Source organism: Oerskovia douganii, assembly GCF_015142735.1.
Lineage (GTDB): Bacteria > Actinomycetota > Actinomycetes > Actinomycetales > Cellulomonadaceae > Oerskovia > Oerskovia douganii.
Genome location: NZ_JACSPN010000002.1, coordinates 1 through 114,403, shown reverse-complemented (window position 1 = coordinate 114,403; position 114,403 = coordinate 1). Strand labels below are relative to the sequence as shown.

Sequence of the window (114,403 nt, the reverse complement as noted above, 5' to 3'; positions counted from 1 at the left end):
CTGATCGCCCACTCGGTGAACGCCCCCTGCCCGAACCCCAGGCAGTGCCACTCGAGCGTGTCGGGGGCGAAGTAGTGCACGTCGCCCAACGGGCCCGGCAGCCCACCACCGTTGACCGCGAACGTCCCGCCCAGCACGTCGAACGCGACCACGAGCCGCTCGGGTGCGAGGCTCCCGTCCGCCGGGTCGCCGAGGCCGTTGATCGTCGCGAGGTCCGGCAGCCCGTACGCCCCGCCGCCCAGGAGCCGCAGCCATCCGTGGTCCACCAGCACGCCGCCCGTGTGCAGCGCGAGCGCGCCCAGCGTCGAGCGCGTCGTGATCTGCAGGCGGTACAGGACCTCGGGAGCCCAGTCGGGCGGCGCCAGGACCTCGACGCCCGGGCGCTGGAACATCCGGGCGAGCGTGGGCCAAGCAGGTTCCTCGACCTGCGTGAGATCCGAGACCGTCCTGATGCCCATGGTCGGGGATCATGCCACGTCGGGCAGTGAATTCCGACACAGCCCGGAGAATCCCTTACCTGATCCGTCCGTTGTGCGCATCTTTTCCGGACTTTCCTGGCGAGCGAACCCCGGGATTCCGCCGTAAACCACCCGGCGGGAGGTCCGTCTGCCGAGACCTACCGGGCGAGGTCCCGGGCCGCTGCACCCTCCGTCCGCGCCTCGGCCGGACCTGTCGTACCGGCCGCCGCGGCGCCGTCGGCCACGGCACTGCCGGGGACGGCCACCGCCCCGGGGGCCGGGGGTCGCGGACGCCCCGAGACCACCGCGTACCCGAGCCCCACCACGACCGCTCCGCCGACGAGGTTGCCCAGCCCGACGAACAGCAGGTTGCGCCCGAACTCGCCCCAGGTGGTGAGGGCCTCGGGGCTGAACAGGCCGATGCTGAACGTCGTCATGTTCGCGACCACGTGCTCGAACCCCGAGGAGATGAACGCGAAGATCGCCCAGAAGATGACGATCGCCTTGCCCGCCTCGGAGCGCAGGCGCCCGCACGCCCAGATCGCGGCGCACACCAGGATGTTGCACAGGACGCCGCGGAAGAAGAGCTGCCCACCGGTCTCGTGGGCCTTGCCCGCGAGCATCGAGGCGATCATCTCGCCCGCGGCGGCGTTGGTGTGCAGGACGCCGGACTGCACGACCATCCACCCGAAGAGCATCGAGCCGAGCAGGTTCCCGCCGAAGCAGAACAGCAACGTCCCGACGGCGGAGCGCACCGGGATCGTCCGGGTCACCGCCCCCTGGGTCAGGATCATCATGGCCGACGTGCTGAGCTCTGCCCCGGCGAAGACCACGAGGGTCAGCGCGACCGAGAAGACTCCGCCGGCCACGAGGCGCTCGGCGGGAGCCCCCGCTGCGAGGAAGGGGCCCGCGGTGGCGACCATGAGGACCACACCGACCCCGATGTAGGCCCCTGCGAGCATCGCCGCCACGAGGTAGCGCCACGGGTGGCGCGTGCCGTCGACCTTGGTACGAGCCGCACGGGACTGCTCGGTCAGGTTCTCTGTGAGGCTCAGCACCCCTCGATCGTCCACCTCTTCCATCTAAGCGCGCGGAAGCGGTCGGCAGGTGGAACGGGCGGTCTCAGCGGACCGGGCGACCGGCCCCCGATCGCCCGCGCCTAGCCGAACGTGAACGTGAAGACCTGCACCCCGGCGGGCACGTCGAGCTCGACCGTGCCCTCGCTCGGGGCCGTCCCCTCCAGCACGGGGTGGAGCGTCGGGTTCCCCGAGACGTCGATCTCTCGACGTTCGACCACCTTCCCCGCCCCGTCCCGGACCGTCGCGGTCACCGTCCCCTCGCCGCCCAGGACGCTGAACACGTCGGTGCCGCGGTACGCGAGGCGCACGCGGGCGTCGTCGGACACCGCGGTCGCCCCCTGGAAGTCGACGTCCCACGTCCCGCCCAGCGAGAAGGTGTCGACGGCCTGGTCGCCGGTGAGCGTGAACGCCTGCTCGCCCGCCGCGTACCTCGGCTCCCCGGCGTAGTTGCCGACCTTGCCGACCGAGAGGTACGTCTCGGGGGTCGTCGACCCGTCGGGCGTCCCGTCCTCGACCGAGGTCGCCCCCGGCAGGCTCACCCCCGGGTTCGCGTCCGCGAGGAGCTCGCGGATCAGCCCCTCGGTGTCCTCGTAGCCGCCCTCGCCGAACCGGATGTGCCGCACGGTCCCGTCGGCGTCGATCAGGTACTGCGCAGGCCAGTAGCGGTTCCGGTACGCGGTCCACGTCGCGTAGGAGTTGTCCTGCGCGACCGGGTACGTGACCCCCAGGTCCTCGGCCCCCGCGACGACGTTGCGCGTCTCGCGCTCGAACGCGAACTCGGGCGTGTGCACCCCGATCACCTCGAAGCCCTCGCCCACGTCCTTGTACTGCTCGTACCAGGCGTCGACGTGCGGGATCGCGCGCTGGCAGTTGATGCAGGAGTACGCCCAGAAGTCGACCAGGACGACCTTGCCGCGCAGGTCGTCGAGCGCGAGCGGCTGGTCGCCGGGGGTGTTGAACCAGGTGTCGATCCCGCGCAGCGCGGGGGCTGGCCCGCAGTCCTCGAGCTCGGGCGCGCCGTTCGAGCAGTTCGACAGCTCACGGTTCTCGTCCGTGACGATCCCACCGAGGTCGAGCGCCTCGCGCACCGTCCCCGACGCGTCGACGCGCTCCTGGAGGCTGCCCGTGTAGTCGGGCAGCGCGCGCTGCAGGTACGCGGGCAGGTTGAACGCGAGCCCCACGGCGAGCGCGATCATGACCACGCCGCCCGCCACGCGGATCCCGCGCGCGTGCCGCTGGAAGGCCGTGACGCGCTCGGCGACACGACGCCCCGCGAGCGCGAAGACCAGGAGCGGGATCGCCGCGCCGACCGCGAACGACACCGTGAGCGCGACGGTCCCCGGCCCGATGTTCCCCGTCGCGCCCGCGACCGTGATCGCCGCGAGGACCGGCCCGGCGCACGGCACGTACAGGACGCCGAGGCCCAGGCCGAGCACGAAGGCCCCTCGGTCCTGGCTGCGTGCCCCCCGCCGCGAACCGAGCGCCGCGATCCTCCGGAACGGCCGTTCGAGCACCTCCTCGAACCGCGGCACGATCATCCCCACGCCGATCACCGCGAGCAGCGTCAGGCCTACCCAGCGCAGCAGGTCCTGCGGCAGCCCGAGCGCACCGAGGAGCACCGAGCCGAGCAGCGTGAAGACGCTGAAGCTCACGACGAGCCCGGCGATCACGAGGTAGGGGCGCCACGAGCGGCGGGTGCCTCGGGCGTGGACGCTGCGCTCCTCGTCCTCCGCGCCCGCCCGACGGCGTCGCTCGCCGTCGGGGGGTCGGGCACCGCCGTCGACGGGTCGGGCCGCCGTGACGACCCGGCCGCGCGCCCCGACCCGGACCGCGCCGGGAGCACCGGCGAACAACGAGGCCGACGGCGCGCCCGGCCCGTCCCCCGCCGAGGGCGACGCGTCCCCGGCGGGGGCTGCGTCGTCGGGCCCCGGGGACGGCACGACGCCGGCGGGCGGGGCCCCCACCCCGCGGGCGCCCTGCACGCCGCCCGCGAAGAAGATCACGGGGAGCATCGGCAGGATGCACGGCGAGATGCCGGTGACGAGGCCACCGAGCAGGCCGATGAGCACAAGGGTTTCCATGGCCCGGGTTCGGCGCGGCCGCCCGTGCGGATGGGTCGTGCGGGTCCCCGGACGTCCCACCCATCCGGTCGGCCCGCGGCTCCGAACCTCCTGCGAGACGCCCCGCACCTGACGGGGCGACGACAACGAGGAGAGACCGATGAACGTTCGAACCCGTTCGTACGCCGCGGCCGGCATCGCCGCCCTGGCGATCCTGGGCCTGACGGCCTGCAGCTCCGACTCCGACTCCGGCTCCGGGGACGACTCGTCGAGCGCGTCGGAGATGACGACGCCGTCCGACGACATGTCGCAGGACACCATGACGCCCGAGGTCGACCCCGCGGCGAACCTCGTCGGCCCGGGCTGTGCCGCCTACGCCGAGCAGGTACCCGACGGCGCGGGCTCCGTGACCGGGATGTCGACCGACCCCGTCGCGGTCGCGGCGTCCAACAACCCGCTCCTGACGACCCTCACGGCCGCCGTGAGCGGTGAGCTCAACCCCGACGTGAACCTGGTCGACACCCTCAACGGCGGTGAGTTCACGGTCTTCGCGCCCGTCGACGACGCGTTCGCCAAGATCGACCCGGCGACCATCGAGACCCTCAAGACCGACGCCGACCTGCTGACCCAGATCCTCACCTACCACGTGGTGCCCGGCCAGCTCACCCCTGACCAGGTCGTCGGCGAGCACGAGACCGTCGAGGGCGGGACCGTGACCGTCACGGGCTCGGGCGACGACCTCATGGTCAACGACGCCGCGGTGGTCTGCGGTGGCGTCATGACGCAGAACGCCACGGTCTACCTCGTCGACACGGTCCTCATGCCGACCATGTGACCCCTCGGACGCCGGCCGTCGCGGTTGTCCCCGTGCCGCGGCGGTCGGCCGGCACCGGCCCGGTCCTCACGGGGCGCACGCGAGAGCCGCTCGCTCCGGACCCTCTGTCCGGAGCGAGCGGCTCCTCTCGTGCACCCGGTCCTCAGGACCGGGTCGTCGTCCTCGCGGACGTCAGGCGTTCGCCCGGCGACGCGCCCAGACGATGCCCGCACCGCCACCGACCAGCAGCAGCGCCAGGAAGCCGACGGCCCCGGCGGTCGCGCCGGTCGCCGCAAGCGACGGGCCGCTCGGCGTCTCCGCGCTCACAGGCGTCGCCGGCCCGTCCAGGGGCCCGGTCGCCGCCAGGATCTTCGGGTCGGCGCACGACGACGTCGCCTCCGGGTAGCGGACGGTCGTCGAGTAGCCCGGGTTGACCTCGAACAGGACCTCGACACCGGCTCGCGTCCACGCGAAGTTGCCGTCGGTCTCGGTGTACGTGCCGTCGGCCTGCAGCTCCCAGCCCGGCCACGCGCGGGGCTCGTCCGCGGACGCACCGGGCCACAGGAGCTCACCCTCGAGCGGCAGGCCGTCGACCGTGTAGTCCTCGCCCTCGCCGGGGTGGAGGAAGGTGATGCTCAACGGGCGGTCGCCGTCCGCCTGGTAGCCCTCGGGCAGGAAGACCTCGTAGCCCAGGTACGGCGTGTCCGCCTCGCAGACCGCGCCGATGTCACCGGGCGTCAGCGCGCAGTCGGCCGGGTCCAGGTCGACCGCGAACGTCGCGGACGCACGGTCCTCCGAGAGGACGTACCCCTCGACGGCGGCGAGCACGGTCCCGGTCGCAGCACGCGCGACGACCGAGTCGCCCGAGCGTTCGTAGCTGATCTCGTCGGTGCTCTCCGGCACGTCGACCGTCCGGCCCTGCACGGTGCAGACCTCGGTGGCCACCGGCACGACCGGCGTCACGCTCCTGGGCTCCCCCGTCTCCTCGTCGTCCCCGTCGCACGCGGGCACCTCGGCCAGGTCCGTCAGGTCCTGGTGCTTGGAGTCGACCAGCACGCCGCCCAGGGCCGACGTCGGCGGGGTGATGGTCCCGGGCCACACGAACGACCCGTCCTGCCTGACCCGGTCCTGCTGGACGGCCCAGCCCTCGCCGCAGACCTCCTGCGGCAGGACCGAGGGAAGCTCGGTGTACCACTCGGTCCCGGGCCGGTGGGTGACCAGCTCCTGCGGGCCGGAGTTCTCCCACGCGGCCGGCTTGGTGGGGTCGGTCTTCTCGTACAGGTAGAGCCCGACCTCCCTGTCGGGCTTCGGCTCGGGCTTCGGCGTGGGCTTCGGCGCGGTGGCGCAGGCATCGGTCGAGCCGTCGTCGCTGAAGTTGTACCGGTTGCCGTCGGAGGCCTTGACGACGAGCTCCCACGTGTGGCCGACGGTCGTGTCGGGGAACGCATAGCGGGTCGTGTACGAGCGGCCGAACGTCTCGTCCTTGACGACCTCGCCGTCGACCGTGACGACGACCTTGTTGCCCTGGGGCGCGTAGGCCGACAGGTTGACCTCGAGGCCCGTGCACGTGGCCTTGACGGAGGGGGTGTGGGCGGAGGCGGGGGCCGCGGTGGCGACCAGTCCGCCGGCAACGAGCAGCGCGGCAGCGCCGCTCGCCAGGAGCTTCTTCACGGGTGGTGGATTCCTTCCGGGGTGATGTCGGAGCGCCTTCGCACGACGACACAGTGGGGAACGCGTCGTATTGCATCACCAATACCCGGATTTTGACAAACCCCGGCATATACCCGGAATCGGACCACGAAACCACCCGAGGCAGGGTATTTCAGAGCCCTTTCACGGGCATTTTCTATCCGATATCGAGTATCAGGTCTCGAGCACGACCAGCGGGTCGCTCGTGGGCTGCGGCGACCCGCCCGCCGGCTCGAGCGTCACCGCGACCCCGGCGCTCCCCGCCGCCTCGACGAGCAGCGCGGCGGACCCGTCGCTCGCGTCGAAGACCCCGGCGGAGACCATCTCCTCACCCTCGACGAGCCAGAGCTGGTAGTCCTCGGCCGACCCCGCCTGCGGGAGCCCCGTGACGGAGAACAGCACCCGGTCCCCGACGACCAGCGCGCTCGCGTCGCCACCCCCGACCATCTCGCCCCGGACGATCTCCGCGGACGGGTCCGCGAGCATCGACGCGACCGCGTCGACCTGCGCCTGGAGCCGGGACTCCTCCTGGCGCGACCGGATCGCGAGCGTCGTCGGGACGGCGATCGCCACGACCGCCGCCGCGGCCACCGCAGCGACCACCCAGCGCCGGCGGGGGCGACGCGCGCCGTCCGGTCGTGCCGTGCCGGTCGCGCCCGCGGCTCCCTCCCTGCGCCCGTGCTGGTCCGGCTGCACCTGCTGTGCCTGCTGCACCTGCTGGACCTGCTGGACCTGCTGCACCTGCTGCACCTGCTGCACCTGCTGTACCGACGCGATGCTCCCCAGCACCTGGTCACGCAGGGCGGCAGGGGGCGGAGCGTCCACGGTGAACGCGGCGACCACCTCACGGTGCTCGTCGAGCTCGCGGCGGGCTTCAGGGTCCGCCGCCAGCAGGCGCTCCACGACGCGCCGGTCCAGGTCGTCGACCGCGTCGAGCGCGTACGCCGCGAGCAGGTCGCGCCCCTCGGCCGTCGGCCCGCCCGTGCGGTCACCGTCAGGGGCCTCGTCGGGCACGCCCGGTCGCCCGGTGTCGTCAGCCACGGCTCACCCCCAGGCAGTCGCGCAGACGCAGGAGCCCGTCACGGATCCTCGACTTCACGGTCGGGACGGCCGCCCCGAGCTCCGCGGCCACCTCCCGGTACGTCAGCCCACCGAAGTACGCCCGCACGACGGCGTCGCGCTGGGTCTGCGTGAGGCTCCCCAGGCACCGGCGCACCGCGGCCGACTCGAGGAGCCGCTCGACCTCCTCGACCACGACGTCGTGCCCGCTCCCGGCGAGCCGACCGTCGACGTCCTTCTGGTCCCTCACCCGGCGGGACTGCTCGGAACGCACCCGGTCCACCGCCCGCCGTCGGGCCATGGTGACCACCCACGTGCGCGCCGACCCCCGGGAGGCGTCGAAGCGCACCGCCGTCTGCCACACCTCGACCATCACCTCCTGGGTCACCTCCGCCGCGTGGTCGTCGTCGCGCAGCACGCTCAGCGCCGTGCCGAAAGCGGCAGGCGCCAGCGCGTCGTACACGGGCGCGAACGCCTCCGGATCGCCCCCGGCGCACGCGGCGAGCGCGGCATCGAGAGCGTCGGGCTCGCTCGTCCTCACGGGTGGCACCCGACCAGTCTGCCCCAGGCTCGACGTCGCGGCGCACCGGCGGACCACCCGCGGCACGTGGGCTCCCGCGACGACCGGGGCACCTGTGGTTCGTCACGGTCGGGCCCCCGGATGGGTCGTTCCCCCGACGTGCCGACCCGCTACCCTCGCGAGGTGACCGAGACGCCGCCGACTCCCCGCACCCAGCACGTGTACCTGCTCGTCGGGGCACTGTTCGTGCTCCTCGTCGGACTCGCGATCTGGGCGACGACGCGCGACGAGGCGGGCGCCACCGGTACTCCCCCCGCAGCGGAGGGGACGTCCCCCGAGGACACCGGGGTGACTCCTCGCCCCGACCCCGGGACGCCCACGCCCTCCACGGCCTGGGGCCCCCTCGAGGTCGACCTCGAAGCGCTCGACGGCGTCGAGTCCGCGACGGTCCTGGTGTACGACGAGTACGTCGAGGGCATCCCGCTGCCCGCCCCCGAGGTGACCGTCGACCTCGAGAGCCACCGCACCCCCGACGAGGCGCAGGCGACGGTCGACGCCGCGTACGTCCTCCTGCTGTCCGCCGGGCTGCCCGCGGTGCCCCGGCTCACCGTCGTCGACACCGTGCCCGGCACGGGCGGCACCCTCACCGTCGCCCACGCCGGCCCGGCCGACCGCGCCGTGCGGGACGCGGTGACCTTCCTCGACGCGGGCGCCGCCTCCGTCCGGTTCACCGGCGACAACGCCGCGGTCACCGGCGCGGGGCCCGCGTCCCTGCCCGGCCTCGCGGAGGTCGCGCGCGTCCTGGACCGCGGCCTCAACTCGCTCGGCGACTCCACCTTCGGCACCCTGTACTCGTCACCCGCCGAGCCCGTCCGTCCGTCCGCCCCGGCCGTCGCCCTCCTCGTGGCAGCCGCCGAGCGCCCCGAGACGAACCAGGTCGTCCACGAGATCAGGTCGCCCCAGGGGACCCCGTCCCCCCTGCTCACCATCCTGGTCGAGGGCCCCTCGACCCCCACCGCGGACTGGTTGCGCACCTACGGGCAGGGAGACCTGCTCGACTCCCCCGTCGCCTTCACGGTCCACGGGGACGAGACGTCCGAGTCGGGATTCGTCGCGAACCGCGACCTCGTCGTCACGGACCCCGCCGGGGACCAGGCCGACGCCGCCGCGGCCGCAGCAGACGGCGTCGCGCCCTGCACCGGGCCCGACCTGCGCGCCGGGATCACCGGGTTCGACGCCGCGACCGGCGCGCGCTTCCTGACCGTGACCGCCGAGAACGTGACCGACCGGCCCTGCGCGCTCGACGGGCGCCCGGGCCTGTCGTTCGACCGGGCCTCGGGCACGGCCCCGAACGTCCTGCTCCAGCCCGACCGCACCGACCAGAACCCGACCCGCATCGTCCTCGCTCCTGGCGGGACCGCCACGTCGCAGCTCACCTGGCGCGCCATGTCCACGACGAACGACCCCGACGTGACGACCCACGTGGTCGTCACGCCGGTCCCCCTCGCCCCGCCCGTCCGGCTGCCCGTCAGCAGCGTCGACGGGATCTCGTCGGGGGCGGACATCCTCGAGGGTGCGACCGTCACCGTGGCGCCCTGGGTCGTCCCCGCGGCCTGGCCCGTCACTCCCTGAGGCCGGCCCGCCGACTGCGGCCCGGACCGTCGACGACCGTGCCGACGAGCCGCCGCACGACCAGCGAGGCCGCCTTCCCCAGGGGGAGAGCGGCCTCGGCAGGACGTGCAGCAGAGCTGGGACGCGAAAGTCAGAGCGCCCGGCGCGCCCGCACCGACTCGGCCAGCTCGCCGAGCAGCTCGGCCGTGGTGTCCCAGTCGATGCACTTGTCCGTCACGGACTGACCGTAGACGAGCCCGCTCGGAGCCGGAGCCTGCGCACCCGCCACGATGAAGCTCTCCATCATGAGTCCCGTGATCCCGGCCTCGCCCTCCGCGATGCGCGTCGCGACCTCGCGCACGACCTCTGCCTGACGCACGTGGTCCTTGCCCGAGTTGCCGTGGCTCGCGTCGATGACCAGACCGTGCTCGACGGCCCCGCCCAGGCCCGAGGCCGCGGCCACGCGCAGGGCGGACGCGACGTCGTCGGGCCCGTAGTTGGGGCCGCTGCGCCCACCGCGAAGGATGATGTGGCAGTCCGGGTTGCCCGCGGTCTCGACCGCGGCCGCGCGCCCCGCGCCGTCCGTGCCGAAGAACGTGTGCTCGCTCGCCGCGGTGATGCAGCCGTCGACCGCGATCTGGATGTCGCCGTCGGTCGCGTTCTTGAACCCGACCGGCATCGACAGTCCCGACGCGAGCTGGCGGTGCACCTGGCTCTCGACGTTGCGCGCGCCGATCGCGCCCCACGACACCGCGTCCGCGATGTACTGGGGGCTCGTGGGCTCGAGGAACTCGGTCGCCGCGGGGACACCCGCGTCGAGGACCCCGAGCAGGACCTCGCGCGCCAGGTGCAGGCCGCGGTTGACGTCGTGCGAGCCGTCGAGGTCGGGGTCGTTGATGAGGCCCTTCCAGCCGACCGTCGTGCGCGGCTTCTCGAAGTACACGCGCATGACGATCGCGAGGTCCTCCGACAGGTCCTTGGCCACGGCCGCGAGACGGTGCGCGTAGTCGAGCGCGGCCGCCGGGTCGTGGACCGAGCACGGGCCGACGATGACGAGCAGACGGTCGTCCTCACCCGCGAGGACGTCGCGGATCTCGCGACGCGACTGCGTCACGAGGTCACCGCGCGCCGTGCCGAGCGGGAGCTCCGCGAGCATGTCGACAGGGGCAGGCAGGGGGTCGAGGGCGCGGATGCGCAGGTCGCTCGTGGGCGCCTGCAGCTCGTACTCGGGGTGGGAGGTCACGCGTTCCATGGTGTCACCTGCGCCGTCGGGCGAGGTGACCGTCTCGTGGTGACGTTCGTCGGTCCGTGCGTCGACCAGGCTGTGCGAGACGTCGGTCGAGGTCGTGGCGGTCATGCGAGGGCTCCTGATCTGAAGGTGACTCAGACGGAGCCGCGCGACCTGCTCTGTGTCCGGAGTCGGCCCGTCTGAATGACGAAGGGCCCGGACGCGGTCTGCGTCCAAGGCCCTGTGCTGGCTCCGGGGAAGGTTGGTCAGGCGAACGCCCGCTCGGCCCCTCCAGGAGCCAGCGTAAAGCGCCAATACCAACGAACCGTGTTCACCCGACGACCGTAGCACAGGGGTTCCGGGGCGCCGGGGCGGCGTCTCGGACTGTGAACGGGTGCAGGGTCGACGTCGCCGTCTAGGCTCGGTCCATGCCGATCCCCGAGTTCGTCGCCGCCCTCCGGTCCCACGTCGGGACCGGCCTCCTGTGGATGCCGGGCGTGTCGGGCGTCGTGATCGACGACGCCGGACGCCTCCTCCTGGGGCGGCGTGCCGACACCGGGCAGTGGGCGATCATCAGCGGGATCCTCGAACCGGGCGAGGACCCGGCCGTGGGCCTCGCCCGCGAGGTGCTGGAGGAGACCGGCGTCGCGGTCCGCGTCGACGCCCTGACCGGGGTCACGGTGACGCCGACCGTCGAGTACCCCAACGGGGACCGTTCGCAGTACCTCGACCTGTGCTTCCTGTGCCGCCCCGTCTCCGCCGACGCGGCCGCCGCGGCACACGTGGCCGACGACGAGTCGCTCGCCGTCGACTGGTTCGCCCCCGACGACCTGCCCGCGGACCTCGCGGCCTCGACCAGCGAGCGCCTGGGGCACGCGCTGGGCTACCTCGCGGACCCGACCGCAGGACCGTTCTTCGTCCGCTAGGGCGGCACGAGGTGGACCCGCGCCCTCACGGGCACGGGTCCACCTCGCCGGGCTCCCCCCGTCACGACCAGCGGAACAGCCTCGCCGCGAGCGGCAGCAGGACCACGGTCCACACCGCCATGACCACGAGCTGCGAGGCCGGCACGCCGTCCCCGAACCAGCCCGTCGTCATGGCCTGCGCCGCAGCCCCGAGCGGCGTGTACCCGCCGATGGTCCGCAGCACCTCGGGCATGAGCGGGCCCGGCGTCCACAGCCCCGCGAGGAAGAGCATCGGGAAGTAGAGCGTCATCCCGATCGCCGACGCGGTGCTCGCCCGGTCGGCGCGCGACGCGATGAGCATCCCGAGCGAGAACATCGCCAGGACGCCCAGCAGGAAGGCGGCCACGACGACCACCAGGTTCACCGGCGTCGCGAGGTCGAACACGAGGCTCCCCACGAGGACCGCGAGCAGCGCTGCGGCGACCACCGCGACGAGGTTGATGAACAGGTGGGCACCGATCAGCCCCTGCGGCTTCATGGGCGTGGTCGAGAGGCGCCGCAGCACACCCTTCTCGCGGAACGTCGCGAAGTACACGGGCATGGTCGTGAGCGCGACGGTCGCCACGGCGGTCGCGAGCACGACGGGCACGTAGAACGCGACCGCCGTGAGTCCCTCCCAGGGCGGCGGCGCGTCGGACACGACGTCGCGCATGCCGGGCATCGCGAAGCCGACGCCCACGAGCAGGACCGTCGGGAACAGGAGCGCGAAGAACACGGTCCCCGGGTCTCGGAGCAGCAGGCGGGCCTCGGTCAGGGTCAGGGTCCGCAGGCCGTGCCAGCCGGTGCCCGCGATCCTGCGGCCCCGGGCCGGGGCCCGTGTCGTGGTCGGAGTGGTCATCGCACTGCTCCTTCGGTGTCGTTCGAGTCGTCGGCGGCCGCGGCGTCCGCCGCCCCCGTGTGGTCGTACGTCCTGCCCGTGACGTGCACGAACACGTCCTCGAGCGAGCGTGAGACCGTCCGGACGTCGGGCACGACGTCCTGCTCCGCGAGGGCCAGCACGACGGCGGGCAGCACCCGCCGCGTCCCCGTCACCTCGATCTCGTGGCCGTCGCGCGTCACGGCCTGCACGTCCGCGAGACCCGCGAGGACCTCCAGCACACCGACCTCCTCGTGAGGTTCGACCCGCAGCCGCAGCACGCGCGAGGTGTCGACCTGCTCGATGAGCTCGGCCGGCGAGCCGGTCGCGACGACGACACCCTGGTCGATGATGACGAGGCGGTCGCACAGGCGCTCGGCCTCGTCCATGAAGTGGGTCACGAGCAGGATCGTCACGCCGCGGTCGCGCACGCGTTCGACGAGCTCCCACGTGGTCCGCCGGGCCTGCGGGTCCAGGCCCGTGGTCAGCTCGTCGAGGATCGCGACCTGCGGGTTGCCGACGAGCGCGAGCGCGATCGACAGCCGCTGCTTCTGCCCGCCGGACAGCTTGGCGAACTGCCGGTCCCGGTGCGGCGTGAGCTCGAGCAGGTCGAGCAGCTCGCCGACGTCGGCCGGGTCCTCGTAGAACGACGCGTAGAGGCGCATCGCCTCCGCCACGGTCATGCGCTCGTTGAGCTCGGCCTCCTGGAGCTGGACGCCCAGGAGCTCGCGCACCGAGGCCGGGTCCTTCTGCGGGTCGCGACCGAGGATCCGGACCGACCCGGCGTCGGCCTGACGCAGCCCGGCGAGGCACTCGACGGTCGTGGTCTTGCCGGCCCCGTTGGGGCCGAGGATCCCGAAGATCTCCCCCTGCCCGACGGCGAAGCTCACGTCGCGCACGGCGACGGTGCTCCCGTACGCCTTGCGCAGGGCGACGACCTCGATCGCGGGCGCGGCGCCGTCGGGCAGCGTGCCGGTCGACGGTGCGGGTGGGACGGACGGGACAGGATGTGCGGTGGTCATGGTGCCCTCCCTGAGGGTGTGCTCGTCCGCCGGGCGGCGCACCGGAGGACCGGGCGCCGTCCGCTGGACGGGATGAACGCTGTGGTGGGTGCGCCGGTCCCGGTCGGGACGCGCCGCGCTAAGACGTCGGGGACGCCAGGGCCGTCAGCTCGTGACGGGAGCGATGGCCACCGACCTCGTGACCAGGTGGAACGCGAACGCGGCTGCGACCAGGGCCACGAGGCCACCGATCACCGCGGTGAGCACCTGGGCGTCGGAGAGGCCGACCGCCTGGGCGAAGGGCCTGCCGAAGTAGCCGCTCTGGAAGGCGAGCTCGACGAGGACCACGGGGAGCAGGAACGGCACGATCGCGAAGGTCCCGCCCCACACGCCCAGGCGGTAGTAGCCCATCCCGATCGACGCGCCCGCGAGCCAGTACACGCTGCAGAAGAAGAGCTGCACCAGGAACGCCGTGCCGACCTGGCCGCCGTCGGCGTAGAGCTGGGCCCGGTCGAGCTCGGGCGACCAGCCCTGCGCCCGGAAGACGAGCCACTCGACGTAGCCCAGCGCCGCCGCCACGAGGGCGAAGGTGAGTCCCAGGACCACGGCCGTGCACCAGGTCGACCGGATGAGCGACCGGCGGGTACCCCCCGCCGCGACGTGGACCGCGATGCTCGCGAGGGGCGTGATGATGCCCATGACGAACAGGAAGAACTTCGCCGAGCCGCTCACGACGCCGTCGATCACGCTGCCGTCGAGGATGTCGGTGCGGACCTCGACGTAGCCGATGATGCCCGCGATGATCAGCACGATGGCCCAGAACCAGACACCGATCTGCCACGTGCCCACGGACATCGACCAGGCCGCGGTCCGCAGCGAACGCTGCTCGGCCGCACGGCGCGCCGCGGCACGCTGCGCCTCTCGGGGGACGGGCACGGCCTGTCCCGCCAGGTTCTCCGTCATGGCTGCTCCCCTCGGGTCAGGTGCACGAACAGGTCCTGCAGCGGCACGGCGCCCAGCTCGAGCCCGGCCGCGGTCGCCTCGGCGCGCTGGGCGTCGTCGAGCGCGCCGAACAGCGTGACCTGCGCCGTGCCGCCCAGGCGCTGGCGCGCCAGGACCCGGTGCCCGTCGACGAACTGCTCGACCACGGCCGCGGACCCCGTGATGCTCACACCCCGGCCGCGGACCGACTCGACGCTCTCCGCGAGGAGCACACGGCCCCGGTCGACGATCACGACGTCCTCGAAGATCCGCTCGACCTCGTCGATCAGGTGGCTCGACAGGACGACGGTGCGCGGGTGCTCGGTGTAGTCCTCGACCAGGGCGTCGTAGAACGCGTACCGGCTCGGCGCGTCCATCCCGAGGTACACCTCGTCGAAGATCGTCAGCGGCGCGCGCGACGCCAGCCCGATGACCGCGCCCAGCGCCGAGCGCTTGCCGCGCGAGAGGCTCTCGGGCGTCTTGCGCAGGTCGATCTCGAACAGGTCGACCAGACGCGCCGCGAGGTCTGCGTCCCAGTGCTCACGCAGCTCCGCGTAGTAGCCCAGGCTGTCCTTGACCTTCGTCGAGGTGATCGTGTCGCCGCTCTCGCGGACGAGCTGCGTGCCCGCCATGGTCCAGGCGTTCTCGAACGGGTCCTCGCCGTCGACCAGCACGGTGCCGGCGTCCGGGCGCCGCATGGCCGCGATCAGCGAGAGCGCGGTCGTCTTGCCGGCACCGTTGCGGCCGAGCAGGCCCGTGATCGTGCCCGGGCGGACCGTGAGGCTCAGCCCGTCGAGCGCGGGGTGCTTCTCGTCCTTGCCGAAGCTCAGCGTCACGTCCCGGAGCTCGACACCGAACGGGTCGGGGCGGGTGGGGGCGGTCATGAGGTCTCTCCCGTCGGGGGGTGGGTGGCGGCGGGGCCGGCGGACCGCACGGAGCCCGCGACGTCGCGGGCGAGGACGTGGTCCACGATCTCGGCGGGCGTGATGCCCAGGAGGTCGGCCTGGTCGAGCGCGGGGCGCAGGACCTCCGCGAAGTAGCGGTCGCGGTGCTCGGCGAACAGCTTCTCGCGCGCGCCGGTCGCGACGAACATGCCGACCCCGCGCCGCTTGTAGAGGACGCCCTCGTCGACCAGCGTCGCGAACGCCTTGGCGGCCGTCGCGGGGTTGATGCGGAACGTCGTCGCGTACTGGGTGGTGGACATGACCTGCTCCTCCTCGCTGAGGTCGCCGCTCAGGATCTCGGCGCGGATCTGCCGGGCGATCTGCAGGTAGATGGGTTCAGGTCCGTCGAACATGGTGCCCATCCTCTCGCCGATCACACGTTCCTTGGTTCATTACTCGACTAATGAACCATAGAACCACCGGTTGCGCAAGCAGCAGCCCATGGTGTCGAACCCGAGGTTGGTCAGGAAACTCTTCCTGGTTACCCGACCAACCTCGGGTTCGGCACCGACCAGGTGCGGACAGCACGACGGCGCCCGCCCACCGGAAGGTGAGGGGTGCCGTCGGGCAGTGGACCGGTCAGGCGGAAGCCGCCGCCTTGCTCGTGAGGTCGGCCGCGACCAGCTCCGCGACCTGCACCGCATTGAGCGCGGCACCCTTGCGGAGGTTGTCGTTCGAGACGAACAGCACCAGGCCGCGACCGCCCGGCACGCTCTGGTCCGTGCGGATGCGGCCCACGAACGACGGGTCGGCACCTGCGGCCTCGAGCGGGTTGGGGACGTCCGAGAGCTCGACCCCCGGAGCCGCCGCGAGCAGCTCGCGCGCGCGGTCCGGAGTGATGGCCCGGCCGAACTCGGCGTGGATCGCGAGCGAGTGCCCCGTGAAGACCGGGACACGCACGCACGTACCCGCGACCAGCAGGTCCGGGAGCCCCAGGATCTTGCGCGACTCGTTGCGGAGCTTCTTCTCCTCGTCGGTCTCCTCCTCGCCGTCGTCGACGATCGACCCGGCGAGCGGCACCACGTTGAACGCGATGTTCCGCGGGAACTTGTCCGGCGCGGGCAGGGAGACCGCGGCGCCCGAGTGCACCAGGCCCGTGAGGTCCTGCTCGGCGCCCGCGACGACCTGGTCGCGCAGCTCGGCCGCACCGGCCAGCCCCGCTCCCGACACCGCCTGGTACGTCGCGACGATCAGGCGCTCCAGGCCGGCCTCGTCCGCGAGCGGCTTGAGGACCGGCATCGCGGCCATCGTGGTGCAGTTCGGGTTCGCGATGATGCCCTTGCGCGCCTCGCGGACGGCACCCGGGTTGACCTCGGCGACGACCAGCGGGACGTCGGGGTCCATGCGCCACGCCGAGGAGTTGTCGATCACGACGACGCCGGCCGCCGCGTACCGCTCGGCCTGCGCCTTGGCGGTCGCGCCCCCCGCGGAGAACAGCGCGATGTCGAGACCCGACACGTCGGCCGTGGCCGCGTCCTCGACGACGACGTCCTCACCCTTCCAGGGCAGCGTGCTGCCCGCGGAGCGCGCCGAGGCGAAGTAGCGGATCTGCGCGACCGGGAAGTCGCGCTCCTCGAGCAGGCGACGCATGACGGCGCCGACCTGACCGGTCGCCCCGACGACGCCGACGACGAGGCCGGCAGAGTTCTGGTTGCTCATGGTGCTCTCCTCGCTCAACGGCCGGTGCCGGCGTAGACGACTGCTTCGCTCTCGCCGTCCAGCTCGAACGCCGTGTGGATGGCCCGCACCGCGTCGTCGAGGCTGTCGGCACGGGTCACGACGGAGATGCGGATCTCCGACGTCGAGATCATCTCGATGTTGATGCCCGCGTCCCGCAGCGCACCGAAGAGCTGCGCCGAGACGCCCGGGCTCGACTTCATGCCCGCCCCGATGAGCGAGACCTTGCCGATCTGGTCGTCGTACTGCAACGACGCGAACCCGATCTCCTCGCGCACCGCGTCCAGGGCCGTGGTCGCGAGCGCGCCGTCGTCCATGGGCAGCGTGAACGAGATGTCGGTCAGGCCCGTGGCCGCGACCGAGACGTTCTGGACGATCATGTCGATGTTCGCGCCCGCACCGGCCACGACCTCGAAGATACGTGCCGCCGTGCCCGGGACGTCGGGGACGCCGACGACGGTGACCTTGGCCTCGCTGCGGTCGTGCGCGACGCCGGAGATGATCGGAGCTTCCATGATGACCTCTGCCTCGTTGCCGGCCAGGGAGCCGGGAGCCTGCTGGGGGACGTTGGGCACGGAGCGCGCGTCGTTCGACACGATCGTCCCGGCCTTCGTCGAGAACGACGAACGGACGTGGATGGGGACGCCGTAGCGGCGCGCGTACTCGACGCAGCGCAGCACCAGGACCTTGGCCCCGGACGCCGCCATGTCGAGCATCTCCTCGTAGGAGATGTGGTCGATCTTGCGGGCCGACGGAACGATCCGCGGGTCCGCGGTGAACACGCCGTCGACGTCCGTGTAGATCTCGCACACGTCCGCGCCCAGGCCCGCCGCGAGCGCCACGGCCGTGGTGTCCGAGCCGCCGCGGCCGAGGGTCGTCACGTCGTTGGTGCTCTGCGTGACGCCCTGGAACCCGGCCACGATCGCGACCGAGCCCTTCTCGACCGTCTCACGGATGCGGTGCGGCACGACGTCCACGATGTGCGCCTTGCCGTGCACGGCGTCCGTGATCACGCCGGCCTGCTGGCCCGTGAACGACTTGGCCTTCACGCCGAGGTTGTTGATCGCCATCGCCAGCAGCGACATCGAGATGCGCTCGCCGGCCGTGAGCAGGATGTCCATCTCACGCTGGGGAGGGAGGGGGGTGACCTGCTGGGCGAGATCGATGAGCTCGTCCGTCGTGTCACCCATGGCCGAGACCACGACGACCACGTCGTGACCAGCCCGCTTGGTCTCTGCGATGCGCTTCGCCACCCGCTTGATGCTCTCCGCATCAGCGACCGACGAGCCACCATATTTCTGCACGACTAGTGCCACTTGCTGCTCCGTTACGTCGCCGGCCTCCGTCTCTCTCAACGGCCCGCCGGGTGTTCTACGAGTCGGTCGATGATAGCCCGCAGCCCCGTGACGCCGGGAGGGGGGTCAGGATGCGGGCAGTCCGGGTCGGTGCCGGTCGCTGACCTGCGGGGATGCTGGCTACCGGGTGCCGAGCACGAGGTTGCGGTCGTTCTCAGGGGCAGAACGACCGCAACCTCGTGCTCGGCGGGCGTGACGGACGTGGCGGCTGGGCCTCACCACCCGAGGTACCCCGGCAGCTCGGCGAGCGACACGATGCGCTCGGGCTCGTCGAACGGCCCGCGGCCGTCCCGGTCCAGGTGGACGGCCTGCAGCCCGGCCGCACGGGCGGCCACGACATCGAGGTCGTACCTGTCCCCGACGTGCAAGGCCTCCTCCGGCACGACCCCCAGTGCGGCACAGACCCGCAGATAGCTCGCGGGTGCGGGCTTGGCCACCCCCAGCCCCTCGGCCGTGAACACGGACCCCAGCCGCCCCTCGAGCCCCATGACGCGGAGCTTGGCGTGCTGCTGGTCCTCGGTCCCGTTGGTCAGGACGGCCAGCGGGACGTTCCGGGCCCACAACGCTACGAGCATCGGTTCGACGTCGGGGAACGCGGTCCACGACGCCTCGTAGTGCGCGACATAGCCGGCGAAGACCTGATCGAGGTCGTCATCGGATCCTCCCTCGAGGCCCGCGAGCGGCAGCACGTCACGGAGCCGACGGCGCCGTTGCTCGGCGAAGTCGATCTCCCCCGCGCGCCAGGCGGAGAAGTGCTCCTCCTCTGCGGCGAACCACGCGTCGACCAGCCCGTCGGTGACCTCGACCCCGAGGCCAGGCAGCCAGGCCGCGAGCGCAGCCCGTGCGGCCCCTTCGTGGTCGAGGAGCGTCCCGTCGAGATCGAGGACGACGGCCTGCGCGCGAAGGTGCATGGTGGCGACCCTAGGTGACCCGGGTGCCGGGCACGAGGTTGTGGTCGTCCTGAGCCCGAGAACGACCGCAACCTCGTGCTCGGCGATCGACCCGTTGGGCAGGCGGGCGGGCGGACAGACAAGCAGGCGGACGGCGGGCAGCCGGGCCGATCAGGTGCGTGGGTGGGCAATCACCAAGTAGGCGTACAGCCCCAGCGCCGCGCACGCCAGCAGCAGCAGGAACAGTCCCCGCCTCCGCGGCCAGGCGACGAGGATCCCGAGCGCGGCAGGCACGGTGACCATCGCCACGAGCGCCGCGAACGCCTCGGTGGCAGGCGTCGGATCGCCGAAACAGGCCAGATCCGCTTCGACGAACATCCCCGTCTCGCAGTAGTAGCCGTATCCGTCCATCCCCACGTCGTAGGTGATCATGGCGGGGATCGCCACCAGGACGTACCCCATGAACGCGACCAGCACCCCGGCGATCAGCCGCCCCACCGCCAGACCCCGGCGCTGAGGCCGGGGTCGGGGTCGCCCGAACGAGCCGGTCACGCCGGAGGGGTCGACACGGACCTGGTCGGGTTCCCCCTCCCCCGCTCGCGCACGAGGTGGGTCGTCGTGCGTGCCGGGCAGATCGAGATCAGGCGAGTAGCCCCCCGTCTCCGACCGGACCATGCGCCGCGGCCCTGGCCGCTGAACTCCGTCCGCGCCAACCCCCTCTGGACCGGCCCCCGCCCCTCGCACCGTCACTCCCCGAGGCTCGTGACGACGTCGTACCCGAGCTTGCAGATGAGCGCGCCCACGACGACCACGAACACGACCCGCACGAACCCGCTGCCCTTGGCGACGGCCATGCGCGCCCCGACGTACGCGCCCAGCAGGTTCGCGGCCCCGATCGCGAGGCCCAGCCCCCACAGCACCGCGCCGTACGGGACGAAGAAGATCAGCGCGCCCGCGTTGGTCGCGAAGTTCGCGATCTTCGCGAGCGCCGACGCGGGCAGGAACGCGTACCCCAGGATGCTCACGAGCGAGATGACGAAGAACGTCCCGGTCCCGGGGCCGAGCAGCCCGTCGTAGACCCCGATCACGAGCCCGATCCCGGCCGCGGCCCACCGGTGCCCGTTGCCCTCCCAGCGCAGGTCCATCGTGTGCCCGAGCCGGGGCTTGGCGATCGTGTAGACCGCGACGGCGATCAGCACCACGAGGATGATGGGCTTGAAGAGCTCGGCGGGGATCTTCGACGCGAGCGCCGCCCCACCCACGGCCCCGACGAGGGCCGCGAGCGCCATGGGCCCGGCGGTCCGCAGGTCCGGGCCCACGCGCCGGTAGTACGTCGTGGCGCTCACCGACGTCCCCATGATGCTCGCGAGCTTGTTCGTCGCGAGCGCCTGGACGGGGCTGATCCCGGGGACGAGCAGCAGCGCGGGGAGCTGGACGAGCCCTCCCCCACCGACCACGGCGTCGATCCACCCGGCGGTCAGGCCCGCGAGGACCAGGAGGCAGATCGTCAGGAGGTCGAGCTCGAGCCCGCCCGACCCGGGCAGCACGATCCCGTCGCCCGCGGCGAGAGGCGCGTGCGCCACGAGAGGAAGCGTCGCGGCGAGGTCCCAGGTCACACGGCAGTCTCGCACGACGGCGGAGCGCCCACCCACGAGCCGCGCGGGCCTCCCGCAGGACGCGGACGTCACCCGGGCGGGCGCCCCCACGTCAGGTCACGCACCGCTACGCTCGGCGCCATGACGAGCACAGCGGCTCCCCAGGGGGATCCAGCAGACCACCGACCTCCCGGACAGGCAGACCCACCTTCGACGCCACCCGCACCACAGCCCGCCCCGGACGACGGCGCACCGTCGGGGAGCGGCGCCGTCGGGCAGGAGACGCCCGCGGCACCCTCCACGCAGCACGCGCCCGACGGCGACGCCGCACCCGGCGGGATCGTCGCCGAGGGCGTGCACCGCGCGTTCGGCTCGGTGCGCGCGGTCGCCGGCGTGGACCTCGTGGCCCGGCCCGGCCGGGTCACGGCGCTGGTGGGCCCCAACGGCTCGGGCAAGACGACGCTCCTGCTCATCCTCGCGGGCCTCCTCACGCCCGACGCGGGCACGGTGCGCGTCGCGGGCTCCGACCCGGTCACGCAGAGCTTCGCCACGCGTGCACGCACCGGGTGGATGCCCGACGCGTTCGGCACCTGGGACTCCCTGACGGCGCGCGAGGTCCTCACGACCTTCGCCGCCGCCTACCGGCTCCCGGCAGCGGTGGGGGCAGCGCGCGCGACCGAGCTGCTCGCCCTGGTGCACCTCGAGGAATACGCCGACCGCCCCGCGAGCGTCCTGTCCCGCGGTCAGAAGCAGCGCCTCGGCCTGGCCCGCGCGCTGGTCCACGACCCCGACGTCCTGCTGCTCGACGAGCCCGCGAGCGGCCTCGATCCGCGCTCGCGCGTCGACCTGCGCGTGCTCGTGCGCGAGCTCGCCGCACGCGGCAAGACCGTCCTCATCTCGAGCCACGTCCTGACGGAGCTCGACGAGATGGCCGACGACGCCGTGTTCCTCTCGCGCGGCCGCACGGTCGCCTCCGAGACCGTGGGCGAGGCCGCGACGACGCGCCGCACGTGGCGCGTGCGCGCGCTCGACCCGTTCGCGCTGCACGCCTGGCTCACCGGGGCGGGGGTCCCGTTCGCCGTCGAGCCCGACGGCGCGGCTCTCGTCGACCTCGACAGCGACACCTCGGCAGCGGCCCTCCTGCGCGACGCGGTCGTCGCCGGGGTCCCCGTCGTCGCGAGCGCCCCCGCCGGGGGCATCCTCGAACAGGCCTACCTCGCCCTCGAGGAGGAGCGTCGATGAGCACCCAGCAGTCCCTGTCCCCCGCCCGGCCCGAGTCGCCGGACACCGCCGCGCCCCCGCAGGACCGCGGCGACTGGGCGCTGTCGTGGCACGGCGTCAAGACCGTCGCGACCCTGGAGCTGCGGCAGCGCGTGCGCTCGACCCGCTGGAAGATCGCGCTCGTCGTGTGGTTCGTGGTCGTCGGCGGCATCACGCTCCTGACGTCCGGGGCGCTCTCCTTCATGACCGGGTACGACGACTCCGACGTGCAGCAAGGCCCGATCATCTTCGGGGCCGTGGTCTTCTTCGTCCTGTTCCTCGGTCTGCTCGTGGCCCCGACGCTCAGCGCCTCCGCGATCAACGGCGACCGGAACGCCGGGACCCTCGCGACGCTCCAGGTGACGCTCCTGACCGCGGCGGAGATCGTCGTCGGCAAGCTCGTCGCGGCGTGGAGCGCGGCGCTCGCGTTCCTCGTCGTGAGCGTCCCGTTCATCGCGTGGGCGCTCGTCGCGGGCGGGGTCTCGTTCCTGTCGCTGGTCACGACGGTCCTGCTGCTCGCGGTGCTCCTCGCGGTGGTGTGCGCGATCGGGCTCGGGTTCTCGGCGCTCACGACCAAGACGTCGGGCTCCGCGGTCCTGACCTACCTGACCGTCGCGGGGCTCACCGTCGTGAGCCTGATCCTGTTCGGGCTCACGACCCCGCTCGTGACGTACCAGACCGAGATCAGGGCCTGGGCCGTGGCCGACGACCACGACTGGGAGAGCGACGAGATACCCGAGTGCGAGTGGCAGACGTTCGAGTCGCCGCAGACCCACACCGAGCTCACGTGGTGGTTGCTCGCGGTGAACCCGTTCGTGATCGTCGCCGACGCGGCGCCCGAGACGACGGTCAGCGACGACGAGGAGTACTTCTCGGCGTCCGACCCGCTGTCGCTGATCCGCACGGGCGTGCGCGTCGCACGGATGGGGCCCCAGGCCGAGCAGGACTGGTGCGGCGCGTACGAACCGGGCTACGTGTCACCGGTCGAGAACCCGGAGATCGACGACTCCCCCGTGTGGCCGTGGGGGCTGGGTGCGAACCTGCTCCTGGGCGCGGGCGGTGTGGTGCTGGCCGTGCGGCGCCTGCGGATCCCGTCCGGGAAGCTGCCTCGCGGGACGCGCGTGGCGTGAGGCGTGACGTCCGGACGGGCGCGACCGCGTGGTCGCGCCCGTCCGGCGTCTGCGGGCACCCACCCGTGGGCACGGGCGGCCGTGGTCAGGCGTGCAGGGCGTCGTACTCCGCCTCGGCGGCGACGTCGTCCTCGACGTCGAGGCGCAGGTGCGCGAGCACGAGCTGCAGGACGCGCAGCGCGCTCGCGGCGCGCTCGCCCCACAGCGACAGGTAGGAGAACTGCCACCACCACAGGGCCTCGAGCTCCTGGCCCGAGTCGTAGTGCTGGAGCCCCTTGGCGAGGGCCTCGGCGATGCACGCGATGTCCCCCGACACGGACGCCTGCCCGACGACGGCCCCCAGGACGGGGTCCTCGATCTCCGGGTAGTCGTCGAGCCCGTCGAGGAGCCGGGCGAGCCCCTCGCGCAGCGGGTCGAGGTCCGTCTCCGGGCCCGCGTCGGGCTCGAAGCGCTGGTCGGGCACGACGTCCATCATGGCGCCGAGCCGTGCACCGGCGGCCAGCAGGTCCGACGTGGCGAGGAGCAGGAGCGGGATCGCGGCCTGCGGGGCTGCGCCCGAGGCGACCTCCGCGGTCGTCGTGAGGAAGGTGCGCGCCTGCGCGGACACCGAGGCGGCGACGGACCGCAGGTCCGACCCCACGGCCTCTCCGGTCTCAACCACTGACGACCCTCCGTCCTTCGAACGCCCGCCCGAGGGTCACCTCGTCGGCGTACTCCAAGTCTCCACCCACCGGCAGCCCGGACGCCAGGCGGGACACGCGCAGCCCCATGGGCGAGAGCATGCGCGTGAGGTACGTGGCCGTGGCCTCGCCCTCGACGTTGGGGTCCATCGCGAGGATGACCTCCTGGACCGCGCCGTCGGCGAGCCGGGTCAGGAGCTCGCGGATGCGCAGGTCGTCGGGGCCGACGTTGTCGATGGGGTTGATGGCCCCTCCGAGCACGTGGTACTTGCCGCGGAACTCGCGCGTGCGCTCGATCGCGACGACGTCCTTGGGCTCCTCGACGACGCAGATCACCTCGGCCGAGCGCCGGGGGTCGCGGCAGATGCGGCACTGCTCGGACTCCGCGACGTTGCCGCAGATCTCGCAGAACCGCACGCGCAGCTTGACCTCGGTGAGCGCGTCGGCGAGCCGCCGCACGTCCGCGGCGTCGGCCGCGAGGAGGTGGAACGCGATGCGTTGGGCACTCTTGGGGCCGACCCCGGGGAGTCGGCCGAGCTCGTCGATCAGGTCCTGGACCGCGCCTTCATACACGCCCCCCAGCCTACGTGGCGGCGGCGACGGTCCGGGCCGCGCGACGCTCCGTGCCCGGTGGTCTGCGCCGTCGAGAACGTCCCCTCACCGTCCCCCCCGCGGACCGGCTCCTGGTCGACGGCATGCTCGACGACGTGGCGGCGTGGTCAGTCCTCGTCCGCGACGATCTCCACCTCGAAGCCGTCCTCGTTCTCGAGGTACGCCGCGTAGTGGTCGGGGCCGCCCGCGTACGGGTGGGCGTCGGCGAACATGAGGCTCCAGCCGTGCTCGGACGCGCGGGCCACGAGGTCGTCGACCTCGTCGCGCCGACCGCCCGTGAACGCCAGGTGGTTGACCCCGGGGCGCATGCGGTCGTGCCCCTTGCCGTGGACGGCGGGGCTCGCCTCGAGCACGATGTACGTCGCCCCGCGCAGCCAGCTCTGGCCCGTGGCCCACGTCTGGAAGCGGGTGTAGCCGAGCTCGTCGAGGAGCCACGCCCACGAGCTCTCGGCGGCGTCGAGGTCCTCGATCCACAGCTCGACGTGGTGGAGCTCGCCGCGCGGGCTCAAGTCAGAGCCCGGTGTCGATGGTCTCGTCGATCACGACGCCGCCCAGGAGCTGCGCCACGAGCGGGGCCCCGACCAGGCCCGACGACGCGAGGTCCGGGTCGTCGTCGGACGGCGAGTCGTCGTCCATCGAGACCGAGACGCGCGCCGAGGACTGCCGGGCCTTCTGCTCGGCGGCCTGCCGTTCGAGCGTCTGGCGGCGCGTCTCGCGCACCCCGGGCGCGGGCCCGGTGGGGACGGCGGGCGTGGGGGCGGACGGTGCTGAGGGTGCGGCCGGGCGGGCCACGGCCCGGACGCCCGACGGCGCCGCTCGCCGCACGTCCGCGGGCGGCGGTTCGTGGCCGTCGTCGAGGTCCGCGGGGGGCTCGGTCACGGGCAGGCCCGCGAGCCAGGCCTCGTCGGCCGCGTTGACGACCGGCTCGACCTCGGGGACGGGGGCCGCGGGCCGGGCGACGGGACGCTCCTGGAGGGCGACGTTGCTGTGCTGCGGGGACGCGGCGGCGTCGGCCCCGGCAGGGCCGGTGGCACCCGGGCCGGCCGACCCGTGGGGGGCGCCGGAAGGGTTGGCGGGCGTCGGCGCCGAGACGACGCCGACTCGTTCCGCCGACGCGTGCTGAGCGTTCGCGCCCGATGCCGGTCCGCCCTGGGCGGGAGCAGCCGGTCCAGCGCCGGTCGGCGCAGCAGCCGGTCCAGCGCCGGTCGGCGCGCCGCCACCCGCGGGTCCGCTCGTCGGCTCGTCGCGGCGCGGCGCGGGGGGCGCGGCCGGCGTGGTCGTGCTCGGGCCCGCGCCACCGCCCTCGTCGAGACGCGCCTCGACCCGGACCTGGAAGCCGAGGGTCTGGTAGACGGCTTCCTGGACGGCCCCCGTGTGACGCGACGTGGAGAAGGTCCGTGCGAGGGCGGGCGTCTGGAACGCCAGGTAGAGGGTGTCCGGCGTGAGCTCCCCGACCTGGGCGTTGCCGCTCACGAGCGACCACGTGACCCGGCTCGAGCTGAGGGTCTGGAGGACCTCGGGCCAGCGGCGGCGCAGCACGTCGGTGCTGAGGGCGTCCGTGTCGCTCGACGCGGGGGCGGGCGGCTGAGCGGCTGCCGGGGCGGCGGGCACGGCCTGTGCCGCCGGAGCCTGCGCAGCAGCGGGCTCCGCCCGAGCACCGTCGGGAGCGGCGACCGGTCCGCGGCGTGCAGCCGGGTCGGCCTCGTCGACGGGGGCGACGGCCGGGGTGCGCTCCTCCACGGAGCCTGCGGTGCTGCCGGCGTGTGCGGCATCGTCGACGGCGACCGCCGAGTCGTCCCCGGCGGCGACCGGAGCCGGGGCGGGCTCGTCCGTCCCCTGCTCGCTCGGCGCGGGCTCGGCCGTGCCGACGGGCACCACGACGGGCCAGTCGCCGCTCTCGCCCGGTGCGCCCGAGGGCGCCACGGCGACGGCGTCGCTCGCGGGCGCAGTAGCAGTCGGCACAGCGGGCGCAGCAGCGGTGTCCGCCCCGGCGTCGGGGACCGGCGCCGCATCAGCCGGGACGGCTGCGGGCGTTGCGACCGGGGCCCCCGCCGGGCGTGCGGGCGCAGGGGCGGCCCCCTCCCCCGCCTTGCGGGCCTGGAGCGCTGCCCGTGCGGCTGCGGCGCCGCTGAGTCCGTTCGCGGGCGCGACGGGCGCGTCGTCCTCGGCCTGCGCGACGCGGGGCGCTGCGACGAGCCCCTCGGGGCCTCCCGGTCGCGGCGCGGCGGCGACGGGCGCGAGGCCGCCGGTACCCAGGCCGCCCCGTTCCAACCGGTCGATGCGGGCCGCGAGCCCCGCGGCGCCGTCGTCCACGCCGGGGAGCAGGAGGCGGGCGCACAGGAGCTCGAGGTGCAGGCGCGGCGACGTGGCTCCGCTCATCTCGGTGAGCGCCGCGTTGACCAGGTCTGCCGCACGCGACAGCTCGGCCGCGCCGAGGTTCTGGGCCTGGGCCTTCATGCGCTCGAGCTGGTCGGACGGGACGTCGCGCAGCACGGCGTCCGCGGCACCGCCCGAGACCGAGATGACGATGAGGTCCCGGAGGCGTTCGAGCAGGTCCTCGACGAAGCGGCGCGGCTCGTGCCCCGTGGTGATGATCTGCTCGACGACCCGGAAGATGCTCGCGCCGTCGCGGGCCGCGAGGGCCTCCACGACGTCGTCGAGCAGCGAGGCGTGCGTGAAGCCCAGGAGGTCCACGGCGCGCTCGTAGTCGACGTTCCCGGCCTCTGCGCCAGCGATGAGCTGGTCCATGACGGACAGCGAGTCACGCACCGAGCCGCCGCCCGAGCGGACGACGAGGGGCACCACCCCGGTGCCGATCGTCACGCCCTCCGCGGCGCAGAGCTGCTCGAGGTACGGGCCCAGGACGTCCGGCGGGACCAGGCGGAACGGGTAGTGGTGCGTGCGCGAGCGGATGGTCCCGATGACCTTGTCCGGCTCGGTCGTCGCGAAGATGAACTTCACGTGGGGCGGCGGCTCCTCGACCAGCTTGAGGAGCGCGTTGAAGCCCTGCGGCGTGACCATGTGGGCCTCGTCGAGGATGAAGATCTTGTACCGGTCCCGGGCGGGCGCGAAGGTCGCGCGCTCGCGCAGCTCACGGGCGTCGTCGACACCGTTGTGCGAGGCCGCGTCGATCTCGATGACGTCGAGGCTGCCCGAGCCGCCACGTGCGAGCTCGATGCACGACGAGCACTCCCCGCAGGGGGTGTCGATGGGCGTCTCCTCGGTGTTGCGCGCGCAGTTCAGGGTGCGCGCGAGGATGCGCGCCGAGGTCGTCTTGCCGCAGCCGCGAGGGCCCGAGAAGAGGTAGGCGTGGTTCACGCGTCCGCTGCGCAGCGCCTGCCGCAGGGGTCCGGTGACGTGGTCCTGCCCGATGACCTCGGCGAAGGTCTCTGGCCGGTAGCGGCGGTACAGGGCGGTGCTCACCCCGGCAACTCTAGACGGCGTGGCTGACAGCCCGCACAGCGGGTCCCCAGGCGTGCTGCCCGGGGCCCCGCCGCACGTGCGTCGGCCCACCCGGAGCCGTGCGTCAGCGCCGCAGGACCTTGCGCGCGAGCCAGTTGCCGAAGAACTGGACGACCTGCACGATCACGATGATGACGACGACCGTCACGGCCGTCACGGCCCAGTTGTAGCGCTGGTAGCCGTAGCGGATCGCGAAGTCTCCCAGGCCGCCACCGCCGATGTAGCCGGCCATGGCCGACATGTCGATCACGGCCACGAAGATGAACGTGTAGCCCAGGATGAGCGGCGCGAGCGCCTCGGGGATGAGCACGGTCCGGATGATGCGCCACGGCGAGGCGCCCATGGCGCGCGCGGCCTCGACCACGCCCGGGTCGATGCTCACGAGGTTCTGCTCGACGATGCGCGAGGTCCCGAACGCGGTCATGACGGACAGCGGCAGGACGAACGCCTCGGTGCCGATCGTCGTCCCGACGACCGCGAGCGTCACGGGGTAGATCATCGTCAGGAAGATGATGAACGGGATGGGCCGGACGATGTTGACGAGCACGTTGAGGACGTTGAACACGACGGCGTTCGCCAGCAGGTTGCCCTTGCGCGTGCAGTAGAGCGCGAGCCCCAGCACCAGGCCGCCGAGCCCGCCCGCGAGGAGCGCGATCGAGACCATGTAGAGCGTCTCGCCGAGCGCGTCCCACAGGATCGGCAGCAAGGTGGACCAGTCGCGGTTCATCGCGTGCCTCCGAACGTGCCGGGCTCGGTGCCGAAGTCACCGGGCTGGGTGCCCTGCGTGCCGGGGCGACCGAGCCCCGAGATCCCGGTGCTGCCCGTCCCGGGCCATCTCTCGCTCTGCCAGGCGTCGCGCGGGTCCGGTTCGTCGACCCGGCCCGACGGCGGAGCCCCGGTCGCGTCGTCGGCGTCGCCCGACTCGTCGCTCGCCCCGGCGACGACGCGCGGGTCGTCGCGCGGGTCTGCGGCGGTACCGAGGTCCACGACGTCGGTGGTCTCGGACAGCTCGGTGAGGAACGCCGCGATCGTGGCGTCGTCGCCCGCGAGCTCGAGCGTGAGCGAGCCGAAGGGCCGCTCCCCGATCTCGGAGATCCCGCCGAACACCACGGCGCCGTCGAGCCCGTGCTCGCGCAGGAGCCGGGTCAGGCTCGCGCCCGAGGTCCCGTCCTCGTGGACGCCGACCGTCACGAGGCGCCCGGGGTGCCGGCGGCGCAGGCGCTCGAGCGCCTCGGGGCCGGGCCGGTCGCGCAGCGCGGTCCCGACGAACTTCTTGGTCGCGGGGGCCTGCGGCGACGAGAACACGTCGTAGACCTCGCCGACCTCGACGACCTTGCCGTGCTCCATGACCGCGACACGGTGGCACGTCGAGCGCACGACGTCCATCTCGTGCGTGATGACGACGATCGTCACGCCGAGCTCGGCGTTGACGCGGCGCAGGAGCGCCAGGACGTCGCGCGTGGTCTCGGGGTCGAGGGCGCTCGTGGCCTCGTCGGCGAGCAGGAGCTTGGGCGAGGTGGCGAGCGCGCGGGCGATCCCGACGCGCTGCTTCTGCCCGCCCGAGAGCTGCGACGGGTAGGCCTTGGCCTTGTCGGACAGCCCGACGAACTCGAGCAGCTCGGCGACCCGGGTCTCCCGGCGCGCCTTGTCCCAGCCCGCGACCTTGAGCGCGTAGGCCACGTTCCCGGCGACGGTCCGCGAGGACAGCAGGTTGAACTGCTGGAAGATCATGCCGATGCTCGCGCGCACGGGACGCAGGTCGCGCTCGGAGAGCGCGCTCACCTCGTCGCCGTCGACGACCACGCTGCCCGAGGTCACGGGTTCGAGCGCGTTGATGAGCCGGACGAGCGTGCTCTTGCCCGCGCCCGAGTAGCCGATGACGCCGAAGATCTCACCCACCCGGATGTCCAGGGTGACGCCGTCGACGGCTGCCACGGCGGACGACCCGGTCCCGAAGACCTTCGTCACGTCGCGGAAGCGGACCATCGTGTCCGAGGTGGTGCTCACGGAGGAACCTCTCGTGGGGGGCGGCGGCCGGGCTCCTGGCGGGAGCCGCTCGGCTGCGGCGTGTGCGGGGGCAGGCGTGCGTGGACAGGTCCTATCCAACACGCAGGTCGTGCGTCGGGCGAGGGCGCACGGGTGCCCGACGGTGTCGGGTGAGCGCCGCCGTCGGGCACCTGGGCTGCGCCGGGCTCAGCCCTGGGCGCGGTAGTTCTTCTCGATCCCCGCGAGGATCTCCTGGAGCTCGGCGGCCGAGTTGCTCTTGATGACCGCGGAGTTGCCGGACGACTCGTTCTCGGCGGCGATGACCTCCTCGTTCTGCGAGAGCGCGGCGATCTTCAGGAGGGTCTCGTCGTCCTTGTCCTCGGCGCGGGCGACCCACACGTTGATGTAGGGCTCGGCGGCGGCGGAGTCGGGGTCGTCCTGGAACAGGGCGTCGTCGGGGTTGAGACCGGCGTCCTTGATGAAGTCGTTGTTGACGACCGCGCCGTCGACCGACTGCAGGGCGATCGGGGTCTGCTCGGCCGAGACCGGGGTGACCTTGACCTTGGAGGACGGGAGGACGTCGGCCTCGGTCGACAGCGAGCTGCCGCCGTCCTTGAGCTCGATGAGCCCGGCCTCCTGGAGGACGAGGAGCGCGCGGGCGAGGTTCGTGGCGTCGTTGGGGATCGCGATCTCACCGCCCGCGGGGATGTCCTCGAGCGCGGTGTGCTTGGACGAGTAGAGCGCGAGCGGGTAGACCGCGGTGGCGCCGATGGGCTGGAGGTCGTCGCCGGCCTCGACGTTGTAGCCCGCGAGGAACTGCAGGTGCTGGAACTGGTTGAGGTCGATCTGGCCCTGCGAGAGCGCCGGGTTGGCCTGCTGGTAGTCGCCGAAGTCGACGATCTCGATGTTCAGGCCCTCCTCCTCGGCGACCTTCTCGAACACGGCCCACTTGTCCTCCTGGGCACCGACGACGCCGATCTTGACGACGTCGTCCGCGCCGCCTGCCGAGGAACCGCTGTCGGCGGGGGTCGTGGCGCACGCGCCGAGCGTCAGGGCGGCGGCGCCCACGATGGCGGCGAGGGCGAAGTTCTTGCGGAGCATGGTCTGTCCTTCCGGTGACGAGCGCCGGCGGTTGTCGCGGGGCGTTCGTGAGGGGCATCACGGTGGTGACGGGGTGGGAGGTGGAACGTCCTCCTGCCCGACGACGGAGCGCGCGTCACGAGGACACGTCACCGGTGGTCGGTGGTTCAGGAAGGGATGAGGCGGGCGCTGCGGCGCGGGCTCCGGTCGTCTCCGGGCTGCGCTCGCGAGGCGGGCGGTGCGGTGCTGGGGTCAGGTCAGAGCTGACAGCACATTCGACCGGCGCCACGCAGGACGGAGCGACACGACATTCGGCAGCAGGTGGCTGCGCGGTGCGTCGTGAGCTCGGTGCTCGTGGGGCGGGTCATGGCTCCATGATGCGCACGCTCGGCGCCTCAAAACCACCACGTCGGTCGATAATCCAGATGTTGGACGGAATTTCGACCGCATCGTGGGCACTCCTGGGCGGTCTGGGCCATTTTGCCCGCATTCTGCGGATGACAACTATGACGCAAGCCACATTCTGGCTGCGGAGCGCGTCAGGCCGCCGGGGCCGGGAGCACAGGTGAGCGTCGCCGTCGGGCCGTTCTGCGCGGACGACTCGACCGCGGGCCCGTCGGCCGCGACGGAGCGGCCCCAGGAATCCCCCCGGGCATGCAAGGACCCCCCGTGCACCCACCAGAGCCCACCTGCCCTTGCTGCCTTCCGGCCCTGGGGGAGTTCAGTGAGTTAGCGCCGCACGAGGGGTCTGGACCCAGCCTAGCCCAGGACGGGCCGTCGTCGAAAACCGGCCGACCACCGGCCCCCGCCGCAGGCCGGTCGGCCTCGGACGGTGAGCGCCGCGACCCGCGCCGCAGCGCTCCACGGGGCAAGCCGCGCGGCGGCACAGCGGGCCGATTCGGTCGCAGGCCCCGCGTCCGGTATTCTCGACACGCTGCCTGACGCCCCACGTGGGTCGACGCTGCAGCACGGAGGATTCGCCTAGTGGCCTATGGCGCACGCTTGGAAAGCGTGTTGGGTTAAAAGCCCTCGGGGGTTCGAATCCCCCATCCTCCGCAGACCGAAGGGTCCGCAGCCTGCGCTGCGGACCCTTCGTCGTTCCCGGTGCGGTCCGGCTCAGCCGACCGAGGCGAGCAGACGTCCCGCCATCGCGATCAGCTCGTCACGCGGGACGCCGTCGCCGATGAGCCGCACCACACCGGCCGGGGACGCGTCGATCGAGACGACCGAACGCTCCTGGCCCTCAGGGTCCGAGACCACGGTCACCGGCATCGTGCCCGAGAGCTCGGGGACCGCCTCGGGCGTCCAGTCGTCACCGAGGTGGGCCACCTCGACGCCCGCGTGCACCGCATGGACGTACAGCCCGGGCCCCTGCTCCCCCGGCTCGCCCTGGACGTAGATCGAGCTCGTGGACTCCGAACGGTCGATGACGACGGTCTCGACGAAGTGGAACCCCGCCGGGAGGACCGTCGGGGCGAGCTCGTCCGCCGCGGCCAGCATCAGGGCACCGGTGGGCGTCGACGCGTCGAACGCGGGGAGCGGGGTCACGGGGGCCGCAGCCCCCGGGGTCAGCTCCGCGGTCGCCAGGGGCCGGGCCGGTTCCGCGCATCCCGCGAGCGTCGTGACCGCGAGGCCGAGGCAGAGAGGGAGCACGGTGAGTCGAGTGAGGGGGGCGCGCACCTCCGGATGGTGTCATGCCGGACTGTGAGGGACAAAAGCCTCGGGCGACCACGCAGGTACGTGTCCCAGGCATACTGGCCGGCGTGGCCCACGCAGACCGCTCCCTCCCAACAGACCTCGCGGCGACCTGGCGCGTCGCGGAGCATCCGGTCCATGCCCCGGAGTCGGAGGCGATCCTGTTCCGGTACTACACCGAGGTCAGCGACCGGTTCTTCGGTCACGCGACGCCGCCGGACGATCTCGCAGCGGGCTTCGCCTCCCAGCACTCCACGGGGCTGGCTGCACCCAACGGCTCGTTCCACCTCGCCTGGGCGGACGGCCACGACGGCCCGGTGGCCGTGGGGTGCGCGGGGGTCGAGCTCGCGCACGACGCTCCCGAGCCGACCGCGGAGCTCAGACGCGTGTTCGTCGACCCGGCGTTCCGTGGACGCGGCATCGCCACCGCGCTCCTCGACGCCGCAGAATCGGCGGCACGGGACCGGGGTGCCCTGGTCGTACGGCTCGACACCCGGCACGACCTGGTCGAGGCCCTGGCCCTCTATGCGCGACGCGGGTACGTGGACGTCCCGGCGTTCAACGACGACCGGTACGCGCAGCGCTGGCTCGCCCTGCGGATCTGACCCCGACGAGTCACACGGCAAGGGCTCACTCCGGGTCGCGGGGCAGCATGATCCACAGCACGACGTAGGCCAGGATCTGCGGTCCGGGCAGGATGCAGGACGCGACCGCGATGACGCGGACGAGGGTCGGGCTGACGTCGAAGCGTCGGGCGAGGCCGGCGCAGACGCCGGCGATCACGGCGCCGCGGCGCGGTCTGGCGAGGATGTGGCTCATGTTTCGACGGTACGCCGGGGCCCGGTCCGCGCACATCGGGGACATCCCTGGTCCGCCCCCTGAACCGCCCCGCCTACCCCAGGGCGGTTGTCGTCCTCGCGTCAGCCCCGGGTCATCGGTCCGTGACGCCTCCTTGGCGCCAGCCCTCTTGTGGTGGGCTGAACAAGTGTTTAGCGTGTTGAACATGCGTTCAGCATCGCCGGTCGACGAGCAGGTCCCGGACGCCCCGGACCTCACCGGGCGGGCGCGCATCCGCGACGCCGCCCTGCTCCGCTTCGCGTCCGAGGGCTTCCGGGTCCCGGTCCGCACCATCGCGGCCGACGCCGGGGTCAGCCCGGGGCTCGTCATCCACCACTTCGGGTCCAAGGAAGGGCTCCACCGCGCGTGCGACGAGCACGTCCTCGTCCTCGTCCGCGAGAACAAGCGCAACGTCCTGGGCGACGAGCACGGCAACCGGGGCAGCCCCCTGGACGTCCTCGCGCAGCTCTCGTCGGTCGAGGAGTACGGCCCCGTGCTCGGCTACGTGCTGCGCAGCCTCCAGGAGGGAGGCGACCTCGCCCGGTCCTTCGTGGCCCACATGGTCGACGACGCCGAGGCCTACATCGCGGACGGGGTCGCCACCGGGACCATCAAGCCCTCGCTCGACGAGGCGGCGCGCGCCCGGTACCTCGTGACGCAGTCCCTCGGCACCGTCCTCCTCGACCTCACGCTCCACCCGCCCACCGAACCGGGCGACACCGGCGGGATCGTCCGCGGGTACGTCGACCGCATGGGCCTGCCCGCGATCGAGCTGTTCACCGAAGGCTTCCTCACCGACCGCACGCTCCTCGACGCCTACCTGCGGTACGCGGAGCCGCCGCCCGGCGAGCAGTCCGGCGACCACACCGCCGCGACCGCCTCGTAGCCCGGGACGACGAGCCCGCCGCCCGCACACCGGGGCCGAGCGGCGCCGTCGGGCACGGCACTCCCCCGCCCGACGACGCCGCTCCCCTCCCGCAGGCCCCACCCCTCCCTCACCCGACGAGGAACCATGAGCACCTCAGGACACCCCGCACCGGCGGTCGAGATCCGCGACCTGCACAAGTCCTTCGGCACGACCCGAGCGCTCGACGGCCTGGACCTGACGGTCCGCGCCGGGGAGGTCGCAGGCTTCCTGGGGCCCAACGGCGCCGGCAAGTCGACCGCCATCCGCGTCCTGCTCGGGCTGCTGCGCCCCGACTCGGGCACCGCGACCCTGCTGGGCGGCGACCCGTTCCGCGACGCCGTCCCCCTGCACCGACGCCTCGCCTACGTCCCGGGCGACGTCACGCTGTGGCCCCAGCTCTCGGGCGGCGAGACGATCGACCTGCTGCTGCGCCTGCGCGGCGCGGCCGTCGACGAGCGCCGCAAGGCCCGCACGCTCGAGCGGTTCGAGCTCGACCCGACCAAGAAGACCGGGACCTACTCCAAGGGCAACCGCCAGAAGGTCGCGCTGGTCGCAGCGCTCAGCGCCGACGCCGAGCTCCTCGTGCTCGACGAGCCGACGTCGGGCCTCGACCCGATCATGGAGGCCGTCTTCCAGGACTGCGTGCGCGAGGCGACCGCGCGCGGCACGTCGGTCCTGCTGTCGAGCCACATCCTGGCCGAGGTCGAGGCGCTGTGCGACACCGTCACGATCATCCGCAGCGGCCGGGCCGTGCAGTCCGGGACGCTGCGGGAGCTGCGGCACCTCACGCGCTCCAAGGTCGTCGTGACCGTGGGGGACGTCGCTGCGGGCACGTCCGGCGCGACGGACGCGCTGGCAGACCTGGCCGGGGTCCACGACCTCGTCGTCGACGGCTCGCACGTGAGGTTCCACGTCGACGACGACGCCCTGCCCCGGGTCACGCGCGCGCTCGCCGACCTGGAACCTCACGGCCTGACGATCGAGCCGCCCTCGCTCGAGGAGCTGTTCCTGCGGCAGTACGGCGACGAGCTCGCCCTGCTCGACGGCGAGGCGCTGCGATGACCGCGATCGACTCCGTCGGCCCGGCCGCAGAGACGCCCCGCGCGGGCGCCCCGCCCCTGTCGCTGCGGACGGCATGCACCGGGACGGGGGCGCTCGTGCGCCTCGCCCTGCGGCGCGACCGCGTCCTCCTGCCCGTGTACGTGGCCGTGGTGCTGCTCATGGTCGCGGTCACGTACTCGTCGGTCGCAACCGTCTACGGGACGCAGGCCGAGCGCGACGAGCTCGCCGCGAGCATGGGGACCAACAGCGCCTTCCTGGCGCTGCTCGGCCCGCTCGAGCACACCGGGTCGGTCGCCTCGACCGCCGCGTGGCGCGTGGGCCCCTTCATGATCCTCGTGCTGGGCGTGCTCGCGGTGCTCACCGTGGTGCGTCACACGCGCAAGGAGGAGGAGACCGGGCGGCTCGAGCTCGTGCGCGCCGCCCGCGTCGGGTCGCTCGCCCCGCTCGCGACGGGGATCCTCGTCGCGAGCGGGATGTCCGTGCTCACGGGCGCTCTCATGGCGGCCATGTACGTGGCCCAGGGAGCCGACGGCGCCTCGTCGCTCGCGTTCGGCCTCCAGTTCGCGGCGCTGGGCCTGGCCGCGACCGGCATCGGGGCCGTGTGCGCGCAGGTCGCGACGTCCTCGCGGACCGCCAACACGATCGGCGTCCTGCTGCTCGTCGCGGGGTACGCGCTGCGCGGCGTGGCCGACATCGAGCCCTCCGCCGACTGGCTGCACCGGGTCTCCCCCGTGGGCTGGGTCCAGGAGATCGACCCGTTCGGCGCGAACGCGTGGGGGCCCGCGCTGCTGTGCGTCGCGCTGCTCGGCGTGTGCGTCGTGGTCGCCGCCCGGCTCTCGCTGGGGCGGGACCTCGGCGCGGGCCTCGTCCAGCCCCGGCCGGGGCCCGCGGAGTCGACCTCGCTCGCGAGCCCGCTCGCGCTCGCGACGCGCCTGCAGGTGCCCGGTGTCGTGTCGTGGACGCTGGGAGTCGGCGCGTACTGCCTGCTCGTCGGCTTCCTGCTGGACTCGGTCGACGACATCGCGGGTTCCTCGCCCCAGATGCAGCAGGTCATCGCGCAGCTCGGCGGGGCCGGGGCGCTGGCCCAGGTGTTCCAGGTCGCGATCATGGGCTTCGTCGGGATCGCCGCGGCAGCCTTCGCCGTGACGCTCGTCTCCAGGCTGCACGCCGAGGAGACCTCGGGCCGGGCCGAGATCGTGCTCGCGACCGGCGTCTCCCGGACGGCCTATCTGGCGGCCTCGGTCGTGCTGCTCGTCGTCGGCGTCGTCGCCGTCCCGCTGTGGGCCGGGCTCATGATGGGCCTCGGGCACGCCCTGGTGTCGGGCGGGTGGGGCGTAGCGTTCTCGGACGCGGTCGGTGCCGGGCTCGTGCAGATCCCGGCCGCCCTGGTCGTCGCAGGCCTCGTGCTCGTGCTGTACGGGTGGTGGCCCCGGCTCGTGGCCCTCGGCTGGGGGATCGTGACGCTCGTGCTCGTCGTCGGACAGCTCGGTGAGCTGTTCGGTCTGCCGCAGCCGGTCCGCGACCTGTCGCCGTTCACCCACGTGCCGCAGGTGCCCCTCGTCCCCTTCTCGGCCGGCCCCGTCCTCGCCCTGACCGCGATCGCCGTCGTGCTCGTCGGCGTCGCCGCCGTCGGGTTCCGACGGCGGGACGTGGGCGGGGCGTGACGATCCGGCACGGTCCGCGCTGACGCCTGGCCCGGCGGTGGGCCCGTCAGCGCGGCGGCGGACCGGGCTGGATGTGCGGGAGGCGTGGAGGAGTGGGGCGGTCGGCAGGATCGGCAGCGCCGCACCAGGACCTCGCCCTAGACTGGCCCGCATGATCTTCAAGGCCGTCGGTGCCGGGCGCCCGTACCCCGACCACGGGTTGGTCACGCCCAAGGACTGGTCGAGCGTGCCACCCCGTCAGGTCAGGCTCGACGAGCTCGTCACGACCAAGCGGACCTTGAACCTCGACAACCTGCTCTCGGAGGACTCGACGTTCTATGGTGACCTCTTCGCGCACGTCGTGGAGTACCAGGGGGTGCTCTACCTCGAGGACGGTCTGCACCGCGCAGTCCGCGCAGCCCTGCAGCAGCGTGCCATCCTGCATGCCCGCGTGCTCATGCTCAATGCCCCGGCGGTCGGGTAGGTTGCTCGCGTGACCACGCAGCCCGGCCCCGATCCCTCCCGCACCGCCAGACGGCGCCGCGTGCACGAACGTCAGGCCGTGGTCTTCGGCCTCCTCGTCGCGTTCCTGGCCGTCACGGGGATCGGTGCGCTCGCCGTCTACACGGGCGCCGTCGAGCCGCCGTTCGACCGGACGTTCAGCACGCCCAAGGTGGAGGACGCGCTCGCCGGCGTGAAGGCTCCGTGCCTGCAGGAGGGCGCACTGCCGATCCCCTACGGGGAGGTGCAGGTCCGTGTCCTGAACGCTTCCGGCAAGGGAGGGCTCGCCGCCGCGAACAAGCAGATCCTGGAGAAGCGGGGCTTCACGATCGCCTCGGTCGGCGACCTCAAGGACGCTGCCGGGAAGAACCAGGAGCAGGCCAGCACGCAGATCTCGTTCGGCGCGACCGGTATCGCCCAGGCCTACACGCTCGCGGCCCACTACGACGACGCGGTCCTGGTGCTCGACGACCGGGCCGACGCCACCGTCGACCTGGTGCTCGGGGAGAACTTCGTGAACCTCGTCGACGAGGAGCTCGTGCAGATCGACCCGGCGGTGCCGCTCACGAGTCCCGCGGGGTGCGTGGCCATCGAGACCATCACGCCCAAGGCTGCCTACGTCGCTCCGGTGCCGGTCGAGGAGGCGCCCGCGGAGGGCTAGGGAACCGTCCGGCGCTTCTCGCCCTAGCCTTCTCTCGACCACGACTCGTCGCTCCCTCTCCGAAAGGGCCCGGTATGGCCTTGCTCCCTCTCCGCCCTGCGCGCACGACCGACCCCACCGAGGTCGACCGTCTCTACGACATCTGCCTGCGGACGGGCGCCGACGGCGGTGACGCGTCGGCGAGGTTCAGCGACCCACGGCTGCTGGGCGAGATCTACCTCGGCGCGTACCTGGCGTTCGAGCCGGGTCTCGCCTTCGTGGCCGACGACGGCACGGGAGCGGTCGGGTACGTCGTCGGGACCGCGGACACCCGTGAGTTCGAGGAGCGGTGCGAGCGCGACTGGTGGCCGGCCCTGCGTGCCCGCTACCCGCTGGACGTGTTCCCCCCGGAGGCTGCCGACGCCGGCCTGGTGCGGCTCCTGCACGCTCCGCCGACCGCGGACCCGGAGGTGCTGGACCTCTTCCCCGCCCATCTCCACGTGGACCTGCTGCCCGCGGCACAGGGCGGCGGCAACGGGCGGCGCCTGCTCGGGCTCCTGTTCGACGCGCTCCGTGAGCGCGGCGTCCAGGGGGTCCACCTGGGTGTCTCCGAGACCAACACGTCGGCGATCGGGTTCTACGAGCACCTCGGGTTCGTGCGGGTCCCCACGGAGATCGGCTACGTGCTGGGGCTCAAGCTCTAGCTCCAGCACCGATGGTGTGAGCCCGGGTGCCCGGGTGCCGTGAGCCCGGGTGCCCGGGTGCCGAACCCGAGGTTGGTCAGACAACCTCCCCGGGCGCCCTGACCGACCTCGGGTTCGGCACCTGCGTCCGCAGAGCCCGCAGCGCGGCTCGGACCTCTCGCGCGATCGTCCCCGGTGCTGCCACGTCACGGGCCGTGAACCGCAGCACCACGACCCGACCGCTCGCCACCAGCAGGTTCTGCCGCGACCTGTCGGCGAAGACCGCCTCCGGGGTGTCGTGGAACTCCGCACCGTCCATCTCGGCGATCAGCCACCGGCCGGCGCCCAACGACCACCCGAGGTCCCCACGCGCGACGATCCTGCCGGCATCGTCCCGCAGGACGACCTGGAGCCGGTCCGGAGGTACCCCGCCGTCGGCGCAGTCGAGCCTGGCGAAGGTCTCGAGCGGTGACTCCGCGCGTCCGTCCGCCATGTCCCACCACGCGTGGGTCCGTGCCACCCCGCGGCGCCCTCTCGCCTTGTCGTGGGCACGGCCGAGCTCCTGCGGCGTCACGAGTCCCTGGTGCAGGGCCGAGTCCATGACAGCGGCCGCGTGCCGTCGCTCGAGCTCGGGAACTGCCTGCGCCAGCGCCCACTCGGGGGTCGCCACGAAGCGTCCTTCCACCACCTGCACCGACATGCCGTCGTCGAACATGCGCAGCTCGATCCCGTCCCGGGACAGCGCGGCCCGCCCACCGGGCAACGCAGCCTGCGGCTGGAGGCGGGAGGGCAGGCCTGCGACTCCGAGGAGGGCGAGCGCACAGGTTCCGACCGAGATCGACCGGGGCCCGAACGCCAGCATCGCGGCCCAGGCGGACCGGCGGCGACGATGGTCGAGGGGCCGGGAGCGGACCGGGGTGGGGTCGGTGTCGTACACACCGCGCGTGATGCGCGCCCACCCGGCGGTGGCCGTCGCGCGCGCGACGCGGTCGCGGCTCATTCCTGCCGCGCGGCACTGCGCGGTCGTGACGAGGCCGTGCTGGCGACCGGCGAGGGCGAGGAGGGTCGGCGGGAGCTGGCGGGGTCGGGGCATGAGGCATCCGACCGCATCCGAGGCTCGGCTCAGGAACGAGAGCGGCGCCCTGTGGACAAGGCGAGTTGTCCACAGGGCGCCGTCTGCTGCCGAACCCGAGGTTGGTCAGTCAACTGCGCCGCGTTGCCGGACCTACCTCAGGTTCGGCAGCGCGGGGGGGACCGACAGGGTCAGGCGGGGATCTCCTCGCCACCGGGCACCGAGGCCGGGCTCGCGGGCTCCTGCGACGTCCCGCGCCACCGGGCGATGGTCCGCATGACGTGGTAGATCACGAGGGCCGACGCCGTACCGAGCGCGATGCCCTCGAACGTCACGTCGCCGACGACCCACGTGAAGTTCGCGATGCCGATGATGAGCGGCACGGCGGCCGTCGTCAGGTTGACCGGGTCGGAGAAGTCGACCTTGTTCTGCACCCAGATGCGCGCACCGAGGATGCCGATCATGCCGTAGAGGAGCGTCGTCGCACCGCCGAGGACCCCCGCGGGGATGGTCGCGATGAGCGCCCCGAACTTGGGCGACATGCTGAGCAGCAGGGCCGTGGCGCCCGCGACCCAGTAGGCCGCGGTCGAGTAGACGCGCGTGGCCGCCATGACGCCGATGTTCTCGGCGTACGTCGTCGTGCCGGACCCGCCGCCGACGCCCGCGAACGTGGTCGCGAGGCCGTCGGCGAACAGCGCGCGGCCCGTGAGGTCGTCGAGGTTCTTGCCCGTCATCGCGGACACGGACTTCACGTGCCCGACGTTCTCCGCGACCAGGACGAGCACGACCGGTACGAACAGGCCGAGCACGGCGATGTCGAACGTGGGCGTGACGAACTCGGGGAAGCCGAACCAGGACGCCTCGCGCACCGGGGTGAAGTCGACCTCGCCCTGGACCCAGGCGGCGACGTAGCCGACGATCACGCCGAGCAGGATCGCGAGACGCCCGACGATGCCCTTGAAGAGGACCGTGATGAGGATGATCGCGACGAGGGTGATGGTCGCCGTGACGGGCGCCGCACGGAACCCGGCGTCGCACGTGGCCACGATCTCGCCGTCGACGACGGACTGCTGGCAGGTGCCCCAGGCCGCGGGCGCCAGGTTGAGGCCGATGAGCGCGACGATGGTGCCGGTCACGATGGGCGGCATGGTCAGGTCGATCCAGCGCGGTCCCGCGAAGTGCACGACGACACCGATGAGCGCGAGCACCAGGCCCGTGACGAGGATCCCGCCGACGGCGACCGACTGCCCCCCGGAGGCCGTCGCGGCGGTGATGGGGGCGATGAACGCGAAGCTCGACCCGAGGTAGCTGGGGAGCCGGTTGCGCGTGATGAGCAGGAACCCGATGGTCCCGATCGCGGAGAAGAACAGCGTCGTCGCGGGCGAGAAGCCCGTCAGGAGCGGGACGAGGAACGTCGCGCCGAACATCGCGACGACGTGCTGCATGCCGATCCCGATCGTGCGCGGCCAGCTCAGGCGTTCGTCGGTGCTGACCACGGCGCCGGGTTCGACACGCTTCCCGTCTCCGTGGATCTTCCAGCCGAGTGCTGCCATGGGGGGCTCCGTTCGTGAAGTTCTGGTGAAGTGCCGAAGGGAAGGGTACTGCCGCCCTCGGGTCACCCGTTACCGACCGGTAGGGCGTGGACAGCGCCGTCCCAGAGTCCCCGCCCGCCCCGGACGCCCGACGGCGGAGCGCGCCGTCGCCAGGAAGGTGCGCTCCGCCGTCGGGCAGGGGGGTGGGCTCAGCTCAGCTGCGGCCGCACCTCGCGCGCGACCAGCTCGAGGTGGTCGAGGTCCGCGAGGTCCAGGACCTGCAGGTAGAAGCGCGTCGCGCCCTGCTCGCTCGCGGCCGCGAGCTTGTCCGCGGCCTCGGCGGGCGTGCCCGCGATGCCGTTGGTGCGCAGCTCCTCGGGGTCGCGGCCGATCGCCTCGGCGCGACGACGGAACTCGGCCTCGTCCTTGCCCACGCACACCACGAAGGCCGCCGAGTAGACGAGGTCGTCGGGGTCGCGGCCCGCGTCCTGGCAGACGACGCGGACGTTCTCGATGCGGTCGGGCAGGACGCCCGGGTCGGGGAACGCGACGTTGAACTCGGTCGCGTAGCGTGCCGCGAGCGCCGGGGTGCGGCGCGGTCCGTGCCCGCCCACGATGACCGGGACGCGAGACTGCACGGGCTTGGGCAGCGCCGGGGAGTCCGTGAGCGTGTAGTGCTCTCCCGCGAAGTCGAACGTCGCTCCCACGGGCGTCTCCCACAGGCCCGTGATGACCGCGAGCTGCTCCTCGAGCATCCCGAACCGCTTGGCGGGGAACGGGATGCCGTACGCCGAGTGCTCCTGCGGGAACCAGCCCGCCCCCAGACCGAGCTCGACGCGACCGCCCGACATCTGGTCGACCTGCGCGACCTGGATCGCGAGGACGCCCGGGTGGCGGAACGTGGCCGACGACACGAGCGTGCCCAGCCGGATGCGGCTCGTCTCGCGGGCCAGCCCGGCGAGGGTGGTCCAGGCGTCGGTCGGGCCGGGCAGGCCGTCACCGTCCCCCATGACGAGGTAGTGGTCGGAGCGGAAGAAAGCGTCGAAGCCGAGCTCCTCGGTCGCACGCGCGACCGCGAGGATGTCGTCGTAGGTGGCGCCCTGCTGGGGCTCGGTGAAGATGCGGAGGTCGATCGTCATGGCCTCCACCCTGCCACGTCGGCGAGGGTGCTGTGGTCGCGCTCCCGCCCGCCCTGGCTCACCCCTCGTGCGCTGCGAGCACGGTCACGGAGCGACCCGCCGGAGGCGTCACCACGAGGTTCCCGTCGGCGCCCAGGGCGAGGCGGAACCCGCCGAGCTCGACCGCGTCCGCCGGGCCTCCGGCGGTCTCACCCGCAGGCTCACCGCTGCGTTCTGCGGTCACCCCGCCCGCGAGGTCGAGGTACTCCCGGACGTCGCCCGTGGCGTCGGCGAGCTTGACGGGCCAGCTCTCGCCCGGCTCCCACGCGGCCCCGGGGCGCAGGCGCTGCCCGATCAGCCCGACGAGGACGGGTTCGTCGACGGTCTCGAAGCGCACGTGCCCGCCCTCGTCGACCTGGAGCCCCGTGATGCGCTGGACGTCGACGACCTCGTTGCCCGCCGCCGCGATCAGGACGTCCGCGGCGTCGAGGAGCTCCTGCGCGTCGTCGGAGTCCGCGAAGGCCTCCGGGGTGTCGACCTCGGGCACGGGCCAGTCGCCGCGGACGACAGCGAGCTGCTCGGCGCGCGACCCCGTGCGCGGGTAGCGGTGGGACACGTTGACGACGACTGCCATGGGGAGGACCTCCGGTGGTGCACGAGTGGGACTGCCACCAGCACATCACACGTCGGCGGCACGGTTCGAGCCGGGCCGGGCCGAGCCGAGCCGCCCACGGCACCGTAGGGTCGGACCATGCGACTGAGCACCGTGATCCTGCCGATCTACCGCTGGTCCGAGGGGCGCGACGTCTGGCGGCGCGCCGAGGACCTGGGGTTCCACGCGGCCTACACGTACGACCACCTGTCGTGGCGCAACTTCCGCGACGGCCCCTGGTTCGGGGCGCTGCCCACGCTCACGGCCGCGGCGACCGTGACCGGGCGGATGCGGCTGGGCACGCTCGTCACGTCCCCGAACTTCCGCGAGCCTGTGACCCTCGCCAAGGACCTCATGACGCTCGACGACGTGTCGGGCGGACGCATCACGCTCGGGCTGGGCGCCGGGACGACCGGCTTCGACGCGACCGTCCTGGGCGGCGAGGGCTGGTCGGCGCGCGAGCGCGCGGACAGGTTGCGCGACTTCACAGCACTGCTCGACCGTCTCCTGACCGAGCCCGTCGTCACGCACGACGAGGGGCACTACCGTGCGCACGAGGCCCGGACGATCCCCGGCCCGGTCCAGGAGCCGCGCATCCCGTTCGCGATCGCCGCGACCGGGCCGCGCGGGCTGCGGCTCACGGCCCGTTACGGGCAGGCGTGGGTCACGACGGGTGACGCCGCCGTCGGCGAGGAGGGCACGCCGGCCGCGTCCCGCGCGGGGGTCGGGGCGCAGATCGCCCGGCTCGAGGCGACGTGCGCCGACGCGGGCCGCGACCCGGCCACGGTCGAGCGCATCCTCCTGACGGGTTTCACGCCCGACCGACCGCTCGCCTCGGTCGACGCGTTCGTCGAGACCGCGGCGGCCTACCGCGACCAGGGCATCACGGAGATCGTCCTGCACTGGCCCATCGCGGACTCGCAGTTCGCGGCCGACCAGGCGACGTTCGAGAGGATCGCGACCGAGGGGCTCGCGCAGCTCGGCTGAGCAGCCCGCACCGACCGCAGGTCGGCCGCCTCCTGGGACCGGCGCGCCGCGTGATGGACACTGTTCAGGACCCGGTCGGCCTCGACCGGGGACGACGCGCTCGGCCGAGGGCCGGCCGACCGCACGAGCGAACCGAGGACGACCGCATGAAGAGCATCCGCTGGGCGAGCCTCCTGACCGTGCTCGGGTGCGGCGTCGTCGGGCTCGTGAGCCTCTTCTCGCTGCTCCGCGGACGCACGTGGGCGTGGTTCCCGCTGCTCGTCGCGGTGGCGGTAGGCTTCCGCGAGATCCGCTACCTGCAGCGCATCGACCACCAGCGCAACGCCCCGCGCTAGCCCGTCCCTCCCCTCTCAGGGGCGTCCCGGAAGGGATGTCCCCCATCCGACGGGCGGCCGTCATCCTCCGGGAGGACGGAGCGGTCGCGCAGGATGGTTCGGAGGGCCGATGTGCCCGCACGCCCGCCCCGAAGAGACTGGTGCCACGCCCCGCGACAGCGAGGGCGGCCAACTTTTCCTGGGGAGGAAGCCATGACCGCACAGGTCACGACCTCGACGCCGATCCGCGTCGCACTCCGCGGCCACGACTCGACGGCACGCCGCGCACGCACGTCCCGTCCCGCGGGCTCCTCCCCCACGTCCACGCCCGACGACGTCGCTCCCGCCCCGGAGTCCCGTCGCCCCAGCGCGTCGAGCGACCCGACCGAGCGGGCCAACGGCTGGCTCGTCGCCGGCTCGGTCCTCGTGGCGATCGCCCTGTTCTCCGCCCTCGCGCTGAGCTCGTTCGCGACCCTCGGCTGAGAGCCCGCCAGGAACCCGGCCGCACCGGCCGTACCCACCAGGACGAGGGCGCCCACCGGGCCCCCTCGTCCTGCTGCTGTCAGAGCCGCGGGTCGACCGGCTCCGACTCGAGGGCCAGGACCGCGAACACGGCCTCGTGGACGCGCCACGGCGGCTCGCCCGCCACGACCCGCTCCACGGCTTCGAGACCCAGCGCGTACTCGCGCAGGGCGAGCGACTGCTTGCGCCCGAGCGAGCGGACCCGCAGCCTGTCCAGGTGGTGCTCCTGGGTGTACTCGGGACCGTAGATGATCCGCAGGTACTCGCGCCCACGGACCTTGAGGCCCGGCTGGACCAGCCCCTTGAGGCCCCGCACGAGGTTCGCGAGCGGCTTGACGACCATGCCCTCGCCCCCGGCCTCGGTCATCTCCTCCCACCAGCGGACGCCCTGCGTGCGCGAGGCGTCGTCGGCGAGGTCGACCACGAGGCGGCGCGTGGGCCGGAACAGCACCGGGTCGGCCTCGACCAGGCGGTCGGCGATCCCCAGGTGCCACAGGTGGTCCCGGGTCGCGTAGGTCTGCCCGCCGGGTTCGCCCGGCCCGCTCGCGAGCACCTGGAACGGGGCGAGCTGCACGCCGTCGAGCCCGTCGACGGGCCAGTGGTAGCGCCGGTACGCCTGCGTGTACCTCGCGGTGTCCTCGGCGCGTGAGGCCGTGCGCGCCCGCAGGTCCCCGACGTCGACGCCACGCGCCACGGCCGCGTCGAGCGCCGCGAGCGCGGGCGGCATGACGGCCCGGGCCGCCGCCCCGACGCTCGCGTACTGGTCACGGATGAGCTGGTCGGCCTTGGCCGACCAGGGCAGGATCTCGGCGTCGAGCAGGACCCAGTCGGCTCCCAGCTCGTCCCACACCCCGGCCCCGTCGAGGGCCTTCGCGACGCGCTCGAGCAGAGCTGCCGCCGTCGGGCCGGAGAAGAGCGGGCGACCCGTGCGCGTGTGCGCGACCCCGCGCCCGCCCGGCTGGACGTCGACGCCGAAGCGCCGGGCCGGGGCCCCGTACGCCTCGCGGCACACCAGCACCACGGCCCGCGACCCCATGTGCTTCTCCTCGCACACGACCTGCCCGACGGCGTCGCTCGCGTACGCCGCGAACGCGTCCTCGGGGCGTTCGAGGTAGCCGGGACGCCCCGACGTCGCGACCGGGCTCATGGTCGGCGGCAGGTACAGCAGCGCGCGCGGGTCGACCGCGAAGCGGCTCATGACCTCCAGCGCTCCCGCCGCGTTCTCCTCGGGGATCGTGATGCGTCCGCGCGTGCCCGTGACGACCGAGCGCCGTCCGAGCACGTCGGTCACGTCGAGCACGTCGGGATCGCGCTGCGGGAGCGCCCCTCCGGCGCCCTCTGCGTCGGCACCGGGGTCCGGCAGGAACGGCCGCGCGGGCTCGTAGTAGACCTCGGCCGCGGGCACCGCGACGAGCTCCTTCTCCGGGTAGCGCAGCGCCGACAGCTTCCCGCCGAACACGACGCCCGTGTCGAGGCACATCGTGTTGTTGACCCACTCGGCCGCGGGTGTCGGGGTGTGCCCGTAGAGCACCACGGCCTGGCCGCGGTACTCGTTCGCCCACGGGTAGCGCACGGGCAGCCCGAACTCGTCGGTCTCGCCCGTGGTGTCGCCGTAGAGCGCGAAGCTGCGCACCCGGCCCGACGCACGCCCGTGGTACGACTCCTTGAGCCCCGCGTGCGCGACCACGAGCCGCCCGCCGTCGAGCACGAGGTGCGAGACCAGCTCGCGGCAGAACGTCTCGACGTCCTGGCGGAACTCCTCGGGCTCCTCGGCGAGCTGCGCGAGCGTCGTCTCCAGGCCGTGGCTGACCGTGACGTTGCGCCCCGAGAGAGCGCGCACGAGCTTGTGCTCGTGGTTGCCGGGGACCGCGAGCGCGTGCCCCGCCCGGACCATGCCCATGACGAGACGCAGGACGCCCGGGGAGTCGGGGCCGCGGTCGACGAGGTCGCCCAGGAAGATCGCGCGGCGGCCCTCGGGGTGCGCGGCGTCGACCGGGCGGCCGGCCTCGTCCCGCTCGATCACGTAGCCGAGCTCGGTCAGCAGGGCCTCGAGCTCGGCGCGGCAGCCGTGCACGTCGCCGATCGCGTCGAACGGCCCGGTCTGGTCGCGCAGGTCGTTCAGCAGGGGCTCGCGGGAGATCGTGGCGTGCGCGATCTCGTCGACGCCGCGCAGCACGTGGACCTTGCGGAACCCCTCACGGTTCAGGGACTTGAGGGAGGCGCGCAGGGCCTGGCGCTGACGCCCCACGACATGGTCGCCGACGTCGCGGTCCGGGCGGGAGCGGTTGCGCTCGATCGCGACGGACTCGGGCACGTCGAGCACGATCGCGACGGGCAGGACGTCGTGCGCCCGTGCGAGCGCGACGAGGTTCCTGCGCGCCGCGGGCTGGACGTTGGTCGCGTCGACGACCGTCAGGCGCCCTGCCTCCAAGCGCTTGCTCACGATCGTCTCGAGGACCTCGAACGCAGCGGCAGTGGCCGACTGGTCGTTGACGTCCCCGGAGACGAGGCCGCGGCAGAAGTCCGAGGACACGGCCTCGAAGGGCCGGAACCGCTCGCGCGCGAACGTCGACTTCCCGGATCCGGACACCCCGACGAGCACCACGAGCGAGAGCTCCGGGACGCTCAGGACGCGCGGTTCCGCGCCGGTCACGTGCTGCTCGGTCATGCCCTTGCCTCCGTCGGTCGGGTGAACAGCGCCATCTGCGTCGGTGCGCCCAGCGCGCGCGGCCCCACGTCCTGCGGCCCGACGTCCCGGAACGACACGGCGTACCCGTGGCGGTGCGCGACGCCGTCGGCCCACGCCTGGAGCTCCGCACGCGTCCACTCGAAGCGGTGGTCGGCGTGCCGGTGCCCGCGCTCCTCCAGGCCCGGGTACAGCGCGTTGTACTCGACGTTGGGCGTCGTCACGACGACGGTCCCCGGTCGCGCCTCGGCGAACACGACGCGTTCGAGCGCGCCCAGGCGCGGCGGGTCGACGTGCTCGATCACCTCCATGAGCACCGCGGCGTCGAAGCCCGCGATCCGCTCGTCGCGGTACGTGAGCGACGACTGCACGAGCCGCACGCGCTCACGCTCGGCGTCGCTCGCGTCCTCGAGGCGCAGGCGCGTCGCGGCCTTCTCGAGCTCTCGCACGGCGACGTCGGTGCCGAGCAGCCGCGTGAAGCGGCGGTCGGCGGCGAGCAGGCGCAGCAGGGCGCCCTCGCCGCACCCGAGGTCGACGACGCTGCGCGCCCCGACCTCGTGCAGGGCCGCGATCACGGCCTCGGCGCGCTGCCGGGCGAGCGTGGGCGCCGTGGTCCCGACGGCGTCGCTGCCCGGGGCGGGGACGTCGCCCGCGGCGGGGGCCTCGTCGGGGCGGACGCCGTCCTCGGCGGTGCCGTCCTCAGGCGCTGCCCCGCCGTCGAGCGTCACGAGACGATCCGTGGCGTCCTCGACGTAGCGGCGCTGGTGCGCGAGGTAGCGGCGCATGATCTGGTCCCGCTCGGGGTGCGCGGCGAGCCACCCCTCGCCCGCGCGCAGCAGCTTGTCGACCTCGTCGCCCGTGACCCAGTAGTGCTTGGCGTCGTCGAGCACGGGCAGCAGGACGTACAGGTGGCGCAGGGCATCGGCGAGCCGCACGGTCCCCGTCAGGCGCAGGTCGACGTAGCGCGAGTCGCCCCACTCGGGCACGGTCGGGTCGAGCGGCTCGGGCGTCGCGTCGACGGTCCAGCCCAAGGGCTCGAACAGGTGCTCGGCGAGTCGTGCGCCTCCGCGGCAGGGCAGCGCGGGGACGTGGATCTCGAGCGGGACCGGGCCGTCCGCGAGCGCCTGGCGCGCGTCGCAACGACCGGTCATCGCGGTGCGGAACACGGCCCCGAGCGCGACCGCGAGCATCGAGGACGCGGCGTAGGGGCGGTCGTTGACGTACTGGGCCAGGGAGAACGCGTCGCGCCCGCCGAACCGCTTGTTGCGCACGATCCCCACGGGATCGACCTCGAGGAGCAGCGCGACCGTGCACCGGGCGGCGTCGGCCTCGGGGTAGAAGACGTGCGCGGTGCCGACGGGCAGGTCGAACGACTGGGCCCGGGCGGGGTGCTTGTGCAGCAGGTACCCGAGGTCGGTCGCGTCCGTCAGAGGGGCTCCGTGCTCGACGGACCCGGCCGGCGCGCCGGCGGTCGTCGTGAGGGTGACCAGCATGCTGTGCATGGTCCCACGGGGTGCAACCGATTTACGCTGGTCGGGTCGGTGCGCGCGTCGGCCACGACCGGGCGGACGACCGGCACGGACCACGAGGGACGGAGCGGCCATGTCCACCTCAGCACAGCCGCCGGGCGGTGTCCCGGGGCCCGGTGGTGTCCCGGGGCCCGGCGCCGACGAGTTCGCCGAGCGCCTGCTCGCGTCTGCGCTGGGACTGATCGAGGTCTTCGGGGTGTACGTCGGCGACCGGTTGGGCTGGTACCGGTCGCTCGCCGACGAGGGGCCCACGACCTCGGCCGAGCTCGCCGCGAGGACGGGCACCCACGAGCGGTACGTGCGCGAGTGGCTCGAGGGGCAGGCCGTCGCGGGCATCCTGGACGTCGTTCCCGGGACCCCGCCGCCCGCCGGGGCACCGCCCGCCCCGGGCGTCTCCGCGCAGGGTGAGGCGGCGTCGTCGGGCGGGCGTGGCGCCGGCGGGACGACCCGCCGCTACGCCCTGCCCCCCGGGCCGGCCGAGGTCCTGACCGACGAGCACAGCCTCGCGTACCTGGGGCCGCTGCCCCGGCTCTTCGCGGCCGTGGGGCGGTCGTTCGACGAGCTGCTCGACGCGTACCGCGACGGCGGCGGGGTGTCGTGGGGCCGGCTCGGGCCGGACGCGCGCGAGGCGCAGGCGGACCTCAACCGGCCGTGGTTCGAGCACGGGCTCGCGGGCGCGCTCGGGCAGGTCCCGGACCTGCACGCGATCCTGTCGAGGCCCACCGCGCGCGTCGCGGACGTGGGCTGCGGGGCGGGGTGGTCGACGGTCGCCCTCGCGCGCGCCTACCCGGGGGCCCGTTTCGAGGGGTACGACCTCGACGGGCCCTCGGTCGAGATGGCGCGTGCGAACGCGCTGGCCGCGGGTGTCGCGGACCGCACGACGTTCCACGTCGCCGACGCCGCGACCCTGCCGACGGGAGTCCCGCTCGACGCAGCCTTCGCGTTCGAGTGCACGCACGACCTGCCGCGCCCGGTCGAGGTCCTGTCGGCGATCCGCCGGGCCGTCCTGCCCGACGGCGCCGTGGTCGTCATGGACGAGGCCGTCGCCGAGGAGTTCGCCGCGCCGGGCGACGACGTCGAGCGGCTCATGTACGGCTACAGCCAGTTCATCTGCCTGCCCGACGGGCTGTCGTCGCCGCCGTCGGCGGGCACTGGCACGGTCATGCGGCCCGCGACGCTCGAACGGTACGCGCTCGACGCCGGGTTCAGCCGCGTCGAGGTCCTGCCGATCGACGGGTTCAGCGTCTTCCGGTTCTACCGGCTGCACCACTGAGCGTCCCTGCCGGTCAGGGGCTCGGCGCGAAGCGCGCGCACCCTGTGCTGTGCGCGCGGCCTCACCCCGGGGCCCGGGGGGGGAGACGACGATGGCCAGGAAGCCCCGTCCGGCGCCGGACGAGCCGACGACACCCGGGCTGTGGCGAGGCCGCACCCCCCGGAGGCACTACCCGGGGCTCGCCTGGAGAGAGGCTTCGGCAACGTGGCGGCGGCTGCCTGCTCGGGCTCCGGTAGGTTCGGCTCCGTGATCCCGTCGACCCCAGCGCCTGACCTCTTCGAGCTGCGCCCCGGACTCCAGGGCGACGCCGAACAGTGCGTGGGGGTGTGGGTCGAGGCGAGCGCCGCGCGCGACGGACGCCATGTCGAGGGCGTCGCTGCGCGCGCCCGAGGGAAGTTCGACCGGCGCGTCGCGTGGACGGTCGCGACGGACAGCGCGGGTGGCGTCGTCGGCTTCGCCCTGGCGACGCGGCCGGGCAGCGGCATCGAGAGCGACCCACCCGAGTCCCCGGTGCTCGGCCTGCTCGCGGTCGATCCGCGCGCCCAGGGTTCGGGTCTCGGCCGTCGGCTGCTCGAGCACGTCACCGAGCTGCTCGCCGGGCAGGGCTACTCCCGCGCCGTGCTTCACGTCCTGACGGACAACGCCGGGGCGGTCGGCCTCTACGAGCGGGACGGCTGGGTCCCGTGGGGGGATCCGGTCGAGCACTCCCTGCTGCGACGCGACTCGCAGACCTACGTGCGCGACCTGACGCTAGCGGTCCACCACGACGTGGCGGGCACCTCGACCCCGTCGGGCCCTCGCGCCTGAGAGGGTGCCGGTGGGCCTCCCGCCTGGCACCCTGGCCAGATGATCTCCGAGCTGCACGTCGTCGACTGGCGCCGTCGCGTCCAGCGTCTTTACGCCCACGTCCGCGACGTGGCCGTCGAGGACCCTGCGGCCGCGCACGAGTACTGGGTCGCGTCGCGCGACGACCTCCTGGCCGAGCACCCGGCGTCGCCGGTCCTGCCCGAGGACCGGCCCGCCTTCACCGGGGTGCCGGTCGGCCCGTACGACGCGTCGCTGCGCTTCGAGGTGCCGCTCGTGCCCGACCCTGCGCGTGGCACGCCGGACGCCGCACGCCTCGACGTCCCCACGGGCACCGACGGCGTCGTGCCGTTCGAGCGCGTCGGGCGACTCGACCTCCCCGGGCTGGGGGCGCTCGACGTGTGGGCGCTGCGCTCCTACGGGGGCGGGCTGTTCGTGCCGGTCAAGGACCGCTCGCCCGCGACGTACGGCGGTGGACGGTACCTGCTGGACACGATCAAGGGCGCGGACCTGGGGTCCGGCCCGTCCCTCCTGCCCGACGGCGACGCCACCCTGGTCGTCGACCTCAACTTCGCGTACAACCCGTCGTGCGCGTACGACCCGGCGTGGGCGTGCCCGCTCGCCCCGCCCGGGAACACGCTCGCGGTCGAGCTCACGTGCGGTGAGCTGGTGCGGGCGGCGGCGTAGCCGCGGTGTCGGCACCGGTCGGATCTGTCGCGGACCGCCGCCGAAGAGCCCGTCCGACCGCGGCTCGTGAACGGCCCCTCAGGCCTGGTCGTGCAGGGCTCGCGACGCTCGGAACTCCTCGGCGTCGGCATCGGCGCGGAACTCGACCACGGCGACCTTGTGCTCCTCCAAGGCCTCCAGGACCTCGCCAGGAGTCGCGTAGAAGAACTCGCGACGCAGGTTGATCCGGTTGACGCGACGTCCCGCGAAGTGGCGGTGCAGCATCGCCTCGATTCCGTACGCGTCCTCGGAGAAGAACAAGGCGTGCACGTCGAAGTTGAAGGGCACCGACGCATCCGACAGCTCTCGAACCCTGTCCATCGGGTCGAGCCTGCGCGTCATTCCGATCTTCACGACCTGTTCGCCCATGGACCCGACATTCGAGATCACGTAGACGTATCCGGCACGGACGTTCGCCGCCCGGTAGTCCACGTCAGCAATCGACTTGATGATCTCCGTCAGCTGGTCTCGCAGCTTCGCGGCGCCGGTCTCGTCCCCGCGCGCCTCCAACGCGAGCAGAGCGTTCTCATAGTGCTCCCTCTCCTTGTCGAGCTTCTCCCGTTCACGCCGCAGCTCGTCCTCCGCGCGCTTCGCCTCACGAAGCTCTTCACGATGTGCGCGCTCCGCCTCCTTCGCGGCCTGGACAGCGGAAAGGTGCCGTGCCGCGAGCTCGAGCTCTCGCATACGCAACCGGTGGTACTCACCTGTGATCGCCAGAGCGATCATCCTCCCGTTCTTCGCGACCCGGTCCGCGGACTTCTCCAGGCGGGCCTGCGCGGTGCTGAGTCCACCGGCGCGCACCGTCTTGATGGCGTTCTCCGCCTCGGCGTTGTAGGCAGCGAGCAACATCTTCGACATGTCGTTGACGAAGGTGCGGCCCTTGGCTGCGGAGTTGTTGAACGTGAAGTTCGCGACCGCGGTGGTCGCCCTCTTCGTCGTCACGCATCTCCTGATCTCGACCCTGATCGCGGACAGCTCCCCGGCGAGCCGCGCGGAGTCCTCTGCCGGGTGCTGGAAGTCGTAGAGGCCGAACTCCGCCACGTCGATCGCATTGCGGACGTCGACGGTCTGCTTGCGCAGGATGTCGATCTCCCGGCGTGCATCTTCGGCCTGCGCGACGAGCGCCTCGAGATCTCCCCGTGCCTGCCGGGACTGCAGCTCGATCTCCGCGAGGTCCCATGCCCCGACGCGCTGCAGCGTCGCACGGAGCTCGTCGTTCTCCTCGGCGAGATCCTTCACGGCGGCGCGGGCGCCGAAGAGCCCGACCTTGCGCCTCGGTGTCCCCTCGGTGGACCCCGCCTCCGCTGCGGTCGGGATCGCCGCTGCCGCTGCGACAGCGGCAGCGGCAGCGGCAGCCGCCTCCTGCGCGTTCGCGGCAGGTTGAGGAACGGGCTGCACGTGACCGGTCCACTGCCGCCCGTCCCACCAGCGCACGACGGAGGGATTCTGCGGGTCCGGGTACCAGTTCGGCGGTGTGGGCGTCACCTCGGCAGCGTATCGACCACGTTCAGCGTCGGCAGGAGCGAACGGTCGCGCCTCGTGGACCCCGCGGCGGAACGGCCCCGGGTGTACCCGACACACCGTCAGTGCAGCAGTGTCTTCAGCCCGATGATGACCAGCCCGAACGCCCCCGCGACCACGGTCTCCGCGGTCAGCGCCCAGCCCCGCACGCCCGCCCGGTGCGCCGCCAGGTGCCCCACGACGCCCAGCATCAGCACGGTGAACCACAGCGCGATCAGCGCGGAGTCGGTGACCCCCAGCCCGAGCACCCTCCCCACGAGGAAGACCGCGAGCGCCGGCACCCCGCCGATCAGCACCCACACCTCTTCGGACGTCGCGAGCCTCAGCCGCTCGGTGATGGTGTGGTCGGAGTCCCGGAAGCGGCCACCGATCGCCGACACGTACACGTGCGCGGCCCAGTACCCGACGAGCACGCCCGCGACCGCGAGGATCACGAAGTCTCCCGACGCGTCGTGCGTGCTCGACACCGCGAGCATGAACCCGGACACCACGGCCCCGTAGAGGAAGTCCGCCGGCCCGCCGCGTGCGAACCGGTCGCTCAGGGCGTCGCGCTGGGCGTGGTGGTCGACGCTCCTCCACGAGCCCGCCGACCCGTCGGCGTCCGAGCCCCGTCCCTCGTCCGGAGCTTCCGTCCCGGCCTCGTCGCCGTCCGTCATGCGCGTCGCCTCCCGGTCGCGTCGGCCTGCCGCCGCCTGTCTCGTCACTGTAGCGACGCCGTCGGGCCGTGCGCGCGACGACCGGCAGACGGCCACCCGCCGCCCACCGTCCCGTGGTGCACGCGTCCCCCGGCGTGCTCGGTGTAGCGTCCCGTCCATGAGTGCCGCACGAAGCAACACGCATGCGCAGGCGGTGGACGCGGCGATCGAGCTGTTCACCCGGAAGGGGTACGAGCAGACGACCGTCGAGGACATCGCGGACGCCGCCCAGATCAGCCGAGCCACCTTCTTCCGCCGCTTCCGCTCCAAGGAGGACGTGGTCTTCGCGGACCACGAGCTGCTGCTCGACGCGGTCGTGGTCCTGCTCGGCGAGTCCCGGCCGGCGGCACGCGGTGTGACGCCCGAGGAGCTGGAGAACGTCGACCCGTACGTCGAGGTGTGCAAGGCGGCCCGGCTCGTGTTCGACCACCACGTGGGCCAGCGCGAGACGTCGGTCGCGCGGCACCGGCTCCTGCAGGACGTGCCCGCGCTGCGCGACCGTGAGCTCGTGACCACGCACCGGTACGAGCGCGCGTTCACGTCCTACCTGCGCGACACCCTGCCCACCGACACCCGGAACTCGACTGCGTCGGTCGCGTTCGCGGCGTCGGTCGTCGCGGTGCACAACGCGATCCTGCGGCGCTGGCTGCGCGACCCCGACCAGGACCTGCGCCCCGAGCTCGAGGAGGCGTTCGCGGACCTGCGCCGCGCGGCCCGCAACCCTGCCGGCCCGACGACGGAGCCCCCCGCCGCGCCCGGCTCACCCTCACGCGCGGACGGGCCGGGCGTCACGGCAGGCGGCGCACCCGCCCGTCGCGTCGTCGTGACCGTGCTCGACGGCGACCCCGACCCCGACGAGGTGGCGCGCGCCGTGCGCGACGCGTTGGGTGCGTGACCTCGCTGCGGCTCGCCGGTCGTGCCGCAACCGGGTAGCGCGCCCATCACGACGACGAGGCGGCCCGGGAATGCCCCGGTAGCATCGGCGGTTGCAGGAGACAGCAAGCAGTACGCACGAACGTGCTCCGGGGTCGGTGCAATTCCGAGCCGGCGGTGACAGTCCGCGACCCGCGCCCACGCGCGGTTGACCTGGTGGAACTCCAGGACCGACGGTGAAAGTCCGGATGGGAGGAAGCACGTGCGGCGCGGCCGTTCCCGGCCGGGGCACGACGAGTCGTCGAGCCCTGAGCCCACCGGGACGGGCCTCGCCGTGGTGAGCGACGCCGTCGGGCGCCCGGGGACGGGCACCGACCCCGCCGCCCGCCCTCACCCCGGAGCCGACGTGCCCGGGACGACGAGGTAAGACACTGATGGACCTGATCCACGCGCTCTTCGACGCGCAGCTCACGATCGGCGACCAGCACCTGCTGTGGCGTGAGATCGTCGGCAACGGGTTCGGCCTGGCCTCCGCGCTCGGGGGCATGCGCCGCAAGATCTGGGCGTGGCCCGTGGGGATCGTCGGGAACCTGCTGCTCCTCACGGTGTTCCTGGGCGCGGTGTTCGCGACGCCCAACCCCGTCAACCTGCTCGGCCAGGCCGGACGCCAGGTCATGTTCGTCGTCGTGTCGGTGTACGGGTGGGTGCAGTGGCGACGCACCCGGACGCGGCTCGGCACGGCGGACGCGGACAGCCACGGCGTGGCGGTCGAGCCCCGCTGGGCGTCGTGGCGCCAGCGGGCGTTCCTCGTGGTCGCGCTCGTTGGGGGGACGGCGGTCCTCACCCCGATCTTCCGGATGCTGGAGTCGTACGAGCCCGTGTGGGCCGACGCGTGGATCTTCATGGGCTCGCTGCTCGCGACGTACGGCATGGCCAAGGGGTGGGTCGAGTTCTGGCTGATCTGGGTCGCGGTCGACATCGTGGGCGTGCCCCTGCTGGTCGACGCGGGCTTCTACGCCTCCGCGTTCATGTACGTGTTCTACGGGGCGTTCACCCTCGTCGGGTTCTTCGTGTGGTGGCGCATCGACCGACGCTCGGCGGCCCTGCGTCTCGCCGGGTCCCCTGCGTCCGCCCCGTCCCCCCGGGCCTGACGCCACCCCTTGCGCCCGGGCGGTCCGGGCGGATACTCGAAGGTGCGCCCTGCTCGCGCGGGGCGCACCACTTCTGGCCCGGTCCCGGCCGATCCCCCGTCGGCACGGGACGACGCGACGATGCGACGGAGACGGCGACCATGACGACACGACTCAACCCCTACCTGAACTTCCGCGACGACGCCCGGGCGGCGATCGAGTTCTACCGCGACGTGTTCGGGGGCGAGGTGACGATCAGCACGTTCGCCGACTTCCAGGCGGCCGACGACCCGGCCGACGCCGACAAGGTCATGCACTCCCAGCTCGAGGCTCCCAACGGCCTGGTGCTCATGGCCGCCGACACCCCGAGCTCGATGGAGTACACGCCCGGCGGCGGCATCGCGATCTCGCTCAGCGGCGACCAGGCCGACGACGCCGAGCTCCGCGGCTACTGGGACAAGCTGTCCGCGGGCGGGACCGTGACCGTGCCGCTCGAGGTCGCTCCCTGGGGAGACGCGTTCGGCATGTGCGACGACCGGTTCGGTGTGAGCTGGCTCGTGAACATCGCGGCGGCGCAGGGCTGAGCCGCTCACCAACCCGGATTGATACGCCGTCTCTTGACCTGAGACGGAATATCAACCACCATGGGGGCATCGCCCGACACCGACGTCCGGCCCGACACCGGGAGCATCCCCATGACGACCGAGAACCCCGTCCGCCGCAACGTGACCGAGCCGGACTACGACCTCTCGCAGCCGCTCGACATCGACTACGCCGGCGCGTTCTCGGACGCGACCCCCGCCGACCGCGAGCTGCAGCACCGGGTCCGCACGTTCGTCCAGGACGAGGTCCTGCCCGTGATCGACGGGTACTGGGAGCGCGCCGAGGTCCCGTTCGGCCTGGCCAAGCGCATGGGCGAGCTCGACTTCCTGCGCGACGGCGTCGACGTCCCCGGCTCTCCTCGGATCAGCCTCATGGGCGCCGGCCTCGCCGAGATGGAGATGTCCCGCGGCGACGGCTCGGTCGCCACGATCTGCGGCGTGCAGGGCGGCCTCGCGCTGCGCTCGATCCAGCTCCTCGGCTCGGACGAGCAGAAGGCGCAGTGGCTCGGCCCGCTCGCGCGCGGCGAGAAGCTCGGCGCGTTCGCCCTGACCGAGCCCACGCACGGCTCGGACTCGGTCTCGCTCGAGACCACGGCCCGCCGCGAGACCCGCGACGGCGTCGAGGGATTCGTGATCGACGGCGAGAAGAAGTGGATCGGGTTCGGGTCCTGCGGCGACATCACGGTGCTGTGGGCGCGGCTGGTCGGCAAGGACGGCGACAACCAGGTGCACGGGTTCCTCGTGCCCCAGGACACCCCGGGCTACGCAGCCACGACCATCGAGGGCAAGGTCTCGCTCCGCGCGATCTGGCAGGCCCACATCGTCCTGACCGACGTGTTCGTCCCGGCCTCGGCCGTGCTCCCGGGCGGCCGGTCGTTCAAGGACACCGCGCGCGTCCTCCAGGCGACGCGGCTCGGGGTGGCGTGGTCCGCCGTCGGGCACGCGACCGCGTGCTACGAGACGGCCGTCGCCTACGCCAAGCAGCGCGTCCAGTTCGGCCGCCCCCTCGCGGCCAACCAGATGGTCCAGGAGCGCCTGACCCGCATGCTCTCGACCCTGACCCAGATGCAGCTCCTCGTCGCGCAGATGACGCGCCTCGACGAGGCCGGGCAGCTCTCCGGCCCCCAGGCCTCGATCGCCAAGTACACCTGCACGCGCGGCGCCCGCGAGATCGCGGCGAGCGCGCGCGACATGCTCGGCGGCAACGGGATCCTGCTCGCGAACCGCGTCGCACGGCACTTCGCGGACGTCGAGGCCCTGCACACCTACGAGGGCACGGAGAGCGTCCAGGCCCTCATCGTGGGCCGCGACATCACGGGCGTCTCGGCGTTCGTGTAGCCCCCACCGGCGGCGCTCCCCCGTACCGGGAGCGCCGCACCCCGTAGGTCCTCGCGGGCCCCGGCCCCACAGACCACCCAGCGCCGCACCGGACCTCCTCGTTCACCTGACACCGCGGCGCTGGGTCCCTCCTTCCCCCTTCGGAGCCCACCATGAGCAACGACGCCCACGTCCCCGTCCTCCTGCACGGCGCGCGCACGCCGTTCACGCGCTTCCAGGGCGCGCTCGCGTCCCTGTCGGCGAACGAGCTGGGCGCGCACGCGATCCGCGGCGCGCTCGACGCCGCGGGGGTCGAGGCGTCCGACGTCGACGCCGTGATCATGGGTCAGGTCATCCAGGCGGGCGGCGGCCAGGGCCCTGCGCGCCAGGCGGCCGTCGCGGCCGGCATCGGGTGGGACGTCCCGACGGTCACGATCAACAAGCTGTGCCTGTCGGGCCTGACCGCGATCATCGACGCGGCCCGCCTGATCCGCACGGGCGAGGCGTCGGTCGTCGTCGCGGGCGGGCAGGAGTCCATGACGAACGCCCCGCACCTGGTGCTGGGCTCACGCAAGGGCTTCCCGTTCGGCGACGTGACCATGGCGGACTCGCTCACCCACGACGGCCTGCGCGACCCGTTCGACGGCCAGATCATGGGCGAGGCGACCGACCGTGGCTGCGCGACGCGCGGCATCGGACGCGAGGTCCAGGACGAGTACGCGGCCCGCTCGCACGCCCTCGCGGCCGCGGCCCGTGCGGAGGGCCGCCTGGCCGAGGAGATCGCGCCCGTCACGGTCCCCCGGCGCAAGGGCGAGCCCGTGGTCGTCGCGGACGACGAGGGCATCCGCCCCGGCACCACGGTCGAGGCCCTCGCGGGCCTGCGCCCCGCGTTCGTCGAGGACGGCACCATCACGGCGGGGTCGTCGTCCCCGCTGTCCGACGGCGCCGCGGCGGTCGTGGTCGTCAGCAAGGCCTTCGCGGTCTCCCGCGGCCTCACGTGGCTGGCCGAGATCGGGTCCGCGGGCCAGGTCGCCGGCCCCGACAACTCGCTCCACTCCCAGCCCGCCCGCGCGATCACCCACGCGCTCGAGCGCGAGGGCATGAAGGCCGACGAGCTGGACCTGGTCGAGATCAACGAGGCCTTCGCGGCCGTCGCGCTCCAGTCGGTCGAGGACCTCGGGATCGACCCCGCGGTCGTCAACGCCGACGGCGGAGCCATCGCCCTGGGCCACCCCGTCGGCGCCTCGGGCGCCCGCCTCGCCCTGCACCTGGCCCTCGCCCTCCAGCGCCGCGGAGGCGGCGTGGGAGCCGCCGCGCTGTGCGGCGGCGGCGGCCAGGGGGACGCGCTGATCCTGCGCGCCTGACCGTCCCTCCTCCCGTCGCGCGGTGCTGCCTCACCGCGCGACCAGCGGCCTGTCCGAGCCTCCTCTCCGCTCGGGCAGGCCGCTTCGTCGTGCCCGACGGCGCCGCGCGTCCACGGTGCGCCGCTCGCCCGACGCGCGTGGCGCCGTCGTGCAACGATGAGCCGTGCCCGAGACCACAGCAGCCCGGCCCTCCTCGACCGGACGCCGCGCCCTGGCCTGGGCCCTGCGCTCACCGTGGGCCCTCGTCGCGGGCTTCGTGCTCGTCCATGCCTGGCTGATCGTCGACGCCCAGACCTGGGGGTACCGGATCTCGGGCGACGTGCACCTCTACTGGTACTGGGCCCGCGCAGGGTGGGACCAGGGGACGTGGCCGGTGCTCGACTACGACTGGGTCTACCCCGTCGCCGCCCTGCTGCCCATCGCGGCGCCGGGCATCGTCGGCTCGTCGGTCGAGGCGTACTACGCCCAGTTCGTGGCCCTGATCGTCGTGCTGGACGCGGTCGCGCTGTGGTTCCTCGCCCGCCTGCCGGGCCGCGGCCGGATCGCGGCCTGGTGGTGGCTCCTGTTCCTCGTCGCGCTCGGTCCCATCTTCCTCGCCCGCCTCGACGGCGTCGCGGCCGCGCTGCTCGTGATCTCCCTCGCGGTCGCCGTCCGCCGCCCGGCCGTGGCGACCGCCCTCGCGACGTTCGGCGCGTGGGTCAAGATCGCCCCCGGCGCGGTGGTCGTGGCGCTGCTGACCACCGCGAGGCGCCCGTGGCGCACCGTGATCCTCCCGGGCGCGGTGGTCAGCGTGGCCGTCGTCGCGCTCGCCCTGGCCGGCGGGTCGGGTCCCAGGGTCCTCGGGGTGTTCGGGACCCAGGACGCGCGCGGCCTCCAGTCGGAGTCGGTGTTCGCCACGCCGTTCAGCATCCTGCGCCTCGTCGACCCCCGGTGGCGGGTCTGGATGAACCCGGACATCCGCACGCTCGAGATCCTCGGCCCGGGGACCATCACGACCGGACGCCTCCTCGACGTGCTGCTCGTCGTGGCGGTCCTCACGATCGCCGCGATCTCCTGGTGGGCGGCGCGGCGCCGCCCCGAGGTCCGCACCGACGTCCTCCTCCTGACCGTGACCGCGCTGCTGCTGAGCCTCATCGTCTTCAACAAGGTCGGCTCGCCCCAGTTCGTCGCGTGGATCGGGCCGCCCGTCGCCGTCGCGATCGCGCTCGCCGGGCCAGGAGCACGGTCCGTCTGGTCGCCGCCTGCCGTCGCCGTCCTGGTCACCGCTGTCCTGACCCAGGTCCTCTACCCGATCGCGTACTGGCAGTTCATGCTCAGCACGCCGTGGATCGTCCTGCTCGCCGCCGTGCGCAACGTCGCGCTCGTGGTCCTGTTCGTCGGGGCCGTGGTCCAGCTCGTGCGGCTGGGGCGCGGGCGACCGGCGGGCCTGTCCCCCGGGGTCCGGGCGGACCGTGAAGGCCTCCAAGACGCGCCCCGCGCGCCGGGTCAGCAGCCCGGGCCGACGCCCGGCTGATCTCCTCGTCCTGCGACGACCTCCTTGTCGACAACCTCCTAACGAGATTGATTCTCATTCTCTGCTACGGTGTGCACGTTCCGCCGCGCCCCGCGTCGGAACCTTCTGCCTACCGGAAGGACGGTGGGACCCGCCGGGGTCCCGTGACGCCATGACCAGCACCAGACACCGCAGCCTCACCCTGGGGATCGCCCTCGCCCTGCCTGCCGCCCTGCTCGCCGGGTGCGCCACGGACGAGGCCTCGCCCGCGGCCCCGGGCACCTCGGACCACGACCACGACGATCACGACGAGCACCGGGAGAGCAGCCACGGCACCGAGGCCGCGACCGACACCCCGCGCATCGCCCTCACCTACGACGGCGGCGTGGTCGTCCTCGACGGCACGAGCCTCGAGCAGGTCGCCGACCTCCCCGTCGACGGCTTCGCGCGGCTCAACCCCGCGGGCGACGAGCGCCACGTGCTCGTCTCGGCGGGCGACGCGTTCCGGGTCCTCGACCTGGGCACGTGGGGCGAGGCCCACGGCAACCACGCGCACTTCTACACCGCGGACCCGGCCTTCACCCAGGTCGAGGTCGCCGCGGACCACCCCGGTCACGTGGTGCACCACGCGGGCCGCACCGTCCTGTTCAACGACGGCTCGGGGCTCGTCGAGTCGTTCGACCCGCACGACCTCGCCGACGGCGCACCGACGACCAGCACCTACGTCACCCCGTCCCCGCACCACGGCGTCGCGGTCGAGCTCGAGAACGGGAACCTGCTCGTCACGGACGGCACCGAGGACGCCCGGTCGAGCGTCGTGGTCCTCGACAGCGGCCGCCACGAGGTCGCCCGCACCGACGCCTGCCCGGGCGTGCACGGCGAGGCCGTCGCCGCCGACGAGGCCGTGGTCCTGGGCTGCGAGGACGGCGTGGTCGTCCACTCGGGCGGCGAGCTGACCAAGATCGCGTCGCCCGACGCCTACGGCCGGATCGGCAACCAGGCCGGGTCCGAGGAGTCGCCCGTGGTCCTGGGCGACTACAAGACCGACCCCGACGCCGACCTCGAACGCCCCACCCGCGTCTCGCTCGTCGACACCGCGAGCCGGCAGATCACCCTGGTCGAGACCGGCGCGAGCTACTCGTTCCGGTCGCTCGGCCGCGGCCCGCACGGCGAGGCCCTGGTCCTGGGGACCGACGGCGCGCTGCGCGTCGTCGACCCCGGCACGGGCGCGATCACCAGCACGATCGCCGTCACGGGCGCCTGGACCGAGCCCGACGACTGGCAGTCCCCGCGCCCCACGCTGTTCGTGCTCGACCACACGGCGTACGTCACCGACCCGGCCACGAAGGCCGTGCACGCGGTCGACGTCGAGTCCGGTGAGGTCTACGCGAGCACCACGCTCGACGTCGTCCCGAACGAGCTGACGGGGGTCACGGGCCTCCCGGAGTGACCCCTGCCCGACGGCGCCGCCCGCCCGGGCGACCACCTCCCCGCGCGAGGTGGTCGCCCAGGTCGCGCCGCGCCGTCGGGCACCTCAGCGGGCGAGCGACTCCTCGAGGCGGTCCAGCAGACCCACCTGTCCCGCGACCACCAGGTCGCGCGCCCGCGCGAGCGGCACCCACGCCGCGCGGTCGAGCTCCGGGAACGTCGCCGTGCGACCCGACCGCGGCGGCCACTCCATCTCGAACGTGTTGCTCGACGCGGTGCTCGCGTCGAAGTCCGCGCGACGCCCCCACGCCCGGACCCGCTTGCCCGCACGCTGGCGGACCTCGCCCAGGTCGACCTCAGGTCCGTCGGGAGGCGCAGAACCCAGCTCCTCGGTGAACTCGCGGACCGCGGCGTCGTGCGCGTCCTCGTCCGGACCGACCTCCCCCTTGGGGATCGTCCACGCGCGCTCTTCCTTGCGCGCCCACAGGGGGCCGCCCATGTGCCCGAGCAGCACCTCGACCGCACCGGCGTCCACGACCCGGTAGAGGAGGAGGCCAGCGCTCGTGACCACGGCTCAGTACACCGCCGGGCGCGCCTGGAGCTCGGCGAGCACCGCCGGGTCCTGCAGGTTCATCCACGCGATGACGTCCTGGTACGTCGCGCAGATCGTCTCCGGCCTGCCGCACGTCTCCAGCATGAAGTCCTTCGCGGCGGGGTTGAACGCGTTGCCGCTCCACTGGTTGAAGTGGTTCGCCACGAGCACCGGCGCACGGTTGCCGCTGAACGCCGCGGTGTACATGTGCCGGTACGTCTCGAGCACCGCCGCACGGATCTCCGGGGCCCGCTCGGGCTGGTTCTGGGCCTTGTTGAACTTGTACCAGAAGTTGTAGTCCATGGCCATGACGCTGCCCAGCGTCGGGGAGCTCGTGGTCTGCATGCGGAACTCCCACACCCCGTACTCCTGCCTGGGCCACGCGATGCCGCTGCCGGGGATCGACGAGTCGTACGTCTGCCCGTGCGCGGCCCACGCCGGGGCGATCTGGTCCCAGTTCGCCTCGAGACACGGCGTCCGGCCACCCGTGACCTCGGTCGCGGGGACCCGCAGCGCGGGCGAGCCCTGGAGCCCGTTGATCTCCTGCCAGCCGTCCCAGAACCCGAAGAACTGGTCGAGCTCGCTGTTCCAGTCGGCCGTGCTCCACGCCGCCCCGCCCGGCGGGTTGTCCGCGCAGAAGTGGCCGTTGTAGTGCGTCCCGATCTCGTGGCCCTCCAGGTAGGCCGTGTTGAGGTCCCCCACGAGGGTCGTGACCGTGGCGGCGTCCCCTCCGAAGCTCACGGACGCCTTGCCCGTCGGGTGGCCGGGGCCCGTGTACGCGTCCCGGTGCTCGTCGGTGAGGAGATAGATGCCCGTCAGGAAGGCCGTGAAGCGCGCGTCGACCTGCGCGGCGGCCTCACGGAACTCGGTCCAGCGGTCGTGCCACCCCGCACCGTCGAACGAGAAGATGACGAACTGCGGCGGCGCCTGACCCGGCGCGAGCCTCGTCATGGGCACGTTCGACGCGGCGCGCGTGGGGGTCGGCGTGGGCGACGGGGTCGGCTTCGTGGGCGTGGGCGACGGGGCGGGCGTGGGCCGCTCCGACGACGAGGCCCCCACGGAGGGGCGCCCCGACGTCGGACCCGGGTCCGGCGAGGGAGATCCCGTGCAGCCCGCGAGCACCAGGCCGACCGCCGCGGCGGTCACGAGGAACGCCGCGCGACGCAGCCTCCCGACAGGACGAGCAGACGTCTCAGACACGGGCAGTCCTTCCGCGCGCGGGCAGTGCCCCCACGCTAGGGGAGACGGGGCCCGAGCGCCCGGGCGGCGCGGGTGACTGCGCTCAGGGTTCCGGGACGTCCTCGAAGACGCTCCCCGGGTTGCGCATCAAGGACGCCCGGTCCAGCGGCCACACCTTCGCGACCGCGGTACCCACCACGTTCTCGATCGGGACGAACCCCTCCCCGGGCTTGTCCCTGTTGTAGCGCGAGTCGCCCGAGTTCTGCCGGTTGTCCCCCAGCACGAACAGGTATCCCTCCGGCACGGTCACGTCGAACGGGACCTCGCTCGGCAGCGACCCCGGCTTGAGGTAGGTCTCGTCGATCGCGACCCCGTTCACGGAGACCCGACCCTGGTCGTCGCAGCACGTCACCTGGTCCCCGGGGAGCCCGATCACACGCTTGATGAGGTGCTCCCCCGCGTCGACCGGACGGATGCCGATGAACGTCAGGAACGCCTCGCCGGCCCGGACCAGGCCCGTCGACTCCGACTGCGGATCCTCCTCGAGCCAGCCCCCCGGGTCCTTGAACACCACGACATCACCGCGGTGCACGTCGAGGAACCGCGGGACGAAGCGCGACGCCAGCACCCGGTCGTTCTCGATCAGCGTGTCCTCCATGGACTCGCTCGGGATCACGAACGGCTGGACGACGAACGTCTTGATGAGGAACGAGATGACCAGCGCCGCGACGACGATGATGCCGACCTCGCGCGCGAACGACCAGCGGCGCCGGGTGGGGACGTGCCCGTCCGCGTCGCCGTCGCCGTCCGGGTCACCCTCGACGTCCGGGGCACCGGGGCCGCCGACGCCCGCGTCGCCACCCGGGCGCGGGGCCTGGTCGGCCGGTCCGTTCGCACCAGGTGCCGCCTTCTCGCCCGGGCCGCTCGTGGGCCGTGACGGGAAGACCGAGTCGACGTCCGGGGCTGCGGCGAAACCGCCCGAGGGTCTGGGCTGGTCGTCTTCGCGGTCTGCGTCGTTCGAGGTCACGGGGGACACTCTTCCACCTCCTGGTCGCACCGGCCGGTCGGTCTCGGGCGGCGCCCACGCACGAGACGGGTCCGGACAGCTCCTGCGGGACGCATCGGCGCAGGACGACGGCCCGGCGGCATCCTCGGGGCGCCCGGGCGGTGGGGCGCCGTGCGTGGGGCGGGCGAACGACGAAGGGCCCCGACCAGCGGTCGGGACCCTTCGTTCACGCGGTAGCGGTGAGATTCGAACTCACGGTGGACTTTCACCCACACACGCTTTCGAGGCGTGCTCCTTAGGCCACTCGGACACGCTACCCAGCCGAGAAGTCCCGGCTGCAGAAGGATACCCGCTCAGGGCGCCTGGACCGAATCGGGCACCCCGCGCGCCTGCCGGGCCCCTGGGAGGCCCGCCGTCGGACGCCCGGGCGCCCGCGCGGCGTCGGGCGCGAGGTGGACCCGCTCCGCGAACTCACATCCCCGGCTACCCGGGGTCAAAGGGACCTCACAGGTTCGGGCGGCTCCATGGGAGGAGTTCACTTCCCCGCCACCTGGAGGTCACCCGTGACCCAGCCCCCGCAGCTCGTGCTGTACCTCGTCGACCTGCTCGCCGTGCTCGTCCTGACGTTCGGCCTCTACTTCCCACGTCATCGGCGCCGCGACCTGGTCGTCGCGTACCTGGGGGTCAACGTGGGCGTCCTCGCGGTCGCGGCGACGCTCGCGAGCAGCACGGTGGGCGCAGGCCTGGGCCTGGGCCTCTTCGGTGTCCTGTCGATCATCCGCCTGCGGTCGACCGAGCTGTCCCAGCACGAGGTCGCGTACTACTTCGCGGCCCTCGCCCTGGGCCTCCTGGGCGGGCTCGGCGCGACCGCGGGCTGGCTCGGGGTCGCGGGCAGCGCCCTGATCCTCGTGGTCATGGCCGTCGCGGACCACCCGCGGCTGCTGAGCCGCCACCGCAGCCAGGTCATCGTGCTCGACCGCGCCTTCCCCGACGAGGCCGGCCTCGTGGCCCACCTCGAGCAGCTCCTGGGCGCGCGCGTCCACTCGGCCTCCGTGCAGCGTCTCGACCTGGTCGACGACACGACTCTCGTCGACGTCCGGTACGAGGTCGCGCGCGGCGGCGGCGTCGCGGCGGGCGCCGTCCCCGACGACGTCTCCGCGGCGCTCCCGGGCGCCCGCGCGGGGCAGGTGTCGGCATGACCGCGCTCCTGCCCGACGACGCCACGACCGACACCCTCGTCCCGCCGGGCGCGGGGTTCGCCCCCGTGCCGCTCGACGAGCTCGTCGCGTCGGCCTCGCTCCAGACGAGGATCGACCGCAAGTACGTCATGCGCCGGTCCGAGGCCGCTGCGGTGCTCGCCGACCTGGTCGAGCGCGAGCCGGGCGTGCGGGTCCTCGACATGGACGGCCGCCGGGACTTCGCGTACGAGTCGGTGTACTTCGACACCCCGGACCTGACGGCCTTCCACCTGGCGGCGCACCGCCGTCGGCGGCGGTTCAAGGTCCGCACGCGGACCTACCTGGACTCGGGCGAGGCGTGGCTCGAGGTCAAGACCCGGGCCGCGCGCGGCTCGACCGTCAAGGACCGGGTCGCGCACGAGCTCGAGGGCCGGCACGAGCTGGGCGCCGGTCGGCGCTTCGTCGCGGCCACGCTCGACGGCGCGTCGCTCTCCGCGGTGGCCGACCTGCCGCTCGCTGCCGGGCTCGTCACCCGGTACCGACGTTCGACGCTCCTGCTGCCCGGCGCGAGGCCCGGAGCCCCCGCGGCCCGCGCGACGCTCGACACGGGCCTGACGTGGCTGCTCGACGAGGGCACGCCCGCAGCTCGCACCGCGGCGGTCCCCGACCTCGTGGTCGTCGAGACCAAGACGGGGTCGACGCCGTCGTGCCTCGACCACCTCCTCTGGCGCAGCGGCCACCGGCCGCAGCGCATCTCGAAGTACGGCACGGGGCTGGCCGTCCTCCGCCCGGACCTGCCGGGCACCCGGTGGCGGCGCGTCGTCCGCCGCTACGTCGAACCCTCCCTGACCACCTCTCACGACAGGAGCACCTGATGCGAGTCCGCCGACCCACCACCGTCACGACCGCGGTCCTGACCGCGACCCTCACCGCCGCCGCTCTCGTCGGCTGCGACGCCGACACCGGCACGAGCAGCACCACGAGCGACGCCGCCTCCACCACCACGGCCTCCGCGGACGTCGCCGGGCTGACCCCCGAGCAGGCCATGGCGGACAACGCCGACCCGCACGCCTCCGGCGCCGACGACGAGGACCTCACCTGGGACGAGTCCGAGGAGGTCGCGATCTCGCTCGACGGCGAATCGGCCCAGGCGGACGGCGACGGCGTGAGCGTCGACGGCTCGACCGTCACGATCACCCAGCCCGGGACCTACCGCGTCACGGGCACCCTGACCGACGGGCAGCTCGTCGTCGCCTCGTCGGGCGACGGCGTGGTGCGCCTCGTGCTCGACGGTGCGAGCATCACGACCTCGACCACCTCGGCCCTGGTCGTGGACGACGCCGCGAGCGCCGTCGTCGTCCTGGCCGACGGCTCGACCAACCACCTCGAGGCCACCGGTGCAGCCGCGGACGCCGATGCGGACGCCAGCACCGACGAGCCCGACGGCGCGCTATTCTCCTCGGCCGACCTGACGATCGGCGGAACGGGCGCGCTCGACGTGGTCAGCGCCGCGACCGACGGGATCGTGAGCAAGGACGGCCTGGTCGTCGCCGGGGGCGCCCTCACGGTCGACGCAGGCGACGACGGTGTGCGCGGCAAGGACTACCTGGTCGTGACCGACGACACGTCGGTCACCGTGACCGCGGCGGCCGACGGTCTCAAGTCCACCAACGCGGACGACGAGACCATGGGCTACGTCGCAGTGCTGGGCGGGACCGTCGACGTCACGGCAGGCGACGACGGGATCCAGGCGGAGACCGACGCGATCGTCGCCGACGCGACCGTGACGATCGCCGCGGCGGGCGGCCCCGGCACCGAGGTCTCCGAGGACGCCTCCGGCAAGGGCGTCAAGGGCACGGTCGGGGTCGTGGTCGGCGGTGACGCGACCATGGACGTCACCGCGGCCGACGACGGGCTGCACTCCGACGGCGCCGTGTCCGTCTCGGGCGGCGACATCGCGCTCGCCTCGGGCGACGACGGCGTGCACGCCGAGGGTGACCTCACGGTCACGGACGGCACGCTCACCGTCAGCGAGTCGGTCGAGGGCCTCGAAGGGGCCACGGTCACGCTCGCGGGCGGCGACGTCGACGTCACCGCGTCCGACGACGGCGTGAACGCCGCGGGCGGGACGAGCACGGACACCACGACCGACGGCACCACCACCCAGGGCGGCACCACCACCGACGGCACCGCGCCGCAGGAGGGCCAGGCACCCGAGGACTTCACTCCCCCGGCCGACGGCGAGCGGCCCGCCCTGCCCGACGGGACGACCCCCGGCGACGGCACGGGCGAGGAGCCGCCCGCGATGCCCGACGGCGAGATGCCGTCCGGCGAGCGGCCCGCGATGCCCGACGGCGCAGCGCCCGACGCGCAGCAGGGCGGCCAGGGCGGCACCCCCGGCGGTGAGAGCGCCGACACCGGCGACCACTGGATCAAGATCACGGGCGGCACGCTCGTGGTCGACGCCGGTGGTGACGGCATCGACAGCAACGGCACGCTCGAGATCACGGGCGGCACGACCGTGGTCCAGGGCCCGACCGACGCGGGGAACGGCGCGCTCGACGTCGACGGCACGTTCACGATCACGGGCGGCACGCTGCTCGCGGCGGGCAGCGTCGGCATGGCCGTCGCCCCCGACGCCGACTCGTCGCAGGGCTGGGTCGCGGCGAACCTCGACCAGACGGCCACCGCCGGGACCGTGGTCCACGTCGTGACCGACGACGGCACGACCCTCGTGTCCTACGAGGTCACCAAGGACACCGCCAACGTCGTGTACTCGTCGCCCGACGTCGAGACGGGCGAGACGTACGTCTTCCAGACCGGCGGGTCCCTCGGCGCCCCCGGCGCCGCGGGGCTCTCGGAGGACGGCAGCACCGACGGCGCCACTCAGGCCGCGTCAGCGGTCGCGGGCGAGTTCGCGGGCGGCGGCATGGGAGGCATGGGCGGCGGCGGTCGTGCTCCCGGGGCCGACGGCTCGTCCGGCTCGACCGGGACCACGGGCGGGACGACCACGAGCGGCGCGTGACGCCGTCGGGCACCCACCGGGACGCAGCAGGGGTGCCGCACCCGACGGTGCGGCACCCCTGCCGGCCCCGGAACGCCCCGGGGCCGTGCTCACGCAGACGTCATGCCGAGCAGGGACGCCCCGCGTCCCACGCGCCCCACACGTCGGTCCCGGGCACCTCGCCACGGGTCCACCACTGCGCGGTGTGGTTCACGCCCGCACGGGAGACGACCGCGCCGCCCGCGTAGGTGGCCCCGAGCGAGAACGCTGGCGCGCACTTCACGACCTCGACCACGGGAGCCGTGCCGCACGGGCCGATCTTCTGCCACGGGCTGCCCGACGTCGCCGCCGGGGCCGTGCCGCGCGTCCACCACTTGGCCTTGTACTCGGTGCCGTCGTGCGAGACCACGTCACCCGAGGTGTAGACGCCCGAGCCGTACCACGGGGCGGCGCACCGGGCGTCGACCTGCGGTCCAGGCGTGGACGCACGCAACGTCGAGCCGAGCGTCGAGCCCAGCTCGTTCTTGTAGTCACCCGTGAGGTCCCACCACATGGCACCGCCGTAGCCCTGGACCGCCAACCACTCGGCCTTCGCGTTCACGGACGCCTTGTCGTCGTAGCTCCACCACTGGTCGCCGTCGTAGCGCCACGAGGCGCCGATCTTCGGGTCGAAGTACGCGGTGCCGACCGTCCGCAGCTCGGCGTACGTCTTGGTGCCGATGTAGCCCGCTGCCGGCTTCCAGCCCGCGCTGCCGTCCGCGACGCCGTACCAACCGTGGCCGTAGGCCGCGAGGCCCGCGTTGAGCTGCAGCGGGTCCGCGCCCGCCTTCACGTACATGCTCATCGCACCGTCGAGGCCCAGGCCCCAGTTCTCGGCGCCGTCCGGGTGCAGGTTGCCCTGGTGCCCGGTCTTGTCGGGGACCCAGCCCCCGTGGAAGTCATAGCCCTGGACGTTGAGGAAGTCGACCACCGCGAACAGGCGCGGGTCGAGCCAGCCGCCCTGCCCCGCGTTCCAGCCGCCGGCGGGGGCGAAGCCCGTCAACAGGTAGTCCTGCCCGCTCTGGGCTCCCAGCGCGTCGAGCGAGCTGCGGAACTCCTCCATGAGGAGCAGGAAGTTCTCCTTGTCCTCGGGGCGGGCGTTCGCGGTCTCACCACCGGTGACAGGCCACTCCCAGTCGATGTCGATGCCGTCGAAGATACCGGCGGCCGCACCCGCACCCCCCTTGTCGCCGATCTTCGGCAGGTTGCCCTTGATGTAGATGTCCAGGCACGAGTCGACGAGCCTCGTGCGCCCCTCGGCCGTCGAGGCCGCCTCGGAGAAGTTGTCCGACCAGGTCCACCCGCCGAGCGACACGAGGATCTTGGTGTCGGGGCTGACGGCCTTGAGCTTGCGGAGCTGGTTGAAGTTGCCGGCGAGGGCCTGCCCCGCCTTGTCGGCCTTGCCGTCCACGGACTGCTTGGCCGGGACCAGGCGCAGGAAGTCGTTCTGCGCATCCCCCTCACCGGGAACCTGGTTGATGTCGCAGACGAGGTCCGTCGTGACGTTTCCGAACGCGTAGTTGAGGTGCGTCAGGTCCTTGATCGCGCCGGTCGAGACCAGGTTGGCGACGTGGAAGTTCCTGGTGATCGGGCCGTCGGCCATGAAATAGCCGACGCTGCGGTAGCCGTTGATGTCGTCGGGCCCGGCGGACGTGACGACGGGCTTGGCGGTGGGGGTGGCGGCCTGCGTCGCGGGGGCCGCGGCGAGTGATGCCGCGAGCACCGCTGCGGCGGCGATCGCTACCGGCGCGAGCCGGCGTCGTGGTGCGTTCATTGAGGGCCTCGTTGCTCTCCTCCGGGCACGCCCGGAACTTTGTTCGGACGCCTCGCACACTAGCCGTGGCGCATTGCTTTGCCAAGACCCTTAACCAATCACCCAGCCGTGTTGCGCCTTTGGCCCGATTTGCCCTTGGACGGGTGTCCAACTCGCCCGTTTCGCGCGGGCCGCCGCACGTCACACCGCTTCTTGTGGAACCTTCCGGCAGGGCCGTCGTACCCTCGAAGGGTGGCTCAGCAGACCTCAGGATCTCCCGTGACAGAGCCCTCGCTCGACGACGTCGTCCACCTCCTGCGCGGAAAGCGGCTCACCGCACTGACCGGCGCGGGCATCTCGACGGACTCCGGCATCCCCGACTACCGCGGGCCCGACTCCCCGCCCCGCAACCCCATGACCTACCAGCAGTTCGTCGGCGACGAGGCGTTCCGCCGCCACTACTGGGCGCGCAACCACGTGGGCTGGCAACGCGTGCACCGCACGCACCCCAACGCCGGGCACAAGGCCCTGGTGCGGCTCGAGGAGCTAGGCGTCCTCGAGGGGATCATCACCCAGAACGTCGACCTCCTCCACGAGGACGCAGGCTCGCGCAACGTCATCGACCTGCACGGCCGCTACGACCGCGTGATCTGCCTGTCGTGCAGACGCGTCATCTCGCGCGAGCACCTCGCCGAGCGGCTCACCGAGCTCAACCCCCACTTCCTCGAGAGCGTCGGCGACCTCGCCGACGTCGAGACCGCCCCCGACGCCGACGCCGTGATCGAGTCGACCGCACACTTCGTGCCCGCCGCGTGCGAGTTCTGCGGCGGGATGCTCAAGCCGGAGATCGTGTACTTCGGCGAGAACGTGCCCCGCGAGCGCGTCGAGCGCGCCTACGCCATGGTCGACGCCGCCGACGCGCTGCTCGTCGCCGGGTCGTCGCTGACCGTCATGAGCGGGCTGCGGTTCGTCAAGCACGCCGTGAAGAACGACAAGCCCGTCGTGATCGTCAACCGCGGTGCGACCCGTGGCGACCCGCTCGCCACCCTCAAGCTCGAGGCCGGGGTCTCCGAGACGCTCGAAGCGCTGGCCGACCGGCTCTGAGCCGGCGGGCCGCAGGGCGGGCGCCGGGCGGCCGGGGGCCGGGGCGGGCGCCGGGGACCGGGGCGACCTGCCCGACCCACCCTGCCCGGGCAGGTCCTACCGGGACAGGCCCCGTCCCGACGGCCGCCCGACCTCGATCCCCTCGACGTCGTACACGAGGCCGTCCGGGGTGCGCACACGCACCGTCACGAGGTCACCCGGCTCGATCTGCGTCCCGTCGTCGTCCGCGTCGAAGTACCACGTGAAGCCGGCGGCACCGCCGCCGCGCAGGCGCGTCCCCCGGTCCTCGGAGCCGGGTTCGACGGGAGGGAGGGGGGAGATCTCCCGACCCGCGCGCACCAGCGCGACCTCCGGCGGCCGGACCTCGACGACGCCCTCGCTCTCCGGCACGGTGACGGCCAGGCTCACCCTCACCGCGGCCGAGGAGTCCCACCTGACCGACGGCGCTCCGTACGTGGCGCCGTCGGGCCCGAGCACCGCCACGTCGTCGCTCACCGTCTCCCCCTCCTCGACCGGCACGACCGGGAGCGGCGCCTCGGTCGACGACGGGACCGGCTCGGGGGCGGGCGTCCTGTCCCACAGCAGGGAGACGCCCACCACGCCCAGGACGGCCAGCACGAGGTAGGCGACGGCCTTCGGACGGACGCGTGCCGAGGACATCAGCCCGCCTGTGCCGCGTCGAGGCCCCTCGACCGGGTGCGCAGAAGACCGATGCCCGTGGCGACCACTGCGGCGACGAGGACCTGACCCAGTGCGGCCAGCACGAGGCCGTCGGACCCGGCGTCGAACGCGGACAGGTACCACCACGTCACGAAGAAGGCCCCGACCGGGATCGGCGCCGCCGCCACGCCCCACGACCACCAGGCGCGATCGCGGGCAGCGGGGACGGCCAGACCGGCTCCCGCGCCGCACAGGAGAGCGGCGAGCATCCACGGCACCCACGTCCACGACAGGACGAGCTCGCGCTCCCCCGCGCGCATCAGCACCTGGAGAGCGAAGCCCGCAGCGTACTCGCCGACGAGGAACCCGACGAGCGCCCAGACCCAACCGCGCAGGAGACCGCCCAGCCGAGGCGCCCTGGTCGGCTGGTCCGCCTCTCGCGTCGCGACCCTCACCCGGTCACCTCGAGGCTCTCGTCGATCGCGGCGACCAGGTCGGGGTCCAGGTCCTTGCCCGTGAGCTGCGCCATCACGACGTGGTCCTCGTCGTCCGCCAGACCCCACAGCACGCCCTCGTACGTCCCGTCCTCGCCCTCGTAGGTGAAGTCGACCCGGTCCCGGAGGAGGTGGTTCTGCTCCTCGTCGGTCTCGGGGCCGTCCACGATCCTGAAGCCCGGGAAGCCACCGACCTGAGCCGAGGCGATGACGCTGCTCGTGGCGACGAGCGCATCCGTCTCGCCCCACTCGGGAGCCAGGAGGAGCTGCACCGTCGCGGCGTCGCCCTCGGCGTCCTGGTAGGACTCGGTCCAACGGTCCGTCACCTGACCGCCCTCGACCCACCCCTCCGGGACGGCCACCCGCATCCAGCCCGTCTGCACCTGCTCGTACCCCTCAGGAATGCCGTCGCCCGAGCACCCTCCGAGGGCCACGGCCGCCACGAGGGCTGCGGTCGTCGCACGTGCTCGTCTTCCGAACTGCATCGCTGCTCTCTCCTTCTGGGACCTCCGGGTCACGTGGTCAGCCACCGATGCACACCGCGTCGTCCACCCACGGTCGGACCGCGTCCGCCTGGGGGGCGCCGAGGAAGTGCGCCTTGACCGCCGTGGCCGTGGCCTCCTCCATGCTGAAGTTGAACCCGAGCTGGAGTCCCGCCTTCACGGCCGCACCGAACGCGAAGCCGTCCTGGATGTTCTCATACTCGACCCGGCTCACCGTGGCCTTCTCGTACAGGAGCTGGGAGAACGGGTCGTCGGACGGCTTGTCCGGGACCACGGCCGAGAGCGGGATGCGCAGCGCGTCGCCACGCTCGGCCAGCCACGCGTCGACCTGGGCGCGGTTGGAGTCGTCGACCACGAGCGTCGTGGTGGTCATGACCGAGCTGCCCTCGGCCGTCCCCGCCCCACCGTTGACCTGCTCGAACGTGGCGTTGCCCAGCTGCCCCTCCAGCGAGCTGGCGCCGACGGTCTTGAACACGATCTCCGTGACGTCCTTGTTCTTGTCCCGCTTCACGGAGAACGCGGCCTCGCCGCTCAGGCTTCCCGTCCCGGATCCCGCCACGAGCTCGATGCCCGCCGCACCGCTGCCCTTGAGCTGGTAGTTGTAGGTCACGTCCCCGTTCGAGCTGGTCTCCACGACCACCTCGCCCGAACCGTCGAGGGAGAAGCTGAGCCCCAGGTTCGGGTCGAGGAACTCCTCCTTCCCGTCGGCGTCCTTCTTCCCCGTGGGCTCCCGGAGCCCGATCCCTCCGTCGAGCGCAGCCTCGAGGCCGATGGTCGTGAACTTGACGGTCGGAGGCTTGGGCGCGTCCACGAACCCGCCCATCCCCTTGATGGCCCAGGCGCCACCCTCCTGCTTGAGCATCTCCTGCTGCATCAGGTAGTCGTCGAGCTGGGAGCGCATCGTGTCGTACTCGGCCTTCGACGTGAACTCCCAGGTGTCGCCGTAGCCGAACGTCAGGCCACCGCCGAAGTCGACGTCCGCCCCGCCCTTGGTCTCGCTGCCGAGCTTGCCGATGTTGAACGTGGCACCGGCACCACCCTCGGCACCGAGCGCACCGCCGTCCGTGACCGTCACCTTGACGCTGCCGTCGGCCTGCTCCTGCACGATGAACCCGGAGTTCTCACCGATCGTGACGAACGCGATCTTGATCTGCGCGGAGTACGACTCGTTCTTCTCGGAGAGCATGCACACCGGCGGTTGGAAGTCCTTGTCCTGCTGCGGCGCCGCGGCGTCCGTCACGGTCCCGCACGACGCCCCGCTGCCCGACACCGCGGTCACGACCTTGCACAGCTCGATCGCGATCCGGTCACCGACCTTGAAGGTGGTGAAGACGAGGATCAACGCCGTGACGAGGACCACCGCGACGGCGACGACACCGAACGTCTCGATCGTCGACGCGCCACGCTCGCCCTGGCCACGAACCGTGCGCGCACGGCGCGGCCTCGTCATCTGTCCCACGGTGGTTCACTCACTCCCCGTGCCGGGTGACCGGCACGTTCTCGATCGCGGGCAGGTCGGGGATCTCCACGGTCACGGTCTCCGTCGCCGGATCGAGCGCCGGGAGCACGCAGGTCTGCGGGAACTTCTCGGCCTCGAGCGACTTGGGCTTGGCGGAGCACGTCTGGAAGGCGCTCTCGCCCTTCTCGCGGTCCGCCTCCCGGTAGCTCGAGAGCCGCTGCTGGGACTCGGGGTCGACGACCGCCAGCCCCTCCACGTAAGCGAGGTTCCAGTCCGCTCCCGCGAGCGAGTACGCCTCGAGCCGGATCGTCTGCCCGTCCCCCGAGGCGAGGGTGAACCGTACGAGCGTCCGGTCGGGGTAGGCGTCGACCGAGAGCGCGTCCGCGACGACCGAGCGCGTCGTCCCGCCACCCACCGGGACGTCCCCGGTGGCCGTGCCGACCGGGGTCGCGTCCTCGGCCGCGGACAGCGCGAGCGCGAGCTCCTCGGCCGAGACCTCCGGAGCGGTCGACGGTGACTCGGAACCCGCGGTCTGCCGAGGGCCGCCCGACGCGTCGGGCGCCTCCGGGCTGCCCGTGCATGCGGACAGGGTCACGAGGGTCACCAGCAGCCCCCCGAGCACGGTCCCGTGCTTCCTGACGTTCATCGCTTCCCTTCCTGCACGGAGTAGACGACCGTGACCCGCCGGTTCGCCTGCTGGCCCTCGGCCGAGGAGTTGCTCGCGACCGGCTCGGTCTCGCCCTTGCCCAGGGCCTCGAGCGTCACCTCGTCGCCGACGGCGGGCTGGAGCGCCGCCAGGACCGCCGCGGCGCGCTGCTCGGAGAGCACCTGGTTGTCGGCGTCCGTCCCGTCGGAGTCGGTGTGCCCCGTGATGACGACCTGGCCCGTCCCCCGGGCCGCGATGTCGGCCGCGACGTCGGCGAGCGTGGTCTGCGCACCCGGGGAGAGCGTGGCCGAGGCCTTGTCGAAGACGACGTTGGCGTCGAGCGTCACCGCCACCTGCTCGACCGTCTCCTCGGTCGCCGCGACCTGCTCGAGGTCGGAGGTGCGCCGGCTCAGACCGAAGACCGCCCCGTCGATCCCCGCTGCCGCGATCTGGTCGCTCGACGGAAGCTCCGGCCAGCCCTGGCCGAGCAGGACCGCGGGCTCCTCGGCGACAGGGGTCAGGGCGCCCTCGCCGACGGGCACCCCCGCGACGACGTCCCGGCCGATCCGCACGTCCACGGACGTCAGTCCTTCAGGGAGCTCGGGGAACAGCGCGAAGGCCACCGCGAGCTCGTCAGGACCGGCCTGGAGGTCCTTGGACGCCGACGTCAGCGCCGCGCCGTCGGCCACGAGCGGCCGGTACCCCTGCAGGCCTGCGACGTCCACGAGGGCGACCGCCGACGCCATGTTGTACCCGTAGACCGTCGGGTCCTGGAGATCGGTCGGGAAGGCGTTCGTGCCCCCGGTGCCGATGCCCTTGGTCTCCTCGGTGAGGGAGTAGTACAGCGCGGTCCCGCCGTCGACGCGGTAGACGCCGTGGACGATGCCTCGGACCACGGGATCGTCCCCCAGGCCGAAGGACGGGTAGGAGAACGTCCCGTGCAGCGGGACGTCGGTGCCGTCGACACGGACCACGCCGCGAGCGAGGTCGAGGTCGGTGCCGGAACCCGAGGGCTCCGTGTCGGACGAGCCGGCCGTCGCGACCTGCCCTCCGGCCAGCACCGCGACGAGAGCCACGGGGACCACCATCCACCTGCGAGCAACCCTCATGGTCGTTCCTCCTTGACTCTCCGGCCTCTGCAGGCACCTTGCTGAAGCATCCCGTCCACCCGGCCCGGCTACGGCGGTGGGTCGACGAGCCGCGGGGTCGCGGCCTCGACGACCCGCTGACGCGCCTCCGCCAGCACGTCGCGCAGATCGTCGCCGGACACGCGGCGGACGCCGTCGCAGCCGAACGAGTAGACCCAGTCGGTGTACTCGGGCGGCGGAGGTTCGGTCGGCGTCGGGGACGGGGTGGGTGTGGGGCTCTCGGACGGGCTCGGGTCGGGGGTCGGCTCCGGCGTCGGCTCGGGCTCCGGCTCGATCTCCTCGCGATCCGCGCTGACCCAGCAGGTCGACAGGTCGATCCCCAGGCGTGCCCGCGCGCTCGACTCGGTCCGCCCCCCGCCCGGCGCCGGCTCGAGCAGCCGGGCCCGCACGGTCACGGTGCCGCCCCGCACGTCGTACGCGTACCACGCCGGCAGGACCTCGCCGTCGTTCCTGTGCGCGTAGTCGTTCGCCGCGGAGTACCCCATGGACGGCAGCGGTGACCGCGTCGGCCACCACGTGCCACCCAGGTCGTTCCCGCCGGTCAGGTCGCGCACCGGGACTCCGGCGAGCTCGTCGAGGAAGTGCTCACGCACCCGCTCGGCCCCGGCGAGCGCGGCCGCGTCGGCGACCGTGCGTGCCCTGCCCCCCTGCTCGGTCCCGCGCAGGAGCGGGAGAACGGCCACCAGGGCGACCGCGAACACGACGACGAGGACCGTGGCCAGCAGACCGCTGGAGGCCAGGCCCTCGTCGCCGTGCAGGCGTCGACGCGTCACTAGTTGATCTGGTCCAGCTGCTCCTGGATCTTCCCGCCGAGGTCGAAGCCGCGGAACACGGCGATCAGTGCGACGACCAGGAGCACGGCCACGACGATCACACCGAGGTACTCGATCGAGCCCTGACCCGCCTCGCGGGCCTCGAGCGACTTCTGCAGACGGATCTTGGCCTTGACGAATGCACGGGTCATGAGAGTTCTCCTCGTGGGTCCAGGTCTGAACGGGTCCATCACCGTTCACGACTCCACGAACCCTACGGAGGCCACCCTGCGCTCGGCCCGGGCCCAGGGGCCCAGACCTGGGCCTAATCATCGCGGTCCCACGGGCCCAGCCACGCCAGGATCGCCTCCGAACGGTTGCGCACCTGCATCTTGGCGAACACGCTGTTGATGTGGTTCTTCACGGTCTTCTCGGCCACGAACAGCCGCGCGGCGATCTCCGGGTTGGTGCAGCCCTCTGCCAGGAGGGTGGCCACCTCCGCCTCCCGGGCGGAGAGCCCGAAGTCCGGCCTGCCGACCTCCCGGGCCGGTGCCACCGCGAGCGTCGACCGCATCGCGGCCACGGCCGGTGCCGAGAGGGGGAAGGCGCCGTCGTCCACCATGAGGATCGACCGCTCCAGGCCGGTCGCCGTGAAGTGCCCGTGCACGAGGTACCCGAGGGCCCCTCGGCCAGGGCTGCCCGCACCACGTCCGGGCTGTCCGAGTAGGTCAGCATGAGCACCGAGGTCACGTCGCGAATCGCCACGAGGACCTCGATCCCGTCCCGGCGGGGCATCCGGACGTCGAGGAGCGTGACGTCCGGCCGGCAGCCGCGGACCATCGCGATCGCCGCCTCGCCGTCGCCCGCCTCGCCGACGAAGGTGAGGGCCTCGGACGCCTCGACGATCGCCCGCAGCCCCATCCTGACGACCGGGTTGTCGTCCACGATCGCGACCGACACCGTCCCCGTGGTCGAGCGCGCGTCCACGTCCTGGGCGCTCATCCGCGCGCTCCGGCCGACGCCACCTTCGCACCGGCACCCTGGGGAGCGAGAGGCTTGGGCAGCGGGCTCGGGTACCCGTCGGCAGCCGCGGTGGCGCCACCACCCGCGGCCGCCAGGCCCACGCTCACGGTGGTCCCGCGGGCCGGTGCCGAGCGGATCGTCAGCTCGAGACCCGCGACCCGCGCCCGCTCCGCCATGCCCGTCAGCCCGTAGTGCCTCGGTGGGCTGGTCCCGTCCGGTGCGGGGACGAAGCCACGTCCGTCGTCCTCGACCTCGACGCCGACCCGACCGTCACGCCCCACGAGACGCACGACCAGCCGGTTCGCCTCGGCGTGACGGCGAGCGTTCTCGAGCGCCTCCTCGACGATCGCCAGCAGCTCGTAGCGCGCATCCGTCGAGATGTCGACGAACCCGTCGACCGTGAAAGTGCACGTCACCCCCGTCTCCTGCTCCCAGGCGGCGCACCGCTCCCGCAGGACCTCGACGAGCGGCCTGTCCGGCTGGTCCGCCCGCAGCCGGACCAGGATCTGGCGAGCCTCCTGCGCCGCGCGCTCGGCGCCGTCCGCGAGCGCGGTCGCGTAGTACGTGGCCGCGCCGGGGTCGCGCGCCAGGATGCGGGGCAGCGCCTCCGCGCCGAGCGAGATCCCGTGCAGCGTCTTGCCGAGCGAGTCGTGCATCTCCCGGGCGAGCCGTGCCCGCTCGTCGGCCGAGGCCGAGGCGAACCTCGCCTCCGCGACCAGACGCACCGCCTCCGCCTGCGCGTCGTGCGCGTGCCGCACAGCGCCGCCGACGACGATCAGCCCCACGTACAGGGTCGGCACCCCCATGGCCGTCATGAAACCGAGCTCGCCGAAGTCGCCGACCACCGCCGCGAGGAGGTACCCGGCGACCAGGACGATGCCGCACGCCGACGCGATCACGGGACGGAACAGGAACCCCACCACGAGCGCCGACGACATGGTCGCGATCACGAGCGGGCTCTCGACGCCCACGAGCGCGACCACGGCGAGCGACAGGAGCACGTCGGTCACGCACACGAACGGGTGGCGGGCGACGAACGACGCGACCGCGGGAGAGAGCAGCAGCGCCAGGCTCGCCCCGCTCATCGCCAAGGAGCACGCGAGCACCGTCGCGGTCAGGGGCTCCCCGACCAGCCCGACGAAGGCCATGAGGATCGAGATCAGGCGGACGAGCATGGCGATGCCCAGCAGCCGTCGGCTGAACTCGTCCTGCCAGACGGTGCCCGTGCGCATCAGATGCTTCCCAGCAAGGACCCGAAGTCCACGTCCATGCCCAGGACCAGACCCACGACGATCAGGATCATCGCCGCGGGGAGCAGGACCACGGAGGTCACGAGCGTCACGCGCGGTGCCGTCTTCGCAGCCGCCTGGCGCTGACGCTGCGCCGAGGCCCGGCGGACGTCGTCGGCGATCTGCCGGAGCGACTCGGCCAGCGGTGCGCCGAGCTCCTGGGACTGGAGCAGGGCCGAGACGAACTGTGCGACCGACTCCGACGAGGACCGTCGGCGCATGTCGTCGAACGCGTCGCGCACCGAGGCGCCGTTGGCGATCTGGTGGAGCGTGAGCATGACCTCGTCGGCCAGCGGGCCCTCGAACCGTGAGGACACCCGCGCCAGAGCGGCCCGGAAGTTCACCCCGGCCATGACCGTGACCGCGAGCACGTCGAGGAAGTCCGGGAGGTCGCGGTCCATCTGCTCCCGGCGCTTGCGCTGCGCACCCGCGACGCGCCCCATCGGCAGCAGGACAGGCACGGCGAGGCACAGCGGCACGTACAGGAAGCTGCCCTGGAGGACGAACAGGAGCACCAGGGGCGAGATGATCAGGCCCCACGTGGCGCACTCCTGGAGGAAGCCGTCGACCGTGAGACCGCCCGGACGCCCTGCCTCGTCGATCCGGCGCTGGAGCCCCTCGACCCGACGCGCGCCGAGGACCCTGCGCAGCCGGGGCACCTGCCCCCGAGCGATCCTCGCCAGAGGTCCCTCGCCCTGGGCGCGCCGACGCTGCTCCTTGCGGAGGAGCTCGAGGTCGTCGACGTGCAGGATGTCCAGCGCGTCCGACCGGACCTCCCTCAGCCCCACGAGCAGGAGGACCACCGCCGCGGCGGCCAGGGCCGCGGTCACGAGCACGAGCGCGGCCGTCACCCGTCGAACCTCGTCATCCGACGGATCAGCAGGAACCCGGCGACGAACAGCGAGCTGGCGACCAGGAGCGCAGCCCGGCCCGACCAGCTCGCCAGCATGGCGTCGACCGTGCCCGGCTGGATCATGTTGAGCAGGAACAGCAGCCCGAAGCCCAGCACGATGACCATGTACCCGGTCGCCGTGGACTGTGCGAGCGTCGTCATGATCTCCCTGCGCGTCTCCTTGCGCTCCTCGAGCGTCTCGGCGATGTCGCGCAACGCCGAGACGAGCGATCCGCCCGAGCGTGCGCTCACGAGAAGCGTCGAGACGAGGACGGCGACCTCCCGGGACGGGACGCGCTCCTCGAGGTCGCCCATCGCGCTGTCGAGGCTCGCCCCGAAGCGCATCCTCGACGCGACGCGCGCGAGCTCCGGGCCCGCGGGAGCCTGCAGCTCGGCGGCGGCGACGGCGATCGCACCGGCGATGGACAGGCCCGCGCTCGTGGCGTTGGAGAGCACGCGCGCGAGCTCGGGCATCTGCGCGACGAACTGCTCGCGGCGCCGCTCCCGCGCCCGCCCCAGCCACCACCGGATGCCCCCGACCACGGCGGCGATCCCCAGGAGCCCGAACAACGGGGCGAGGCCGATCGCGAGGACCCAGCCGACGGCGAGGCCGCCGGCGACCGCCACCGAACCCACGGTCAGCGGGCGACGGTCCTCCTCGCCCGCCAGCACGAGCTGGCGCTCGACCCATCGTCCCGGCGGTGTCCTGCGGAAGTAGCGGTCCCACTGGTCGATCCGCCCGGTGAGCGTCGCGCTGTCCCCCGAGTCGAGCGCGGCGACGAGCGCCCGCCGACGGAAGGACACGGCCGCGAGGTCCACGAGGCCCGCCACGAGGAAGGCGCACAGCGCGCACGTGAGGACGAACAGGACGAGGAGGATCATCGCGCGCTCCTCTGCAAGGCGTCCTCGACCACCGCGGTCTCCCCCGCGATCCGCAGCCGGTCGAGCACCCGGGACGGCACGTCGTGGACCACGAAGCGTCCGCGTCCGCCGCGGTCGTTCACGGCCTCGGGATCCCAGCGCATGAGCGGCTCGACCCGGAAGTCCTCCCGGTGCCGCGACGCGACCCAGTCGACCGCCACGACCCGACGGGTGCCGTCGGACCCGCGCAGGAGCTGCACGACGATGTCGACCGCGTTGTTCACCTGGTCGCGCAGCGCGTGGAACGGGACCTCGACGTCGCTCATCGACGCCAGCGTCTCGAGCCGGATGAGCGCGTCGACCGTGGTGTTCGCGTGGACGGTCGCGAGCGATCCCTCGTGACCGGTGTTCATCGCCTGCAGCATGTCGAGGGCCTCGCCGCCGCGGACCTCACCGACGATGACCCGGTCGGGACGCATGCGCAGGGCGTTGCGGACGAGGTCACGGATGGTGACGGCGCCACGGCCCTCGACGTTCGCCGGTCTGGTCTCGAGGCGCACCACGTGCTCCTGCGAGAGCGAGAGCTCGGCGGCGTCCTCGATCGTGATGATGCGCTGCCGGGGCTGGATGAAGGCCGACAGCGCGTTGAGCAGCGTCGTCTTCCCGGACGACGTGCCACCCGAGACGACGATGTTCAGCCGAGCCCGGACGCACGCCGCGAGCAGGTCGGCGGTGCGCTGGTCGAGGCTCTGACGGTTGAGCAGCTCGTCGAGGCCGTACGCCTTGGGGAAGAGACGGATCGTGACCGTCGGGCCGTCGAGGGCGAGCGGGGGCAGGACCACGTGGACACGGGCGCCGCGCGGCATCCGCTCGTCCGGGGGAAGCCGGGCGTCGACCATGGGGCTCGACTCGTCGACACGGCGGTTGACGGTCGACACGATGCGGTCGATCGTCTGCCGGAGCTGCTCCTCCGAGGTGAAGGCCGCAGCCGCGCGCTCGACCTGGCCGAACCGCTCGACGTAGATCGTGTCGTGCCCGTTGATCATGATCTCCGAGACCGTCTCGTCCGCGAGGAGCGGTTCGAGGACGCCGAGACCGACGGACTCGTCGACGACACGGCGGATGAGCGCGTTGCGCTCACGGGTCGTGAGGATGACCCCTTCGGTCGAGACGAGGTGCGCCACGACCCGTTCGAGCCGGATCCTGCGCTGGGCCGCGTCGAGGCGCCCGAGCTCGTGCAGGTCGACCTCCTCGAGCAGCTTGCCGCGGAAGAGCGCGACGAGCCCCTCGTCGAGGTCGCTCCGGCTCGACGAGGTGGTGGTCGCCGCGGGGCGGGCCGAGCTCCACTCGGCGAACCCGCCCCTCACGAGATCGTCCCCGGCATGGTCGCCTCACGCTGGACGGTCATGGAGGGGAACACCGCGATCCGCGGCACCTCGACCTGGAGGACGACCCGCTCCCCCTCGACCCGGAGGCTGTGCACGCTCAGCCCGCTGGGGAGCGACGCCTCGACCGCGGCCGCGACGGGCCGGTCGAGGCTCTTGGCACGCGCCCCGTCCCGCACGGCCTGGTTGGCACCGGCGACCGCCCACGTGAAGGCGCACAGCTGGAGCAGCACGAAGAGCGTCACGACGACGACCGGCAGCATGCCGAGGATCTCGATCGTCGAGCTTCCTCGCTCCTTGTCGCGCCTCACGGCTCGGTCACCACCTGTCGCTCGACCGTGAGCGTCCAGGGCGTCGGCAGGAGGCCGGGCGCGAGGAGCGGGACGTTCGTCGTGACGGACACGTCGACCGTCCCGTTCCCCTGTCCTGACAGGGCGACCCTCATGTCGTCGGTGACCCCGGAGGGGATGTCCTCGAGAGCCAGCGCCCGGGCACCGGCTCCGTCCCACGGGTCGACGGCCGCGGCCCTGGCGGCGAGGGAGGCCGCGTGGCCCGTCCACACGTAGGTCAGGCCGGCCGTGGCGAGCTGCACCAGGACGACCGCGACCAGCAGCAGGACCGGAAGCGTGCCGAGCATCTCGATCGACGCCGATCCGCGTTCCCGGGCGCCGGCCCGCGCCGCGCGCCGGGGGGCACGAGCCGTCCTGGCCTCGCGGGGCGGGCGGGCTGCGGCGGGAGCGTCGTCGTCCTGCGCGAGCGCACGGTCCACACGGAGCTCTCCGGCGAGCGCACGGAGCGCGCTCCACCAGCCCTGGTCCTCCACGAGGCCGGGCGACCGCGTGTTGACCGCCGCCTCGAGGCGGCGGCCGAGGTGCGGGACCGTCGTCTGGAGGACGGGCGCGGGAGAGAGCTGGCGGACGGCGTCGAACTGGATCTCGTCACCCTTCGAGCGACGGTTGACGAGCACCTTGACGGCGTCGGGCTTGCGGGCGCCGAACGACTCCCACCAGCCCAGGTCCCGTCGCAGGCCGCGCAGGCTCACGAGGTCCGGGGTGACGACCTGCACGACCTCGTCGGCGATCTCGACGAGCGCGACCTGGACGGGCGTCACGTGCGACCCGGCGTCCACGAGGACCAGGTCGTACTGCTGGCGCAGCAGGTAGACGATCTGGCGGACCGCGGTGGGGGTCACGAACTCGACCTCGCGGACGTCCTCGGGCGGGAGCAGGAGGTGCAGCCCGGACTCGTGCTCGAACATCGCGTCGGCGACCGTGCGCGGCGACAGGTCCTCGGCGACCTTGGCCAGGTCCGCGATCGAGGTCCGGTACGCCGCGGGGAGGTAGCTCGTGAGGTCCCCCTTCTCGAGGTCCGCGTCGACCACCGCGACCTTGAGGTCCGGCGTCCTGCGGCGCAGGTCCCAGGCCAGGTGCGTGAGGAGCGCCGTCGTCCCGACGCCTCCCTTCGACCCGGTCGCGACGACGACGGTCGCCCGGCCCCGTGCGCTCGTGCCGCCGGCGCGGGTCGCGTCGAGCATGGCCTCCATCTGACGGGACCACTCGAGCGCGTTCTGGACCCGCTGCTGGACCGCGTCGAACGACAACGGGTAGGTGAGCACGCCGCGGGCCCCGGCGTCCATGGCCGCCGCGAGGACCTCGGGGTCGGGGTCGCTCGCCACGACGACCGACACGGTCGCGGGGCGGCGCACACCGAGGTCACGGACGACCTCGTGCACCGACAGGGGACCGATCTGGTCGTGCACGAGGACCGCGTTGGGCTCGTGCGTGGTGACCATCTCGATGAGCTCGGTCGTGGTCTCCGCGAGACCCACCACCTCGACGTCACCGACCTCGGCGAGCTGCGACCGCAGCTCGTAGGCGAGCGACTGGTCGGCGCACGCGATGACGACGGTTCCGGGCATCAGCGGTCTCCTTCTGGGATGGCGGTGCCGCCGAGGTCGCCGGCGTCGAGGTCGTCGAGCTCACCGGTGCGGTCCTCCGCGCTGCCGGTGGGCAGCCCGACGAGCCGGACCTCCTGGGCGAAGGCGGCCGCGTAGGTCACGGCGAGGGCGTCGTTGGGCTTGAGTGCGAGGGTCACGGGGATCACGGTCTGCTGTCCCGTGGCGCTCTCCTCGTCGACCTGGACCTGGCTGCCGGCGACGGACACGACCCGCACGCTGCGCACGAGCACCTGCACCTGCTTGGGCAGCCCGGGGACGTCGCCGAACACGGCGTACACGTCGACGTAGTCGCCCGGGACCACGCGGCCGGCGAGGCCCGTGACCGCGTCGACGTTGATCGCGAGCTCTCGCTCGTCGGCGTCGAGGTCCGAGGGCGGGACGAGCAGGTCCGAGGTGATCATCGTGCCCTCGTCGAGGTTCACGCCGATCCGACGGCCGAGGAGTGCCTCCTGGTCGAGCATCGCGTTGTCGGAGACCCATCGCCGGGGGACCTCCTCCGCGACGAGCGACGCTTCCGTGACCTCGCTGTAGGCGGGCAGGGCCTCTGCCGAGCGGTACACGGTCACCAGCGCCCCGACCCGCGAGCTGACGCTGCCCACGTAGAGGGCGACGGCGGCGAAGACGACGACCGCCATCAGGGCGGCCAACAGGATGAAGAGAACGCCTCTTCGCTGCCGTGGGTTCACAGGGTGCCTCCAGGTGAGCTCATCAGGACCGGTGCGACCCGGCAGTACGGGCAGAACTTCTCGAGCAGCGAGGACCCGCAGACCGTGCACTCGCCGGTGACGGGGCCGAGGGCCGAGAGCAGGGCGGCGCTGTTCGCGGGGAGCGCCGCGGCTTCGAGCGCGCGCGGCGTCCCGAACCGCTCGACGGGGTCCAGCACGAGCCAGTCGGGCGCGACGGTCTCGCTCGCGCCGACGGCGCGCAGGAGGTCCGCGCGGGCACCGTCCGGCGCCTGCCCGTGGGCGACCGTGAGGACCGGCCAGCCCTGGCCCGTGCGAGGGCGGGTCGCTCGCGCGCTCGCGACCGCGCGGCCGGACGCCTCGCTCAGGGTGACGACGAACCCGTGCCGCGGGCGGAACCAGGAGGCGACGTGCTGGCCCAGGGACGGGGCCGGGGAGGTCAGCCCCACGACGCTCGCGGTCCAGGCCCCGCTCCACGTCTCGGCGGCGATCGCGTCGACCAGCGCCGGGACCACCCCCGCGTCGACGGGGGCGTAGGCGGCCTCGCGCGCCACGAGCACGACCGCGGCGGGGCCGTGCGGCAGCAGGCGGGTCGCGACCGACAGCCCGGCGTCGGACAGGGCGGCTGCGGCGCTCAGGAGCGGGCGCTCGTGCCGCTGCTCCCCGACGATCACCACGGGACCGGTGTCCCGGAGACGCTCGACCCAGCCGCGCAGGTCCTTCGTGTCCGGGACCACGAGGCGATCGTTGCGGAGACGGTCGACGAGCTCGGGTTGGGACGGGACGAAGGCGCACACTGTTGCGCGTGACATAGGCTCCCCTGGCTCGATGAGTTTTTCGTTTCAGCCGGTGCACGAGATTCACCCGCTGCGCGTACCGCATCGCGTCGCGACCCGCGGCAACCGCCACCGGCACGCTGCGAGAATTTCGTGCGCCCGAGCAGCACACGGCGGCGCCGAGCATAGAAGCGAATGCCACGAAAGGAAAACCCGTGTCACAGAGTGGCCCTTCGACCTTCCTGCTCGTCGACGACAGAACGGTTTCTTCGCTCGAAATAGCTGAAACATGGATAAGTCGGACCCGGGGTCTCTTGTTTCGCACCACGCTTCCCGACGCTCTGCTCCTGCGCCCGTGCAGCTCGGTGCACGGTGCGTGGATGCGTGTGCCCCTCGACGTCGCTCTGCTCGATGCCGGGTACCGCGTCCTCGCGGTGCACCGTCTGCGCCCGTGGGGCATGACCCGGCCCCGGCACGGCGTCGCAGCCGTGCTCGAGGCACCCGCGTCGTCGTTCGAACGGTGGGGCCTCGCCGTCGGGAGCCGGGTCGCGGTCGGCTGACGCAGGCGACCGGAGGGCCCGGCTACTGTTCGCGCATGCCCTCGACGCTCCGTCGCGCGATCAGCGAGATCACCCCGTACCGCACCCCCGTCCTCGTGGCCTCCGTGCCTGCCGCGGTCTGGGCCGTCTGGGCGAGCGGTCCGGGCTGGTCCACCCCCGCGCTCGTCGTCCTCGCCGTCGCGAGCACGGCGCTCTTCGCGATCGACGCCTCGACGCACCGCCTCCCGGACGCGATCGTCGGCCCGACGGCCGCGGCCGTGGCCGTCCTGCTCACCGTCGCGGCACTGGCCGACAGCGCGTTCGACGCGCTGCTGCGCGCCGCGCTCGGCGGCCTCGCGCTGGGCGCGGCCTACCTGGCGCTGCACCTCGTCAACCCGGCCGGCCTCGGGTTCGGCGACGTCAAGCTCGCGGGGGTCCTGGGCGCCGTCGGCGCCTGGTACGGGTGGCCCGTCCTGTGGGGCGTCGCGCTCGTCCCGTTCCTCGTGGGGGGGCTGGTCGCCGTGGCGCTGCTCGTCTCCCGACGCGCGTCGCGCACGACCGCGATCGCGTTCGGCCCGTACATGCTGGTGGGCGCAGCGCTGGCCCTCACGGGGGCGCGGCTGGGGCTGCTCGCCTGAGTCGTCGGAGGCGCGCGGCGGCGCCTCCGCCTCCGGAAGGGAGGTCGAGCCGGCTAGCGCTGCGTCTCGAAGAACTCCCGGATGAGGTCGCCGCACTCGACGTCGCGGATTCCGCCGATCACCTCGACGCGGTGCGGGTTGCGCCGGTCGCGCACGATGTCCCACACCGAGCCGCACGCGCCGGCCTTGGGGTCCCAGGCGCCGAGCACGAGGCGTTCGACCCGCGCGAGCGTGGTCGCCCCGGCGCACATGGCGCACGGCTCGAGCGTCACGACGAGGGTGCACCCCTCGAGGCGCCACGAGCCGAGCGTGGCCGCGGCCTGGCGCAGCGCGAGCACCTCGGCGTGGGCCGTGGGGTCGCCGATCTCCTCGCGCCGGTTGCGGCCGAGCCCGAGCAGCCGCCCGTCCGGCCCGACGACGAGCGCACCGATGGGTACGTCCCCCGTGGCGAGCGCGTGGCTCGCCTCGTGCAGCGCGAGCCCCATGAGCTCGTCCCACACGGCGCGGCGCGCGGTCACGGTGTCCGGCGGGAACGTCCCGGCCGCCCACGGGAGCTCGAGCCCGACGGGACCGGACCCTGGGGCGCCGGGGGCTGTGGCGCCCGTCTCTGTGGCGGGGGCGACGTCGTCGGGGACCATGCTCCTGAGGCTACCGGGCGGTACCCTCGGAGCATGCGCCTGCACGTCGCCGACCACCCGCTGGTCGCCCACAAGCTCACCGTCCTCCGCAACAAGGACACCGCCTCCCCGACCTTCCGCCTCCTGGTGGACGAGCTCGTGACCCTGCTGGCCTACGAGGCGACGCGGGACGTCCGGGTCGAGCCCCACGAGGTCCAGACCCCGGTCACCACGACCGTCGGGGTCCGCATCGCCGAGCCGCGCCCCCTCGTCGTGCCGATCCTGCGCGCGGGCCTGGGGATGCTCGAGGGCATGACCCGCCTGCTGCCCACGGCAGAGGTCGGCTTCCTGGGGATGCAGCGCGACGAGGAGACGCTCGAGGCCGTCACGTACGCGAACCGCCTCCCGGACGACCTGACGGGTCGCCACGTGTTCCTGCTCGACCCGATGCTCGCGACGGGCGGGACGCTCGTCGCGGCGATCGACTACGTGTTCGCGCGGGGCGCCCGTGACGTCACAGCCGTGTGCCTGCTCGCGGCCCCGGAGGGCATCGAGGTCCTCGAGAAGGCGATCGGCGACCGCGTCGACGTGCAGCTCGTCGTGGCCGCGGTGGACGAGCGCCTCGACGAGAAGGCGTACATCGTGCCCGGCCTGGGTGACGCGGGCGACCGCCTGTACGGCGTCGTCTGACCTTCTCGCGTCGCACCTCGTGGCGGGCTGCCGGGCCCCCGGGCGGCCCGCCCTGCGCCCGATGCCCGACGACGTCCCGTCCGTCCCATTTTCGAGTCTCGCCCAGTGAGATTCCTGACTCTTCCTCTTGGCGACCCCGCGACCCGCTGCCATGCTCGCCTCATGTCCCCCTCGCTGAGCTCCCGAGGCGCCGACCGGCGCCCGGTCCTCGGCATGTCCTCCTGCGTCTGTTGTCCGGCCTGACCCGCTCAGTCCTCTGACAACCCTGCCGACCGTCGTCGGCGCCGCTCCGGCCCCGGCCGTCGAGCGGGAAGACCCACGGAGACTCGCATGACCACGCTGACCCCCCAGAACGCTCGACCGCACGCACCCCACCGCCGCAACCACCCCGGCTTCGTCCTGTACGTCGGCGTCGACGCCGCCGCCGGGGAGCACCCTCAGGCAGAGCTCGTCGAGCTCGCCGAGGCCCTGGGCGAGCTCGCGCGCGAGTGGCTGCCCGACGCCGAGACATACACGGCCCTCACCCTGTCCGAGCCCGCGACCGACCAGCACGAGCAGATCGTCGACAAGGGACGCCGCAAGGCGCGAGGCCGGGTCGCCGCGAGACGCGCGGAGGTTCCCACCCCGGACCCGGACCTCGCGGCGCTGGGGGACGTCAACGCCTTCCGCGACCGCCTCGCGGCGCTGTCGCCGGTCCCGCGCGTCGTCATCGACCCCGTGGGGCGCCGCGTGACCGTCGACGGGTCGGTGCAACGCCTCACCTACAAGGAGTTCGAGCTCCTCACGCACCTGTCCCGCTCGGCGCACCGCGTCGTGACCCGGGACGAGCTCCTGGCGACCGTCTGGGGGTCCGACGCCGTGCGCGACGGCAGCCGGACCATCGACGTCCACGTGCGCAGGCTCCGCGAGAAGCTCGGCCTCCAGCACGTCATCACGACCGTCCGCGGGCTCGGCTACCGGTTCGACCCGCAGACCCACGTCGTCCTCAGCGGCTCGGGGGACGCCGCCTGAGGACCGGTGTGCTGCCGGGCCGGGCACCGACGGTCTCGTGGGGGGACCACGCCCGGCCCGGCAGCACGACACCCACGGGGACGACCCCCGGACCCGTTTGGTCGAGACGCCCGTTCGGGGTTGGATGAGCACGTCCGCCCGTCCCGTCCCGTGAGGTCCCTGCCGTCGTGCCTGCGCCACGTCCCACCGCCCGCACCCTCGCAGGCCTCGTCGGGGCGACGACCGCGCTCGCCCTCCTGTCGGGGTGCGCGGCCTCCGGGGTCTCGGCAGCACCCGCGCCGCAGCCCGACCCCGTGATCGACCGGGCGGCCGCCGACGACCTGTTCGCCGCCCTCACCACGGCGCGCAGCGCCGCGAACGAGGCGCGGGACGCCGAGGCCCTCGCGCAGGTCGCGACCGGGCCCGTCCTCCGCTCCTCGGCGTTCGCGTTCGCCACCCAGGTCGCGCAGGGACTCCCGCCGGTCGCGCCGTACGCCTCGACGTCGGGAACGATCGCAGCCCCCGCGGCAGCCGCGACGACGGGGTGGTTCTACTCCCTGCGCGCGGCAGGCGACCCCGCGGCCTCCGACGGCGAGTTCGTCGAGTCCACGTTCTTCACCCGGGCGTCGGCCGACGCGCCCTGGCTCCTGACCTACCAGCTCGCGACCGACCCGGCCGTCGCCCTGCCGCAGCCCGTGCTCGCGGGAGGCTCCGCCGTCGGGCCCGACGTCGCCGCGCGCGCCCGCGGCGACGACGCCCTCGAGGACGTGCTCGGGTTCGCCCTCACCGGGCAGGCAGCACCCACGCTCGACGTCACCGACGCCGACCAGCTCGCGACCGCGCACACCCAGGGCTTCCCCGTCCCCGGCCTCTCGCCCGAGAGCGGGACCGAGGAGCGGGCCTGCGCGTACGAGGGCCCGGACCCGGCGTGGCTCGTGGCCACCGAGGGGATCTTCGCGCTCGCGTCCGTCGAGTGCACCCAGACCGTGACGCTCACCGACGGCTGGACCGCGCCCACCCCCGCGACCGACACGCTCGGCACCGTCCCCGCGGGCGTGAGCCTGTCCGCGTGGACCGTCACGCAGACCGTCACGGTCCTCGTCGAGGTGCACGACGACGGCACGTCCCGGGTGGTCGGGTCCCGCCTGCGACCGGTCCGGACGGACGTCACACACGCCCCGTGACCCGGGTCGCTGCGGACGTCCAGGGCCCGGCGTAGGTTCGGTCCATGAGCGACACCACCGGATCGAACCCCGTCCCCCGCGGCTGGAAGCGCCGCGGCCCGCACTTCACCGACCGCATCACCGCGGACAGCGGCTCGGAGCCCGGCGGGCAGGGCGACGAGCAGGGCCGGTGGCCCGTCGAGGCCGGGCGCTACCGCCTCGTCGCGAGCCTCGCGTGCCCGTGGGCGCACCGGTCGATCATCGTGCGCCGGCTGCTCGGGCTCGAGGACGCGATCTCGCTGGGGATCGTCGACCCGATCCAGGACTCCCGGTCCTGGCGTTTCACGCTCGACCGCGACGGGGTGGACCCCGAGCTCGGCTCGCGCTTCCTCGCCGAGCACTACCTCGCGCGCGACCCCGAGGACGACGGCGGCGTGAGCGTGCCCGCGATCGTCGACGTCCCCTCGCGCCTGCTCGTGACCAACGACTACCCGCAGATCACGCTCGACCTGTCGACCGAGTGGACCGCGTACCACCGCCCCGGAGCCCCCGACCTCTACCCCGAGGCGTGGCGCGACGAGATCGACGACGTCGCCGAGAAGGTCTACCTCGACGTCAACAACGGCGTGTACCGGGCCGGGTTCGCCGACTCCCAGGAGAAGTACGACAGGGCGTTCGGGATCCTGTTCGAGCGCCTCGACTGGCTGCACGACCGGCTGACCGACCGCCGCTACCTCGTGGGCGACCACGTCACCGAGGCCGACGTCCGCCTGTTCACCACTCTCGTCCGCTTCGACGCGGTCTACCACGGGCACTTCAAGACCAACCGCAACAAGATCACCGAGGACAAGGTCCTCTGGGCCTACGTGCGCGACCTGTTCCAGACGCCCGGGTTCGGCGACACCGTGAACTTCGAGCACATCAAGCACCACTACTACCGCGTGCACTCCCAGCTCAACCCCAGCGGGATCGTGCCCGACGGCCCCGACCTGTCGGGTTGGCGCACCCCGCACGGCCGCGAGGCGCTGGGCGGGTCACCGTTCGGCGACGGCAGCGCTCCTACCGCCGCGACCGACCTCGCGTCCTACCACCTCGCGCCCTTGGCCGTACCCGTCGAGGGCGAGCCGCAGGCCGCGCGACCTCGGGACTGACGAGCACGCACCGGGCCGGGGACGACGGAGGGGCTGGGGCGTGCGCCCCAGCCCCTCCGGTCGCGCTGCCGACGGGTCAGTCGTCGGAACCGCCCTTCTCGAGCTTCCAGTACCCCTTGCCGATCGTGGGCAGGACGGCGATGTTCCGGGCCTTCGCGACGTAGTGCTGCTCGTCGTAGGTGACTCGGTCACCCTTCGCGTACAGCTCGGTCCACCGCCAGCTCGGCAGACAGGTCTGACCGGCGACCTCGTACGTCCAGGAGTGACCGGTGTCCGTCACGACACGGTAGGTCGCTCCGCCCTCAGGGACGCTGGGCACCTTGAGCTGGACCCTCTTCTGGCTCTGCACCACGCGCTGGGTCTCCGGGGCGAGCACGCCGTCCACCTCGACGTGGAACGTCACGGCCGCCGACGACGCGATGTTGTCGTACACGAACGTCACGGGCCGGAACGACTGCTGCTGGTCCTCGTCGAAGTAGCAGACGCCCAGGATCGGGACCCCGACCGTCGGGGCGTAGGTCTCGTAGCGTGCGGCCTCGTACTTGGCGGTCACCTTGTTCGTGCGCGCCGTGCCGTCGGCCGTCACCGACTGCGTGAACTCGACCGAGCCCGGCGAGAGGACGCGGACGCCCGTCGCCAGGGAGAACTCCTGGGTGGCTCCTGCGGGGACGGTGACCGCCGGGCCCGCGGAGCCGTAGGTCCCCGAGCTCATCCGGACCTGCACGGGCCCCTTGGACCTGTTCGTGTAGGACCCGACGATCCGGATCGCACTGTTGTCGACGACCTCCGACCGGGCGGACTGCTGCGCCGACCAGTCGGGGACGTAGCAGCTCGCGCCGGGGACCGTGTGGGTGGCGATCGCGCGGCCGTCGGCGAGGACCGTGAAGGTGGCGCCCTGGTAGCCGACCGAGTCGGTCACCGTGGCGACCTCGCCCGGCTTCAGCTCGACCGGGGCGTGCCCGGCGACCGTGAAGGCCACCGGCAGGGACGAGCCCGTGTTGTCGAACGTCAGGGTGACCGGGGCCGAGGAGGCGAGCGCCGCCGGGTCGTACGTGCACTGTCCGACCGTCGGAGCGCTCACCTTCGGAGCGATCACCGCCCTGTCGAACGACGCCGACTCCGCGTGCGAATAGCCCTTACCCGGCGACCCCTGCTCGACCACCCACCGGTACTGACGGAACACGACCTGCCCCGCAGAGACCCGCTCCAGACCCGTGTCGATCACGAACGACCCGCTCTGCCCCGCGGGCAACGTCACCTTCTCCGAATCCGCCACCCCCAACCCCTGCGGAGCAAGCATCCGCACATCCATCGCCTCAGTCGTCGAGTTCACCACCGTGCCGGTCAACCGCACCTGACCACCCACGTTCTCCGCGACGACCGACACGTCCCGCGACCACGACGGCACATAGCAACTCACACCAGCAACCTCATGACTGGCGATCTGACGCCCATCAGCCAACACCACGAACTCCTGCGCCTCCAACCCGCGCAACAGACCCTGTGCCCGCACCGACCTGGTCTCGCCCGCACCGACCACCGCGCTCGGCCCGTCCTGCCCGACCACACCGAACACCACCGGCAACGTGGAGCCCGAGTTGTCGAAGACATACTCCACGTCCGCGACCGACACCCGCTCCACCTCATCGAACACGCACTGCCCGACCGTCGGAGCGCTCACCTTCGGAGCGATCACCGCCCTGTCGAACGACGCCGACTCCGCGTGCGAATAGCCCTTACCCGGCGACCCCTGCTCGACCACCCACCGGTACTGACGGAACACGACCTGCCCCGCAGAGACCCGCTCCAGACCCGTGTCGATCACGAACGACCCGCTCTGCCCCGCGGGCAACGTCACCTTCTCCGAATCCGCCACCCCCAACCCCTGCGGAGCAAGCATCCGCACATCCATCGCCTCAGTCGTCGAGTTCACCACCGTGCCGGTCAACCGCACCTGACCACCCACGTTCTCCGCGACGACCGACACGTCCCGCGACCACGACGGCACATAGCAACTCACACCAGCAACCTCATGACTGGCGATCTGACGCCCATCAGCCAACACCACGAACGTCGCACCCGCATAGCCGACCGACGGGTCGGAATCTCCGTCCGGCTTCGGGACCAGGAGACTCTTCCCTTCGTCAACCGTGCGATCGAGGCCGGGCCACCCCTCGACCCTGAATCTCGTCTTGAACGTCGAGGCGCGATTGTCGAACGTGAAGGTCACCGGGGCGGTGGACGCGAGGTTCTCAGGGTCGTACGTGCACTGTCCGACCGTCGGCGCCGGGCTCGCGGGGGCGATGCGCGCCGCGTCATGGCCGGTCGCGAGCTTCTCGTCGTACTCGCCCGGGTCCCCGTCGCCGTCAGGGGCCGACAGGTGCTGGCGCACCGTCAGGCTGCCCGCCGGCAGGTCGCGCGACCCGGTGGCCCGGGAGAACGCCGCGCGCTCCCCCGGAGGGATCGTGATGCTGCCACGCGATGCGGACCCGGCAGCGACGGGCGACAGGCCGTCGATCTGCACGCTCAGCGGTCGGCCGGTCGGGTTGGTGACGACCGCGTCGACGCGCACCTCACCCGCGTCGTTGGTCGTGCTGGTCGTGACGTCGCCGCTCGTGAGCCACCGGGGAACGAAGCAGTCCGTGGCCTCGAACTCTCCGGCGCGGACGGTCGTCGTGTGCTCCCGTCCCTCGACCGTGGTCGTGAGCGTCACGGCCGCCGCTCCCGCGGGGACGCGCAGGCCGTGCGGCAGCGCGAGGTCCGTCGAGGCGTTGCGCCCCAGCGCGACGCGCTCGGACGTCACGCGGTCGGCCGCCAGGGCGACGCGCAGGTCGTCGTAGGCGGTCGTGTTCGTGACACCGGCGAGCCCGAGCGACACGCTCCCCTCCCCCGCCGCCGAGCACTGCGGGGTGACCGTGGCTCCGGCCGGGACGACCCTGTTCGCGCCCGCCCACGGCTCGCCGACCGCGAGGTCGGCGCTCGCCGAGTCCTTCAGGCTCGCGCCGGTGGTCGCCGAGAAGCTCAGGCCCGTCGTGGCCTGTTGGGCCCCGTCGCCCGCGAGGAGCTGGACGTCGAGGGTCACGGGCGCGCCGGCGCTCGTGCCGCGACCGGGAGCCGGGAGCGGCGCGTCAGGGTTCGCACAGGCCAGGGACGCGCCGGCCGTCGTGCAGGTCCACCCGGCGGTCAGCGCCTGGGCAGTCACGCCGTCGGGCAGCCCGCCCACGGTGAGCGAGACACCCTGCGCGTCGAGGTCGCCCGTGTTGCGGGCCGTGAGGCGGACCGAGGTCGCGCCGGGGTTGACCAGGCTCCCGACGACCGGCGTCGCCAGGTCGATCTCCGCGCCGTACGAGGGTACGGGGGCCGGGGTATAGGTCTTCTTCACAGGGTTCAGGCCCTTGCCGCGCACGGCACCGTCGAAGCGGTAGTCCCCACCCCGCGAGGCCTGGACCGTGACGACGAGGTCCTTCTTCTCACCGGGAGCCAGCACGCCCACGGAGCAGGTCACGAGGGACGTGCCGTCGGCAGCAGGGACCGCCGGGCCGCACGGCAGAGCGGCCTGCCTGATCGCCGGGACGACACCACGGCCCGCGACGACGGTCGAGGTCACGACCGACACGTCGGCCGGGAGCGTCACGTCGACCACGACCTCCTCCGCGGACGTACCGCCCGCGTTGGACGCCGTGACGGTCAGGTCCTCCGGGTCGCGGGCCGCGAGCGTGAGCGGGGCGAACGTGAGGTCGAGCGATGCCGGGGCCGGAGGGGTCACCGGGACGACGGGATCCGGAGTGCCGGGCACGATCGGGACGACGGGGACCAACGGAGTGGTGGGCGGCACGAGGATCGTGGGAGGCGTGAGCGGGAGCGTGCCGGGCTGCTCCGGCGGAGTGTTGACGACGGGCGTGCCCTCGGACGGGAGGGGCGCGGCAGGGGTCGCCGCATCGGTCGGCGCCACCTCGAGAGGGACGGTGTTCGTCGGCGAGGTGGGGTCGCTGCCAGGGGCCGGGGAGGACTCCCCCGACGGGTCGGCCGAGGGCTCCGCCGACGGCGACGTCGTCGCCGAGGGGTCCGGATCCGCGCCCGCGCTCGGCGGCGGGGTCGTCGAGAAGCCACCGGACACGGCGACGACGCCGGCACCCACTGCGGCGACCGCGACCACCCCGACTGCGGCCGCGATCAAGGGCGACGCCGCGATGAACGCGGCGAGGCCGGTCGCGCCCGCCGCTGCGACCGCCCCGGTGCCGACCGCGGCGGACGCACCGACCGCGCCGACAGCGGCCGCCGCACCCAGTCCGCCGCCGGATGCCGCGGCGCCTGCCGCAGCAGCGGCACCACCCATGGCACCCGTGCCCGCGGCCCCGCCACCGACCGCACCGGTTCCGGCAGCCACGCTCCCGCCGCCGGCCGCGGCTCCCGAGCCCGTGGCCCCGGCAGCACCGCCACCTGCACCGGCCCCGGTCGCTCCGCCGCCCGCACCAGCACCCGTCGCTCCACCACCGGCGCCGGTCACGCCGCCCGCACCGGCCCCGACGGCGGCACCGCCCGCGAGCGGCAGCGCCGTCCCGACGAGGCCCATGCCCGCGACCCCGAAGACGAGCGGGGCGATGACGGCGCGCATGCCGTGCGAGACGTCGCCGAGCTCGAGCACGAGCGCGCGGCACTCTCCGCACTCCTCGAGGTGCGCGTCGACCTTGCCCGTCTCGCGCTTCGCGAGACCGCCGCGGACGTAGGACCCGAGCAGTGGGTTGACGCCCTCGCAGCCCGCGCTGCTCGCACCCGTCAGGTGCTGCTGGAGGTACCCCTGGCGGAGCCCCTCACGTGCCCGGTAGGCGAGCGCCGAGACGCCGTTCGCGGTGAGCCCGAGCAGGGGGGCGATCTGCGCCGGGGTCATCTCCTCGACCTCGGTGTACCAGAGGACGGCCTGCCACCGCTCGGGCAGCCCCTGGTAGGCCTTCGTCACGACAGAGCGCTCGAAACCCTCCAGCGTGGGGTCCTCGGTCGACGCCATGGGACCGAACGCGCTCTCGAAGGTCTCGATGTCGTCGGTGGGCTGGGTCCGTCGGCCTGCGTTCGTGAGGTCGTAGGACAGGCGTCGGACGACGGTGAAGAGGTAGGCGCGGAACGTGACGTCAGGTCCCCCTCCCGCCTGCAGGATCCCCAGGACCTTCGCGAAGGCCTCCGAGACCATGTCGTCGGCGTCGGAGCCCGAGCGGACGTACTGGCGCGCGACGGTGCGGGCCGCGGCGGCGTGCCGCTCGTAGAGCGCACCGAACGCCGTGTAGTCCCCCGCACGGACAGCGGTGATCAGCTCGGCGTCACTCGTCGCAGCATCGTCCCTCGACGTCTCGACCTGGGTCATGCCCTACCGCCTCTGACTCCGCCTCATCAGCAGGTGAGGCTCTCCCGCTCATCCTAGACGGCAGAGTGCATGGTGTTGCCTACGTCTCACCCGCACTTCACCCTTCTTGTCCGCTTCTCAGGATGACAGAACGGGCCGAGTGTGCTGCATATGCGCCGGTGTGTCGAGCGGATGAAAGATAAACCGGACGGCCGCTGTCGCGTCATGAGGGACGGGTCCGGACGTCTCATGGGTATGGACCTACGACCTGGCTACCCCGAGCCAGCCGTCGCCTCGCTGCTCGACGAGTGGCAGGCGGCCAGCACGAACAGCGTCTGGCTGCGGCCTGGCGACTGGTACCACCCTGCCGTCGAGGCGCTCGTCGAAGCCATCACGGACGCCAGGTGCCCGGCTCCCGCAGCAGAGCGGCTAGGCGAGGCCCGCGGCCGCGACGGCATCAGCATCGGCGAGACGATCGACGACCTCACCTGCTTGTTCGACCTCTGGGGCACGGCCCCCGACGTACGCGTGCTGCGGGCGATCAGCACCGGGTGGGCGGTGGGGAACGAGCTGGTCCCCGGGGCCCCGCCGACCACCGACCCTCGGTCCGGTCTCGTCACGGTCCCGTACCTCGTCCAGCGCCTCCAGGAGACGTACGGGGTGGCCGACCGGCTCGGGGCGCCGGCCTCGACCACCCACTGCCTCGTCATGGTGGACGTCGCGATCGAGCGGATCGACGGGTGGCAGAAGGTCGCTCGCGCGGCGGCCATGGGCAAGGTCCTCTCCGAGACCTTCGGGCTCGGACATCCCGTGGCGACCCTCGGCGGGGGCATCTACGCGGCGCTCTGCGTGCGCACGACCGACCTCGCCCCGCTGCGCGCCGAGCTCCGGCACAGGATCGAGCGCACGGCCCTCACGTTCGGGGTGACCGCGATCCTCCGTCGGCCTCCCCGCATCTGGGTCGAGCCGCTTCCCCCGCAGCACGCCGACGCCGCCAGGATGCTCCAGGATCTGTCGCGCTGACGCCACCACGCCTCGACGCCCCGTCGTCCGGCGAGGGACGAGCGGGGCGTCGAGGGGGCGCGCCGGGTCGGCGCGAGGGTCAGCGGGGGGCGTAGGTGAGGCAGTCCGCGTGGTCGGCACCCTGAGGTCCGGCTCCGACGCGGATCGAGGAGGCGTTGCACTCGAGCGCCTCGTTGTGCGCGCACTCACCCCGCTGGCAGGCGCCGACGTGGGCGATGACCTTCTCCAGGCCGCCCTTGGCGGTCAGCGGGATGAACGTCGCGCACTCGGCGTCGGTGCCGTGCGCGGCGATCGTCACGGCGCCGGCGTGGCAGCCGTGCTCGTGGTTGTATCCGCAGCCGTCGATCGAACACTCGACGACCTGGGGCAACTCCATCAGGCTGCTCATGGGACTTCTCCTTGCTCGAAGGGGAGGGCGTTCAACCGTGCATTTCCTTCACGGTATTCCTTGCCGCATCCCTTGTACAGGAAGCAAGGCCTCACTCACTTCGGCGGAATTCCGCCGTTTTTACGTGACGCGGAACGCACGTAAATGCTCGTCGCGGGAATCCGGATGCTGCGGGCCGGGCCGTGGATCGACCTGTCCCGGCACGTCGACAGAGGGTCAGTCCCCGCGCCCGGGCCGCCACAGGACGAGCGCCCGGGTCTCGGTGTCCTGCCCGCCGACGACGCGCCCGGCGTCCTCCGCGCTGCGGCGCCGGACCCGGCGTCCCCGCGGCACCATGACGACGTCGCCGCTCACCCCCGCCGCGAACACGCGGCCTCCCTCGAGCTGCGTCGAGATCGCGTCGAGGCGGGCCTCCAGGCGATCCACCTGCTCCTCGAGCGCCAGGATCCGACGGATGCCCGCCAGGTTGATGCCCTCCTCCTGGGAGAGCCGCTGGACCTCGAGCAGCTTGGCGACGTCCCGCTGCGAGTACCGGCGCCCCCGACCCATGGTGCGTCGCGGCGTCACGAAGCCCAGGCGGTCGTACTGGCGCAGGGTCTGCGGGTGCATCCCCGCGAGCACCGCGGCCTGCGAGATGGCGAGCACGGGGGCGTCGTCGTACGCGTTGAACGGCAGGTGGTTCCCTGCGGGCGACTCGTTCCTGGCCATGCCTGCCTCCTCTCGCTGCTTCGTGCTCCGACCGGTCCGTGCCGCGGGTCCGACCCGCAGCACCGCTACCAGTCTCCTAGTCTGCTGCGCGCGCGAACACGTCGGACCGCACGTCGCCCTCGCCGTCGGTCGCCGCGGCGAGCGCCTCGACGGCCTCCTTGGCGGTCTTCGAGAGCTTCTGCGGCACGACGACCTGGATCGTGACGAGCAGGTCGCCCGTCGCCTTGGCGGTCTTGACGCCCTTGCCCTTGACGCGCAGCGTCCGGCCGGACGGCGTGCCCGCGGGGACCTTGACCTTGACGGGCTTGCCGTCGAGCGTCGGGACCTCGATGGTCGAGCCGAGCGCGGCCTCCGCGAACGTCACGGGGACCGTCAGGCGCAGGTTGTGCTTCTCGTCGACCGAGAACACGGGGTGCGGCGTGACGTGCACCGTGATGACCAGGTCGCCGGGCGGTCCGCCCGCGACACCGGGGCGGCCCTTGCCGCGCAGCCGGATCTTCTGGCCGTCGCGCACCCCCGCCGGGATGCGGGCCGTGATGGTGCGGCCCTCGGTCGTGACGTTGACTGTCGAGCCCTCGACCGCGGGCCGGAACCCGAGCGTCGCCGACGAGTGCACGTCCGCGCCGGGCTGCGGGCGCTGGTACCCGGCGTTGGGGCGGAAGCCGGTCTGGCCTCCCCCGCCGCCGAACATCGACCCGAGGATGTCCTCGAAGCCGCCGCCTCCGCCGGTCTGGGTGGAGTACCGCACGCGGCCTCCGCCACCACCGCCGCCGCCGAACATGCCGCCGAAGATGTCCTCGAACCCCCCGGCTCCACCGGCGGGACCGCCGGCTCCTGCGGAGAAGCGGGCGCCCCCGCCGGCCATGGCCCGGATCGCGTCGTACTGCTGGCGCTGCTCGGGGTCGGACAGGACCGCGTAGGCCTCCCCGATCTCCTTGAACTTGGCCTCGGCCTTCGCGTCCCCCTGGTTCTGGTCGGGGTGGTAGGTGCGGGCCAGCTTGCGGTACGCCTTCTTGATCGCGGCGTCGTCGGCATCCTTGGGGACGCCCAGCGCGGCGTAGAAGTCCTTCTCGATCCAGTCCTGACCGGTCAAGGCGCCTCCTCTCATCGGTGTGTCACCGGCCCCGGGGCCGGCGGTTCCTGCTTACGTCCATAGGTGTCCTGCTCCCGGTGCCCGACGGCGGAGCCGCACCTTCACGCGGAAGGTGGGCTCCGTCGTCGGGCCTCCGGGTCCGGTGGGTGCCGCGTCCCTCAGGACACCGCACCCACCTGCCGTCCTACTCCGGTCCGACGACCGACACGCGCGCCGCGCGCACGATCCTCTCGCCGATCCGGTAGCCCGGCTCGATGACCATGTTGACCGTGGCCGACGTCGCGGCCGGGTCGACCTGGTGCATGAGCGCCTCGTGCACGGCCGGGTCGAACTCCTCGCCCACCGCGCCGTAGCGCTCGATGCCGAACTTCGCCAGGCTCGCGTCGAGCTTGTCGGAGATCGCGACGAACGGCCCGTCGAGCTCGCCGTGCTGGCGCGCCCGGTCGATGTCGTCGAGGACCGGGAGGAGCGCCGCCAGGACGTCCTCGATGCCCTTGACGCGCGCGGCCTCCTGGTCACGCAGCGACCGGTTGCGGTAGTTGGTGAAGCTGGCCCGCTCGCGCTGGAGCGCGTCGAGGTGGGCCGCCGCCTCGGACTGCGCAGCCAGCAGGGCTGCGTCGTCCCCGGCCTCGCCGGTGGGCTCGAAGTCGAGCCCGGCCAGCGGGTCCTGCTCGGCGTCGTCCCCGGCCGAGCCGGCTCCCTCGGGGGCAGCCTCCTTGGGCTGCCCCTCCGGGGTCACCTTGCGCTTGTCCGTGAACTGGAAGGGCTGGTCCTCGGAGCCGTTGCGCTCCTCGGGGCCCTGGGCGTCGCTCGTCACTTCTTGTCGTCCTCGTCCACGATCTCCGCGTCGACGATGTCCTCGTCGGGCGCGAACGAAGCCCCTGCCGCGCTGGCCGCATCCGCGTCAGCGGCGCTCTGGTTGCCCGCCGCCTGCTCCTGCTCGGCCGAGGCGTACAGCGCCTCGCCGATCTTCTGGCTCGAGGCCAGGAGCTTCTCGTGGGCGGACTTCACGGCCTCGGCGTCCTCGCCCTCGAGCGCGGACTTGACCGACGCGATGTCGGCCTCGACCTCGGTCACGACGTCGGCGGGGATCTTCTCCTTGTTCTCCGCGACGAGCTTCTCGGTCGAGTACACGAACGCCTCGGCCTGGTTGCGGGTCTCCGCCTCCTCGCGACGCTTCTTGTCCTCGGCCGCGTGCTCCTCGGCCTCCTTGACCATGCGGTCGATGTCCTCCTTCGGCAGCGCGGAGCCACCGGTGATGGTCATCTTCTGCTCCTTGCCGGTGCCGCGGTCCTTCGCGCCGACGTGCACGATGCCGTTCGCGTCGATGTCGAAGGTGACCTCGATCTGCGGCAGGCCGCGCGGCGCCGGGGCGATGCCCGTGAGCTCGAACGTGCCCAGCGGCTTGTTGTCGCGGGCGAACTCGCGCTCACCCTGGAAGACCTGGATCAGCACCGACGGCTGGTTGTCCTCGGCGGTCGAGAAGACCTCGCTGCGCTTGGTCGGGATGGCCGTGTTGCGCTCGATGAGCTTGGTCATCACGCCACCCTTGGTCTCGATGCCCAGGGACAGCGGGGTGACGTCGATCAGGAGGACGTCCTTGCGCTCGCCCTTGATGACACCGGCCTGCAGCGCGGCACCGACGGCGACGACCTCGTCCGGGTTGACGCTCTTGTTGGGCTCCTTGCCGCCCGTGAGCTCCCGGACGACCTCGGTCACGGCGGGCATACGGGTGGAACCACCCACGAGCACGACGTGGTCGATGTCGTCGACCGAGATGCCGGCGTCACGGATGACCGCGTGGAACGGCGCCTTGGTCCGGTCGATGAGGTCCTGCGTCATCTGCTGGAACTGAGCACGCGTGAGCTTCTCGTCCAGGTGGATGGGGCCGTTCTCGCTCATCGAGAGGTACTGCATGGAGATGTTGGTGCTCGTCGCGGACGACAGCTCCTTCTTCGCCTGCTCGGCCGCCTCACGCAGACGCTGGAGCGCGATCTTGTCCTTGGACAGGTCCACGCCCGAGCTGTTCTTCACCTGCTGGATGAGGTGCTCGACGATCCGGTTGTCCCAGTCGTCGCCACCGAGGCGGTTGTCACCCGAGGTCGCACGGACCTGGATGGTCGAGAAGTCGTCCTCGTCCTTGCCCACCTCGAGCAGGGACACGTCGAACGTCCCACCACCGAGGTCGAAGACGAGGATGAGCTCGTCCTCCTTGCCCTTCTCCAGGCCGTAGGCCAGAGCGGCAGCGGTGGGCTCGTTGACGATGCGCAGGACGTTGAGGCCCGCGATCTGCCCCGCGTCCTTGGTCGCCTGGCGCTCGGCGTCGTTGAAGTACGCCGGGACCGTGATGACCGCGTCCGTGACGGGCTCGCCCAGGTACTCCTCGGCGTCGCGCTTCAGCTTGCCGAGCACGCGCGCGGAGATCTCCTGCGCGCTGTACTTCTTGTCGTCGATCTCGACCGACCAGTCGGTGCCCATGTGGCGCTTGACCGACGTGATGGTGCGGTCGACGTTGGTGACCGCCTGGCGCTTGGCGATCTCGCCGACGAGGACCTCGCCGGTCTTCGAGAACGCGACGACCGACGGGGTCGTGCGAGCGCCCTCGGCGTTCGCGATGACGGTGGGCTCCCCACCCTCGAGGACAGCGACCACCGAGTTGGTGGTGCCCAGGTCGATTCCGACCGCTCGTGCCATGTTCGTGCCTCCGTTGTTGCTGGTGCTGCTACGTGTGCGATGTCCGTGCGGCAGACCGTGGTGGTTCCCTGCCCGGCAGCGCGTCGTGGCGCGCACGCCCGGACCTTCCCCTGCCCCGGTGTGGGTGTCGCCACCCGGCTGCCGGTTGAGTCGTCCTCACTCAAGTTATGCCGGTCGGTGCCGCTGCGCAAGCGGGGACGGCCGAACTTGAGTCCACTAGGCTCAACCTTGGGAAGGAGGGGAGTATTCCCGACGGTGCACGGTGGCTGCGCCGACGGAGAAGCAGGGCGCCCCAGCGGAACGGGACGAGCGCCCTGGGTTTCAGACAGGCCGCCCGCCCCTCGCTCAGATCAGCTCGACGCCGTCCGCCTGCGGTCCCCGGTCGCTCTGGCGCACCTTGTACCGGACCCGGTCGCCCTCTTCCAGGACCTCGTCGCCCCGCACGACCGACACGTGCACGAACAGGTCCAGGCCCCCGTCGTCGGGGGTGATGAAGCCGAAGCCACGCTCCTCGTCATAGCGGGCGACCGTGCCCTCGCCTCCACGCACGGGCCCACCGGATGCCCCGGGACGGCCCGGCCGCCCACGGTCCACGGCGCCGCGTCCGCCGCCGGAGCCGCGCGCGAGCTGCACGTTGCGGGCGTTCGGCCCCTTGTCGCCGTCGACGACGTCGTACGTCACGCGGTCTCCCTCGGAGAGCTCGGTCAGACCCGATCCGAGCGCGCTGACGTGGACGAACACGTCACCGCCACCGGAGTCGGGGGCGACGAACCCGAAGCCCTTGACCTCGTCGTACCAGGACACCGTGCCGTCCGCGCCGTCCGAGGCCGGCCGTGCGACCTCGGCCCTGAGCGGCAGCAGGTGGTCGGCCTGCGGCCCCTTCTCGCCGTCGACGACGAGGAACGCCACCCGCTGGCCCTCCGAGATCACACCGCCCCCCACGATCGCCGAGCTGTGCACGAAGATCTCGGTGCGGTCGTCGTCGGGCGTGACGAACCCGTAGCCCTTGGTCGGCTCGTACCAGTTGACGGTGCCGAGCACGCCCATGGGAGCGTCGGCGGGGCGGTCGCCCGTGACACGGACGCGGCGCGCCTGCGGGCCACGGTCTCCCTCACCCACCTCGAACTCGAGGGTCTGCCCCTCACGGAGCACCTTCGGTCCGTCGTCACCGAGGATCTCGGACGCATGCACGAACAGGTCCTCGGCGTCGTTCCCGAGGTCGATGAAACCGAACCCTCGGTCGGCGTCGAACCATCGAACAGTTCCTTGGGGCACGTGGGACTCCTTCTTCTCGGCAGACGTTGCTGTCTCCCATTGTCCCCCCGGCAGAACGGTGGACAGGTGAGTCCAGCCGCCACCCGGCCGCCGGCACTACCTGCATCACCCTCAGATCACTGCGGCCCCTCGTCGGTGTCGACGTCAGCCGATCGACCGTGACCGCCGTTCGACGGAGCCACCGGCACCGCGGCCTCGACCGCGCTCACGGCCCGGCGACGACGGCGGCGCAGCAGGACGACGAGGCCACCGCCGAGCGCACCCAGCACGAGCACCACGGCGCCGGCACCGAGCCACGGCGCGACGGCGGCACGGGACGAGGCGTCACCGGCCGCCCTCGAAGCGTCGTCCAGCCGTCCGTCGTCGAGTGCGGCCCGGGCACCGTCGACGGCGCCGTCCACGTCCAGGAGCCCTCGCCCGAGGCCCGCGAACGGGCCGCCACCCGAGGCGGAGACCATCGCGTCGCCCACCTCCCCCACGACCTCGGCCGCGCGCGGCAGTACGGTCACGAGCGCCGCGTACTCCTCTGCGCTCTCCGCGCTCTCGTACTGATCGCGCACGGCGGCCGGGTCCGGCAGCCCGGCGGCATCCGCAGCCTGCTGCACGCGCCCGGCGGATGCCGCCGCGTCGGCGCCGATCTCCTGCCGGGCCGCCTCGGCGTCCTCGAACGCCCAGTCCGTCATCGCGGCGCGCAGCCCCGCGGGCGGCAACCACGCGCCGTCGGCCTCGTCGAGGACGACGTACGCCGCGCGGGCCGGGGCCCGCGCGTCGAGCAGCGCCAGCTCGGCGGCATCGGCGACCCACGTCCGGTACGTCGCCTCGGCCTCGGCCACCCCACCGCGCAGCTCGACGAGGTCGAGGAAACGACGTCCGTCGGTCCGGCCCGGGTGGTCGAGGGTGCCGGGCTCGTCGTACGCGCTCTCGCCCGCGTGGGCGGCCGCGACGAGCGCCCCGAGGGCTTCGCCGTCCAGACCACCGACGAGCTCCGACATCGCGGCCCCTGCCGCGGCGTAGGCGTACTCCTCGACGGCGTCCGCACCGTCGTCGACGTCGACCTCCTCCCAGGCGGTGAGCGGCAGGGCGTCCGTCGCGTCCCTCGCGGGCGCGGGCGACGGCTCTGCGGGTCCCCCGATCTCAGCGGCCACGCTCTTCCCGACCACCTCCGCCAGGCCCTCGTACAACCACCGGTCCTCGAAGCTCTCACCGTCGAGCCACGCGTGCGAGAGCTCGTGGAACAGCAGCTCGGCGTCGAGGTCCTCGGGGATGACGACCTCCGAGGCCGCCGAGTCGAACCACGCGTACCCGAGCACCCCGGGCGACACGTCCTCGCGGATCCGCTCCAGGTCGCCGGGCCACGGCATGCCGACCGAGCGCTCGAGGAGCGGCAGACCTGCGGTGACCTGCTCGGCGACGAAGCCGCTCCACTCCGTGTCACCGGGGAAGCTCTCCAGCACGAGCTCCGTACCGCCCACCTCGACCGTCGTCATCTCCGCCTGGTCGGGGTCGCGCAGCGAGACGAACGCCCACGTGCCGTAGTCGTCCGTGCTGTCGGCAGCGCGGTGCGTCCGGGTCTCGCCCTCGAGGATCGGCGTGAATCCGTCCCACGTGCTGTCGAAGTCCATCGACGTGGGCACGACGATCTCCACCACGACCTGACCCGGGTCGCCTGCGGCGTTGACCGCGAACGTGGCGTATCCGGGGCCGACGCGCGTGTACCCCTCCGAGCGGATCGGCTCCCCCGGGATCGTGTAGGCCCACTCGACGGTCCGCTCGCGCCCGTAGTTCAGCGGCGGGAACGACACCCGGGCTGCGCTCGTCGACGGGTCCTCGGTCGGTTCGACGGTGACCTCGAGCGCGGCTCCGTCGCTCGTGGCCGAGAGGTCGGCCGCTCCCGCGGGAAGCAGGATCCCGTACTCGTCCCAGTAGTAGAAGTACTGCGCACCGGCGGGCTGCTCGTTGCGGATCGTCGTCGTGACGGTCACCCGGACCGGGCCCACCCCGTCGACCTCGTACCGGGTACGGGACGTCTCGGACAGCCCGTCGTCCGGGTCTGCACTCGCGACCGTCGGGGTACCGAGCAGGAGCACGCACACGAACGCGCCCCCCGACCCGGCACGCAGCATCCACCGTGTGCGACGCACCCGCCCTGCAACCACCCCTGCACCGCCGTCCTCGCCGAAGCGGAAAGCCCGTCTACCCCGGCTCGACGGGTCCGGTCGACGACGACCGGGAACGGGACCCGGCGGGAACTGTACCGGCTCGTGAGCGCGCCACCGACCACACGGAGAGGACCCGCCGCAACCCGTCGACGTCGGCGGCCCGGTACCAGAGGAGGTCGGCTGGGGCCCGTTCGACCCTCGACCGGCTCGAGGCTCGATCGTACGGTCATGACCACGATCGGCGCCCCCGCGCAGGGACTCCCCCGCACCTACCTCGCGTGGCTCTCCGGAGTCACCGTCTCGCGGCTCGTCATGGTCCGGAAGCTCCTTCACCCTGCGCCGCCTGCGCCACCGCCCTCGTGAGGTCCGGCCAGAGCGGGGCGAAGCATCCCACCCAGGGGGCCGGCATCCGCCCGGCGGCGCGGTGCGTCTCGACCTCGCTCCACGTGACCCAGGCAGCGCGATCGACCTCGGCCGGGTCGAGGTGGAGGCGCGGGCGACCTCGTACGGCCGCGACGTAGACGTCGAGCAGCGCGGTGGACTCGGCGCCTCTTCCCACCCGGCGGAGATCGCTGCCGTCGACGGCGAGCCCGGTCTCCTCGCGGAGCTCGCGTACGGCGGCCTGGGCGCCGGTCTCGCCCGCGAGAACGCTGCCTCCGGGGATCTCCCACATGAACGGGAAGGCCTTGGTCGCGGCCCGACGGGTCAGCAGGACCAGTCCGTCGGACCGTACGACGCACGTCGCCACCATGAGATGGAAGCGGTTCGTCGGCCACCGCGGATCATCCCGGCGGTGCGTCTCGCCCGTGGTGGCGCCCCGCTCGTCGAGCAGGTCCCAGGTCTCCGCGTCGGTCATCCGGGCATCCTCGCAGCCTCGTGGGCCGCGCTCCAGACCTGCCGGACAGCGGCCACCGCTGCGCTAGGGTTCCCGCCATCACCGACGACGCGCACAGGGGGCACCAGAGATGACACCAGGACTGCGGCGCACGGTGCTCGGCCTGTGCTGGCTCGCGATCATCGGCGGAGCCCTGCTGTTCGCCGCGGGCGCGTACACGGGCTATGCCGAGGGCGTCGCCGCGGACGAGACGCAGTCGGTCGGTCGGCTGATGCCTGCGGAGGTCGCGGCGTTCGTGCTCGGGCCCGTCCTGGCGATCGCCGGGGGTGTCGTCGCGGCGGTCCTGCCGCGCCCCGCGGCGACGGTCACCGGCGCGCGCTGAGGCCTCCGACCGGAGACCGGCCTCACCGCCCGCGCGCGGCCAGGTCGAGCACCCGCCCCACCGTCGCGGCGTACACGTCGTGGGTGTCGAGCGGCAGCTCGTTGAACCAGTCCGTCGCGATCCGGAACACGAGCGCGCGCACGAGGTGCTGAGCGGACCCGTCCCCCGGGTCGATCGTCTCCAGCAGCGACGACGGCGCGGCCTCGAAGCAGACCGCGTCGACCGCGACGACCGCCACGGAGTACCGGACGGGCCGCCAGTACAGCGTGAGGTCGACGACCGCGGGCGGCAGGCCGTCGGCGAAGAGCACGTTGCCCGTGAGGTCGCCGTGGACGACGGTCGGCGACTCGGCGACCGGCCGCCGGGCCGCGAGCAGCGCGGGGAGGTGCGGGACGTCGTCGGGCACGTGGACCGCTTCCTCGCCCCACGCGAGCCGGTCCGCCCGTGCCCACGCGTGCGTGCGCTCGTCGAGGAATCCGGGCCGCGCGACGCCGTCGAACACCTCGGCGAAGCGCCGCGCGACCTCCGCGATCTCCGCCCAGCGCCCCGGGACGTGCTCGCCCGCGAGCGCCGGGCACGCCGTCCACCCGTCGACGACCAGGTCGCCGGACGTGCTTGCGAGCGGCAGGCTCAACCGTGGACCGCTCCCTCCCGACGGCGCGTGGTCCCGCAGCCACTCGAGCTCGGCGGGCAGCACGTCGAGCGGCTTGAGCACGGTGTCCCCGACGCGCCACGCGGTGCCGCGTCCGCCGTCGAGCCGCACGGGGAGCCCGACGGCCCCGAAGGCCTCGATCACGTGTCGTGGTGGGTGCACCGGGCGAGCCTAGCCAGGCCGCGCACCTCGTCCGGCGCTCGCCGCGCGAGTCGCCCCCTCTGCGCGTAATGTCCGGGGACGTCCCTGCCGTGACCCCCACGGGTCGGCGGGCACCGACCGTCACCAGGAGGCCCCGTGCACCCGTTCGTCCACCGCTACGAGCTCGACACCTCGCGCCCTACCGGCCGCGAGGTCGCCCGTGACCTGCTGCTGCGCGCGTTCCTGCCCGGTGCTGCGCTGTGGGTCGTGATCGTCGGGGTCGGCTTCCTCATCAAGGGCCCGCTGGGCAACCTGCCGGGCGAGGCGGGGGTCAACGAGGCCCTGGTCTCGGTCCGGACCCCGTTCCTCGACACGGTCACGGAGATGCTGTCGGCGATCGGGATGACCGAGTTCATCATCGGGGCGTGCGTGCTCGCGGTCGCGCTGATCTGGTGGCGCACCCGGCAGTGGTGGTTCGCCCTGGTCCCCGCGCTCGCGGTGTCGCTCCAGGCCCTGATCTTCCTCACGTCGTCGATCGTCGTGGGTCGCACGCGGCCCGAGGTCGACATGCTCGACCATGCCCCGCCCACGTCGAGCTTCCCCAGCGGTCACACGGGCGCGTCCGCGGCGTTCTACCTGACGCTCGCGCTCCTCGCGCAGCGCGTGCGGAACCCGGCGCTGCGGGTCGCGCTCACGGTCCTGGCGGTGCTGGTCCCGTTCGCGGTCGGGTTCGCCCGCCTGTACCGCGGGATGCACTCGCTGACCGACGTCCTCGCGGGCCTGGTCAACGGCGTCGTGTGCGCGGTCCTGGCGTGGGGCTACCTGCGCCGCGACACCTCGCACCTGCGCACCTGATGTCGGCGCGCGGGCTGGCCCGGGACGGGTTCGTCGCCCGCGAGGGCGACGTCGCCCGGGTCCAGCCCGAGTTCCGGCCCCTCGTGGCGGCCTACGTCTCCGCGGCCCGTGAGGCCTTCGGCGACGCGGGCCTCGACAGCGTCTACGTCTACGGGAGCGTCCCGCGTGGAACGGCCCGCCCGGGCGTCTCCGACCTCGACGGGCAGGTCCTCCTCGACCACGAGCCGACGCCCGCGGACCACGCGACGGTCCGCACGATCGAGGCGCGCCTCGCGGTGGAGCACCCCGAGGTGAGCGGTGCCGGGATCCTCCTCCACTCGCGCACGCGCATGACGGACCCGGCACGGCGGTTCGACGAGGGGTTCCACGTCCGCGTCCTGTGCACCCCCGTCTGGGGGCCCGACGCCGGTGCGCACGTCCGCCCTCACCGTCCGGACCTGGCCCTGGCTCGGCAGGTCCAGGGCGACTGGCGGACCGCGTTCGCCCGGCTCCGGTCCCGCGCGGACTCCGTCGACCCGGTGGAGGAGGCGGCCCTGTGCCGGACGGTCGGCCGGCGCCTGGCACGGGTCGCCTTCACGTGGGTCATGCCCCGCTGGGGCGGCTGGACGAGCGACCCGCAGACGACGTCCGCCGTCGTCGCGGAGCTCGAACCCTCCTGGGAGGAGCCCGTGCGCCGGGCGGTCGCGCTCGGCTGGGACGGGAAGGTCGACGTCCCCGCCGCGCGGTCGCTGCTGGGGACGTTCGCGGACCAGCTCACGGTCCGCGGTGAGGAGCTCGGGGCCCGGTAGGTGGGGTGCCGGGCCGAGCAGGCGGGAGCGGTCCGCCGGGAGCACCGCGGGCCCCGGGGACCTACCCCTCCGCGATCCGCTTGACCGCGGCGAGGCGGCGGTCCCACTCGGCGCCGATCGCGTCGAGGGCGCGGGCCGTCTCGCCCAGGCGGGACCCGATCGCGCGGTAGCGGACCTCGCGACCGACCCGCACGGGTTCGACGAGCCCCGCCTGGGCGAGCACGGCCAGGTGCTTGGCGATCGCCTGCCGGGTCACCGGCAGGACGGTCGCGAGCGCGGACGCCGACAGGTCCGCGCGTCCCAGCTCCTGGAGGATCTGCCATCTCGTGTCGTCGGCGAGGGCCGCGAACACGGGGGTCAGCGTCGCGGCGCTCACGCCGCGGGCCCCGTGGCGGGGGCGGTGTCCGCGAGGAACGCGACGAGCTCGTCGAGCTCGCCGGTCCACCCCGACCGGTTGCTGGCCATCGCGTCGTCGGCCCCGCCGCCCAGGCGCTCGAACCCGGACTCGACGACGGCGAGCACGGTGTCCTCGCCCTCGGGGGTGAGCGTGAAGCGCACGAGGGTGGAGTTGTCGGGGCTCAGCTCGGCGCCGGCCTGGTTGGTCCAGGTGAAGGCGAACGTGCGGGGCTCGTCGTACTCCTCGATGCGGACGGCGAACTGGCCGTAGCCGTCGAACCCGAACGTGCCCTCGCCGCCCACGCGCAGGTCGGGCAGGACGGCCTGCTGCCCGAACCACCGGGCGATCAGGTCGTCCTGCGTGAGCGCTGCCCAGACCCTGGGCGGTGCGGCGTGGATGAGCAGGGTGCGGGTCACCTGGAACGCCTCGGTGTCGATCGATGCCTGCTGGTCGGTGGTCGTCATGGTCGTCCCTCTCTGAGATGTCGGAGCACTGAAAGAACATGCAACTTCAGAGTTGCACCTGATGGCCTCGAGCGCAACCCCTGGGTTGCATGTATGCCCCGGCCCGCCCTCCCCGCTCCCGCGAGCCGCTCCAGGCCTGCGGACGTACAGTCGGCAGATGGGCCCGTCAACGCGACTCAGCCAGACGACCGGCGCCTTCAAGGCGCTCGCTCTCCTCCTGGCGTTCGTCCTGGTGTCGGCCGTCGGGGGCGTCCTCGCGGCAGGCCTCCTGCTGCCCTTCGCCGCGGGGGCGAACACCGTGACGGAGGACGTCACGCAGATGTTCGACGAGCTCCCCGACGCGCTCGAACCGGGGCCGCTCTCCGAGAAGTCACGCCTCTACGCGAACGACGGCGCGACGCTGCTCGCCACGTTCTACACCGAGAACCGCATCGTCGTCCCCCTCGACCAGGTCTCCCAGCCCATGAAGGACGCGGTCATCGCGATCGAGGACCACCGCTACTACGAGCACGGCGGGATCGACCCCGAGGGCGTGACCCGGGCCGCGATCAACAACTTCACGGGCGGCGACACCCAGGGCGGGTCGAGCCTGACCCAGCAGTACGTGAAGAACGTGCTCATCGAGCAGGCCATGCGCGACGACGACCCGGTCGCGGTGCGGGCGGCTCGCGACGACTCCCTGGGGCGCAAGGCACGCGAGGCCAAGCTCGCGATCTCGATCGAGACCATCATGACCAAGGACGAGATCCTGCAGGGCTACCTCAACATCGCCCAGTTCGGCATCCGCGTCTACGGCGTCGAGACCGCGGCCCTGCACTACTTCGGCAAGCACGCCTCCGAGCTCAGCGTCGTCGAGGCCGCCACGATCGCGGGTGTCACCAACGCCCCGACGAAGTACGACCCCGTGACCAACCCCGTCGACTCCGAGAAGCGACGCAACCGGGTGCTCCTCAAGCTCCTCGAGCAGAAGTACATCACCCAGCAGCAGCACGACGAGGCCGTCGCGACCCCGCTCCCTGCGACCCTCAACGTCCAGCCGATCTCCGGAGGGTGCCAGACGGCCGCCGGGGCCGCGTTCTTCTGCGACTACGTGACCAAGGTGATCACGTCCGACCCGACGTTCGGCAAGACGAAGAAGGAACGTCAGGCCCTCCTCTACCGGGGCGGCCTCGACATCACCACGACTCTCGACCCCCGCATGCAGGCCGCGGCCGAGGCGAACATCTCGGCGGCCGTCCCGGCGTCGGACCCCAGCGGCCTCGAGGACGCGATCGTGGCCGTCGAGCCCGGCACGGGCAAGATCCTCTCGATGGCTCAGAACCGTCCCTACGACGTGTCGAGGGAACCGGCCCCCGGCACGACCGCGGTGAACTACAGCGCCGACCAGCTCCACGGCTCCTCGAGCGGCTTCTCGCCCGGCTCGACCTGGAAGGTCTTCACGCTCGCGGAGTGGCTGCGCTCGGGCCGCACCCTGAGCGACAAGGTCAACGCCAGCAAGCGCACCTTCATCCCCAACCGGGACTTCCGGGCGTCGTGCGCGCGGCTCGACCGCATCCCCTGGTCGCCCGGCAACGCGGACGGCTCGACGGACCAGGGCGCGATCCCGGTCCTGCGCGCCACGTTCAACTCGGTCAACACGGCCTACGCGTCGATGGAGACCCAGCTCGACCTGTGCGCGGTCCGGGACATGGCGTGGAGCGCGGGCCTGCGTCCGTCCCGCACGGCCGAGGTGACGGGCGACGCCTCGTCGATCAACGTCATGCCGACCATGACGATCGGGACGCAGAACTCCTCGCCCCTGCAGCTCGCCGCGGCCTACGCGACGTTCGCGAGCGGCGGCACGTACTGCGAACCCGTCGCGATCACGCGGGTCGTCGGCGCCGACGGCTCCGACCTGCCGGTGCCCTCGGCGAACTGCGACCCCGGCGCCGTGGACCCGAGGATCGCACGGACCGTCACGTTCGCGCTCGAGAACGTCATGACGCAGGGGACCGCCAAGAAGTCCCAGCTCTCGCGCCCGAGCGCGGGCAAGTCCGGGACCGCGAACAACAACCACCACACGTGGTTCATCGGGTACACGCCGCAGATCGTGACCGCGGTCTGGATCGGGAACGCCGAGAACGACGTGTCCATGAGCTACATGCGCATCAACGGGCGCTACGAGAAGCGGTGGTACGGGTCGACGCTGGCCGCCCCGACCTGGCGCTCCTTCATGGAGACCGCCCTCGAGGGGCTCCCGGTCGTCGGGTTCCCCGGCCCGGACCCCGCCATGCTCGGCGGCGCCCCCGACGCCAAGCCGGACAAGCCGTCCAAGCCCTCCAAGCCGTCCCAGGACGACTCCCGGGAGTCCCGGGGCGACGACGACTAGCTGTTCTGTGTCATGACGTTGGTGACACCTGCGTGGAGGCGTGAGGCTGGGGGTTGGTTCCTGGCCGCAGTGTGAGGT

The 114,403-nt window shown here is 72.8% G+C and carries 108 protein-coding genes, 2 tRNA genes, 1 other RNA gene, 1 pseudogene and 1 riboswitch (1 of these 113 cut by a window edge); of the genes and pseudogenes, 41 read left to right on the top strand and 71 right to left on the bottom strand.

The features are described from left to right. The 3 genes from H9623_RS02155 to H9623_RS02145 form a co-directional block, all read right to left on the bottom strand. Positions 1-458, bottom strand: the 5' portion of a protein-coding gene (locus H9623_RS02155; RefSeq protein WP_193718455.1) for a DUF2625 family protein. Its footprint begins 238 nt before the window's first position; the window shows 458 of its 696 coding nt (coding positions 1-458); its start codon is at positions 456-458; its stop codon lies beyond the left edge, outside the window. 158 nt (positions 459-616) lie between these two features. Next, the gene (locus tag H9623_RS02150) at positions 617-1,516 is read right to left on the bottom strand and encodes a formate/nitrite transporter family protein (protein WP_193718454.1); all 900 of its coding nucleotides are present in this window, start codon (positions 1,514-1,516) and stop codon (positions 617-619) included. Positions 1,517-1,617: 101 nt separating this feature from the next. Further along, positions 1,618-3,618, bottom strand: a complete 2,001-nt coding sequence (locus H9623_RS02145; RefSeq protein WP_193718453.1) for a cytochrome c biogenesis protein DipZ — start codon at positions 3,616-3,618, stop codon at positions 1,618-1,620. Positions 3,619-3,757: 139 nt separating this feature from the next. Between H9623_RS02145 and H9623_RS02140 the strand changes: the two genes are divergently transcribed. After that, a complete protein-coding gene (locus H9623_RS02140; protein ID WP_193718452.1) occupies positions 3,758-4,432 on the top strand; it encodes a fasciclin domain-containing protein in 675 nt (224 codons plus the stop codon). 171 nt (positions 4,433-4,603) lie between these two features. Here the strand turns inward: H9623_RS02140 and H9623_RS02135 are convergent, their stop codons facing one another. The 3 genes from H9623_RS02135 to sigK all read right to left on the bottom strand — a co-directional run bounded on the left by H9623_RS02135 (position 4,604) and on the right by sigK (position 7,709). Then, positions 4,604-6,082, bottom strand: a complete 1,479-nt coding sequence (locus H9623_RS02135; protein WP_193718451.1) for a hypothetical protein — start codon at positions 6,080-6,082, stop codon at positions 4,604-4,606. A gap of 192 nt (positions 6,083-6,274) precedes the next feature. Beyond that, positions 6,275-7,141 carry an anti-sigma factor gene (locus tag H9623_RS02130; RefSeq protein ID WP_193718450.1) on the bottom strand — a complete coding sequence of 289 codons (867 nt, stop codon included), beginning with the start codon at positions 7,139-7,141 and terminating at the stop codon, positions 6,275-6,277. Then, complete coding sequence (gene sigK, locus H9623_RS02125) at positions 7,134-7,709, bottom strand: ECF RNA polymerase sigma factor SigK (RefSeq protein WP_193718449.1); 576 nt, start codon at positions 7,707-7,709, stop codon at positions 7,134-7,136. Before sigK ends, H9623_RS02130 begins: the two co-directional genes overlap by 8 nt. A 153-nt stretch (positions 7,710-7,862) precedes the next feature. On the opposite strand from sigK, the gene H9623_RS02120 reads away from it, so the two are divergent. Beyond that, a complete protein-coding gene (locus H9623_RS02120; protein ID WP_193718448.1) occupies positions 7,863-9,311 on the top strand; it encodes a DUF4232 domain-containing protein in 1,449 nt (482 codons plus the stop codon). 130 nt (positions 9,312-9,441) lie between these two features. On the opposite strand, the gene H9623_RS02115 is transcribed toward H9623_RS02120, so the two are convergent. After that, positions 9,442-10,542 (bottom strand): 3-deoxy-7-phosphoheptulonate synthase, encoded by a 1,101-nt coding sequence (locus H9623_RS02115; RefSeq protein WP_193718602.1) that lies wholly within the window; start codon positions 10,540-10,542, stop codon positions 9,442-9,444. 404 nt (positions 10,543-10,946) lie between these two features. Here H9623_RS02115 and H9623_RS02110 point away from each other — a divergent pair, with 404 nt between their 5' ends. Continuing rightward, complete coding sequence (locus H9623_RS02110) at positions 10,947-11,444, top strand: NUDIX hydrolase (protein WP_193718447.1); 498 nt, start codon at positions 10,947-10,949, stop codon at positions 11,442-11,444. Between the two features lie 61 nt (positions 11,445-11,505). On the opposite strand, the gene H9623_RS02105 is transcribed toward H9623_RS02110, so the two are convergent. From H9623_RS02105 to H9623_RS02060, 10 genes are all read right to left on the bottom strand, one after another. Continuing rightward, positions 11,506-12,321, bottom strand: a complete 816-nt coding sequence (locus H9623_RS02105; RefSeq protein ID WP_193718446.1) for an ABC transporter permease — start codon at positions 12,319-12,321, stop codon at positions 11,506-11,508. After that, on the bottom strand, positions 12,318-13,361 hold the full coding sequence (locus tag H9623_RS02100; RefSeq protein WP_193718445.1) for an ABC transporter ATP-binding protein: 1,044 nt from the start codon (positions 13,359-13,361) through the stop codon (positions 12,318-12,320). The genes H9623_RS02105 and H9623_RS02100 overlap by 4 nt, the downstream gene beginning before the upstream one ends. 144 nt (positions 13,362-13,505) lie before the next feature. Further along, the gene (locus H9623_RS02095) at positions 13,506-14,303 is read right to left on the bottom strand and encodes a hypothetical protein (protein ID WP_193718444.1); all 798 of its coding nucleotides are present in this window, start codon (positions 14,301-14,303) and stop codon (positions 13,506-13,508) included. Further along, positions 14,300-15,205: an ATP-binding cassette domain-containing protein gene (locus H9623_RS02090; protein WP_193718443.1), complete on the bottom strand. Its 906-nt coding sequence runs from the start codon at positions 15,203-15,205 to the stop codon at positions 14,300-14,302. Before H9623_RS02090 ends, H9623_RS02095 begins: the two co-directional genes overlap by 4 nt. Next, a complete protein-coding gene (locus H9623_RS02085) occupies positions 15,202-15,618 on the bottom strand; it encodes a GntR family transcriptional regulator (protein WP_193718442.1) in 417 nt (138 codons plus the stop codon). Before H9623_RS02085 ends, H9623_RS02090 begins: the two co-directional genes overlap by 4 nt. Positions 15,619-15,844: 226 nt before the next feature. After that, positions 15,845-16,924, bottom strand: a complete 1,080-nt coding sequence (locus H9623_RS02080; RefSeq protein WP_193718441.1) for an aspartate-semialdehyde dehydrogenase — start codon at positions 16,922-16,924, stop codon at positions 15,845-15,847. Positions 16,925-16,938: 14 nt separating this feature from the next. Continuing rightward, positions 16,939-18,258, bottom strand: a complete 1,320-nt coding sequence (locus H9623_RS02075; protein WP_193718440.1) for an aspartate kinase — start codon at positions 18,256-18,258, stop codon at positions 16,939-16,941. A 254-nt stretch (positions 18,259-18,512) separates the two neighbouring features. Then, a complete protein-coding gene (locus H9623_RS02070; protein ID WP_193718439.1) occupies positions 18,513-19,208 on the bottom strand; it encodes an HAD family hydrolase in 696 nt (231 codons plus the stop codon). A 150-nt stretch (positions 19,209-19,358) separates the two neighbouring features. Then, positions 19,359-19,739: a hypothetical protein gene (locus H9623_RS02065; RefSeq protein WP_193718438.1), complete on the bottom strand. Its 381-nt coding sequence runs from the start codon at positions 19,737-19,739 to the stop codon at positions 19,359-19,361. Between the two features lie 194 nt (positions 19,740-19,933). Beyond that, on the bottom strand, positions 19,934-20,770 hold the full coding sequence (locus H9623_RS02060; RefSeq protein WP_407671819.1) for a TSUP family transporter: 837 nt from the start codon (positions 20,768-20,770) through the stop codon (positions 19,934-19,936). 153 nt (positions 20,771-20,923) lie between these two features. Between H9623_RS02060 and H9623_RS02055 the strand changes: the two genes are divergently transcribed. Together H9623_RS02055 and H9623_RS02050 are read left to right on the top strand one after the other, a co-directional pair. After that, a complete protein-coding gene (locus tag H9623_RS02055) occupies positions 20,924-22,024 on the top strand; it encodes an ABC transporter ATP-binding protein (RefSeq protein WP_193718437.1) in 1,101 nt (366 codons plus the stop codon). Then, entirely contained in the window at positions 22,021-23,172 is a 1,152-nt protein-coding gene (locus H9623_RS02050) for an ABC transporter permease (protein ID WP_193718436.1), read from the top strand. The genes H9623_RS02055 and H9623_RS02050 overlap by 4 nt, the downstream gene beginning before the upstream one ends. An 85-nt stretch (positions 23,173-23,257) precedes the next feature. On the opposite strand, the gene H9623_RS02045 is transcribed toward H9623_RS02050, so the two are convergent. The 8 genes from H9623_RS02045 to ffs all read right to left on the bottom strand — a co-directional run bounded on the left by H9623_RS02045 (position 23,258) and on the right by ffs (position 31,744). Beyond that, positions 23,258-23,833 (bottom strand): DUF5063 domain-containing protein, encoded by a 576-nt coding sequence (locus H9623_RS02045; protein WP_193718435.1) that lies wholly within the window; start codon positions 23,831-23,833, stop codon positions 23,258-23,260. Further along, positions 23,826-24,425, bottom strand: a complete 600-nt coding sequence (gene recR, locus H9623_RS02040; protein WP_138822666.1) for a recombination mediator RecR — start codon at positions 24,423-24,425, stop codon at positions 23,826-23,828. The genes H9623_RS02045 and recR overlap by 8 nt, the downstream gene beginning before the upstream one ends. 146 nt (positions 24,426-24,571) lie before the next feature. After that, positions 24,572-24,973, bottom strand: a complete 402-nt coding sequence (locus tag H9623_RS02035) for a VOC family protein (protein ID WP_193718434.1) — start codon at positions 24,971-24,973, stop codon at positions 24,572-24,574. A gap of 1 nt (position 24,974) precedes the next feature. Beyond that, positions 24,975-27,887, bottom strand: coding sequence for a DNA polymerase III subunit gamma and tau (locus H9623_RS02030; RefSeq protein WP_193718433.1), 2,913 nt, complete (start codon positions 27,885-27,887; stop codon positions 24,975-24,977). 103 nt (positions 27,888-27,990) lie between these two features. Next, positions 27,991-28,653 carry a methionine ABC transporter permease gene (locus H9623_RS02025; RefSeq protein WP_193718432.1) on the bottom strand — a complete coding sequence of 221 codons (663 nt, stop codon included), beginning with the start codon at positions 28,651-28,653 and terminating at the stop codon, positions 27,991-27,993. Beyond that, entirely contained in the window at positions 28,650-29,933 is a 1,284-nt protein-coding gene (locus H9623_RS02020) for a methionine ABC transporter ATP-binding protein (RefSeq protein WP_321575220.1), read from the bottom strand. Before H9623_RS02020 ends, H9623_RS02025 begins: the two co-directional genes overlap by 4 nt. A gap of 186 nt (positions 29,934-30,119) precedes the next feature. Further along, positions 30,120-31,013 carry a MetQ/NlpA family ABC transporter substrate-binding protein gene (locus H9623_RS02015; protein WP_193718431.1) on the bottom strand — a complete coding sequence of 298 codons (894 nt, stop codon included), beginning with the start codon at positions 31,011-31,013 and terminating at the stop codon, positions 30,120-30,122. A 634-nt stretch (positions 31,014-31,647) separates the two neighbouring features. Beyond that, positions 31,648-31,744, bottom strand: an RNA gene (gene ffs / locus H9623_RS02010) — signal recognition particle sRNA small type. 218 nt (positions 31,745-31,962) lie between these two features. Between ffs and H9623_RS02005 the strand changes: the two genes are divergently transcribed. Beyond that, positions 31,963-32,048, top strand: a tRNA-Ser gene (locus tag H9623_RS02005). Between the two features lie 60 nt (positions 32,049-32,108). Here the strand turns inward: H9623_RS02005 and H9623_RS02000 are convergent. Next, positions 32,109-32,672 carry a hypothetical protein gene (locus H9623_RS02000; RefSeq protein ID WP_193718430.1) on the bottom strand — a complete coding sequence of 188 codons (564 nt, stop codon included), beginning with the start codon at positions 32,670-32,672 and terminating at the stop codon, positions 32,109-32,111. Positions 32,673-32,755: 83 nt separating this feature from the next. Here H9623_RS02000 and H9623_RS01995 point away from each other — a divergent pair, with 83 nt between their 5' ends. Further along, positions 32,756-33,292, top strand: coding sequence for a GNAT family N-acetyltransferase (locus tag H9623_RS01995; protein ID WP_321575218.1), 537 nt, complete (start codon positions 32,756-32,758; stop codon positions 33,290-33,292). A gap of 25 nt (positions 33,293-33,317) precedes the next feature. Here the strand turns inward: H9623_RS01995 and H9623_RS01990 are convergent, their stop codons facing one another. After that, positions 33,318-33,506, bottom strand: coding sequence for a PspC domain-containing protein (locus H9623_RS01990; protein WP_193718428.1), 189 nt, complete (start codon positions 33,504-33,506; stop codon positions 33,318-33,320). Positions 33,507-33,690: 184 nt separating this feature from the next. Here H9623_RS01990 and H9623_RS01985 point away from each other — a divergent pair, with 184 nt between their 5' ends. The 6 genes from H9623_RS01985 to H9623_RS01960 all read left to right on the top strand — a co-directional run bounded on the left by H9623_RS01985 (position 33,691) and on the right by H9623_RS01960 (position 38,981). Next, positions 33,691-34,410 carry a TetR/AcrR family transcriptional regulator gene (locus H9623_RS01985; protein ID WP_193718427.1) on the top strand — a complete coding sequence of 240 codons (720 nt, stop codon included), beginning with the start codon at positions 33,691-33,693 and terminating at the stop codon, positions 34,408-34,410. Positions 34,411-34,536: 126 nt separating this feature from the next. Further along, entirely contained in the window at positions 34,537-35,493 is a 957-nt protein-coding gene (locus H9623_RS01980) for an ABC transporter ATP-binding protein (RefSeq protein ID WP_193718426.1), read from the top strand. Continuing rightward, positions 35,490-37,157 (top strand): ABC transporter permease, encoded by a 1,668-nt coding sequence (locus H9623_RS01975; RefSeq protein WP_193718425.1) that lies wholly within the window; start codon positions 35,490-35,492, stop codon positions 37,155-37,157. The genes H9623_RS01980 and H9623_RS01975 overlap by 4 nt, the downstream gene beginning before the upstream one ends. A 151-nt stretch (positions 37,158-37,308) precedes the next feature. Continuing rightward, on the top strand, positions 37,309-37,620 hold the full coding sequence (locus H9623_RS01970) for a type II toxin-antitoxin system VapB family antitoxin (RefSeq protein ID WP_193718424.1): 312 nt from the start codon (positions 37,309-37,311) through the stop codon (positions 37,618-37,620). Between the two features lie 9 nt (positions 37,621-37,629). After that, a complete protein-coding gene (locus H9623_RS01965; RefSeq protein WP_193718423.1) occupies positions 37,630-38,298 on the top strand; it encodes a LytR C-terminal domain-containing protein in 669 nt (222 codons plus the stop codon). 74 nt (positions 38,299-38,372) lie between these two features. Beyond that, positions 38,373-38,981: a GNAT family N-acetyltransferase gene (locus tag H9623_RS01960; RefSeq protein WP_193718422.1), complete on the top strand. Its 609-nt coding sequence runs from the start codon at positions 38,373-38,375 to the stop codon at positions 38,979-38,981. A gap of 76 nt (positions 38,982-39,057) precedes the next feature. Here the strand turns inward: H9623_RS01960 and H9623_RS01955 are convergent, their stop codons facing one another. From H9623_RS01955 to H9623_RS01940, 4 genes are all read right to left on the bottom strand, one after another. After that, positions 39,058-40,053: a type IV toxin-antitoxin system AbiEi family antitoxin domain-containing protein gene (locus H9623_RS01955; RefSeq protein WP_193718421.1), complete on the bottom strand. Its 996-nt coding sequence runs from the start codon at positions 40,051-40,053 to the stop codon at positions 39,058-39,060. Between the two features lie 170 nt (positions 40,054-40,223). Next, complete coding sequence (locus tag H9623_RS01950) at positions 40,224-41,585, bottom strand: uracil-xanthine permease family protein (protein ID WP_193718420.1); 1,362 nt, start codon at positions 41,583-41,585, stop codon at positions 40,224-40,226. Positions 41,586-41,773: 188 nt separating this feature from the next. After that, positions 41,774-42,697: an LLM class F420-dependent oxidoreductase gene (locus H9623_RS01945; RefSeq protein ID WP_193718599.1), complete on the bottom strand. Its 924-nt coding sequence runs from the start codon at positions 42,695-42,697 to the stop codon at positions 41,774-41,776. Positions 42,698-42,761: 64 nt separating this feature from the next. Then, positions 42,762-43,316 (bottom strand): hypothetical protein, encoded by a 555-nt coding sequence (locus tag H9623_RS01940; RefSeq protein ID WP_193718419.1) that lies wholly within the window; start codon positions 43,314-43,316, stop codon positions 42,762-42,764. Positions 43,317-43,433: 117 nt separating this feature from the next. On the opposite strand from H9623_RS01940, the gene H9623_RS01935 reads away from it, so the two are divergent. From H9623_RS01935 to H9623_RS01925, 3 genes are all read left to right on the top strand, one after another. Then, positions 43,434-44,321, top strand: coding sequence for an LLM class flavin-dependent oxidoreductase (locus tag H9623_RS01935; protein ID WP_193718418.1), 888 nt, complete (start codon positions 43,434-43,436; stop codon positions 44,319-44,321). Positions 44,322-44,467: 146 nt separating this feature from the next. Then, positions 44,468-44,656, top strand: a complete 189-nt coding sequence (locus H9623_RS01930) for a hypothetical protein (protein ID WP_193718417.1) — start codon at positions 44,468-44,470, stop codon at positions 44,654-44,656. A gap of 192 nt (positions 44,657-44,848) precedes the next feature. Then, complete coding sequence (locus H9623_RS01925) at positions 44,849-45,118, top strand: hypothetical protein (protein WP_193718416.1); 270 nt, start codon at positions 44,849-44,851, stop codon at positions 45,116-45,118. 79 nt (positions 45,119-45,197) lie between these two features. Here the strand turns inward: H9623_RS01925 and H9623_RS01920 are convergent, their stop codons facing one another. Then, on the bottom strand, positions 45,198-47,825 hold the full coding sequence (locus H9623_RS01920; RefSeq protein WP_193718415.1) for a polynucleotide kinase-phosphatase: 2,628 nt from the start codon (positions 47,823-47,825) through the stop codon (positions 45,198-45,200). Next, positions 47,822-49,336 carry a 3' terminal RNA ribose 2'-O-methyltransferase Hen1 gene (locus tag H9623_RS01915; protein ID WP_193718414.1) on the bottom strand — a complete coding sequence of 505 codons (1,515 nt, stop codon included), beginning with the start codon at positions 49,334-49,336 and terminating at the stop codon, positions 47,822-47,824. The genes H9623_RS01920 and H9623_RS01915 overlap by 4 nt, the downstream gene beginning before the upstream one ends. 109 nt (positions 49,337-49,445) lie before the next feature. Between H9623_RS01915 and H9623_RS01910 the strand changes: the two genes are divergently transcribed. From H9623_RS01910 to H9623_RS01900, 3 genes are all read left to right on the top strand, one after another. Beyond that, positions 49,446-50,645 (top strand): class I SAM-dependent methyltransferase, encoded by a 1,200-nt coding sequence (locus H9623_RS01910; RefSeq protein ID WP_193718413.1) that lies wholly within the window; start codon positions 49,446-49,448, stop codon positions 50,643-50,645. A gap of 246 nt (positions 50,646-50,891) precedes the next feature. Beyond that, positions 50,892-51,452, top strand: coding sequence for a GNAT family N-acetyltransferase (locus tag H9623_RS01905; RefSeq protein WP_193718412.1), 561 nt, complete (start codon positions 50,892-50,894; stop codon positions 51,450-51,452). A 39-nt stretch (positions 51,453-51,491) separates the two neighbouring features. Continuing rightward, positions 51,492-52,136: a DUF1684 domain-containing protein gene (locus H9623_RS01900; protein ID WP_193718411.1), complete on the top strand. Its 645-nt coding sequence runs from the start codon at positions 51,492-51,494 to the stop codon at positions 52,134-52,136. 78 nt (positions 52,137-52,214) lie between these two features. Here H9623_RS01900 and H9623_RS01895 read toward each other — a convergent pair whose 3' ends face one another. Together H9623_RS01895 and H9623_RS19220 are read right to left on the bottom strand one after the other, a co-directional pair. After that, positions 52,215-53,660 carry a DUF4041 domain-containing protein gene (locus tag H9623_RS01895; RefSeq protein ID WP_321575215.1) on the bottom strand — a complete coding sequence of 482 codons (1,446 nt, stop codon included), beginning with the start codon at positions 53,658-53,660 and terminating at the stop codon, positions 52,215-52,217. Positions 53,661-53,758: 98 nt separating this feature from the next. After that, entirely contained in the window at positions 53,759-54,352 is a 594-nt protein-coding gene (locus H9623_RS19220) for a hypothetical protein (protein ID WP_227748033.1), read from the bottom strand. A 157-nt stretch (positions 54,353-54,509) separates the two neighbouring features. Here H9623_RS19220 and H9623_RS01890 point away from each other — a divergent pair, with 157 nt between their 5' ends. The 7 genes from H9623_RS01890 to aztD all read left to right on the top strand — a co-directional run bounded on the left by H9623_RS01890 (position 54,510) and on the right by aztD (position 62,619). After that, the gene (locus H9623_RS01890; protein ID WP_193718409.1) at positions 54,510-55,286 is read left to right on the top strand and encodes a TetR/AcrR family transcriptional regulator; all 777 of its coding nucleotides are present in this window, start codon (positions 54,510-54,512) and stop codon (positions 55,284-55,286) included. 118 nt (positions 55,287-55,404) lie between these two features. Further along, positions 55,405-55,530: riboswitch (FMN riboswitch) on the top strand. Positions 55,531-55,698: 168 nt separating this feature from the next. Continuing rightward, the gene (gene pnuC, locus H9623_RS01885; RefSeq protein WP_193718408.1) at positions 55,699-56,415 is read left to right on the top strand and encodes a nicotinamide riboside transporter PnuC; all 717 of its coding nucleotides are present in this window, start codon (positions 55,699-55,701) and stop codon (positions 56,413-56,415) included. A gap of 140 nt (positions 56,416-56,555) precedes the next feature. Continuing rightward, positions 56,556-56,978: a VOC family protein gene (locus H9623_RS01880; RefSeq protein WP_193718407.1), complete on the top strand. Its 423-nt coding sequence runs from the start codon at positions 56,556-56,558 to the stop codon at positions 56,976-56,978. Between the two features lie 111 nt (positions 56,979-57,089). After that, the gene (locus H9623_RS01875) at positions 57,090-58,334 is read left to right on the top strand and encodes an acyl-CoA dehydrogenase family protein (protein WP_193718598.1); all 1,245 of its coding nucleotides are present in this window, start codon (positions 57,090-57,092) and stop codon (positions 58,332-58,334) included. A gap of 152 nt (positions 58,335-58,486) precedes the next feature. Then, positions 58,487-59,677, top strand: coding sequence for an acetyl-CoA C-acyltransferase (locus H9623_RS01870; protein WP_193718406.1), 1,191 nt, complete (start codon positions 58,487-58,489; stop codon positions 59,675-59,677). A gap of 163 nt (positions 59,678-59,840) precedes the next feature. Next, complete coding sequence (locus H9623_RS01865; RefSeq protein ID WP_321575214.1) at positions 59,841-61,190, top strand: hypothetical protein; 1,350 nt, start codon at positions 59,841-59,843, stop codon at positions 61,188-61,190. A gap of 151 nt (positions 61,191-61,341) precedes the next feature. Beyond that, the gene (gene aztD, locus H9623_RS01860) at positions 61,342-62,619 is read left to right on the top strand and encodes a zinc metallochaperone AztD (protein WP_193718405.1); all 1,278 of its coding nucleotides are present in this window, start codon (positions 61,342-61,344) and stop codon (positions 62,617-62,619) included. Positions 62,620-62,703: 84 nt separating this feature from the next. On the opposite strand, the gene H9623_RS01855 is transcribed toward aztD, so the two are convergent. From H9623_RS01855 to H9623_RS01840, 4 genes are all read right to left on the bottom strand, one after another. Further along, positions 62,704-63,168: an NUDIX domain-containing protein gene (locus H9623_RS01855; protein WP_321575213.1), complete on the bottom strand. Its 465-nt coding sequence runs from the start codon at positions 63,166-63,168 to the stop codon at positions 62,704-62,706. A gap of 3 nt (positions 63,169-63,171) precedes the next feature. Further along, on the bottom strand, positions 63,172-64,389 hold the full coding sequence (locus tag H9623_RS01850) for a polysaccharide deacetylase family protein (RefSeq protein ID WP_193718404.1): 1,218 nt from the start codon (positions 64,387-64,389) through the stop codon (positions 63,172-63,174). Between the two features lie 82 nt (positions 64,390-64,471). Continuing rightward, complete coding sequence (gene lepB / locus H9623_RS01845) at positions 64,472-65,395, bottom strand: signal peptidase I (protein WP_193718403.1); 924 nt, start codon at positions 65,393-65,395, stop codon at positions 64,472-64,474. Between the two features lie 210 nt (positions 65,396-65,605). Next, positions 65,606-65,692 (bottom strand) — tRNA-Ser (locus tag H9623_RS01840). 245 nt (positions 65,693-65,937) lie between these two features. Between H9623_RS01840 and H9623_RS01835 the strand changes: the two genes are divergently transcribed. The 3 genes from H9623_RS01835 to H9623_RS01825 are packed head-to-tail and all read left to right on the top strand — an operon-like array spanning position 65,938 to position 69,577. Continuing rightward, positions 65,938-66,573, top strand: coding sequence for a DUF4956 domain-containing protein (locus tag H9623_RS01835; RefSeq protein WP_321575212.1), 636 nt, complete (start codon positions 65,938-65,940; stop codon positions 66,571-66,573). Then, entirely contained in the window at positions 66,570-67,427 is an 858-nt protein-coding gene (locus H9623_RS01830; protein WP_193718401.1) for a VTC domain-containing protein, read from the top strand. Before H9623_RS01835 ends, H9623_RS01830 begins: the two co-directional genes overlap by 4 nt. Continuing rightward, entirely contained in the window at positions 67,427-69,577 is a 2,151-nt protein-coding gene (locus tag H9623_RS01825) for a carbohydrate-binding domain-containing protein (protein WP_193718400.1), read from the top strand. The genes H9623_RS01830 and H9623_RS01825 overlap by 1 nt, the downstream gene beginning before the upstream one ends. A gap of 100 nt (positions 69,578-69,677) precedes the next feature. Here the strand turns inward: H9623_RS01825 and H9623_RS01820 are convergent, their stop codons facing one another. Continuing rightward, on the bottom strand, positions 69,678-71,369 hold the full coding sequence (locus tag H9623_RS01820) for a glycosyl hydrolase family 18 protein (RefSeq protein WP_193718399.1): 1,692 nt from the start codon (positions 71,367-71,369) through the stop codon (positions 69,678-69,680). A 258-nt stretch (positions 71,370-71,627) separates the two neighbouring features. Here H9623_RS01820 and H9623_RS01815 point away from each other — a divergent pair, with 258 nt between their 5' ends. Further along, a complete protein-coding gene (locus tag H9623_RS01815; protein WP_193718398.1) occupies positions 71,628-72,452 on the top strand; it encodes an NAD-dependent protein deacetylase in 825 nt (274 codons plus the stop codon). 96 nt (positions 72,453-72,548) lie between these two features. On the opposite strand, the gene H9623_RS01810 is transcribed toward H9623_RS01815, so the two are convergent. The 18 genes and pseudogenes from H9623_RS01810 to H9623_RS01730 all read right to left on the bottom strand — a co-directional run bounded on the left by H9623_RS01810 (position 72,549) and on the right by H9623_RS01730 (position 86,941). Continuing rightward, positions 72,549-73,112 carry a hypothetical protein gene (locus H9623_RS01810; protein ID WP_193718397.1) on the bottom strand — a complete coding sequence of 188 codons (564 nt, stop codon included), beginning with the start codon at positions 73,110-73,112 and terminating at the stop codon, positions 72,549-72,551. After that, entirely contained in the window at positions 73,112-73,567 is a 456-nt protein-coding gene (locus H9623_RS01805) for a hypothetical protein (protein ID WP_193718396.1), read from the bottom strand. Before H9623_RS01805 ends, H9623_RS01810 begins: the two co-directional genes overlap by 1 nt. Further along, positions 73,564-74,091, bottom strand: coding sequence for a hypothetical protein (locus H9623_RS01800; RefSeq protein WP_193718395.1), 528 nt, complete (start codon positions 74,089-74,091; stop codon positions 73,564-73,566). Before H9623_RS01800 ends, H9623_RS01805 begins: the two co-directional genes overlap by 4 nt. A gap of 37 nt (positions 74,092-74,128) precedes the next feature. Continuing rightward, positions 74,129-75,559 (bottom strand): hypothetical protein, encoded by a 1,431-nt coding sequence (locus H9623_RS01795; protein WP_193718394.1) that lies wholly within the window; start codon positions 75,557-75,559, stop codon positions 74,129-74,131. A gap of 19 nt (positions 75,560-75,578) precedes the next feature. Beyond that, positions 75,579-76,214 (bottom strand): hypothetical protein, encoded by a 636-nt coding sequence (locus H9623_RS01790; RefSeq protein WP_193718393.1) that lies wholly within the window; start codon positions 76,212-76,214, stop codon positions 75,579-75,581. Next, positions 76,211-77,323: an OmpA family protein gene (locus tag H9623_RS01785; RefSeq protein WP_193718392.1), complete on the bottom strand. Its 1,113-nt coding sequence runs from the start codon at positions 77,321-77,323 to the stop codon at positions 76,211-76,213. The genes H9623_RS01790 and H9623_RS01785 overlap by 4 nt, the downstream gene beginning before the upstream one ends. A gap of 68 nt (positions 77,324-77,391) precedes the next feature. Further along, a complete protein-coding gene (locus H9623_RS01780) occupies positions 77,392-78,135 on the bottom strand; it encodes a hypothetical protein (RefSeq protein ID WP_193718391.1) in 744 nt (247 codons plus the stop codon). Continuing rightward, positions 78,135-78,326, bottom strand: a complete 192-nt coding sequence (locus tag H9623_RS01775) for a hypothetical protein (RefSeq protein WP_193718390.1) — start codon at positions 78,324-78,326, stop codon at positions 78,135-78,137. The genes H9623_RS01780 and H9623_RS01775 overlap by 1 nt, the downstream gene beginning before the upstream one ends. 113 nt (positions 78,327-78,439) lie before the next feature. Next, positions 78,440-78,781 (bottom strand): helix-turn-helix domain-containing protein, encoded by a 342-nt coding sequence (locus H9623_RS19740; protein ID WP_321575211.1) that lies wholly within the window; start codon positions 78,779-78,781, stop codon positions 78,440-78,442. A 26-nt stretch (positions 78,782-78,807) separates the two neighbouring features. Beyond that, positions 78,808-79,116: pseudogene (locus H9623_RS20135) on the bottom strand (response regulator); the annotation flags it as partial. After that, the gene (locus H9623_RS01765) at positions 79,113-80,369 is read right to left on the bottom strand and encodes a sensor histidine kinase (RefSeq protein WP_193718389.1); all 1,257 of its coding nucleotides are present in this window, start codon (positions 80,367-80,369) and stop codon (positions 79,113-79,115) included. The gene H9623_RS01765 and the pseudogene H9623_RS20135, both read right to left, overlap by 4 nt. Beyond that, entirely contained in the window at positions 80,369-81,277 is a 909-nt protein-coding gene (locus H9623_RS01760) for a type II secretion system F family protein (RefSeq protein WP_193718388.1), read from the bottom strand. Before H9623_RS01760 ends, H9623_RS01765 begins: the two co-directional genes overlap by 1 nt. Further along, complete coding sequence (locus tag H9623_RS01755) at positions 81,274-82,200, bottom strand: type II secretion system F family protein (RefSeq protein ID WP_193718387.1); 927 nt, start codon at positions 82,198-82,200, stop codon at positions 81,274-81,276. Before H9623_RS01755 ends, H9623_RS01760 begins: the two co-directional genes overlap by 4 nt. After that, positions 82,197-83,546 carry a CpaF family protein gene (locus H9623_RS01750; RefSeq protein WP_193718386.1) on the bottom strand — a complete coding sequence of 450 codons (1,350 nt, stop codon included), beginning with the start codon at positions 83,544-83,546 and terminating at the stop codon, positions 82,197-82,199. The genes H9623_RS01755 and H9623_RS01750 overlap by 4 nt, the downstream gene beginning before the upstream one ends. Continuing rightward, the gene (locus tag H9623_RS01745) at positions 83,543-83,875 is read right to left on the bottom strand and encodes a TadE/TadG family type IV pilus assembly protein (RefSeq protein ID WP_193718385.1); all 333 of its coding nucleotides are present in this window, start codon (positions 83,873-83,875) and stop codon (positions 83,543-83,545) included. Before H9623_RS01745 ends, H9623_RS01750 begins: the two co-directional genes overlap by 4 nt. Next, on the bottom strand, positions 83,872-85,482 hold the full coding sequence (locus H9623_RS01740; protein ID WP_193718384.1) for an AAA family ATPase: 1,611 nt from the start codon (positions 85,480-85,482) through the stop codon (positions 83,872-83,874). Before H9623_RS01740 ends, H9623_RS01745 begins: the two co-directional genes overlap by 4 nt. Continuing rightward, entirely contained in the window at positions 85,482-86,168 is a 687-nt protein-coding gene (cpaB, locus tag H9623_RS01735) for a Flp pilus assembly protein CpaB (RefSeq protein ID WP_227748030.1), read from the bottom strand. Before cpaB ends, H9623_RS01740 begins: the two co-directional genes overlap by 1 nt. Positions 86,169-86,203: 35 nt before the next feature. Continuing rightward, positions 86,204-86,941, bottom strand: coding sequence for a hypothetical protein (locus tag H9623_RS01730; RefSeq protein WP_193718382.1), 738 nt, complete (start codon positions 86,939-86,941; stop codon positions 86,204-86,206). Positions 86,942-87,195: 254 nt separating this feature from the next. Here H9623_RS01730 and H9623_RS01725 point away from each other — a divergent pair, with 254 nt between their 5' ends. Together H9623_RS01725 and H9623_RS01720 are read left to right on the top strand one after the other, a co-directional pair. Further along, a complete protein-coding gene (locus tag H9623_RS01725) occupies positions 87,196-87,540 on the top strand; it encodes a DUF192 domain-containing protein (RefSeq protein WP_193718381.1) in 345 nt (114 codons plus the stop codon). 35 nt (positions 87,541-87,575) lie between these two features. Next, on the top strand, positions 87,576-88,157 hold the full coding sequence (locus H9623_RS01720; protein WP_193718380.1) for a prepilin peptidase: 582 nt from the start codon (positions 87,576-87,578) through the stop codon (positions 88,155-88,157). Between the two features lie 53 nt (positions 88,158-88,210). On the opposite strand, the gene H9623_RS01715 is transcribed toward H9623_RS01720, so the two are convergent. After that, positions 88,211-88,642 (bottom strand): nucleoside deaminase, encoded by a 432-nt coding sequence (locus H9623_RS01715; RefSeq protein WP_193718595.1) that lies wholly within the window; start codon positions 88,640-88,642, stop codon positions 88,211-88,213. Between the two features lie 186 nt (positions 88,643-88,828). Between H9623_RS01715 and upp the strand changes: the two genes are divergently transcribed. The 4 genes from upp to H9623_RS01695 all read left to right on the top strand — a co-directional run bounded on the left by upp (position 88,829) and on the right by H9623_RS01695 (position 92,768). Continuing rightward, positions 88,829-89,464, top strand: a complete 636-nt coding sequence (gene upp / locus H9623_RS01710) for a uracil phosphoribosyltransferase (protein ID WP_193718379.1) — start codon at positions 88,829-88,831, stop codon at positions 89,462-89,464. Positions 89,465-89,794: 330 nt separating this feature from the next. Continuing rightward, on the top strand, positions 89,795-90,475 hold the full coding sequence (locus tag H9623_RS19890) for a winged helix-turn-helix domain-containing protein (protein ID WP_193718378.1): 681 nt from the start codon (positions 89,795-89,797) through the stop codon (positions 90,473-90,475). Positions 90,476-90,642: 167 nt separating this feature from the next. Then, the gene (locus tag H9623_RS01700) at positions 90,643-91,638 is read left to right on the top strand and encodes a hypothetical protein (protein ID WP_193718377.1); all 996 of its coding nucleotides are present in this window, start codon (positions 90,643-90,645) and stop codon (positions 91,636-91,638) included. A 44-nt stretch (positions 91,639-91,682) separates the two neighbouring features. Continuing rightward, positions 91,683-92,768 (top strand): glutathione S-transferase family protein, encoded by a 1,086-nt coding sequence (locus H9623_RS01695; RefSeq protein ID WP_193718376.1) that lies wholly within the window; start codon positions 91,683-91,685, stop codon positions 92,766-92,768. Between the two features lie 76 nt (positions 92,769-92,844). Here H9623_RS01695 and H9623_RS01690 read toward each other — a convergent pair whose 3' ends face one another. Further along, positions 92,845-98,124 carry a sigma-70 family RNA polymerase sigma factor gene (locus H9623_RS01690; RefSeq protein ID WP_193718375.1) on the bottom strand — a complete coding sequence of 1,760 codons (5,280 nt, stop codon included), beginning with the start codon at positions 98,122-98,124 and terminating at the stop codon, positions 92,845-92,847. Positions 98,125-98,358: 234 nt separating this feature from the next. On the opposite strand from H9623_RS01690, the gene H9623_RS01685 reads away from it, so the two are divergent. Next, positions 98,359-99,126 carry a hypothetical protein gene (locus tag H9623_RS01685; RefSeq protein ID WP_193718374.1) on the top strand — a complete coding sequence of 256 codons (768 nt, stop codon included), beginning with the start codon at positions 98,359-98,361 and terminating at the stop codon, positions 99,124-99,126. 79 nt (positions 99,127-99,205) lie between these two features. On the opposite strand, the gene H9623_RS01680 is transcribed toward H9623_RS01685, so the two are convergent. From H9623_RS01680 to H9623_RS01645, 8 genes are all read right to left on the bottom strand, one after another. After that, complete coding sequence (locus H9623_RS01680) at positions 99,206-99,514, bottom strand: DUF1540 domain-containing protein (protein ID WP_193718373.1); 309 nt, start codon at positions 99,512-99,514, stop codon at positions 99,206-99,208. A 216-nt stretch (positions 99,515-99,730) separates the two neighbouring features. Further along, complete coding sequence (locus tag H9623_RS01675; protein ID WP_193718372.1) at positions 99,731-100,222, bottom strand: heat shock protein transcriptional repressor HspR; 492 nt, start codon at positions 100,220-100,222, stop codon at positions 99,731-99,733. 76 nt (positions 100,223-100,298) lie between these two features. Continuing rightward, entirely contained in the window at positions 100,299-101,315 is a 1,017-nt protein-coding gene (locus H9623_RS01670; protein ID WP_193718371.1) for a DnaJ C-terminal domain-containing protein, read from the bottom strand. Between the two features lie 184 nt (positions 101,316-101,499). Beyond that, positions 101,500-102,132: a nucleotide exchange factor GrpE gene (grpE, locus tag H9623_RS01665; RefSeq protein ID WP_193718370.1), complete on the bottom strand. Its 633-nt coding sequence runs from the start codon at positions 102,130-102,132 to the stop codon at positions 101,500-101,502. Further along, positions 102,129-104,009, bottom strand: a complete 1,881-nt coding sequence (dnaK, locus tag H9623_RS01660; RefSeq protein ID WP_193718369.1) for a molecular chaperone DnaK — start codon at positions 104,007-104,009, stop codon at positions 102,129-102,131. Before dnaK ends, grpE begins: the two co-directional genes overlap by 4 nt. A 345-nt stretch (positions 104,010-104,354) precedes the next feature. Then, a complete protein-coding gene (locus H9623_RS19885; RefSeq protein WP_193718368.1) occupies positions 104,355-105,284 on the bottom strand; it encodes a cold-shock protein in 930 nt (309 codons plus the stop codon). A gap of 116 nt (positions 105,285-105,400) precedes the next feature. Further along, the gene (locus H9623_RS01650) at positions 105,401-107,425 is read right to left on the bottom strand and encodes a hypothetical protein (RefSeq protein WP_193718367.1); all 2,025 of its coding nucleotides are present in this window, start codon (positions 107,423-107,425) and stop codon (positions 105,401-105,403) included. A 328-nt stretch (positions 107,426-107,753) separates the two neighbouring features. Next, a complete protein-coding gene (locus H9623_RS01645) occupies positions 107,754-108,299 on the bottom strand; it encodes an NUDIX domain-containing protein (RefSeq protein ID WP_193718366.1) in 546 nt (181 codons plus the stop codon). A gap of 109 nt (positions 108,300-108,408) precedes the next feature. Here H9623_RS01645 and H9623_RS01640 point away from each other — a divergent pair, with 109 nt between their 5' ends. After that, a complete protein-coding gene (locus H9623_RS01640; RefSeq protein ID WP_193718365.1) occupies positions 108,409-108,660 on the top strand; it encodes a hypothetical protein in 252 nt (83 codons plus the stop codon). A 22-nt stretch (positions 108,661-108,682) separates the two neighbouring features. Here the strand turns inward: H9623_RS01640 and H9623_RS01635 are convergent, their stop codons facing one another. Continuing rightward, positions 108,683-109,474: a phosphotransferase gene (locus H9623_RS01635; protein ID WP_193718364.1), complete on the bottom strand. Its 792-nt coding sequence runs from the start codon at positions 109,472-109,474 to the stop codon at positions 108,683-108,685. Positions 109,475-109,609: 135 nt separating this feature from the next. Here H9623_RS01635 and H9623_RS01630 point away from each other — a divergent pair, with 135 nt between their 5' ends. Next, positions 109,610-110,308 carry a phosphatase PAP2 family protein gene (locus tag H9623_RS01630; RefSeq protein WP_193718363.1) on the top strand — a complete coding sequence of 233 codons (699 nt, stop codon included), beginning with the start codon at positions 109,610-109,612 and terminating at the stop codon, positions 110,306-110,308. Continuing rightward, positions 110,308-111,096, top strand: coding sequence for a nucleotidyltransferase domain-containing protein (locus H9623_RS01625; protein WP_193718362.1), 789 nt, complete (start codon positions 110,308-110,310; stop codon positions 111,094-111,096). The genes H9623_RS01630 and H9623_RS01625 overlap by 1 nt, the downstream gene beginning before the upstream one ends. 61 nt (positions 111,097-111,157) lie before the next feature. Here the strand turns inward: H9623_RS01625 and H9623_RS01620 are convergent, their stop codons facing one another. Both H9623_RS01620 and H9623_RS01615 read right to left on the bottom strand, forming a co-directional pair. Beyond that, positions 111,158-111,472: an ArsR/SmtB family transcription factor gene (locus H9623_RS01620; RefSeq protein WP_321575209.1), complete on the bottom strand. Its 315-nt coding sequence runs from the start codon at positions 111,470-111,472 to the stop codon at positions 111,158-111,160. Then, positions 111,469-111,957, bottom strand: coding sequence for an SRPBCC domain-containing protein (locus H9623_RS01615; RefSeq protein ID WP_193718361.1), 489 nt, complete (start codon positions 111,955-111,957; stop codon positions 111,469-111,471). Before H9623_RS01615 ends, H9623_RS01620 begins: the two co-directional genes overlap by 4 nt. A 157-nt stretch (positions 111,958-112,114) precedes the next feature. Between H9623_RS01615 and H9623_RS01610 the strand changes: the two genes are divergently transcribed. Continuing rightward, positions 112,115-114,325 (top strand): transglycosylase domain-containing protein, encoded by a 2,211-nt coding sequence (locus tag H9623_RS01610; RefSeq protein ID WP_193718360.1) that lies wholly within the window; start codon positions 112,115-112,117, stop codon positions 114,323-114,325. Positions 114,326-114,403: the final 78 nt, after the last annotated feature.

Coding starts and splice junctions, on each gene's coding strand:
- H9623_RS01690 (WP_193718375.1), bottom strand. CDS start 98,124: ATGACCCAGGTCGAGACGTCGAGGGACGATGCTGCGACGAGTGACGCC.
- H9623_RS01820 (WP_193718399.1), bottom strand. CDS start 71,369: ATGAACGCACCACGACGCCGGCTCGCGCCGGTAGCGATCGCCGCCGCA.
- dnaK (WP_193718369.1), bottom strand. CDS start 104,009: ATGGCACGAGCGGTCGGAATCGACCTGGGCACCACCAACTCGGTGGTC.
- H9623_RS01875 (WP_193718598.1), top strand. CDS start 57,090: ATGACGACCGAGAACCCCGTCCGCCGCAACGTGACCGAGCCGGACTAC.
- H9623_RS01880 (WP_193718407.1), top strand. CDS start 56,556: ATGACGACACGACTCAACCCCTACCTGAACTTCCGCGACGACGCCCGG.
- H9623_RS01755 (WP_193718387.1), bottom strand. CDS start 82,200: ATGATCCTCCTCGTCCTGTTCGTCCTCACGTGCGCGCTGTGCGCCTTC.
- H9623_RS01615 (WP_193718361.1), bottom strand. CDS start 111,957: ATGACGACCACCGACCAGCAGGCATCGATCGACACCGAGGCGTTCCAG.
- H9623_RS01925 (WP_193718416.1), top strand. CDS start 44,849: ATGACCGCACAGGTCACGACCTCGACGCCGATCCGCGTCGCACTCCGC.
- aztD (WP_193718405.1), top strand. CDS start 61,342: ATGACCAGCACCAGACACCGCAGCCTCACCCTGGGGATCGCCCTCGCC.
- H9623_RS02140 (WP_193718452.1), top strand. CDS start 3,758: ATGAACGTTCGAACCCGTTCGTACGCCGCGGCCGGCATCGCCGCCCTG.
- H9623_RS01940 (WP_193718419.1), bottom strand. CDS start 43,316: ATGGCAGTCGTCGTCAACGTGTCCCACCGCTACCCGCGCACGGGGTCG.
- H9623_RS01810 (WP_193718397.1), bottom strand. CDS start 73,112: ATGTCCTCGGCACGCGTCCGTCCGAAGGCCGTCGCCTACCTCGTGCTG.
- H9623_RS01985 (WP_193718427.1), top strand. CDS start 33,691: ATGCGTTCAGCATCGCCGGTCGACGAGCAGGTCCCGGACGCCCCGGAC.
- H9623_RS02080 (WP_193718441.1), bottom strand. CDS start 16,924: ATGAGCAACCAGAACTCTGCCGGCCTCGTCGTCGGCGTCGTCGGGGCG.
- H9623_RS01830 (WP_193718401.1), top strand. CDS start 66,570: ATGACCGCGCTCCTGCCCGACGACGCCACGACCGACACCCTCGTCCCG.
- H9623_RS01930 (WP_193718417.1), top strand. CDS start 44,468: ATGAAGAGCATCCGCTGGGCGAGCCTCCTGACCGTGCTCGGGTGCGGC.
- H9623_RS02025 (WP_193718432.1), bottom strand. CDS start 28,653: ATGAACCGCGACTGGTCCACCTTGCTGCCGATCCTGTGGGACGCGCTC.
- H9623_RS01990 (WP_193718428.1), bottom strand. CDS start 33,506: ATGAGCCACATCCTCGCCAGACCGCGCCGCGGCGCCGTGATCGCCGGC.
- H9623_RS01795 (WP_193718394.1), bottom strand. CDS start 75,559: ATGACGAGGCCGCGCCGTGCGCGCACGGTTCGTGGCCAGGGCGAGCGT.
- H9623_RS01935 (WP_193718418.1), top strand. CDS start 43,434: ATGCGACTGAGCACCGTGATCCTGCCGATCTACCGCTGGTCCGAGGGG.
- H9623_RS01790 (WP_193718393.1), bottom strand. CDS start 76,214: ATGAACGTCAGGAAGCACGGGACCGTGCTCGGGGGGCTGCTGGTGACC.
- H9623_RS01825 (WP_193718400.1), top strand. CDS start 67,427: ATGCGAGTCCGCCGACCCACCACCGTCACGACCGCGGTCCTGACCGCG.
- H9623_RS02115 (WP_193718602.1), bottom strand. CDS start 10,542: ATGGAACGCGTGACCTCCCACCCCGAGTACGAGCTGCAGGCGCCCACG.
- upp (WP_193718379.1), top strand. CDS start 88,829: ATGCGCCTGCACGTCGCCGACCACCCGCTGGTCGCCCACAAGCTCACC.
- H9623_RS02095 (WP_193718444.1), bottom strand. CDS start 14,303: ATGACGGAGAACCTGGCGGGACAGGCCGTGCCCGTCCCCCGAGAGGCG.
- H9623_RS01800 (WP_193718395.1), bottom strand. CDS start 74,091: ATGCAGTTCGGAAGACGAGCACGTGCGACGACCGCAGCCCTCGTGGCG.
- H9623_RS01870 (WP_193718406.1), top strand. CDS start 58,487: ATGAGCAACGACGCCCACGTCCCCGTCCTCCTGCACGGCGCGCGCACG.
- H9623_RS01715 (WP_193718595.1), bottom strand. CDS start 88,642: ATGGGGCTCGCGCTGCACGAGGCGAGCCACGCGCTCGCCACGGGGGAC.
- H9623_RS02050 (WP_193718436.1), top strand. CDS start 22,021: ATGAGCACCCAGCAGTCCCTGTCCCCCGCCCGGCCCGAGTCGCCGGAC.
- H9623_RS01720 (WP_193718380.1), top strand. CDS start 87,576: ATGCCCTCGACGCTCCGTCGCGCGATCAGCGAGATCACCCCGTACCGC.
- H9623_RS01890 (WP_193718409.1), top strand. CDS start 54,510: ATGAGTGCCGCACGAAGCAACACGCATGCGCAGGCGGTGGACGCGGCG.
- H9623_RS01920 (WP_193718415.1), bottom strand. CDS start 47,825: ATGACCGAGCAGCACGTGACCGGCGCGGAACCGCGCGTCCTGAGCGTC.
- H9623_RS01970 (WP_193718424.1), top strand. CDS start 37,309: ATGATCTTCAAGGCCGTCGGTGCCGGGCGCCCGTACCCCGACCACGGG.
- H9623_RS01680 (WP_193718373.1), bottom strand. CDS start 99,514: ATGAGCAGCCTGATGGAGTTGCCCCAGGTCGTCGAGTGTTCGATCGAC.
- H9623_RS01980 (WP_193718426.1), top strand. CDS start 34,537: ATGAGCACCTCAGGACACCCCGCACCGGCGGTCGAGATCCGCGACCTG.
- H9623_RS01915 (WP_193718414.1), bottom strand. CDS start 49,336: ATGCTGGTCACCCTCACGACGACCGCCGGCGCGCCGGCCGGGTCCGTC.
- pnuC (WP_193718408.1), top strand. CDS start 55,699: ATGGACCTGATCCACGCGCTCTTCGACGCGCAGCTCACGATCGGCGAC.
- H9623_RS01695 (WP_193718376.1), top strand. CDS start 91,683: ATGAGCGACACCACCGGATCGAACCCCGTCCCCCGCGGCTGGAAGCGC.
- H9623_RS02015 (WP_193718431.1), bottom strand. CDS start 31,013: ATGCTCCGCAAGAACTTCGCCCTCGCCGCCATCGTGGGCGCCGCCGCC.
- H9623_RS01625 (WP_193718362.1), top strand. CDS start 110,308: ATGTCGGCGCGCGGGCTGGCCCGGGACGGGTTCGTCGCCCGCGAGGGC.
- H9623_RS02145 (WP_193718453.1), bottom strand. CDS start 3,618: ATGGAAACCCTTGTGCTCATCGGCCTGCTCGGTGGCCTCGTCACCGGC.
- H9623_RS02085 (WP_193718442.1), bottom strand. CDS start 15,618: ATGTTCGACGGACCTGAACCCATCTACCTGCAGATCGCCCGGCAGATC.
- H9623_RS02105 (WP_193718446.1), bottom strand. CDS start 12,321: ATGACCACTCCGACCACGACACGGGCCCCGGCCCGGGGCCGCAGGATC.
- H9623_RS01975 (WP_193718425.1), top strand. CDS start 35,490: ATGACCGCGATCGACTCCGTCGGCCCGGCCGCAGAGACGCCCCGCGCG.
- H9623_RS01765 (WP_193718389.1), bottom strand. CDS start 80,369: ATGCGCACGGGCACCGTCTGGCAGGACGAGTTCAGCCGACGGCTGCTG.
- H9623_RS01910 (WP_193718413.1), top strand. CDS start 49,446: ATGTCCACCTCAGCACAGCCGCCGGGCGGTGTCCCGGGGCCCGGTGGT.
- H9623_RS02110 (WP_193718447.1), top strand. CDS start 10,947: ATGCCGATCCCCGAGTTCGTCGCCGCCCTCCGGTCCCACGTCGGGACC.
- H9623_RS01960 (WP_193718422.1), top strand. CDS start 38,373: ATGGCCTTGCTCCCTCTCCGCCCTGCGCGCACGACCGACCCCACCGAG.
- H9623_RS02100 (WP_193718445.1), bottom strand. CDS start 13,361: ATGACCACCGCACATCCTGTCCCGTCCGTCCCACCCGCACCGTCGACC.
- H9623_RS01645 (WP_193718366.1), bottom strand. CDS start 108,299: ATGACCGACGCGGAGACCTGGGACCTGCTCGACGAGCGGGGCGCCACC.
- H9623_RS02070 (WP_193718439.1), bottom strand. CDS start 19,208: ATGCACCTTCGCGCGCAGGCCGTCGTCCTCGATCTCGACGGGACGCTC.
- H9623_RS01785 (WP_193718392.1), bottom strand. CDS start 77,323: ATGAGGGTTGCTCGCAGGTGGATGGTGGTCCCCGTGGCTCTCGTCGCG.
- H9623_RS01950 (WP_193718420.1), bottom strand. CDS start 41,585: ATGGCAGCACTCGGCTGGAAGATCCACGGAGACGGGAAGCGTGTCGAA.
- H9623_RS01740 (WP_193718384.1), bottom strand. CDS start 85,482: ATGCCCGGAACCGTCGTCATCGCGTGCGCCGACCAGTCGCTCGCCTAC.
- H9623_RS19220 (WP_227748033.1), bottom strand. CDS start 54,352: ATGACGGACGGCGACGAGGCCGGGACGGAAGCTCCGGACGAGGGACGG.
- H9623_RS01955 (WP_193718421.1), bottom strand. CDS start 40,053: ATGCCCCGACCCCGCCAGCTCCCGCCGACCCTCCTCGCCCTCGCCGGT.
- H9623_RS19890 (WP_193718378.1), top strand. CDS start 89,795: ATGACCACGCTGACCCCCCAGAACGCTCGACCGCACGCACCCCACCGC.
- H9623_RS02055 (WP_193718437.1), top strand. CDS start 20,924: ATGACGAGCACAGCGGCTCCCCAGGGGGATCCAGCAGACCACCGACCT.
- H9623_RS01610 (WP_193718360.1), top strand. CDS start 112,115: ATGGGCCCGTCAACGCGACTCAGCCAGACGACCGGCGCCTTCAAGGCG.
- H9623_RS02090 (WP_193718443.1), bottom strand. CDS start 15,205: ATGACCGCCCCCACCCGCCCCGACCCGTTCGGTGTCGAGCTCCGGGAC.
- H9623_RS01640 (WP_193718365.1), top strand. CDS start 108,409: ATGACACCAGGACTGCGGCGCACGGTGCTCGGCCTGTGCTGGCTCGCG.
- H9623_RS01685 (WP_193718374.1), top strand. CDS start 98,359: ATGGACCTACGACCTGGCTACCCCGAGCCAGCCGTCGCCTCGCTGCTC.
- H9623_RS01675 (WP_193718372.1), bottom strand. CDS start 100,222: ATGGCCAGGAACGAGTCGCCCGCAGGGAACCACCTGCCGTTCAACGCG.
- H9623_RS01775 (WP_193718390.1), bottom strand. CDS start 78,326: ATGACCCGTGCATTCGTCAAGGCCAAGATCCGTCTGCAGAAGTCGCTC.
- H9623_RS01900 (WP_193718411.1), top strand. CDS start 51,492: ATGATCTCCGAGCTGCACGTCGTCGACTGGCGCCGTCGCGTCCAGCGT.